This window comes from Pseudomonas sp. AC172 (assembly GCF_979258595.1).
The window spans coordinates 3,084,812-3,195,222 of record NZ_OZ409868.1; the positions used below are offsets into that span (position 1 = coordinate 3,084,812).

Here is a 110,411-nt window from a genome sequence, read left to right on the forward strand (position 1 = left end):
ATGATCGACGACACAATCACGCCCGGATAATCATTCAGTCGTTTCTTGAAGGCGGGGGTTGTCAGATCAGGTGTGGGCGGATTGCTTTTATGCGCCAGTGGCCCGGTGCCCTTTATATCGGCGCCGTGGCACACAGCGCAGCGCTGCGAATAGAGATTTTTGCCGTTGCTGTTATCCGCGAACGACACGGATGGTTGAGCGATCAACAAAGCCCCGAGTACAGCGACGAATGCTGTTTTCATTGTTTGCCTCCCTGGCGTCTTTACGGTCGCGCATGATGCGCGAAATTTAACGCCTGGCGCAAAACAATGTGGGAGCGAGCTTGCTCGCGAATGCGGTCCACCAGTCATTTACTGCATTGACTGAACGGACGCGTTCGCGAGCAAGCTCGCTCCCACCGGGTTCGGTGGTGGATGGCAGATCTGGCACATCCACTACCGTTGGTTTTAGCCTTTTTCGTCGATCCCGGCTTGCAGGGTCTGGGTGTCCAGATGCCCGCTCAGGGTGACCGGGCCGACTTTCAGGTTGCCGTTTTCCAGGGAAACCTTCGGTGCGTCTTCCTCGGCTTTATGTGGCAGATCAAGGCCCGCTTTGACGCCATAGTCACGGTTGCTCAGATCAGCACTGCTGACTTCCGAACCACCCAGATCGACCTTCCCGTCCGCTGCCGAAATCCGCGCGCCGGTCAGTTGTGTCGCGCCGCCAACGGTAAGGTTTACACCTTGGCTGGCACTGATCCCGGACGCCTGCGCAACGCTGTCCTTGTGCGCATATTCACCCTGCGCTTTCAGCGTCGGCTTGTAGTCGGTGCCGGCGAGTTTCTCCTTGTCGCTCGGTGGATTTTTCTTCGCGGTCAGGCCCAGATCGACATCGACCTTGGCATGGTTGCTCGCGTCCTGACGGCTTTCGACGCTCAGATCACCCGCGACCTTGCCGCTGACATCTTTAGCATCGATCCGCGCACCCGCCAGCCGCGCATCACCGGCACTGTTCAACACCACATGGTCAGCCTTGATCTGGCTGTTCTGCTGGGTGCTGCCTTGCAAGTAATCCACACCCACTTTGGCCCCGACGTTGAACCCGTGATCGCTGCTGGCCTTCTCATCCTCGGCGTTCGGGGTTTTGCTGCTCAGGTTGCCGCCGGCGTTTAATGCGACATTCCAGTTATTGCGGTTGTCGGTGGACTGCGCCGACTCCTGCACGTAACCGCCCTTCTGCGCGTCGATGCTGACGTTCGGTGCGCTGACCTGAGTACCTTGCAGGTGAATCGAATCACCGCTCAAGACGATGCCGTTCTGGCTGTTGAACTGGCCACCGCTGAGGGTTTTCGAATCCTCGTTGATCCGACCGATATTGAAGTTGCCGCTCAGATTGCCGCCCTGATCGCGGCTCTTCTCGCTGCTGGTTTTGCTGCCGCCGCCCTTCAAGCCGCCGCCGAGGTTGCTGCCGGTGGCGGTGTGGGTGTCAGTGGCCGCTTGCAGGTCGAGGTTGCCATCGGCGTGCAAATCGATGGCGCCAGCGCTGTCGATCTTGCTGCCTTGCTGGACTTGCTTGCCGCCGCTGCTGAGTTGCACCGGACCGTTGCCGCTGATGCTCGCCACATGGGCCTGCGTGTCAGTGGTTTGCTTGCCGGTGTGATCGAGCTGGAACCCGGCGCCGACATCGACGTTAGTGCCATCAGTGCCCGGCAAGGTGCCGACCGTCAGCGAGCCATTGCCGCGCAGGCTGCTGTCGTTGCTGTTCTGGCGGTCGTTGGCCTGATTCAGCGCCAGATCACCGCCCGAGTTGATGCTCACACCGCCCTGCCCGCCGTCGAAACGGCTGCCTTCGAACTGCGCATCGCCGCCGACCTTGATGTTCACACCCTGGCTGCCGGCATACCCGCCGACCACGGCGGTGGTGTTGTCCTTGCTCGACGCACTGCTGCCACCCGCACCGCTGCCGGCGACGTTCACGTCTTCACCGGTCTTGGTGTAGACGCGCACGTCGACCTTGGCATCCAGCGCATTGGCACTGCTGTTGTGCGTGTTGCTGACGGCATCGGCAAGCAGTTGGTCAGCGCTGATGTTCACTTGGCCGGCGCTGGCGTTGTATTGCGTGCCTTGGTCGTGCAGCGTGCCGCTGGTTTTCACATCGACAGTGCCGCCGTCAAAACGGCTGACCACAGCGTTGCTGCTCTGCTCGGTTTTGCTGGCGCTGCCATGACCGACCGCAACATCGATACCGACATTCGGCTGACCGAGATTGGCCAATGCATCCTTGTCCGGCACCTTGCCGTTGAGCACGTCCTTGACCGCGCCCGCGATCGGCCGGGCGATGTCCTTGTACTCGAAGTTGGCGCCGATGTCCGCCGACCAGTTGCTGTCGTTGTGCGTGCTGCTGTCAGTGTTGCTGGCCGCACGATTGTCGATTTCGTTGGCGGCGACGTTCAGACCGTTGCCAGCCTTGAGTTGCGCGCCTTCGGTAGCGAGTTTGTCGGCATTGACCGTCAGGCCGCCACTGCTCTGCACACTGGTGGTTTGCGCAGTGGTTTTGCTGGTCGAATCCTGCGCCGTGCTGTGGGCGAAATCGATCCCGCTGCCGGCACGGTCGAGGCCGCCGGTGTAGTAGAAACCACCGCCGGTGCTGGAGGTGTCGGTGGAGGTTTTGTGGCTGTCTGCTTCTGCGAGCAACGAGACGTTTTTGCCGCTCAACGTGGTGTCGCCAGCGGTGGATTTCACTTGCGCGCCTTTGAGCGTGACGTCACCGCCAGCCTTCACCTGCACACTGCCGCCGCTGAGGCTGGAGCCTTGCCGGGTGACATCGTTGCGGGTCACGGTGTGCTGCTTGTCTTCGTAGTGAATCCCGGCGCGATACTGCTCCGGCGTTTGCTCTTTGGCGTACGCATCGAAGCCACGGGTTTGCGTGGTGTCAGTACTGTCGTGAGTGTTCTGCGCGGAGGACACGTTGACGTCACCCGCCGCGTCGGCGGTCAGCGCGCCATCAGCCTTGACGGTCGAGCCCGCCACTTCAATATCCCTGGCGCTCTTGAGCTTGAGGTTGCTGTCAGACACCAGCTCACTGCGCACGGTGCTGCTGTCTTTGCTGTTCTGCCGCGACTCGTCCTTGGTGATGCCGAAGAACTTGCTGTCCTTGTCATGGTTGTTGCTGTGCGAGGTGTCCTGCACGCCGTCGATGATCAGCGAACCCTTGTCGCTGATCACGCTGGCGTCGGTGCCGCCGCGCACCTGGCTGCCGCTGATGCGCACATCGTCAGCCTTGACGATCAGTTTGCCGCTGGCGTTGATTTTGCTGCCCTGATGCTGGGTCTTGCCCTTGTCGGCATCGCCGGTCTTGCCGAAGAAACCACCACCGACCAAGTCACCGGAATAGCGATTGTCGCTGCTGCGATTGGTCCGTGTGGCGGTGGTGATTTCCACCTGTTTGCCGGCCAGTTGCACGTCGCCGGCGCTGCTCAATTCAGCGCCTTCGGAGCGCAACAGCGCGGCGGTTTGCAGGGCAATGTTGCCGGCCTTCAATTGGCTGGTGATGCTGCGCTGTTCTTCGCTGCTGCTGTTCCAGTCAGCTTTCCACAGGTGCTTGCGGTGGTTGCCTTGATCGCTCTGCGTGTGGCTTTCGGTGGCGGCGGTCAGGCGCAAATCGCCGCCGCTGTGCACGTCGAGATTTTTCGCGGCTTCGATTTTGGCGGCTTTCAGTTCAGTGTCTTTGCCGGACGACAACTTGGCGTCGCGGCTGGCGATAATCTGGCTGCCATGCTGGCGCGATTCACTGTCGGTCTGGGTGCGATCGTAGGTTTCCCAGGTGATGCCGATGGTGCTGTTGTTCCAGTTTTCACGCTTTTCCTGAAGCTTGCGGCTTTCGACCGTGGACAGGGTCAGATTGCGTTTCGCGTCGACGGTGACGTCGCGACCGCTAACGTCAGTGGCGGCCAGATTCAGATCCTTGCCGCTGTGCAAAGCGACATCGCCCTGACTGCTGCGGATACCGGCGCGAGTCACGTCGAGGCTGTTGGCCAGCGCTTCGCCGCTGACACTCAAGTCACCGGCCGAGCGAATCTGCACGCCGTCACGCCCGGCCATCTGCACCGCGCCAACCCGCACGCCAGCACCTTCGGCGGTGCTGACAATATTGATGCGCCCGGCCTGCATCGCGCCGAACAGGCTGGCATCGATGCGCTGGTCGGAAGTATTGCCCGCCGGATCCACGGTTTTCACATGACCGCTGGCGTAATCAACCTGATTGCGCCCGACCGTGAGGTTCAATTGATCGCGCGCGGTGATCGCGCCCTGGCTGTCGATACGCGGCGCGATCAGGTTGATCGAACCCTCGCCGTTGCGCAGCCCGCCGCTGTGAATCTGCAACTGACCACTGGCGTCGCGGGTATTCAGGCTTTGCAATTTGCCGTCATTCAATTCCGGGCGACCGACCACCAGATTAGCGTTCGGCGTGTTGATGAAGCTGCCGCCATTCACCGAGATGCCGTTGGGGTTGGCCAACACGTAATCGGCAGGTCGGCCGAAGATTTCCTGTGCACCGTTGATGGCCGACGGATTGCGGCTGATCACTTCGTTGAGGATCACGCTCGCGGCCTGGCCTTGCAGTTGCGGGTTGGCCGCCAGTTGCCCGGCCAGTTGCGATTGCCCGGCCTGCAAGGCGTTGTTCAGCACCAGGCCCTGACGGTCGACGTTGTAGTCGAGGAACTGGTTGTGCGACAGGCCCGAACCGTTGGGCGCGACGATGTTGACGATGGGCACACCGCCCTGAGTCTGCAATTGCGCGGTGCCGCCGGGACCCGGTGCGACCACGACGCCGCCGGCGATTGCGCTCGGCAGGTGCACGGCGAAGAACAGGCTGGCAATCGCCCAGCGCAATTTGCCCCGAGGCGAAAGATGAAATGCAAAGGTGTGTGCTGGCATAAAAACGTCTCCATGTGAGTACGGCATCACGTTGCGCGTTTAGTCTTGGCCGTGGCTGACGCGCTCAGATCCGACGGCTGTTTGTTCACTGCGTTGTTCAGATTTGCAGGCCCACGCGCATCAACCAGGTTTCAGGCTCGTGCTGCAGACCGTTCGGCGTGTTAAGCGCGCGCTGGTAATCGACGTCCACTTGCAGATTCTTCCAGCCCAGATTCAGGCCGACACTGGCGCCACTCAGGCGTTGGCCCTGCGCGCCGTGATCGGCCTTGATCCAGCCGTGGTCGAGGCCCACGCGCGGGGTGATCTGCAGCGGCCACTCACTGCGCAGCGGCAGGCGCAGGGTGTTGCGCCAGATCGCGCCGCTGGCGCCGGAGGCACTGCTGACCCGGTAGCCACGCACCGCCGAATCGTCGGTGCCGAGAAGCTGTTCGATCGCCGGCAACGGATCCGGGCTGTACTGCACATTGAGCTGGCTCTGCCACTGCCAGACCTGCGCGCCGAACTGACCGTTACGCCATTGGCTGAGGCCGGCGCGGTACTTGCGGAACTGCGCCTTGGGCAGGTTGTTGATCTGCTGCTGCGAGTCATCGTCGGCGCCCAACCAGCGCAGACCCTGGGCGTAATTGACGTCGAGGTTCCACACCGCGCGGTCGAGCCAGAACAGATTGAGTCCGGCCTCGGCCACGGTCAGGGTCGGGCTCTGAATGCCGAGGCGAACGTCTTGCAGATAGCTGTCGACATCCTTGTGCGCCAGTTGCAGGTTGGCGCTGAGCTGACGGCTCTGGTCGCGCCACAGCACACGGTCGGCGCGCAGGCTGACTTGATCGGTGATACCGGTGCTGTGGAAGGTCACGCTCGGCAGTTTGAACGGCGCGCGGTATTCGGCGTGGCTGGCGAACACGCTGTAGGTCCAGTAGCCGTAAGGAATCGCGTAGTACAGGCTGGTATTGCGGCTGTAGCGGTCGCCCTGATTGAGCGTGTCGCTGGCGCTGAGGCTCAACAAGTCGTTGAGTTGCAACGGGCTGTCGAGACTGAGGCTGACGGTGTCGCGATCACGTCCGGTGCTGGCGCTGCCGAGGTTGTCGATCCCCGCGTTCAAGGCCCAGCGCGAATGCACAGCGGTGCGCGAACGCAGGATGATCCGCGAGGCGCCGGGCTGGCTGCCGGGGGCGATATCGGCGGTGAGATCGATCGAGCGCAGTCGATTGAGTTGATCGAGGCCCTGCTCCAGATCGCGCAGGTTCAACGGTTCGCCGAGCATTCCCGGGAACGCGCCACCCAACGAAACCGGCAGACTTTGATCGGCCAGTTCGATGGACTCGATGTAGCCTTCGTCAACGCGGATATCCAGCGACTGCCCCGCTGCCGGTGCGCTAACCAGATACGGGCGGCTGGCGATGTAGCCCTTGTCGACGTAGCTCGCGGTGATAGTCGCCAGCAGATGATTGATCTGGCCGACGCCCATGCACGGCGCCAGCAGCGGTTTGATCCGCGCGTTGAGTTTGTCGCTGTCGATCAGCGTGACGCCGCCGATGCGCGCGCCGCTCAACGGCCAGCAACGTTCATCGGGAGCAACCGCTTGCGGGATGGTCGGGGTGATCGGCGTCGAGCCGAACGCGCCGCGCTCCAACTGTCGCTTCCTTTGTTCAAGTTGCAGTTGTTGCAGATCGCGCTGCTGCTGTTGCTGCTGGCGCAACACTTCCTGACCCGGCGCGGCAGGTTCGGCCGCTTCAATCGAGGAGGCACAGACACACAACACAAAGGCCGACAGCAGCGGGCAAAGCGGGGAGCGACGGCGAAAAACAGCGCGAAACGGATACGGCACGCAACATCCTTGCGATCATGAAATGGCGTAATGCCATGTCATCAATGATCGTGATAGTCGGAGCCCTCCTACACAAATGCAAGACGCTTCCTACAGCGCTTACATTTCTTAAACAATTGCTTTGCCTGGTTTTATTGTCAGCAGCAAGGCCACGGCGCTGCACGCTATCAGGGTTTCCCCGAGGGCTTGAAACCAGCCGGCGAGCATCAGACCCGCGCCGATCAGCAAGTAATACATCAAACCCAACAACGCCCCGGCGGTGCCCAGTCGATCAGCGTAATCGACCAGCGCCGAACCGAGTACGTTCGGAATCGCCAGGCCAAACGCCAACACCACCAGCAACATCGGCAGGACGAACGCAACACTGCCTTGCAGCGACCACACGCCCGCACCACCGAGCAACGCGATGCCAGCCGCGAGGCGAATCAACTGCAATGCCTTGAACCCGGCCGCCAATAAACGCCGGTTGAGCCATGCTCCAAAACCTGAACCCAGCGCGAGGATCACGCCGCTGTAACCGAACACACTGGCGCTCACCCCCAGCCGCTGAAACATGAACGGAGCGAGGCTGTAATAGCTGAACAACGCCACGTTGAACGAGGCAATCCACAGCGCCGAGCGCCAGATTCCAGGGTCACGCAACATGCGCCCGAGGGTTTCGAGCAAACCAACATGGCGCGTTGGCTGGGACCGGGTTTCCGCCAGGGTGTACCAACTCCACAGCCACAACAGCGTTGCCAGCAACAGCAACACGCCAAGCACACCGCGATAACCGAAGGCCTGAACCAGACTGGCCCCCGTGAACAAACCAATCGCCGGACTGGCCGCCAGCGCGATGCCCACCAACGAAAACACCTGCGCCAGTTCTGCGCCTTTGAAGCGGTCACGCAACACGGTTTGCGTGACCACCGAGCCCACCGCCGCACCGAACGCCGCCAACATCTGTGCCAGTAACAAGCCGTTGAAACTGCTGACCCGCAGGCCTAAAAGCGTGGCAATTGCATAGATTGCCAGTCCCGCGAGCATTGCCGGGCGCCGACCGATGCGATCACACAAACGCCCCCATACCACCACCCCGACGGCAAACGCGAGGAAATACACGGATAACGTCTGCGCCGCTGCTTGCGGGCCAACGTTGAACACACGCCCGATATCACCGAGCGCCGGGCTGTACAGGGTTTGCGCGATCTGCGGAAACATCAGCAGCGCGATCGCCAGCAGCAAGAAATTTCTGTTGTGCATCCTTCATCACTCCTCTCATAAACCGCCGAGGAGTTTAAGAATCGAGGAGTGGCGTATTATCCGAACCCTGCCAACTAATCGCTGAAATCGGACATTCCATGGCTTGGCTCGATGCCCACGCAACCTTTGACGCTGATCGCTTTCAGGCCCCGGTGATTGGCATCGCCTCGACCCTGGGTGATCACGATTCCGGGTTGCACCGCCATCAACGCGGGCAACTGCTGTACACGCGCCAGGGCTGCACGCGCATTACCTTGGCGCAGCAATTGTGTCTGCTGCCGCCGTCGCGGGCGGCGTGGATTCCGCCGGGTGTCAGCCATCGGGCGGTGATGCAGCAAAGCGTCGACTACCGCTCGATCTATCTGATCCCCGAACTGTGCGCTGCACTGCCGCAGCAGGTCTGCGTGATTGAAGTCAGCCCGTTGTTGCGTGCGGTGCTGGAACCGATGGCGCTGGCCGATTTCGCCAGCGATTGGCAGCAGGGCAAATTCGCCCATCTGCTCGGCCTGTGCCTGAGCGAAATCGCGGAAGCGGCGCAGCAACCCATGCTGTTGCCGTTACCTCAGGACAAGCGCCTCGCGCCCCTGCTGAAAACTCCCGAGCGACTGCCGCCGGAACTGCAAGTGCTGGAACACCAGATCGGCGCCAGCAGCCGCACCATCGGGCGAATCTTTCAGCGCGAAACCGGCATGAGTTATCAGCAATGGCGCCAGCAGTGGCGCTTGATGCGCGCGATGGAATTGCTCGCCACCGGGCGCAGTTTGAGCTACTGCGCTTTCGAAACGGGTTTTGCCAGCGACAGCGCCTTCATCGCCTTCTTCAAATCCATGACCGGCAGTACACCGGGCCACTGGCTCAAGTGAGCAACTGACGATCGGCGTCAGAAATCATTTGCGACTAAATATTACCTGCGTCATATTACAGCCGTAATAACGACCCGCTTACGCAGGTAATCCGCCATGACCAGCATGCCCACCCTCGAACCTGTTGTGGTGAAGACCAAGCCGCCCCTGCTTAAACGCTTGCTGCTTCCCGGCGCCGGATTGCTCGCGCTGATCTTCGTCGGGGTCTACGCCGTGCATTGGTGGGGCGCCGGGCGTTTTCTCGAAGAAACCGACGATGCCTATATTGGTGGCGATGTCACGGTGATCGGGCCGAAAGTCGCCGGTTACATCGATGAAGTGCTGGTCAGCGACAACCAGCCTGTGAAGGCCGGCGATGTGTTGATTCGCCTCGACGCCCGCGACTATCGCGCCAACCTCGCCAAGGCCGAAGGCGCCGTGGCCGCCGAAGAAGCCCTGCTGGCCAACCTCGACGCCACCGAACAACTGCAACAAGCAGTGATCGGCCAGGCCCGCGCCGGCATCGACGCCGCTGGCGCAGAAACCGCGCGCTCGCGGGATGACAACACGCGCTACAAACGTTTGGTCACCACCAACGCCGTGTCGGTAGAAAGCGCACAACGCGCCGACGCCACCTTCAAAACCGCGCAAGCCCTCAGCGCCCGCGCGCAGGCCGAATTGCTCGCCGCGCAACGCCAACTGGCGGTGATCGACACCCAGAAACAACAGGCCCGCGCCGCCCTTCAGCAAGCCCGGGCCGAACGCGATCTGGCACAACTGAACCTCGGCTACACCGAACTGCGCGCGCCGGTCGATGGGGTGATCGGCAATCGCCGCGCACGAGTCGGCGCCTATGCCCAGGCCGGTTCACAGCAGTTGTCAGTGGTGCCGGCCAGCGGCCTGTGGGTGGATGCCAATTTCAAGGAAGACCAATTGGCGCGGATGAAACCCGGACAACGCGTGAGCATTCGTGCCGATGTGCTCTCCGGTCAGGAATTCCACGGTCGCCTCGACAGCCTCGCCCCCGCCACTGGCTCGCAATTCAGCGTGCTGCCGCCGGAAAACGCCACCGGCAACTTCACCAAAATCGTCCAGCGCGTACCAGTACGGATCCTCCTTGACCCGGCTGACGGCGTACTCGGGCACTTGCGCCCGGGCCTGTCCGTGACGGCAGAAGTCGACACCCGTGCACAACCGGAAACCAGCGCCGTGGCCGTCGCACCATGAGCTCCGCCCTCGCCGCCCCGGCGCAACCGTTCAACGCGGCGGACATGGCGACCGCGACCAAGGTATTCGCCTTCGCGACCATGTGCATCGGCATGTTCATCGCGCTGCTCGACATCCAGATTGTCTCGGCTTCGCTGCGCGATATCGGCGGCGGGCTGTCTGCCGGCACCGATGAAACCGCGTGGGTGCAGACCAGTTACCTGATCGCCGAAATCATCGTGATTCCGCTGTCCGGTTGGCTGTCACGGGTGTTCTCCACGCGCTGGTTGTTCTGCGCGTCGGCGGTCGGCTTCACCCTCGCCAGCCTGCTCTGCGGTGTGGCCTGGAACATCCAGAGCATGATTGCCTTTCGCGCGCTGCAAGGTTTTCTCGGCGGTTCGATGATCCCTCTGGTGTTCACCACGGCGTTCTTTTTCTTTACCGGTAAACAGCGGGTGATCGCTGCGGCAACCATCGGTGCGGTCGCGTCTTTGGCACCGACAATGGGTCCGGTGATCGGTGGCTGGATCACTGATATTTCCTCGTGGCACTGGTTGTTCTACATCAACCTGGTGCCGGGGATTTTCGTTGCCGCGGCCGTACCGATGCTGGTGAAGATCGACCAGCCGGAACTGTCGCTGCTCAAAGGCGCGGACTATCTGAGCATGGTCTTTCTCGCGCTGTTTCTCGGCTGCCTGGAATACACCCTCGAAGAAGGCCCGCGCTGGAACTGGTTCAGCGACCAGACCATTCTGACTACCGCGTGGATCAGTGGCTTGGCAGGATTGGCATTCATTGGCCGCACCTTGCACGTGGCCAATCCGATCGTCGATCTGCGCGCCTTGAAGGATCGCAATTTCGCCCTCGGCTGCTTCTTTTCGTTCGTTACCGGCATCGGCCTGTTCGCGACGATTTACCTGACGCCGCTGTTCCTCGGCCGGGTGCGCGGCTACAGCGCGCTGGACATTGGTCTGGCGGTTTTCTCCACCGGTGTGTTCCAGATCATGGCGATTCCGCTGTATGCCTTTCTGGCCAATCGCGTTGATCTGCGCTGGATCATGATGGTAGGTCTGGGCTTGTTTGCGGTGTCGATGTGGGAGTTCAGCCCGATCACCCACGACTGGGGCGCGGGGCAATTGATGCTGCCGCAAGCGTTGCGCGGGATCGCCCAGCAATTGGCGGTGCCGCCAGCGGTGACGCTGACCTTGGGAGGGTTGGCGCCGGCACGCTTGAAGCATGCGTCGGGGTTGTTCAATCTGATGCGTAATCTGGGCGGTGCGATTGGTATTGCGGCGTGCGCAACCATTCTCAATGACCGCACCAACCTGCACTTCACGCGGCTGGCCGAGCATCTGAACAGCAGCAATGAAGCGATGAACCAGTGGCTGTCGCAGGTCGGTGGCAACCTGGCGAATCTGGGCCAAAGCGGCGACGTCGGCGTCACCGCCAGCCTGCGCCAGTTGTGGCTGCTGACCTACCGCGAGGCGCAGACGCAAACCTACGGCGACACCTTTTTGATGATCGGCGTGTGTTTCCTCATCGCCACAGCGATGGTGCCCTTGATGCGCAAGGTGCAACCACCGGCCGCGCCGAGTGCGGATGGGCATTGATCCCGACTTCGAAATCGCCACGGTCCTCTGTAGGAGTGAGCCTGCTCGCGATAGCGGTGTATCAGCGAAGCAAATGTCGACTGACACAGCGCCATCGCGAGCAGGCTCACTCCTACAGGGATTTGTGTGTACTCAGGCCTGCGGGGTTTTGCGGAAGCCCACCGCCAGACGATTCCAGCTGTTGATGGTGCTGATCGCCACGGTCAGGTCGACCATTTCTTTCGGCGTGAACTGGGCAGCGACCACTTCGTAATCTTCGTCCGGGGCATGGGTGAGGCTCAGTTGGGTCAGCGATTCAGTCCACAACAGCGCAGCGCGTTCGCGGTCGCTGAAGAACGGTGCTTCACGCCAGGCGGTCACCGCGAACAAGCGACGCGGGGTTTCGCCGCCCTTGATTGCATCAGTAGTGTGCATGTCGATGCAGAACGCGCAGCCGTTGATTTGCGAAGCGCGCAGCTTGACCAGTTCGATCAGGCTTTTCTCCAGCGGCAGTTTGGAAACGGCGGTTTCCAGGGCGATCATCGCTTTCAGTGCGTCTGGGGAGGCGGTGTAGAAATCGGTACGAGGTTTCATGGTGGCTCCGGGCAGCAAGTGAATGTGTGGCTACGTTAGTCCTCGTACCGGGTTCGGCAAATAGCCAATATTCGAGAAGATCAGGAGGCCACTCGGTGTTCCCGCTGACCGCTCGTCAGCCAATCGGCACCAAGGGTTCGGCGCGTCAGACCAATATCAGGTACATGCCCTTTCTGGAGATGGATCATGATCACGCGCAAACTCACCTCGTTACTGCTCGCGGGCCTGCTGGCCACGGCATCGGCCGCCAGCTTCGCTGCCAATGATGGCGCTGACGCCACCGGCACCAAATCCGGTGGCCCGACCAGCACAACCACACCGCCAGACAACACCCCGGGCGCGCCTTCAGGCGGTAGCGGTTCTTCGGGCACAGGTTCCGGAACAGGCACCAATGGTGGCGCCAGCGGTTCGGGCTCGGGGGCTGGTGGCGGCACCGGTTCGGCCGGCGGCGGGACTGGCGGTGCGGGCGGTGGCACTGGCGGCTGAACGAACAAGAGCCATCCGCGGTGAAACACATCCTCGGTTTCTAGGGGGGTTCACCTAATCCTGGCTCAATGAAATTCCCTGTGGGAGCTGGCTTGCCAGCGATAGCGTCAGCACAGTCGACATCTTCCTTGACTGACCGACCGCCATCGCTGGCAAGCCAGCTCCCACAGGTTTTTGTGTTGGTTTGCAGATCAGCGATCAGAGCGCATCAACTCGGCCAGACCACTGTCCAGTGACAACACCGCCGCACGATTGCGACCGGCATTTTTCGCCTGATACAACGCCGCATCGGCGCGCTGGATAAACACTTCCAGGCTGTCATTGCCGCTCGGGATAAACGAATAGCAGCCCAGACTCACCGTCAGATACCCGGTCGGCGAGCCGCTGTGGGTGATGTGCTTGTCGATCACGCTGCGCCGAATCTGCCCGGCAATCGCCAGTGCGCCGTTGATGTCGGTGTCCGGCAACAGCACCGCAAACTCCTCGCCACCATAACGCACCGCCAGATCAGACTTGCGCTGACAGCAGGCCCGCAGCACCTGAGCGACTTGGGTCAGGCAATGATCCCCCGCCACATGCCCATAGGCATCGTTGTAGCGCTTGAAGAAATCGATATCGAGCATGATCAGACTGACCGGACTGACCTGTCGCGCGCCCCGGGCAAATTCGATCTCCAGGGAACGCTCGAACAAACGTCGATTGGCCAACCCGGTCAGGCTGTCGTGAGTGGCGATCTGTTCCAGCGTACGCTGGGCCTTGCGCAGGTTTTTCTCGATCCGCTCACCATCGCGCACCTGATGAATGAACACCCAGCCAAACAGGCCCACGCCGAGAATCACCAACGCGACAATCACACTCGACTGGAACGCACGCTCGTACCAGCCCTTGAGAATCGTGTCGCGCGAGGTCGCCGCCGACACCACCAACGGATACGCCGACAAGCGTCGATAACCGTACAAACGCACGACGCCGTCGACCACTGAGTTGATCATCGCCGTGCCGGCTGCGGCTTCGGGCAGCAACGTGCGATAAATCCGCCCTTGCGCCAGCGAGGTGCCGATCAGGTTTTCATCAAACGGCCGACGTGCGAGCAACGTGCCGTCGCTCAACCCGAGAAACATGATGCCTTTATCATCGAGGCTGAAGCTTTCGAAGAAGCGGTCGAAGTACGACATCTTGATCCCGGCCAGCAACACACCCTGAAAATTGCCGGCATGATCATTGATGCGTTTGGAAATCGGGATAATCCACTCACCGTTCTCGCGACTGCGAATCGCCGGGCCGATGTGCGCCAGCGTCGAGGCGTTCTGCTGGTGAAATTTGAAGTATTCGCGGTCCGCCACGCCCTGGCCACGGGGCAGATCGGCGAACGAAGTAATCACCCACTGGCCCTGCGTGTCGAAGAGAAACATGCCATGCAACTGATCGAGTTGCTGCACGCGCCGAGCGAAGGTTTTCTGCAGCCGTGGTCTTTGCGCTGCGCCGTAACCGTCGTCCTGAATCCAGTCGACCAGACTGGTCATCACCAGATCGGCGGCCAGAAAGGTGTCCTCGGCCTGCTGCGCCATGGCCCGGGTCAGGTTGCTCGAGGCCATTTCCGCCACCGCCAGATCCTGGCGCCGCGACTGCTCCAGTTGCAGATACAGCAAACCGGACAGGCACAACCCCACCGCAACGATAAACAGTACCGCCGCTTTGCGCAGCGGCAGGCGTTTAAGGGTGCCTCCGGGGGCCTGATGCGGATCGTGAATGGGGATAGGCAAAAGCAAGTCCTGGGCAGGTACGGCAAGGGCGCCAGCGGGTAAACCCTTATGTTTGTGAGCGTAGCCCACCGGAATCTACGGGGCAAACGCCCCGGTCCCGCCCAGGTATATCGGCGCGCAACGAGTTTGGATGATCGCTGTTCGCCGATTTATTTTCGATTGCTTCTTTAGGGTTAGTCAGTTGTGAAGGGCCAGGCGCCGCATCGCACTGTGCAGGTGTGCCCGCGCACTGGCCGGATCGCCTTCGCGCATCTGCTCGTACGCCCGTTGCGCAATCGCACGGGGCACCGGTTTCAATTCCCGTTGCGTGGCCAACGCCAGCAGTTGCACCTGAGCGGCGCGCTCCAGGTAATAGAGATCGTCCCAGGCTTCGGCGATGGTCGGGGCGGCGACGATCACGCCGTGGTTTTTCAGGAACAGAATGTCGGCGTCGCCCATGACCCCGGCGATGCGATCGCCTTCGGACGCGTCCAGCGCCAGGCCGTTGTAGTCCTCGTCGACCGCCGTGCGCCCGTAGAACTTCAGTGCGGTTTGCCCCAGCCACAACAGCGGCGGTCCTTGCAGCAGACACAGCGCCGTGGCGTGAGGCATGTGGGTGTGGAAGGCGACTTTCACTCGCGGCAGCTGTTTATGCAGGCGCGCGTGGATATAGAACGCCGTAGCTTCCGGCTGGCCTTCACCCGCCACCACGTTGCCCTCGAAGTCGCAAACCAGCAGATTCTGCGCGGTGACTTCGGCGAAGGCATAGCCGTAGGGATTGACCAGAAACAGATCGTCATGCCCCGGCAGCATCGCTGAAAAGTGATTGCAGGTGCCCTCCTCCAAACCGTGCAACGCGGCCAGTTGAAAGCACGCTGCGAGTTCGCTGCGCGCGGTGATGATCGCTTCGGTGTCGAGATTCAGCGCTGTCGGGCGTGAGGCCCGTGCACTGGTGGTCAGGGTGTGAGCCATGAGGATTCTCCGTGATTACCAACCCAGGGATTTGAACAGCGGCAATACCTGATCAAGGCTGTTGAGGATCGCGTCGGGCTGATAGTCCGGCAGCAACTGGCGACCGGTGCCGCGATCGATCCACACACAGCGAAAGCCCATGTCCCGCGCCGCCGTGTGGTCAAGCATGGGACTGGCACAGATGTGCACGACTTCATCGCGGCTGATGCCCAATTGCTCATGAGCGTAGTCGAACAGGCGTGGCGCCGGCTTATAGGCGCCGGCCTGTTGCGCGGTGATCACGCGGTCGATGTGGCCGCCGAGTTGCGCGACGTTGCCGGCGATGATGTCGTCGTCGGTGTTGGAGACGATGCACAGTTTGAAACCCATGGTTTTCAATTCACGCAGGGTCTCGATCACCTCGGCAAACGGCGGCATCTTCGGGATCGCGGCAGCCAGACGCTGGCTGTCTTCGGGCAGGCTGGGCAGGCCCGATTCTTCCAGGGCCAATTGCAGGCCGAGGGTGCTCAGCTCGCGGAACGAACGGTGCGGCGGGGTTTGTTCGAGGCGATGTTCATGGCGGTCATAGACGTCAATCAGGTGCCCGACGTCGACCTGATGCTCGCCCTTCTCGCCGAGGATTTCGCCGACCACCGCTTTGAGGCCTTCGTCCCATTGAATCAACGTGCCGTAGCAATCGAAGGTCAGCCACTGCGGGCGTGGTGTGTGGATGAGTGTCATTGGTCGAATCCTCCGTCGTGAGGACTTCACCTTATGAGCGCGCGGTGATAGTGTGAAATTAAATAAACAGCCAATAGTCAGTTGAAAAACCACTATCGAGAAACGCCGCCATGCTGGATCTGGAACTGTTGAAAACATTTGTCTGCGTGGTCGACGAAGGCAGCTTCACCCGCGCCGCCGAGCGCGTGCACCGCACTCAGTCGACAGTCAGCCAGCAGGTGCGCAAACTCGAAGAGCTGGTCGGCCACGCCCTGCTGCTGCGCGACCGTACCGGGCTGAATGTCGCCGTCACCGAGCACGGCGAACTGCTGATCCACTACGCGCGCCGTTTACTGGCGCTGTCAGCCGAAGCCACCGAAGCACTGGCCAGCGACCTCGATCTGGAAATCCTCCGAATCGGCATGCCGGAGGACTTTGACGCGCGGCGCATGGCGCTGATCCTTGCCGGCTTCACCCGCAGCCATCCGCAAGCAAGGCTGGAAACCCTCAGCGGCATGAGCCTCGATCTGCGCCAGCGTCTGGATGCCGGCGACATCGACATCGCCCTGATCAAGCGCGAACCCGACAGCGGCCCGGCGTGGGCGACCTGGCCGGAGCGGCTGGTGTGGGTCAAAGGTGCGGAGCTTGATTCGTCCACTGGCGTGCTGCCCTTGGCGTTGTTTCCGCAGGGCTGCCTGTATCGGCAGCGGGCCATTCGTTTGCTCGATGTTGTCCAGCGCCCTTGGCGGGTGGCGTTCGGCAGCCACAGCCTGACCGGGATTCAAGCAGCGGTGGCCTCAGGGTTGGGAGTGTCGGTGCTGCCGATGTCGGCGGTGTTGCCTGAGCATCAGGTGTGTACGGATCTGCCGGAACTGGCGCCGACGGAGTTGGCGTTGGTTAGTCGTGATGGGGTGTTGAGCGGGTTGCAGCGCGGGTTGGTGGAATTTTTGCGTGGGGAGTTGGGGGCGGATGCCGGGGGATTCGCCTGAAATCCCCCTTGCTTCTGTTATCGGGGTTTGTTGATTTCCCGCAGCAGATCCGCGACGGGTATGTTCATGGTGTTGGAGTAGTAGGGTTTGTAGCCGTAGGCGGTGACGACGACTTTGCAGGGGATCTGTTGTTTGTTGGAGAGGAGTTGGTTCAGTTCTGACGCTGACAAGTCTCGCTGCGAACCCCCACCGTTTGAAAGTTCACTCATGAATGTACAGGTCAAGTAGGAGAACCCCATTTTACTGCTGGCGTCTTTTTCGGGTTGTATTACACCAAATGCAGTAAATCGCATAAATTTCTTAATAGAAAAATCTTGGTCATCCGACAAAGCGCACTCGAGCATGCCTGAAGCCATACCCACCCTTTCTCCTCGATCAAAAAGATTAAGGACATCGACATCCGACTGATACCGAATGACATACAGAAGCGAACTATCATCCCTCTCAATAGAGCGGAAGACCAAGTTCGCAGGAGGTTTTATATGGTCTTTAGCACAACCGGAACAAATACATAGAAATACGCAAAGTAAGAACTTACTCACCCGAAAACTCCTTCATGATGGATTCGAACAAGAAGTCGCTCGCCGATTTCCCGCCTGCTATGGGCGCATTGAATAGCCCGAATGCGTTGGCATGGTTCGTATCGACACTGACATTCACCGAGGGACCGCATGAAACAAGCCATTTCTCGCCAAAATCAGCCACCCCATCTGACGGGTCTCTCTGAGTGGGTGCAGCCTTGATATTTATCCAGTCATTGGTAATTGGCTCAGGTCGCTCGCGATAAATATCCGACCCCAGCCAAACCAAAGCCCCCTCTCCTACCGGATCAAGAGTGATCAGCATCTGAACCCGGTAGCCCCATTCCGACATGATTTTTGTCAAATGAGCGCCATTCCATCCACCGAGGCTATGTCCGACGATATAAACAGGACAACTCTTGTAAGCAATAAGGCTCAAGACATGACGCTGAATATCCTGTTTTCCTCTGACCTCGTTGTAGCCTAACCAATCTGACTTGTACCTACCCTGTTTTTGCAACTTTCGGGTGCGGTCATCAAATGTCACCCATGCCTCTCGGATATTTTATACGGTCCGGAAAAGTAATATCTCTCTTTGTCGCCAGCCCCACCAATAAATAAAACAATCGCCTTGGTACTCTCCACCGGCACAGGCTTGTCACTGACATCCTTCTTGTCCGTCAGCGCATGTTCCTTGTGAAGCTTGTAATTGTTGCCCTTTGCGCACGTTACCGTTTCAGCAGCCATACCTCACTCCTCCAAAAACAACTTGATGGTTTCAGGCAGGTGCGAGCTGACTTGGTGAGTAAATCCGTTCGCGTCAGACACCCCATGTTCCAGACGTCCGTCAGCGCGCTGAATAACGTAAGGATGATCAGGCATCGGCTCACCGGTTACGTCATTGACCAGTTTCAACCTGTCAGTGAAATGCACCGGCATCGGTAACAAGCCACTGAAGGGAGCCGATGTCACCGTGTCACCGTGTCACCGATGATGACCGTGCCTGAACCGCCGATGACGACGTTGCCGTGCCCACCGGTGCTGTCCAGTGTCGCGGCGTTCAAACCGTTGATGAACACCGTCGACGCAACAGCACCGGTAATCGGGCTGCCGCAGGCGGATTTGTCAGTCATTCGCGCAGCCGCCAGACCGTCGAAATTGACATTCGGCGAGCCACTGGCTAGGGGATTGGTGCCATGTCCCGGCAATGGACAGGCGGTTGGATCGGTGACGCGGGCGGCGGGTTTTCCGCTCATGAACAGCTCCTTGCAATGTAACGTGGTCATCCTTTCGGGGGTGCAAGCATGCGGGAGTTCGCCGGGTACTTCAAACCTCCAGACCAAAAAAGGCGCCCGATCGGGCGCCTTTTTGATACGTGGAAACCGCTCAGGTTAGCGCGACGGCGGCACCCGGATATCCCCCGCCCGGCACTGGGTTTTCACACCCTTGCCACAGGCGCCGAACTGCAAATCCTTGCCCATGCACACGCGCACTTCCGACAGCTCCGGGCCGCTGCAAATGACGGCGATGCCATCGGCTGGAATGCCCGGGTTGGCTTTGCGGAACAGGTCGGCGATTTCCTGAGCTTCGAAGTAGTAGGAGCTGCTGAACGGTTGCAGTTCGTCCGGGATTTTCACCGCCGCGACCGCTTTGTCCGCTTCATCCAGATAGCCCATCGCGCCGAGGCCGCTGCAGGTGCCGTGCTTGGACCATTCGTGGTCGAGCAGTTTCTTGGTCGGGAAGAGCGTCAGGCCTTTGCTGGTTTGCGCCGCGTTCAGCGTGGTCAGCGGCGGGCAGGATTCCGGCCAGCCGCCCTTGGCGTATTGCGGCCACAAACCGTGAAGCACGAAGCCGTAGCCCTTGCCCGTGCACTGCGAGTCATCTTTGTGGGTCAGACAAAAGGTCGGCGACCAGGACAGCGCCAGCAGGTAATAATCGAACACCCCCGCCACCGATTCCGCCTGCGCATTGCTCGACTGCGATTGGCGCGCCGAACTCAAACCAATGCTACCGGCCGTCAGCGCAATCATTGCCAAAATTGTAAACAGCTTTTTCATCTACCCGCTCCTTGGGACGCCTGCGTCCGTGGTTTTCGATCCTGACCAGACTTGGCCAGCGCTGATTTCGACACGCTTGTGTTGCAAGCGCATGACGCAAGGCAACACCGTACCCCGTTGAAAGGTCTACGATTAACAGGCAGACATCAAACCAAGGGATCCGAAATGAGTAAAGCAGACGAACTCGCCGCCAAACTCAAGCAAACCCGGCACACCCATGCGGATGCCGCGCTGGAGATCGATTGCTGGCCGGCGCAGGTGTACGACTTGTACCACCGCATCGAAGCGTGGCTGCAACCGGTGACTGAAGTCGGCCTGAAGATTCGGCGCAATCCGACCCACGTTTGCGAAAGCTCGCCCGATGGCGAAACCCACGATTACGCCATCGACCAACTGGTGATCGAAGCCAATCATCAAACCCTGACATTCGATCCCATTGCGCGGTTTACCGAGGATGGCGCCGGGCGGGTGCAGATCATCCCGTCAGCCACGGATACCTATCTGCTGCGTACCGTGGATGAGCACGGTGAAAGCCATTGGTGGGTGCAGTCGCTTGAAACAGGTCAGCAGCTGGACGCCATCGCACTGACCGAAAACAATCTTTTGCTGGCGGTGCAGGAAGGGCTCGGCCTCTAGCCCCGATTACTGCCGCCGCGCCGAGCAAAACTCGACGATCACCTGCGATAGCGCATCGATCATCTGCGGCTCAGCGTGAGGCGCGACAAACAAGCGGAACTGCGCGTCCGGTAACGCCGGCAAGCCCTGTTCCGCTTCCAGCGCGACCAAGCCTTGCCCCAGTTGACTGACCGGCATCGGCGCCACGGCAAACCCGGCCAACGCCGCTGCGCGCAACCCGGCGGTGCTTGAACAAAGCATCGCTGTGCGCTGGGAAATGCCGGATTGAGCCAATCGCGTCAACGCCGCCTCGCGATACGGGCAAGGCTGGGGGAACAGCGCCAGCGGCAATGGCTTCGGCAACTGCGTGACAGGTTGCGCGGCCCACGCCCACACAAGCGGCTCCTGCCAGAGTAAACGCCCCGACTCGCCGGTTTCACACAGCGAACCGATGACCATCTCCAGATCGCCCTGCCGCATCTGGCCCAGCAACGTCCCCGGAATATTTACCTGCACATCGATCTCCATACCCGGATGCTGCGCCGCGCAATCCTGCAACGCGCGCAGCAAACGCGCCTCGACAAAATCTTCGGACACGCCAATCCGCATCCGCCCCTGAAACGGCGTGCGCGTGAGCTGCGCCCAGGCATCGCGGTTCAACGCCAGAATCGTCCGCGCATAGGCGATCAAACGCTCGCCGTCGGCGGTGAGTTGCTGAGAACGGGTGGTGCGCTTGAGCAGCGGCTTGCCGACCTGTTCTTCGAGCCGGCGCAGATGACCGCTGACCGCCGATTGCGTCAAATGCAGTTTTTGCGCAGCACGGCTGAAGCCGTCCTCATCGACAACGGTGACAAAGGTCTTCAACAAAAGGGCGTCGAACATAGTTAGATACGTGATCAATGGACAATTTATTCACGATTTATAGTTTGAAGCGCGCTATGTTGCAATGCCTCGCACTCACTACCCGACTGCGAGGCTTCACGTGACCACCCTTCTTCACATCGAATGTTCACCGCGCAAACAGCGCTCTGCCTCACTGCAAGTGGCGCGCAGCTTTATTGATCGCTATCTGCAGCATCATCCGCAGACCCACTTCGAAACCCTGGATCTGTGGGGCATGTCGCTGCCGGAGTTCGGCGAGGACGCAATGAACGCCAAGTACGCAGGCCTCAATGGCACGCCGCTGACGCCCGCCCAGCAATCGGCGTGGAATGAACTCAAGCACCTCGCCGCGTACCTGCATCGCGCCGACGTGATTGTGCTGTCGGTGCCGCTGTGGAATTTCAGCATTCCGTACAAGCTCAAGCACTTCATCGACCTGGTGTCGCAGAAAGACATCCTCTTCAGTTTCGATCCCCTGCACGGTCTGCAAGGTTTGCTGAAAAACAAAACCGCCGTGGGCGCCTATGCCTGCGGGATGGATTTCTCTGCGCAATCGGCCACACCCGCCGAGCGTTTCGATTTTCAGAAACCCTACGTGGCCGCGTGGCTCGAGTTTATCGGCATCAGCGATGTGCATGAGTTACGCGTCGAGAAGACCATTCTCGGCGAAGACATCGATCGTCAGGCGCGCCTTGCGGCCTCACAACAGGCGCGGGATCTGGCGGATCATCTCGCCGCAAATGAACCTGTCAAAACTGTAATCCCCGCCTCAGCCAACTGAAAGCTGGCGCTGGTTAGCCTCCCCGTCATGAGTCACACGGGGATTTCCAGCGCATGCCTTCCCACCCATCACGACGCACCTTCGTCAATGGCCTCGCCGCCGGCAGTCTGCTCGGCGGCCTGGGCCTGTGGCGCACGCCGGTCTGGGCGCTGAATGCGCCCGCTCAATTAAATGAACTGAGCGGCAGCGACTTCGAGTTGTTCATCGGCGAAACCCCGGTCAACTTCACCGGCAGCCCGCGCACCGCCATGACCATCAATGGCAGTCTGCCCGGCCCGTTGCTGCGCTGGCGCGAAGGCGACACCGTGACGCTGCGGGTGCGCAACCGGCTCAGCGTCAGCACCTCGATTCACTGGCACGGCATTCTGCTGCCGGCGAACATGGACGGCGTGCCGGGCCTGAGTTTTCACGGCATCGAACCGGGCGGCGTGTACGTCTATCAATTCAAGGTGCGGCAGAACGGCACCTACTGGTATCACAGCCATTCCGGCTTGCAGGAACAGGCCGGCGTCTACGGCCCGCTGGTGATCGACGCCAAGGAAGCGGAGCCGTTCCAGTACGACCGCGAGTTCGTGGTGATGCTCAGCGACTGGACCGACGAAGACCCGGCCAGCCTGATGAAGACCCTGAAAAAGCAATCCGACTACTTCAACTTCCACAAACGCACTGTCGGCGACTTCATCAGTGACGTCAGCGAAAAAGGCTGGGGCGCCACCGTCGCCGATCGCACGATGTGGGCAGAAATGAACATGAACCCCACCGACATCGCCGACGTCAGTGGCGCCACCTACACCTTCCTGATGAACGGCCATGCACCGGATAACCACTGGACCGGCCTGTTTCGCCCCGGCGAAAAACTGCGCCTGCGTCTGATCAACGGCTCGGCGATGACTTACTTCGACGTGCGCATTCCCGGGCTGAAAATGACGGTGGTCGCGGCGGATGGCTTGCACGTCAAACCGGTCAGCGTCGATGAACTGCGCATCGCCGTGGCCGAGACTTACGACGTCATCATCGAGCCGGACGCCGAGGCGTACACCCTGTTTGCCCAGGCCATGGATCGCACCGGTTATGCCCGTGGCACCCTCGCCACTCGCGCCGGACTCTCTGCGCCCGTGCCGGCTCCGGACCCGCGTCCGCTGGTGAGCATGGACGACATGGGCATGGGTGGCATGGATCACGGTTTGATGGACATGAGCGCCATGGATCACTCGACGATGGGCCCGATGCAATCCCATCCCGACAGCGAAAAAGACAATCCGCTGGTGGACATGCAAGCCATGACCACCGCGCCTAAACTCAACGACCCCGGCCTCGGTCTGCGCAACAACGGCCGCCGCGTGCTGAGCTACGCCGACCTGCGCAGCACTTTCGAAGACCCGGATGGCCGCGACCCGAGCCGCACGGTCGAATTGCACCTGACCGGCCATATGGAAAAATTCGCCTGGTCGTTCAACGGCATCAAATTCTCCGACGCCGAACCGTTGCGCCTGAAGTACGGCGAGCGCATCCGTCTGGTGCTGGTCAACGACACGATGATGACCCACCCGATTCACCTGCACGGCATGTGGAGCGATCTGGAAGACGAAAACGGCGACTTCCAGGTGCGCAAACACACCATCGACATGCCGCCTGGCACCCGCCGCAGTTACCGCGTGACGGCCGACGCACTGGGCCGCTGGGCTTATCACTGCCATCTGCTTTACCACATGGAAACGGGCATGTTCCGCGAAGTGCGGGTGGAAGCATGAAGGGGCCGCTGATGATTCGATTCACTGCGTTTGCCTTGCTGCTGATCGGCAGCTCGGCGATGGCCGCCGGCGACATGCCGGGCATGGATCACAGCCAGATGCCCGGCATGGATCACCCGGCCATGCAAAGCATGGACGACGGCATGATGCAGCCCGCCGCCCCGACCGAAAGCCGCACGCCGATCCCGCCGCTGACCGACACCGACCGCGCCGCCGTGTTCACCAGCCCCGGTGGCCATCAGGTCCACGACAGCAAAATCAACACTTACTTTCTTGCCGACAAACTCGAATGGCAGAACGCCGATGACGGCAGCACGTTGGCCTGGGATCTGTCCGGCTGGATCGGGGGCGATATTGATCGGCTGTGGCTGCGCTCCGAAGGCGAACGCAGCAATGGCAAGACCGAAGACGCCGAGATTCAAGCGCTCTGGGGCCATGCGATATCGCCGTGGTGGGATGTGGTCAGCGGCGTGCGTCAGGACTTCAAACCCGGCGCGCCGCAGACCTGGGCCGCGTTCGGTTTGCAGGGCATGGCGCTGTACAACTTCGAAGCCGAGGCCACTGCGTTTATCGGTGAAGGCGGCCAGAGCGCCGTCCGGTTGGAGGGTGACTACGACATCCTGCTGACCAATCGCCTGATCCTGCAGCCCACCGCCGAACTCAATGTCTACGGCAAAAACGATCCACAACGCGGTATCGGTTCCGGGCTTGCCAATACCGAAGCCGGCCTGCGTTTGCGCTATGAAATCAGCCGTGAATTTGCGCCCTACATCGGCGTGACGTGGAACCGCACCTACGGCAACAGCGCCGATTACGCCCGTGAAGAAGGCGAGGATCGCAGCGAAGCACGCCTCGTGCTTGGCGTGCGGATGTGGTTTTGAATCCCCTTGGAAAACAACCCGGAGCTCTTGCATGCGCACCTTGAAAATCACCCTCGTACTCGCCAGCGCCTTGCTCCTGAGCAACCTCGCCCAGGCCCACCCGAAACTGCTCTCGTCGACCCCGGCCGAAGGGGCTGACGGCGCCGCGCCAGACAGGATCGAACTGCATTTTTCCGAGAACCTGCTGACGCAATTCTCCGGCGCCAAACTGGTCATGACCGAAATGCCCGGCATGGCCCATTCGCCGATGCCGATGAAAGCCAAGGTCAGCGCCGGCAGCGACCCGAAAAGCATGCTGATCACCCCGCTCTCTCCGTTGCCCGCCGGCACTTACCAGGTCGAATGGCGCGCGGTGTCCAGCGACACGCACCCGATCACCGGCAACGTCACGTTCAAAGTGAAGTGAGCGATGGGCGAACTGATCAACATCATTCTGCGGTTTGCGTTGTATGTGGATTTGCTGCTGGTGTTCGGGCTGGCGTTGTTTGTGCTGTACAGCGCTGAGACGCTGCTGCGGTTTCGGCCGATGCTGCGCGGGATGGCATTGATCGGGGCGTTGTTGTCAGTGGCAGGATTGGTGCTGATGACCAGCGCCATGAGCGGCGAAACGGCGCTCGCGGCGCTGTGGCCGCATGTGCAAATGATGGTGTTGGAAACGGATGTCGGGATGGCGTGGGCAGTGCGGATGACTGCATTGATCGTCGTGGCGATTCGGCCGGGTTGGTGGCTTGCATCGTTTGCCGGCGCAATCGCCCTCGCCTCTCTGGCCTGGAGCGGGCACGGGGCGATGGACGAGGGAGCGCTGCGGTTCTGGCATTTTCTCAGCGACATTCTGCACCTGCTCGCAGCGGGTGCGTGGCTGGGTGCGATGCTGGCGCTGGTGTTGATGGCGCGGGGGCTGGTTGATGAAGCGCGCATTCGTTCGCTGGCGTTTGCGGTCCGGCGCTTTGAATGGGTCGGCGCAGCGATTGTGCTGACGCTGTCGATCACCGGCGTGGTGAATTACTTGTTTATCGTCGGCCCGAGGCTGGATGAAGTGTTACTCGGCACGTACGGGATGCTGCTGGCGATCAAGGTTTTACTGTTTGCCGCAATGTTGGTGTTGGCGGCGTTGAATCGCTTTCATCTTGGTCCGGCATTGCAGCAGGCACTGCGCGATGGACAACATGTCGTCGCGGCGAATGCGCTAAGACGCAGCGTTGCAGTTGAACTGGCAATCGCATTGCTGATCGTGGCACTGGTGGCGTGGCTCGGCACGTTGAGTCCGGACGCGGGATGACACCCGGGAAAGCCTTTCACTACACTGGGCCACCTTCCTTTTCAGAAGCCCATTTGCAATGACAACTCTAAAAAGCACGATGATCTTCTGCGGCCTGCTGACCCTGGCCGCCGGCGCTCACGCAGAGCAAAACCCTTCACACCTCGACAGCATCCAGCAACAGGGCGAACTGCGCGTCTGCACCACGGGCGACTACAAGCCCTACACCTTCAAACGCCCCGACGGCGACTTCGAAGGCATCGACATCGCCATGGCCCGCTCACTGGGCGACAGCCTCGGCGTCAAAGTGCAATGGGTGCAAACCACCTGGAAAACCCTGATGCCGGACATGCAGGCCGGGAAATGCGACATCGGCATGGGCGGTATCTCGGTGACGCTGGAGCGGCAGAAAAAAGCCTATTTCAGCAACACCCTCGACACCGACGGCAAGATCCCGCTGGTACGCTGCGCCGATGTCAGCAAGTACCAGACCGTCGAACAGATCAACCAGCCCAACGTGCGCCTGGTCGAACCCGCCGGCGGCACCAATGAAGCCTTCGTCCACGCCTTCCTGCCCAAGGCGCAACTGGCCCTGCACGACAACGTGACGATCTTCCAGCAACTGCTCGACAACCAGGCCGACGTGATGATCACCGACGCCTCGGAAGCGCTGTATCAGCAGAAACTCAAACCGGGCTTGTGTGCGGTAAATCCGCATCAGTACATGCAGTACGGCGAGAAGGCTTACCTGCTACCGCGCGATGACATCAGCTGGAAACTGTACGTTGATCAGTGGCTGCACTTGAGCAAAGTCACCGGTAAATATCAGCAAACCCTGAGCGAATGGATTGCCGTACCTGCCGCGCAGTAATCCTCAATCGTCATGCAACATTCCGGAGCTGTACTGATTGAGACTGCTGCCGATACTGTTGCCGCCAAACTTCAACGTATTGGCATTACGCCCCTCCGGCGACTGACAGTCGCTGGAGAAACAACTTGTAGTGGTCAAGCCACCCGCGCCCGAACAGGCACTCAACACCGACACAGCAGCAATCAACAGCACTTTGACGACATTGGCGCTCATGGCACGATTCCCCTCGGGATGAAAAACGACGACCTTGTGCCAACATCCTAGGCCTGCGCCGCACACGGCAAGATGAAACTTTGCTGATCGACAGCGCCAGTTCAGAATCGCTTATCCGCCGACAAGGACATCCCCATGCAATTCCTGCCCCTCACCGACGCCAGCCCCGCTGTCCAGGCCCACGTCCGCACCCTGCGCAATCAACCGGACGTGCGCAAGTTCATGTACACCTCGCATGAGATCAGTGAGCAGGAACATGCCATATGGCTGAACTCTTTGCAGGGTAATCCGCGCCAGCAAGTGTTTGTGGTGATCAAGGATGAGCAAGCGGTGGGGGTTGTTTCGTTGAATGCGATCAACGTGCTGCACAAGAGCGCGGATTGGGCGTTTTATCTGGACGTGGGGTTGCAGGGCAAGGGATTGGGCAGTGTCGTTGAATTCTGGATGCTTGATTACGCGTTTGGCGTGGCAGGGCTGGAGAAGCTGAACTGCGAAGTGCTGGCGATGAACGCGGCAGTGGTGAAGATGCATCAGAAGTTCGGCTTTGAGATTGAAGGCGTCCGGCGGCAGAACATCTTCAGGGATGGTGCGCGGATCGACGTTGTTCTACTAGGTATTACCAAAGACGAATGGCAACACAAGCGCCCTGCCTTGGCGCCTGTGATCGAGCGACTCAACGCCGTTTAAGGCCTGGAGCATTGCGTTTGAAACGTGAACTGAACCCTGCCGACCTATACAAAATCCGCGCAGCCCTCTCCGATATTTTCGTCGACACCGGCGTCGATTATCCCTACATCGCCCGCGAAGTCGAAGGCTACGACCCGGAACAGGTTAAAGATATTCTGTATGCCGAAGTTGCCGTCGTCTGCGCCTGGAACCTGGAATGTGTACTCCCGCCGGTCTGGACAGGTTTCGAACCCGATGCGTTGAACAGGGACATCGAGCAAATGCTGCTCGCAAACACGAACAGCTGGATTCGGCGGCAACTGCATAAGCTGCACACCGCGTGGTTGCGATTCAGCTATCGGGAAGTCTGGGCAGAGATTACCGCTCACTGCAAAGGCTGGAGTTGATACAGCCCTGCGTGGCAATAGCGCATCAACGACTTACAACGCGTTTAAACTGAAAAGATGATTGCCCCTCTGCCCGTTCAGTCCTTCCCCGGTTTGGGAATCGCAATACGGCTACCCGTCTTGACCTCGCGCAACGCCAGGCTGGACTGAATAGACGCAATCCCCACCTGACGCCTGAGCACCTGCTCGATAAAGTCGCTGTAACTATCAAGATCTTCCGCCAACACCTGCAACACGTAATCGGCATCGCCGGTGATCTTGTGGCAGGCCACCACCTGCGGCAATTGCGCAATCACTGCCTCGAAGGCATCAGGCGCGTGGTCGGCGTGGGTGGAAAAACGAATGTGCACGAACGCCATGATATCCAGCCCGAGCATTCGCCGATCAAGGTTGGCCTGATAGCCCTTGATCACCCCCGCCTCCTCCATGCGCTTGCGCCGCCGCCAGCACGGCGTAAGGCTCAGCGACAGTCGCTCACTGAGTTCAGCGTTGGAAATGCTGGCGTCTTCCTGCAGCAACTCAAGAATTGCCAGGTCGGTCTCGTCGAGACTGATGCGTTTGGATATTTTTTTCTGCATGACGCTATTCCTGAGTAAAAACGCCCGATTAATCCACCAAACCACGAACACAAAGCAAAGAAAGCGCAGCCCAGCCGGAACAGAATATTTGCACTGGCTAACAATAACGGATGCGCAGAATGTTTACAGTTTTCAGTGATTCCCACCGTTTGCACCACGGCACCGAATTGAAAGACGGCGTGCTCAAACCGTCGTTCGAACAACCGAGTCGGGCCGACACCGTGCACAACCGGGTCAAACAGGTCGGCCTCGGGCAGATCGTCGAACCGCGCGCATTTGATCGCTCGTGCTACGTCAACGCACACAGCGAGCGCTACGTCAGTTTTCTCGAAAGTGCCTGGAGCGAATGGTGCGCAACCGGTCGCACCCACGACGCCTTGCCGTTGGTGTGGCCGGTGCGCGATCTGGCCAACGAAGAGGTGCCGACGTTCATCGATGGCAAGCTCGGTTTCTATGCCATGGATGCCGGTTCGCCCATTACGGCAACGACCTGGCAAGCGGTGAAAACCAGCGCCGACATCGCCCTCACCGGCCTAGCGTTGATTGATGAAGGTCACGACAGCGCCTTCGCCCTGTGCCGCCCGCCCGGCCATCACGCCGCGCGCGAATACATGGGCGGTTATTGCTACCTCAACAACGCCGCCATCGCCGCGCAACAAGCCATCACCCAGGGCGCCAAACGCGTCGCGGTGCTGGACGTCGACTTCCACCACGGCAACGGCACGCAGAACATTTTTTACCAGCGCAGTGACGTGATGTTCGTGTCATTGCACGGCGAACCGGCGGTGTCCTATCCGTACTTCTCAGGCTACAGCCACGAAGTCGGCGCGGGTGTCGGCGAGGGTTACAACCTCAACTATCCACTGCCGAAAAACACCACGTGGGAGAGCTATCGCAACGCCCTGCTCCACGCCTGCAAAAAACTCCAGCAGTTCGCGCCTGAAGTGCTGGTGATTTCCCTCGGTGTCGACACGTTCAAGGACGACCCCATCAGCCACTTCCTGCTCGAAAGCGAGGACTTCATCGGCATCGGCGAACTGATCGCTAGCGTCGGCTGCCCGACCCTATTCGTCATGGAGGGCGGCTACATGGTCGATGAAATCGGCATCAATGCCGTCAACGTGCTGCACGGTTTCGAGAGCAAACGCAGTTGAGCCAGCTCGCGCTCTACAACCTTTCAATGACTGGATCGGAGAATAAGACCATGACGCTTTTTATTGATGTCGATGATGCTGCACGCCTGTTCACCCAAGTCGGCATTCGCCGCGCCATCCGCGAAATGGCCAGCTACATCGCAGCGGACTACGCACGCTGGGCGCAGTTTGATAAATCGCCGCGCACGGCCAATCACTCGGCAGACGGCGTGATCGAGTTGATGCCCACCGACGACGGCCAGCAGTACTCGTTCAAATACGTCAACGGCCACCCGAACAACGGCCAGCAGAATTTGCTCACGGTCATGGCCTTCGGTCTGCTGGCCGATGTGAAGAGTGGCTATCCGACCCTGCTCAGCGAACTGACCTTGACCACCGCCGTACGCACCGCCGCAACCTCCGCGCTGGTCGCGCAATCGCTGGCGCGCCCGGGTGCGACTTCGATGGCCCTGATCGGCAACGGTGCGCAAAGTGAATTCCAGGCGCTGGCCTTTCATGAAATGTTGGGCATCAACGAAATCCGTATCTTCGATATCGATCGCGACGCTTCACTCAAGTTGAAGCACAACCTCGCGGAGTTCCCGGACATCGAAGTGATTCTGGCCAGCTCGGTGAAGGACGCGGTCAAGGGCGCGGACATCGTCACCACGGTCACCGCCGACAAAGCCTACGCAACCATTCTGACCCCCGACATGATCGAGCCCGGCATGCACATCAATGCGGTCGGCGGTGACTGCCCGGGTAAAACCGAACTGCACGCCGACATCCTGCGCAACGCCCGGGTCATCGTCGAGTTCGAGCCGCAAACGCGCATTGAAGGCGACATTCAGCAACTGGAAGCCGATTCCCCGGTGATCGAGTTTTTCCGGATTGTGCAGGGCGAAGTCGCCGGACGCGAAAACGATGCGCAGGTGACGGTCTTCGATTCGGTGGGTTTTGCCCTGGAAGACTTTTCCTCACTGCGCTACCTGAAAGACCTGGCTCAGGCACAGCAAATCGGCCAGCGCATCCACCTGGTGCCGACGCCGGCCAACATCAAAAACCTCTTCCAGTTGCTCGATCCGCAACCGGCCAAAACCTCGCGTCTGCGCACCGTCAGTTGATCGGTCATGACCGCCCCCAAGCCACAGGGGGCGATTCACCTTGTGATTAGCCGTTGCACCTCTAACAAGAACGCTCGACACCTGCTTTCTGCCAAAACTCAAAAACATAAAATCAAGAGGTTTTGCAATGAAATCGACCCCTTCCGGGCTGCCTGAACAGCCCGCGCTGCAGCGCACGCTCAGCAATCGTCACATCCAGTTAATGGCCATGGGCGGTGCCATCGGAACCGGCCTGTTCATGGGCTCCGGGAAGATCATCGCCCTCTCCGGGACGTCGATCATCCTCATCTACATGATCATCGGTCTGTTCGTGTTTTTCGTCATGCGCGCCATGGGCGAAATGCTCCTGTCCAACCTCAACTTCAAAACCTTCGCCGACTTCGCCGGTGCCTACCTCGGCCCGCGCGCGGCGTTCTTCCTCGGCTGGTCGTACTGGCTTAGCTGGAGCGTGGCGGTGATCGGCGATGCCGTCGTGGTCGGCGGATTTTTCCAGTACTGGTTCCCCGACGTACCGGCATGGATACCCGCCGTCGGCATGCTCGCAACCCTGTTCGCGCTCAACGTGCTGACCGTCAGACTGTTCGGTGAAGTGGAATTCTGGTTCGCGATCATCAAGATCATTGCCGTCGTGACCCTGATCGGCGTCAGCACCGTGCTGATCGCCAGCTCCTTCGTCTCGCCCAGCGGCGTCACCGCGTCCCTGAGTCACCTGGTGGACAAACAGGCAGCGTTCCCTAACGGCTTGTTCGGCTTCTTCGCCGGATTTCAAATGGCGATCTTCTCCTTCGCCGGCACCGAGCTGATCGGCACCGCCGCCGCCGAAACCCGCTCGCCGGAGAAGACCCTGCCCAAAGCGATCAACTCGATTCCGCTGCGGATCATCCTGTTCTACGTGCTGGCACTGACCTGCATTATCGCCGTGACCTCGTGGCAACAGGTCTCCCCCGTCAAGAGCCCCTTCGTCGAACTGTTCCTCGTCGCCGGGTTCCCCGCAGCGGCCGGCATCGTCAACTTCGTGGTCCTGACCTCAGCGGCCTCCTCGGCCAACAGCGGCGTGTTTTCATCGAGCCGCATGCTGTTCGGGCTGGCCAATCAAGACAACGCCCCCGGCCTATTCCGCCGACTGTCGAGCAACAGCGTGCCGCTGCTGAGCCTGGCGTTCACCACGCTGTTGATGCTGGTCGGCGTGCTGGTGCTGTTCATCGTGCCGGAAGTCATGACCGCGTTCACCATCGTCTCCACCGTGTCGGCGATTCTGGTGATCTTCACCTGGTCGACCATCCTCGCGTCTTACATCGCCTACCGGAAAAAACGCCCGGATCTGCATGCGAAGTCGGCTTACAAGATGCCCGGCGGAGTGCCGATGGCTTGGTTTTCGTTGGCATTTTTGGGGTTTGTGCTGGGGTTGCTGGCGTTGCGGCCTGACACGCGGATTGCGTTGATGGTCATGCCGGGGTGGTTTGTCTGGTTGGGGATTGCTTATCAGTTGACGCGGTTGAGGAAGCCGAAATCTGCGGTTGAGTCGGCGGGGCAGTTTGGCTAGAGCTGCGAGAGAAAGCCTACACCTGGAAGTGACGGCTTTTTTTCAGTGCATGTTTTAACCAGCATGATCAGAGGGCGTAATCAGCTCCAACTACCGATCTCGCCTGTCCTCGGCCAACAGATAAGTCCCTCGGCCACTGGCGACGATCATTTGAGACTGAAAACCCATCCACCCCGAGCCGCCGCCATGCCATCCGGTTTGGATAATCCGCTGACCACGCTCTCGCGCTGACCGTCATCCTGACGGTTGGCTTTAACTGCGCGAGTATGGACATACCAAAGATTGTTTTATTGGGGTGTGGGTCGCTCAGGCTTGATACGCTCGCTCCCATTGAGACAGGAAGTCAAACATGGACAAACCAACCTCCTCCAACACTGCCCCCGCCAAGCGAAGCTGGGCATCAGCGACTGAAAAAGAGCGCTCCGATGTCTATTGGTCGTTATCCGACGCGTTTGTCGACAATGAGGTCAACTACGAATTCATTGCGCGCCAAACTGAGGACTATGATCGGCAAGAGATCAAGCGAATCCTCTATGAAGAAGTGGCACCGGTGTGCCATACGAATCTCGAGACCGTGATCCCGATGATTTGGTCGGCGTTCAACCTGGAGCAATTGAAGGCTGACATCGCAGAAACATTGAAAGCTCGAGAACGCAGCCGTTTCAGACGTCAGCTAGACAAACTGCTGATTCGCTGGCTTGAGTTTCGATACAAATACATATGGAAAGAGATTTCCAGGCATTACCGAAAATGAGCGCTGCCGTGCTCGATAGCCCAGGTTACCACCGAGATCCCTTTCGATCACAGCGCGCTAACAGCCCCACCGTGGCGGCGGTTAAGCCGCTCGCCACAGTGGGATAGGATTTAAGCTTTAACCTCAACGTTATCCAACGCCTGATTCACCGCCAACTCCCCCAACATCACCACCTGCGCAATGCCCAGCGCGGTTTTGCGATGCGAGGGGTCTAGTGCTGCGGCGAAGTTGTTGAGCATTTCGGAAGCGGAACTCAGCGTTTCACTGGCATTGGCCAGCAGGGATTCCGAGTCGTACTTTGGATTGGCGAGGTACATGCGCTCGGGCTCGTTGACGCTGGCCATGATGTGCCCGGCGGGAAGGAGGTAGTGATCGAGCGCGCGCTCGGCGGCTTCGTGGAGTTTTTTGGAGTTGAGGGATTCGTAGGGGGATGCGGGATCGGTTTCTGGTGGGTTGGGCGTTACTTTGAACATAGATGGAACCTCTAGCGCGATTACTAAAAGAAGCCATCACCCATGCTACCAAACGATGGGTGGCGGCCATACGCGGGTTGGTAGACCGGTCGCACTAGAACCCGGCGCCCACGAATGGGCCCCACGCATGACCACCATGAAATCCGCGTCCTGGAAAAGCGACTGAATTAGGTGATGCAATGCATCTAGACACGAAACGGGCTACCAAACCCGATCACTGGTTTTCAGTGATGTGGGGACGATAGAACGTGCGGGCTAGAGGCACAAGCCGGGGGATTCTGTCTTAGGTGTAGGGGGAGGCGCAAGGGAGTGTAGGCTTAGGACTGCAGGAACAGGCTTCTTTTAAACAAACACGTTTTTTCCGTTTAAAAAGGCTCTACGAGCACGCTGATCGACTTAAATGCTGTCACCAGCGCACAGAGCACAGCTTTCTTTTCCCGAGCGCTTTCCGTCGCTCCGATGATGGATTGGGCATAGCTCTCCCCCAACGTACCAGCCAGATGGGCTAATCCGCTGTAACTTCTTCGCTTTGTAGCAATTTCTAAGCATGCAACAATTACCGCCGACAAAGGGCACTACCGGTACTATGCTTTTCTTTTTCGAAAGGAGTCGGTGTAATGTCAGACAAATATTCGTTAGGGGATGTGCTGGAAAGGATCTACCAGAATCAGCTCGGGCTGGAAGCAGCTCTGATGGAGCTGACGCTTCATGCAGAACAACAAGGTTTGGCCGAGATTGGCGAAAACGTTCGTGGCGCCTTGTGGGTCATCGGAGAGAACGCTGGTTACATCAAGCAGGGCTTGGCCAAGCTGAGGGGAAAGAGCGAGGGATAGATTCGATCGGCTTTGCCGTTTCGGAATCAGCGTTGTTTGGCCGCTCTCCGACACCGACGGCAAGATCTGTTTTACATGGCTGATAGAGGTGCTACTCATGCCTACGCCGCTTGAAAAAATTCAGGCCCACGCATCTCATTTACTGGACGCATTTATTGAAATGCGTCAGAGGTATTCGATCCTCGACCCCATGCTCTTCGATGAAGCTGTCGTGACAACCCTTGGCTCCGGAAAGCGAGCTATGGGGTTTAGCATTCTTAAGCACTCATTATTCCTCTCATGTGCGCAGGACATAGCGAAACTGACGTTCGATGATGATCCGCGAACACCAAGCCTTAACAATAGTATTCAAGCGCTGGCTGACGACACGCTTCGACAAACACTACGTGAACAGTTTGCTAGCTGGAAATTAACTAACGGCAAGGATGTGACCGACACTGAAATACTTGAGGCCCTCAGACGCATGGAGCTGCGTGAAGAGGCTCAGCTCGGACCCCAATTCGATGAGTTGTATTGCGAGGCCACCAAACTATGGTCAGCGCTATCCACCAGTGCAACAATTAAGTCATTCAGAACTATCCGTGACAGGGTATCTGCACATACAGAAGTGCGCTATGTAGCAGATAAATACCAGTTTGTTGACATCAGCACATTAGACATTAAATGGGGCGACATCAAAGCAACCGTAGAGCAGATGCAACGCCTTGTGGAGATCATCGGGATGCTTATCCGCAATGCCGGGTTCGCATGGGAATCGCTCGATGAGCAGCTGAAGAACGCGAGCGCGGCTTTCTGGAGCGTTGACGTAGTAGGCGGCTAGCAGAACCACACAAATTTTGAACTCCAGATCTAATATATTTACAGACCGCTTCAGGCCCAAAAACCTCGGGCATTCAGGCCTGGCATTTTGGTTCTCTGAAGCCTACAGCGGCCTCAATTTACCCTAAACATGCCCTAAAACGCTTTTAACGATCATCCCGAAGCCTCACCCACCCAGGTCTGCTTTCAGTCATAAGCGTACTGATTGAAACTAGCCTCAGCTTGCGTCCTTTTGAGAGTTCGAAATCTCTAGGAAAACCGGGGCGATTCAGGTTTAGTATCTAGCCACTTCGATACTGCGCAGCGTGTTACCACTCCGCTGCTTTGCCCAGAGTCAACATCAATGTCGACCATGCCAATTTCTGTTTTCGGAAACCCTTCTCAGATTTGGATCGTTCCACCAGAAGACTTAATGCGGCAAGCAACTGCATCGCTTCGTGGATATGTCTATCAGCTCCACGCCTCAGCTGCCGCATGGCTGGAGCTGGGGGTAGGCGATGACCTCTACCTGGAGATCGCTGAGGACTTCACCGAGCTTCTCCGTGAGCCGGGTAGGGTTGATGACGTTCTTAAGGCTACACAGGTGAAGGACACGCGCGAGTCCGGGACTGTGACGCTGAACTCCCCGGATGTCCTAGCTGCAATTGAGTCTCTGCACAGGTTGCGGACTTACAATCCTGGCCGCGAAGTAAGGTTAGTGTTTCTGACCACGTCTTATGTCGGGCAGGAGAGAAAGAATGCGTTGCCCTCCGGCGTGGCTGGCCTGACGGCGTGGGAAGCGGCTGCATCTGGAGGGAGTGTTGAAGAGCTTCGCATAGCTCTTCTTCAGCGGACGCTTTCTAAGGAGCTTCGAACTTTTGTAACAAATAGCCTTCCCGAGCAGTTAAGAACTGAGCTTTTCAGTCCAATAGTGTTTGCATGCGGTGCCCCGGATTGGCGCTCTCTTGAGGAAAGTAATCGGCGCACTTTAGTGAATCGTCGAGACCAGCTTCTGTCGACTGCGGATATGGCACATCGCGCATACGATATTGTCTTCCGCGATACTGTTGCTTGTGTGCTGGGCCCGAATCCACGTCGCTTGGACGGGAAACAGCTTCAGGCTTGTCTAGAGCGCGCGACGTCAATCGCAGTTCCATCAAGTGTCGCCGTAGACATATTAGGTAGGCGCTCCGAGCGGCCAAGCAATGCTCTATCCATTGAAGAGTTACGCGACTTGGCGGAGTTGTTAATTGAGAATGGCGCCCCGCCATCTATCGACCTGCTCTTCCCTGGAGCCAAGCCCTCAGCTAGGGATGCCCTTATGGACGCATTCTCCGTGGAGCCGCGTCTCACCGAAGTCAAGTTAGACGGGGTTCCCGCGAGCGCCTCTTTGTCAGATCTCATTGGGCTCCCGGAAAAAAGACACCTCATTATCGGTCAACCAGGTTCAGGCAAGACGCATGCTCTCTGGCACACAGCAAACAAATTGCTCGCAGCCGGCACGACCATTCCTATCTATCTTCCTGCAGGGCAAGCGACAGGCTGGCACGATTTAGAAGAGATGATCACGGAGGCGGCCCCGGGAGTCAAAGTAACCACATTATTCCAAGATCCACGAATATGTATTTTCGTCGACAGCTGGTCCGAATTCGCCGGGGCTTCGAAGGTAGGAGAAAAGCGACGTGCACTGCGTGCTTTAAGGAGCGCTCGCTTAGTAGCGACGGCCAAGTTCGCTGATATGGATGATGGCCCCCTTAAACAGTGGAACCTCGATCTCCTGCCGCCGGATCAGGTAGAGCGCGTAGTCACAGCCGCGACCCCAGCCGAAGCGCCTCCACCTAGTACGGTGATTGACCTTTTAAGATCACCCCTACTTTTGGTCATCCAAGTTCTTTCAGACGCGCGCTCTGCGACGATCGGCGACCTCCTACGTCAATTCCATGAGCACCTTATGCAAGGGCTACCGGAGCGCTTCACCGAAGCACTCGCCGGTGCCGTGTCCGAACTTTCTCTGGAGGGAACAAGATCATTTGGTCGTCTCATGGATGAGCTCCAAACTCGATCTGCTAAGTTGGGAATTACTGACCCGGCCAGGCTACTAAGGAACCTTGGCACCATTTTAGAGCGCGGCGGTCAGGCAGTTCCCTGCCACGACCTTTACTGGAGTTGGCTAACTGGACGCGGCCTACTGGTCGATGTTGTCGCCGAGCGAGCGGTAGACTCTCTGCGGACGCGCGAGAGCTATGCCTTGGCTATTCAGTCGGGTGCAAGCGCAGCTGAGAGCGATGTAACCGCAACCTTTAAGCAAGACTTTTTGCTTGCTGCCGCACTCGACACAAGCCGGGGTGCGAATCGCCCTACTCCGGCACTAACAGAATCACTTTTATGCGCTCTGGCAGATCCTCTCTTAGCCGTGCGCAATCGTGCCGCTATTGCTGCACTGGCAGGCGGGCGCCCAGAGCTCTTTCGCCCCGCACTGGAAGTTCTCGCTGATCTAGGACGATCCAACATTTATCCATCGGAGTGGAAGCAAGTCCTTAGGCCAAAAATCTTTTATGATCAACGAGCTACGCTCTCTGATTGGATAGGGGCACCGAATAGCAGCATGGTTCTCGATGCAATTGCTGAAAGTGGTGGACCGGAGTGGAGTCTGTGGCTCGAGAACATTGCGGCCAACGATCAGATCAGTTGGGCAGAGGCGGCCGCAACTGCGCTTGGTTGCTGTGGCGATGTACCACGTTGGGTTCGTCCGCATCTCGACACTGTCATCGCTTCGCATGCGTGGCTACTTCGGCCTGCAGCCTCTAGACGTGGCAATAAAGCCCTGGCTCGGTTCATTGCTGCAGAATACGGACGATTGATCGAATCCGTCGTAGAGTTAAATTCCAGTGGGTGGATTGAAATTAATAGAGTGCTGGTCGGATGCGGTGATGACGCCGTGTTCGGTCTTCTACTCTCAGACTTCCCGTCTATGACGCAACGTGCGCAGGAACTTCTCGGATTTGCTATCGTGGAATTTGGCGCACCATGGGTCGCTCGTTTTCAGCGAGTGGCTTTGGCAACTGGCGCCACTCATCATCACAAACTTGCCAAGAAATTCTCACCCGAAATTGATGACGAAACGGCGCGCGCTTGGATTACTGCGGGTCATGACGAGGCTGGCTGGCGGGTTCTAATCGCGCGCCATGGTGAAGGAGTATTACCTGAGTTAATTAAACAATTGCCCCTGTCCTTCGCGGACATCGACGAGATCCCCGCACTAAGCCATATGCACTGGCTTCCGAGCGCTCCGGTCACGCTCATCGACGAGATCTGGCGCCGCCTAGGAAGTCCAATGCGGCCGAAAGCGGCACATGATTTCCTAAATGCTATTGCGCGAGTTTACCCGGAGGGTATACCTAGCATAGTAAGATTTATTGTTGAGCAACCCAACGCACTTCCAGCCTATCACCTTCATCAAGCCCTTTTGCTGTATAGGGACTGGCAAAAAAAATCTGGTCTAGTGCTGGGCGTTAAGACAACTGAAGGCATTGAGCATCCTTTTCCCAATTGGATTGCGCTTCATTCCATGATGAGCCAATGGGAGGACCATTTCACACCGGAATTGTTGGCTCTCACGCCAGAAGTCGCCATCGAATATGTTGTGCATCACCTCGACGACAAGCGTTCGGCAGCGGTGCTGATAGCGTTAAAGAGGATCGCTGCCTACAACGCTCCGCTGCTGGATCGAATGCTTGCTGTGCCTGCTCTCGCCGCGCTCATCCCAGAAGTATTCGCTGAAAGCTTCGAGATGTTTCCTATCGATGCTCTCCGACGATGCATTGCATCGAGAGATATCGATCAAGAACGTTTACTGTATCGACTAGCCGCTACGGCAAATCCCCTGCATCGTGCTGTACACCAGGACCTTCTGAAACGCGTCCTCGATCATTCACCTGAATGGCACCAATTGCACCATGCCGGGAATATGCTCAGAGCCTACTCGCGTGAAGAGGTATTCCAAATTATTGATGTATTACCTCATCGCCGTGAGAATTGCTGGTTTTGGCTGATTCGTTCAGTAGAGGAAGCTCGGGGCGAGCGCTTGATCAACGAGGACGGCTCAATGCGGCGTTAACCCCCTCAAAAGTTACCGAGCTGGATGCTGCCCTGATTTTTTGTCAGTTTTCGCTCATGGCCGATTGCGGACGTCTTACTACCTACAGTTGATCGTCCACAATTGATCCAAGCGAGTCGTGTAGCTCTGGCTCATCATTTCACGCCGCATGGCCCACTCTGGATTGGTAGGAACGCTCGCCGCTCGCAGCGTCCCCCTTCCCCACCGTTCGTTGATCTGATCCAGTACGGCCATGACCTTGGTAGATTCGGTCGGTTGAGAGGCCGCAAACAGATCGTCCGTGTATTCACCTTGCTGACACAGGTTCATCAGCAATACCTCCGCCTTGCTGTACTTGAAACCAGGGCGATATATCCGGTCCAGCGCATCGACCGCGGCCTTGGTCATTAGCCGGACGTCATCCGTGGGGTAAGGCATTTCGATCACTACACCATTGGCGTACTTCGCCTCCTCCGGATTGAACATGCCGGTGCGAATGCTCACGCGCACTTTCTTACACAGCGAGTTTTGCGCCCTGAGCTTTTCTGAAGCGCGCATCATGTACGTGGCCACCGCTTCCTTTATCGGTGCCAGTTCCGTCAGGCGGGTGCCGAACATTCGACTGCAGCAGATCTCCTGTTTCGGCGGATCGGGCTCCTCTAGCTCCAGACAGGGAGTGCCGGCCAGTTCGCGCGCTGTCTTTTCGATCACCACACTGAAATTTTTGCGCAGTGTCCAAGGGTCGGCTTTGGCCAGGTCCATCGCACTTTTTATGCCCATGGTATCCAAGTGCGCTTTCATGCGACGCCCTACACCCCACACCTCTGAAACGTCGGTGTTACGCAGCACCCAGTCACGCTTAGTTGAGTCGCAAATATTGACGACCCCACCTGTCTGCGCCTGCAGGCGTTTCGCCGTATGGTTGGCAAGCTTGGCCAGGGTCTTAGTCTGAGCGATACCAACGCCGACTGGAATGCCAGCGCACCTCAGCACCTGACTCCGAATCTGTCGGCCGAGACCGTCCAAATCGGTGATGCCGGTGAGGTCGACGAAGGCTTCGTCGATGCTGTAGACCTCGACTGAGGGCACCATTGACTCGATCAGCGTCATTACGCGCTCACTCATGTCACCGTACAGCGCGTAGTTCGATGAGAACGGTATGATGCCGTGCTGCTTGAGCTTGTACTTGATCTGGAAATACGGCTCGCCCATTTTCACGTACGGTTTGGCGTCGTAGCTCCGAGCGATAACGCAGCCGTCGTTGTTCGACAGAACCACGATGGGCACCTTGGCTAGGTCAGGGCGGAACACTCGTTCACAGCTGGCGTAAAAGCTGTTGCAATCGATCAGGCCGAACACCGGCACCTGCTTAGACATGACTGCGCACGCTACCGATAATCACGCCCCAGATCGCTAGCTCATCGCCCTCCAGCACGTAACGCGGCGGGTACTTGGGGTTTTCAGACAGCAGTACTACCTCTTTCCCACGGATGCACAGCCGCTTGCAAAGCGGATCGTTGTTGAGCAGCGCAACAACAATATGCCCGTGCGCCGGCTCCAGTGAACGATCCACCACCGCTAAATCGCCGTCAAAGATCCCTGCCCCCTGCATGCTCTCTCCGGCAATTTTCACCAGGTAAACATGTGGGGCACGAATGTTGAGCACTTCGTCGAGCGAGATGTGGGTTTCGATGTGATCCGCTGCCGGCGAAGGAAAACCTGCCGGCACTCGAAAAAGACAAAGAGGTAATTTCCGACCGGCCACGGCTATAGGGCTTAGGATTGAAAAGCTCATGACGCACGACTTCCGACACTGTATGAATGTACAGTTAACTTTCAGATCGGCATTTGGTCAATTTCTGTAGGAAATATCGGATAGACGGGAGGGTGGGAAGTAAAGAAATGATACCCGGCATCTGTCAGAACAACCCACCCAACGCTGCCGGTTCCCAGTTCATGATCACCAGCTCGCCACTCACTTCAGCTTTCCCCTGCCGCTGATTGGCTGTGGTGTAGCGGATGTCTAAGGTCTCGAAGTGAAAATCTTCAAACACGCGGCGGATGTCCGGGTGGTCGTTGATGCTGACCATCACTTTGCCTTTGCAGCAGCGCATGAAGTCGGCCATCCGCTCATAGTTCTCGAACGGAAAGTCGACGCCATAGCCGGCGGTCTGCCAGTAAGGTGGATCCATGTAGTGGAAGGTGTGGGCACGGTCGTAGCGTTCGGCGCATTCAAGCCAGGGAAGGTTTTCGACGTAGGTGCCGGACAGGCGCTGCCACGCGGCCGAGAGGTTTTCCTCGATGCGTAGCAGGTTGATGGCCGGTGCGGTGGTCGCCGTGCCGAATGTCTGACCGGAGACCTTGCCGGCGAAGGCATGGTGCTGCAGGTAGAAAAATCGGGCGGCGCGCTGGATATCGGTGAGTGTTTCGGGGCGGGTCATTTTCTGCCATTCGAACACCTGGCGCGAGCTGAGCGCCCATTTGAATTGGCGCACAAATTCTTCGAGGTGGTTCTGTACGACGCGGTAAAGCGTGACCAGGTCGCCATTGATGTCGTTGAGGACTTCAACGGGCGATGGCTGAGGCTTCATGAAGTACAGCGCGGCACCGCCGGCAAAGACTTCAACGTAGCATTCGTGTGGCGGAAAAAGCGGAATGAGGCGGTCGGCCAGGCGGCGTTTGCCGCCCATCCAGGGGATGATGGGAGTAGACATGAAAGCAAGACCTTTACTGTATGGATAAACAGGTGCTAGGCTCGCCGCGCTTTGTGCACGGAGCGGAAGCCTTGGCTGGACTTGCAGGGACCATCTGCGGGGACAGCGATCGGGAAGGATGTTGACGCATCTTTACCCGATCGCTTCTTTATTAAAAGTATCTCAATTAACTATCATTAATGAAAATGACAAAACACAAAGACGGCTTTGCATCTGCATTCATTATTATTGCAAAAAAGATTCGTTATGAGTTTTTCATATCAGTCATCCTCGGGGCAATACCAGTTATTATTTACACAAGAAACCCAAAGGAGCTTGACGACATAGTTAGTGGGTTACTGGCAATAGGATCATTAATAGATTATGCGGGATTCTTATTAATCCCTTACTGCATCGCAACCGCAATTCGATTCGGCATGCGTTTCATCTCAGAAAATGCACAGAAGAAACTTGTCACCATCCATAAAATGATGACAGAGGTTGGAACTAGTTTTTTGACCATTCTACGAACAGGGGGCGGAGCGATGATTGGAGTCCTTTGCCTAGGTTTATTCACTAGCATCATCACGCTGACAAAAGGTGATTACATAATGCTTACCGTAAGTGTTACATGCGTACTGATTGCGTGCACCTGCATGGCGTTCTTACATGAGTTCTTGGCTAAAGCTTCACGAACATCTCAATACGATAACCCTATAAAGCTCGACAGAGGCCTACTCCGCTGAGTAGTCAGCTCCAATAATAGTTTTCACATACGCCTGACAGGCCGCGAGGGCAATCAGCCCCCGGTCGCCGTCATCGGTGACGCCGATAATTCGTTGAGCATGCGCTGGGTCAAGTTCGGCTCTTGTGGAGCCATGAACCACGCCGACGGTGGCGGTGGTGGCTGACAACGATCCGTTGCCGGCGCCGGTGGTGGCGTCGAGTAGGACTGACAAGCGCAGATCAGCAGTGGCAAGACGGTCGCGCAGGCGACCTTGATCACGTTGGGCATCACTCAAGGCTCGGTAATGGGTTTGTTCGCTGGTAACCAAGCGCTGCTCGAGCGCAAAGCGTTTGTCCTGTTCGGCACGCTGCTGCGCAACCGTGGCCAGGGCCAACTGGTTAGAGCTTTCGGTGTGGAGTCGGGCCTGCTCTGCGAGCTGTTTGCCGTAGCGCCAATCCTGGACTTGCCAGGTAATGGACGCAGAACCACCGACCAAGACGACCGGCAGCACGCCTTTTGCCAATAGCCGATACGGCGCCGGGATCAGTTCGCCGAGACGCATAGCACCGCCCTCGCCCGCCCCCACAACTCCAACCGATCCTGCAGGCCATTGAGACCGCCGTTGATTCTGCGGGTGATCGTGTTGAATTCGTTTTGATCCGCGAGCGCGTTCAACCCATTCACCGACCAGTACCATGCAGCCGACTCGGCAGCCCACTGCGGCAACTCCAGCAACTCTGGGGCACGCAGCAATCGCTCGTCGCCGAACAGTGCCAGGCTGCAGCGCAGGTAGTTGTCGTGGCCGGTCACCTGAATCAGCCCGCGACCGCGATAACGCTGGCCATCGCCGTCCGCTGCCGGTGTATTGCCCAGTTTTGCAGCCAGGTTGCCGGTGTCGTATTTGCTCAGGTACTGGTCGCCACCCAGCTCCCGGACGTACTGCAGCTGGCCCGACTCGTGACCGACTTGCGCCAGAAAAGCGGCTTGGCGTTTCGGCGTGTTGATCTGCCGGTGAGCCATCGCTGCGTTGAGGGCGGATACAAAAACGCCCGCTTGGCGGCGGGCGTTGGGCATGATGCGTTGCAGTTGCTGTTCTGTCAGTGACATCGATGTCTCCTTGAGGTGTGGGGATGCGACGCTTTTAGTTGAGCTGAACGACCTTCAGATCCTTCTCCGCTTTTTTCTTCTTGCCTTTGGCTTTCGCCTTGCCCTTCTTGCCGCCGTTGCACTCGACCGTTGTGCTCCAGCCGGACTGGGTAAACACCTGCTCCACAGAGTCGACCAGGTACTCGCCATCGAGGCCGACCTTGAAGCCTTGAGCGTTGATCGATCGTTCCGCAAACAGATCGGTGCGCCCTGGCATTTCCAGCCGGACCCCAGCGGTGGAGCGGTTGAACGCAGTGAGACGTGCCTGGGCTGCCGCTTCGGCGGCTGACTTGTTCGGGTAGATGTGGCGGTCGGTATGCACTGGCGGTAAACCGTCCGGCGATTCGTCGTTGTCGAGGGTGACCACCGCGAGCTTGCCGGTCTTTTTGTCCTGGTGCTTGGCCGACACGGCCTTGTGCGTGTTGCGGTCTCCGAGTCGGAACTGGAAGCGACTGACATCCCGGCGCTGGATAGTCACCGTGCCCAGCGCCTTGCCCGAAGCACTCTCACCGCCCTGACGCGGCATCACCAGTAGTTTGCCGTCGGCCACCTTGGCCGTGCAGTCGTACTGTTTGGCCAGCCGGGTGATGAAATTGAAATCGGACTCACTAAGCTGATCAGCACGAGGCACTTTTGTCTGCACCGGGCAGACCGCCTGCCAGCCGTTGCGAGCGGCAACATCGGCAACGATCCGCGACAGAGGCACATTCTCCCAACTGCCGCTACGGGTAGTCTTGCCGCTGCCGCGCATGTCGCTGGCCTTACCGGTGATCAGCAATGTATCTGGAGGACCGGACAGCTCAATCTCATCGACGACGTAACGGCCGATGCGGGTCAGTTTGGTTTCTGCATAACCGAGGAAGATCTCGATGCTGGCCCCGCGTGGAGGCAGCACCACAGCGCCGTCGCGGTCGTCGATGCGCAATTCGAACTCGTCGGATTCCATGCCGGGTTTGTCTGTCGTCTTCAACTGCAGCAGGCGGTCATTGATCCGCTGGGTGATGTCGGCGCCGTCGGCCACGACACGAAAGATTGGGGTCATCATTCCATCCAAAAGAAAGCCCGCACTGGGCGGGCCGATTGAGTCATTGCGCGGCATACCGGAGGGGCATCAGCCCCACAGCATCACCTCGCTGTCATCGGGTGCCGGCAGATCCGGCAGCTCGATCACGATGCCGGCGCGATACGGTTGCGGCTCGTCGGCCAGCCCCTGATTGGCGTCCAGCACCGCCTCGACCGTTCCGCTCAAATGCCCATAGGCGTGGTAGCACAGGGTGTCCAGCAGATCCCCGTCAGACGTTCTGCAGGTCATCGCCATAGCGTACAAACTCCAAGGTAAACGATTGCTTACGCGGGATACCGCCCTGCAGCAGCGCGCTCTGTTCTTCTTCGACGTTCTTCAAGCACCAGGTGCCGAGCACGTCGCCATAGCCGGTGGTCAGGGTCAGAGGCAGGAGCTGGGCACCGAGACTGCGCAGGGTGTCCAGCTGTTTGATCCCGCCTTTGAAGCCGGGGAAAATCGCGCCCTTGAGGGTGATTTTTTCCTCGCCAATGCCCACCGCTTGCTGCGCCGGACGGCGGGTCAACCGTTCCTGCGACGCCCAGCGGTACTCCGTCGAGCGTCGCAGTTCGTCGAAGGCGGCGGTGTCCAGGTTGAAGTAATACGGGACCGCCTTGGGATCCAGCGGCTGCACGATCAGCAAGTGCGGAAACGGCTTCACCGCTTCCGGCATCGGTGTCGCGTCACCCGCCAGTGAGCCGGTCGGCAGAATGTTCCCCAGTGATGGACTGACCTTGCCGGCGATCTTGTTGATCGCAGTGGACGCCCGCGCTGCCTGTTCCTTGAGTTCGCCCATCCGCTCATCAATCTGCGACACGGCGCGGATGGCCTTGTTGTAGGTGGCCACCACCTGGCCGACCTTGGCCTGCGCGGCGTTGACGCTGCGCATGACACGCTGCAGCTTTGCCCCGACCGCCGGCCCCACGATTGGAATACCTTCCAGCTCCGAGGCCGCGCCGCTGATCTCGCTGATGGCACCGTTGACCGGCCCCATCATGCCGTCGAGGCTACGTCGTCCAGTCTCCCCCGCTGCAGCCAGATTCTTCAGACCGGACTGCAGCTGTTCCATATAGGCCATTAGCCCTCCTTACACATGCGGTTCGTCATACAGCTTGCGGTTCTGCAACTGCTGCGTGGCCTGCTGCATCTGTTGCGCGATGAAGGGCTGCAGCTCACGCGCCATTTGCGCCGGATCCTTCGCATCGCCCTGGACGGTGATGTGCAGCGGCGCCGAGATTTGAACCTGTTGCTCGATCTTAGGCGACTCGGCTTTCGCAGCCGGAACCGGTGCAGCCAGGAGAGCCGGTGGCACTGGCGTACTGGCAGGTGCGGCCAACGACCTGGCCACATCGCCCATTGCTGCAGCAGGTGCCAAAGGACCAGCCGGCTTGGGTTCGAATGACCGGGCAATGTCGCCCATCACCGGCGCCAGGTTTTTCCCGGCATCAGCCATCATCAGCGTGCCGGCATCCGGTATTTTTTTCAGCGATTCATCAGCGCCGAACAGCTTTTTACCCATGACGCCACCGAGCGCATCGCCGCCCATGTAGCCGAGATAGCCGCCAATAAGACCGCCGACGATGTTGCCGATAATGGGCACTGCCGAACCGATGGCGGCACCGGCAGCCGCGCCGGCCAGGGTACCTGCCAAACCACCGGCCGCATGTCCGTAGCCTTCCGCCTTTTCATCCTGGGTCTCGGCATTTTCATAGGTGTCGTAGGCTTTAAAACCAGCATCCACCACCGCCAGCAGCGCTGGACCTTTCATGCCGCCAACAATCTTGGCGCCACGACCACCACCTCCTCTCCCACCGCCCTTCCCACCTTTGCCTTTCTTGCCTTCGCCGCTGGCATCGAGATCACCGCCATTCAGCCCGCCACCAGCACCCGGAAGGTTGGTGACGATCACCTTTTGCGGGATATTCGGATTCCCCATCAGCGTGCCGCGCCCGAGGTTCATCAGCCCCTTGCCGATCTTGTAGGTATGAACCACACCACCCAATGCGACCAGCGCTGCCACGGCCGTCCCGATACCGACTACCACACGAGGGAATTCGTCGGAGAAGCCCGACAGTTTGCGACTGACGTTGTTGATGCCGTCGGCTACAGAATCGGTGACCGGCCGGATCGCATCGCCGATGCTGCGCATCGCATCGTCCATCGACTGGGCCATTTCAGACCATTTCTGCGCTGAGGTTTGCCGGCGCTCGGCCAGGTTCTTGTCAAGGATACCGGTCGCCCCGGCGGAATCCTTTTTCAACTGCTCATACAGATCCTTGTTCTGCATGTACGCGGTCAAGGCTGCCTTGACCTGCATATCAGCGAACAGGTCACCGGTACGCAAAGCCTCTTCCAGAGACTTCATCATGGCTTTGGCTTTCTCGGGGTCAGCCTCTTTACTGATCGCCGCTGTGGCCTTGGCCATCTCGGCGGCTCGCTTCGGATCAGTCGCTTCGATGTACTTCTGGGCCAGGGCAAAACTGGATTCCAGTGTGGATTTGCCATTCTGCAAACCGGTCTGCATCGACCCCTTATAGTCGATCCCGGCCTTCTGGTAGGCCTTGACCGTTTCACCGGAGCCAATTTTCTCCATCCAGTTTTTGAGGTTGTTCGCCGCTTCGTCCGATCCACCGGCGGTCTTCATTTGCACCTGCAACATCGCGCCCAGCTGCGTCACCGAGTCCATGCCGGTGATACCCAGTTTGCCCATGCCGGCCAGCAACTCAGGAAACCACTTGGCCATGTCGACCGCTTCAAAACTGCCCGCCTGGCCCTGGTAGGCGATGGCCTCCAGCGCCTGCTGCATCACTTTGGGGTCAGTGATCTTGGCGTTCTGACCCAAGGCGTTGATCATCTTCGCCGTTTCAGTGCCTTCCGATCCTTGCCCCACCGCAAACTTGGCTGCGGTCGGTGCATAGGACAGCGCCTTGTCCAACTCCATACCGGCGCCGACCAGGGCGTTGACCACTTCGGCCACCTGATTACGCGCCATGCCTGTATCGCGTGACGTGTCGATCACAGTCTTGGACAGTTGCGCCTCTTCCGGCGTGTTGGCAATGTTGGCCTTGATCGCAATGTCGCGAATGATCGCACCATAGTCCGCACTGACCTTGGTCGGGATGGCAGCTGCTGCGGTCAGCGCACCTGCTTGACCGAGGGTGCCTTTCAGTCCTGCCCTGCCCTCCTCGATCTGTCGATGACCGAGTGCCTTCAGTTCGGCTCCAGCCGCCACGCGTCCCATTGTGGCGTAGGCCTTGCTCAACCTGCCCACCTCGACGCCTTGTTTTTTCAGCAGTTCGAGGTTCTTTTCGTACTTGCTCAGCAGTTTGTCCGCGCCGGCGGCGCCGGTCATGTGCGCCTTGCGCCATTCATCGCGCAGACGCACGGTGTCGCCGATGGTGTTCTGCAACACGCGGGCCTTGCTGCCCACGGTGTCCAAATGTTTGATCTTGCTTTCGACGTCCTTGAACGCTTTGCCTACCGTCGGATCGACGGCGCCGCCAATGACAAAGCCGAGTGCGAGGTTCTTCGCCATGTGCGGACCTTATGCGCAAGGTTGGTTAAGCGGTGGCTCAATCGGAGAGCCACCACACCAGTTCGTTGAAGGACATGGCCAGGATCTCGGCGGCCGAGAACCCGGTCTCTTTCGCCATACGCTTGGCCAGGATCTTCAACGTAGAACCGTCGCACTTAGTCGTCCGTGACCAGACGAAAGTAGCCGGCCTGCAAGCGCATGTAATCCACCATCTTGAGCCCCACCAGATCCGCCTCGGAAGTCTGGGTCAGCGAGGAAAACAGCGACAATTCCCGCTGCTCGGCATCACCGTTGGAGGCCGCTTGCGCGGCCCGCACATCCCGCACGCAAGGTGCGCGCATCGTCAGTCGGTCGACCTGCACACCATTGAGTTCAGTCGGGTACTTGAGGCTGATACGAAAACCTTCCTCGGTCAGTTCCATCCAGTTAGGGAGCGACTGTTCGGGTGTAACTTGAACTGCTTGAGTCATTGCGTTTTTCCTTAAAGGCCCAAGGCCGAGCGTTCTTCTGCCAGTTGATCAACGCCGTCGACCACCAGCACCATGCCGACCATGTCGATCTCGTAGATCAACCGGCCACCGACTTCGAGCTTGTAGTAGGTCAACGCCATGTTGTGTTTGCTCTCGGCTTTTTCGCCGGCTTTCCAGTCGCCCATGTCGACTTCCTTGAGACCGCCGCGCATGGTCACGATGACCGGAGTGACCTTGCCCTTGAGGCCTTTGAACGTTGCTCGAAAAACCGCAGTACAAGCGGTGCGGTCGGACAAACCGAACCATTTCAATGCCTCGCGGCGCACACCGTTAGTGGTAAACCCGGCTTCAAGTTTCTCGACACCGGTCGGGATCTCGATCTCGCCGGCCATGCCGCCGCCCCGGTAGGTTTCGGTTTTCAGCACGACCTTGGGCAGGGTCAGGCTCGGCATCTCGCCGGCAAAACTCACGCCGTCGATAAACCCGGCGCAGTTGGACAGAACTTCAGGAATCATCAGGTGGCCTCCTTAGGCGGCTTCAAGCACTTCGGTCATCCACTCGTTGGTGACTTCGAAAAGGAAATTCGGGTTCTCGGCCGGCGGCACGTCGGTGAAGCGGATCCGCCAATACACCTTGCCCTGCTCGATCTGGCTGGCCGTGTTCAGCTCCTGATCGGCGTACACCTCGAAGTTGATCACCGCACCCTGATTTTTCAGGTCGCGCATGAATGCTTCCAAGCCGTCGGTGACGTCCTTGACGTAGGTCTTGGTGATCGAGCGGTCGACCGCCCATTTATGACCGGCCTGTACCGCGTCCATGATGATGAACAGCGTGCGGACGCGGGTGACGAACGCCCATTTCGGATCGCTCGACAGCGTGCGGTTGCCCCACAAGCGATAGCCGTCATCACGAATGATCGTGGTGATGTTCGCGTTGTTGAGCAGGTTGGCCCGGCAGGTTTCATCGCCGTCCAGATACTCGACGGCACGGGTGGTCCCGGTGATGCCGGTGAGTTCCTTGTTCGAAGGCGAGGCCCAGAAACCGTAGGTGGCATCCGTCCAGGCAAACAGACCGGCCGTCCACGCAGAACCAGGCGCGTCCACCGTCTTGCTTTCGCCGGTGTCCCAGAACTGCACACCAGGATCGACCATGAACAGGTTGCGACTTCCGAAGTTTTTCGCGTACGCCATGGCGGCCTCGTCGGTGGTGCATGGCCCGTCGATGATGCCAATGGCGCGAAGCTTCTGGGCCAGTCCGTCCATGGCCGTGGCCACCGCTTTGGTTGCGGAATGGCCGGGGGCGATCAGCAATCGCGGCTGGGCATTGAACAGGCTCTTGCCATCGAGCAGCGCCTGCAGGCCGGTACGCTGACCAGACTCCAAAACACCGCCGATAATGGCCGAGGTCTGCAGCGCCGGGTCGTCCATCTTCGGCACACCGATGGCGACGATCACCGCCTTGGCCTTGGCATAAATCGCCTGGCAGGCCTTAGTGATCGCTGAATCGGCGCCGAACGCTGCAATGGCTTCACGCTCGGTGGTGATCAGCTTCAGCTCGCCGGCCTTGGCCGTACCGCCACCCACCAAGCCGGGGCTGAAGGTGTCGCACAGGCCGATGATCGACGAGGACGGAAGCGAGATAGTGCGTGCGCCAGTATCGACCGCGGTGGTCGTGACGCCGTGAAAGAAACTCATAAGGCTCGTTCTCCAGAAACGAAAAAGCCCCGCATAAGCGAGGCTGTGAGAGTGTTCGTGTTACGCGTAACGGAAAAGAAAACGCCCCGTCAGTGCGGGGCGTTTATTGCTCTTGCTCAGCCAGCCAAAGAGGCGCGACAGGACGGTGATCCGACAGCGGAAATCCGCCGCCTTGCGGCCAGTCGCGCAACTGCCGGCGGTAAGCCTGAAGCTCGATGTATTGCTCAGGCATGATCGAAGTCGCCCTGCCTTCCTCGACCTCGTCGCGATGGCGTGAAACCAGAGGGTCAGTAGCCGCCAATTGCCGATCACGCCAAACACGCTCAGCGGCGGCCAGTGCCTCAGCGCTAGGCGGCGGCCGATCGACAAGGATGGGGCCGCCGAACTCGTCAGCAGCGACGACCATCCCGGCAGATTGACCAGCCAGAATTTCGCGACGGCGCTGATCGGAAACCTCAACGCCATCATCTGGCATGTTGCTGTTAATGGCGTCGTCGTAAAAGCCACGCTCAGATGCACTAAAAAAAATCATGATCAATAACCCCACGCTCGCCAAGTTACGAGCTGACTAGCCGATAGGTTAGGCCCCGTGTTTGCGTTTATTCCAATGGTACTGAGGCTGCCGGAGTTCTTTCTCGCGCCGGCTGTTGCGAACTCACCACCACCCACTACGCCCGAGTTGGATACTCCTGCCATCGCCCCGAGAACTGCGTTAGGGAAAGCGATGGGCAAAGTGATGAATACCTCAATGTTGTCATTGACCGTTACGGTTCCCCATTGCTCGATCAGACCCGACGGATACCGCTGATAGCCGTTAGCCGAAAGAAAGCCGAGCCCAGATCCGCCAACGGCCAGCCAGGACGAACCCGACGCGATAAATTCCGTCGCAACGCCATTACCCAGCAACACATTCGATGAACCCGCCGGATTGCCATTAGGCCCAACAATGGCGCCGTTAATTGACTTTACATTGCAGGTGCTCGCTGATCCCGCCTGAATGTAAATTCGACTTCCACTAGGCAACAGAGTGGCATCAGGCAGCGTGAGTGTCACAGCCGCTCCGCTCGTATAGACGTACTTGCCGACATCGGACACCGTCAAAACCGTACTAACTGTATAGGCGGCGTATCCGGCCAAACTACCCGCCGCGCGCTGCACAAATTCGGTCGTAGCAAGTTTCGAAGAATTATCAAATTGCGGTTGTGTGTTGGCTGTTGGGTTAACCAGCGCCGGGGCGTTGATTGGCGCAAAACCTAGCGTCACGTTCTGAAACGTCAGCGCCGTGGTGCCTAGAATGATTCCCCCGTCCGTGATCAACTGCCAACGAGTATCAGCCTGGGCTGCGCCTTGCTCGACCGACACCAGCAGCGCCGAAGTCACTTCAGCATTGCTGTCAGCGTCCGTCGCCCTGAACCACGCACCACTCGCCGGCACAACGTAAATGCCATTGTCTTTAGCCAAGGTCTGGTTTTTCACTAACACCCGATCGCCGGCCGCCAGGATGACACCGTCGACGGTCTGCAACCCTGTTAACGCGATATTACCCGTGGTGGCGACTCGCACCGACTGCTTGCAGTCGAGCTTATACAGCTCTTCCAGAATCTTCGCGTCGACGTATTCGCGTGTAGCCAGCACTACTGCAGGATCGATCTTGAGCTGAATATTGCCAATGCTGGTGACGATGAAGTTCATGCGCACAATTTGCGTGCGGCCTGAACCTTGCGACAGCAGTGGCTTGAAGCTTGGCGCGCAGTTGGCCACCGCCACTAGATCACCGTCCGCGTCGTAAAGGCCGATCTCACGAATCCACTTGCCACCCTCGTCTGCCGGAATTACCTGCTCGGCGATTATGATCGCCGGATTGTTCGGGTCGACCTTGAGTTGATTCAACGGCCGGCGCCGCCATTCGTTGATCAGTTTGGTTTGCAACCGATCAGGAATGGGATCAGCGCCGTTAGCATCACCTACGCCCATTTGGCTGATCAGCCAGGGAACACCGAGTGCATCGGCATTCGATTGCTTCGCCTCTCCGACCTTGGTCAGGATGGCGAAAAACTGCGAGTTCGCATCAATCATTGGTAAACGTCCAGAGTGTCTACGGAGTGTTCGCGCCCGACCACGCCAAAGCTGCCGGTGACTTCGATGTCACGCATCACTGGCGGGTAAACGTCGATTACGTCGCCCTCGTACAGAGCGACACTGATGTTCAAGTTGCCCTGGGTTTCGAGGCTGATGGTGAGGCCGGTCAGTTGCCGGCTGACCGGTTTGGCGTCATCAATCAGGCGTTCCAGTTCGAGGTACATCTCCTCGGTGATGCCGGTGTCGAGTACACCGACCTTCAGCGCGAAGGTACCCGGCACGCCTTCCGGTACGCTTTGCCACCACTCCAGCACCTCGATCAGGTAACCCAGCGGTTCGACTACTCGGCGTAATGCGCCGATAGTGCCCTTGTGCTTGTGGATGTAGAACGAGGCCTTGATCGCGGCACGCTTGACCGCTTCCGACCACGCAGGATCCCAGCGATCAACTGACCAGGCCCAGGCCAGATGTGGCAGCAGGTGCACAGGACAGGTGTCGGGGTTGTACAGCGTGCGCAACGGAATCAGCGTGGTCTCGGCAAACGTCGCCTCGATACCCCGTTCCAGGGGAGTGCTGTTGAGCGGTAAAAGGCTGCGCATTTTCAGCCTCCCAATACGACGGTGTAACCGGTGCAGAAAGCCGCCTGCGCCTTGGTGGGTTTTAGATCCTGCCAGTCCTTGAGTTCAACGCGGGCCACACCGGCGACATGCAGCTGCGCATCGACACCCGAGCGCGCTAGCTCGACGCCCAAGCGACGGCGCGGATTGATCCAGGCCTCAAGGCGCTTGATTGCCTCGGCGAGCGCGGCGTCGTTTTCCGGTCCGGTACCTTTCATGTGCAGCACCGCATCGATCCGGTACCGCAGGATCTCGGCGCCGCGTACCGTGACCCGGTCACCGACCGGGCGCACGTCGTCATCATTCACAGCCAAAGCGACCAAGGCCAGCAGCTCCGGCCCGACTGCGCCGTCCCCTTCCAGGCCCAGCACCGTCACGTCGACACAGGCCGGCGCCGGGCTTTCGGCTGTTGCGTCAGCAACCAGCGCCGAGGCGTTACGGGCATGCAGGATGTAGCTGTTGCGTGGCCCCGCTGTGGTCAACCCTTCGTAGGCCATCTGCACCCGTTCACGCAGGGCATCGTAGGACTCCAGCACCGCCTCGACCGGCGGCACCGCCAGCGGATCTGCCGCTTGAATCACCAGGCGCTTGAGATTGACGTTGGCGGCCAGTTGCTCCAGATCGGCGCCGATGGCATACGCCAGCAGTTGCGCCTTCGCCGCGTCGTTAACCCGCGCCCGGTTGCCGAGTTTGATGTAACTGCCGACTTCCAGCAGCTTGGTCACCGGATCGCTCTCCAACGCCGCTGTCCAGTTGTCGCCCATGTAACTGCGAAACACGTTCAACGCTTCGCCATACACTTCTTCGAAGTCCAGCGGCTCCAGCACATCCGGTGCGGGCAGCTCCGTCAGATCCACCAGCGTACTCATACCCACACCTCCAACGTGCCGCGCTCACCGAGATACTCGCCACTGATTCTGAAATTGATTTTCCCGCCCAACACCGAGATGGCGACGACGCGCTCAAGCTTCAGTCGCGGCTCCCACTGGCGCAACGCCCGGGCCGCTTCCGCTTGAGCGGCGCTCTTCCAGCCTTCGTTGATGGGCAGGTCGACCATACGCCGCAGCTTGCTGCCGTACTCCGGACGCTCGCGACGGCTCAGCAACGGCGTGCCGAGGATGTCCGCCACCGACTGACGTAAATGCTCGATGCCGGAGATGGGTTGCCCGGTGTGGCGATCCATTCCGATCATCGGGTTTACTCCTTGAGTTGCTCGAACTCGGCGTGAGCTTTGAGGCACTGCAGCGCTACATCGTCGGTGGCATCAACCGACACCTGGGCTTTCGCTACGGCCAGGGTGCGGCCGTCAGGCAGGATGACCGTGCGCGAGGTGTAGAGGGTGTCGCGAAAGGTCACGGTCGAGGTCATCTGCACGGTGCTGACCGGAACGGACTCAGGCGCAGGCAAATCATCTTGATGTTTGGCCATGGTTTCTCCAGGCATGAAAAAGCCCGCTCGCGGCGGGCTGAATGAGTGATGAGTTAGTGCTTGTGGTGGTTGTCACTTTGGCCGGCGGCCAGAATGTCGGCATCGCTGGTGATGCTCTGCGTCGCGTGCAACGATCCGTCGATGTTGACCGGCCCCTTGATGTTCACGGCGCCCTCCAGATCGATCGTTCCGGACTTCACGCTGATAGCGTTATCGGTGACTTCGGCCAGTGTTGAACCGACCTTGATGGTGACCGTACCGCCCGGCAGAGTGATGGTGTAACTGTTGGCCTGCCAGTCGTAGACCAGTGAGCCCCCATCATCGAAACGCCAGACCTCTACGTGGTCGCGGTTGTCCGGTGGCGGGCCACCATTACCGTAAAGACCAGGAATGAACGTGCCCTGTGCTACATCGCCGCTGGCACTGATCAAAGTGCCCTGCTCGTCGATGCTCGGTGCCCGCCAGTGCCGCGCCTTACCAGCTGCAACACTGTGCCAGCGCACCCAGCCGCTGACCCACTCCCCGTCCGAGACTCGGCACACGGGGGGGGACGCAGCGAGATCCACCGCCACCACGTAGCAATCCTTGACCAGGCCGGCGAGCATGCGGTCGTGCTGAGCCGTGACGTAACCGGAACTCATTGCACGTCCTCCGGACGGAACGGGCCGTCGCCTGGCTCAATGTTCAGCAGCAGAGTGCCCGGCGGCTGATCCGGCCAAGGCCATTCGGCCTCACCGAGGTAGATCTGCTGCGTCCATTCCACGACCCAGACGGTGTAGCCGTCCAGTTCGGGTTTGGTCCAGTCCTGCATGGCCTGCACGAACTCGGCCGGCTCGACCTCAACTCCCCAGCACTGCATGCGCAGCAACGCGGCGAGGTGGCCCGCCAGGAACACCGCTTGTTGATGATGATCCGGCTGAATCGGATCGGTGATCACTCGCGCCTCAAACTTGCAGGCCAAGCCGGTTTCACCGGTTCCCGGATCGAGACCCGGCTCCATCTCGGCCAGTTCGATCAGCACCGCTGGCAGCGGCAAGCGATCCAAATCATCCGGCCACATGGACACCGTCTGCAGGCCCGGGAAGTGCTCTTGAATGCGCCGCTCGATGGCGTGATACAGCTGTTCAAGACTGAACGACTCGTCGACTTGATCCGTCACGTCATTTCCCCTTCAAGTGCTTCTGCACTTCGAAATTGAGTTCCTGCTGCAGGACATGGACCAGGTGTTCGTCAGCCTGACGTACCCAGCTCTCGAAGTGCGGGCGGGCCTGCTCCAACGACACCTTGGCCTTGGCTATGGGGAAGCGGTTGTCGTGTTCGGCGATCCAGCCCGAACTCGCGCCGACCGCACCGCTGACATCGCTGTCGGGATAGTCGCTCGCCCTGAAGTGCTTGCTGCCGGTACGAATCCAGACGTCTGCGCTGTTGCCGTAGACCTTCTTGAAGAATGCACCTTGAAAGCGCCGGCCGGCCACCGAGACACCGGAGCGACTCTGCCGAGGCCGGCCGATGCGGCTGGCCTCCATGGCGTTGAGGCCGAACCACAATTTGCCGCTGTTGGCCCCGCCACTGACCGGGTAGGCCCGCAGGCGCTGCCGAACAGCAGCGACCGCAATGTGTTCCTGTCGGCCTACGGCGCGGGCAATTTGTGTGGCAAGCCAGCGTAGGGTTTTGTTGATGGCTCGGCGCTGGGCGTTGGCCGCTGCTTTTGGCACTACGGCGGCAAAGTCCTGAAAGGCTTTCAGGTCTGCCGCCGATGTCTGCAACGAGATCATCCCGCCGCCGGCCGAGGGTTTGAAGTGACTGCCAACGCTCATGCTTTAGGCCTCAATAGCAACGCCACCCAGCCGGAGCCATCTGGTTCAAGTTTCACCAAGTCGTACTGGCCTCCCCCGTCTTGCTTTGCAAGATCAACGACCACCAGCTGTCCCGGCTCTACACCTGCAGCATCGACGACGCGAATCTCAAATTGCGGCTCGCGCAATGCTGTGTTGATTCGCCCCATGCGCGGTTGCAACCAAGGCGCGGAAAAGAAACCGGCGATCTCTCGACCGCCGACCGTTGCCATATCGCCCAAGCCATCCAGAACCAGGGCATCCATGTCGTCGCTCAATTCGCGAAAGCCCATCACTCACCTCCGCTGTCTTCGTCCTCATTGGCAACGTCCGACTGTTGGCGCAGCAGTTCTTGTGCTCGCGGATCCTTGAGCGGGGCGATACGCCCCTCAGCGAGTAACGCTTCCTCGATTTCTTTATTCGGCGGACTGTATGGCTCGCCCTTTACGACAACGACGCGGCCATCCTGCACGCAACCATCAATCACCAGAAATTCGGCTTTCTTGGCCATGTCACACCACCTTGGCGTAGATGAAGGCGTCCGGTTCGAGCAGGCCAGCCAATGCTGCACTCTGGAGCTTCAGCCAACGAGCGCTTGGCTCTTGAGTCACCCAGCTTTTCGGGAAGCGCGCCGCTTCAACCAAGCCGCTTTCCACGGCTTCCAGATCCTGGATCGCGCCATACAACATGGCGTTGCGCGTCGAAGTCGAACCGAGAATCAGGCCGCCGGCCGGAATCATCGGCTGTTCTTCTTCGTCGTCATCCAGGTACCACTCGTCATAGCCATAAAGGTCGACGCCCGGATCATTCAGATAGCCGAGGTACGTCACACCGTCGGGCAACTCCTCGGGTTTGATCAGCCCCATATCCACACGGCGAGTATTGAGCTGTTTCATCACCGTCGCGTTCGACTGGAAGGCATCCAGTGCCTCACCGCTCATGGCGACGGTGTTGGCTGTACGTCCAGAGTCCTTGGCAATTTTGCGTTTCCAGCCACGCAGATTGGCAATAGGGTCACCGTCAGAGCTGTTCCATTGTCCGCTGCCCAGGCTGATCTTGTGATCACTGGACATCAGGAAGTCGATGGTGTCGTCCACGCCTTCGCCGATCACCCGCACCTTGCCGGTGGTGAGAGCTTGAGCACACATCCACTCCTCACGGCGTACGATCTCATCATCCAAGTCACGCAGATCCTTGCCGAGCAACTGCCCTGCCCGCTCCAATGGAGTACGTGAAGAAAACGGGTTGTCGCCGGCCGAGCGCTTGAGTACCAACTCGGCAGTGGTTTCGCGCTTGGGTTGGATGTAAGGCGGGGTGTAGTTGCTGGTGGTGTAGCCCTCACGCAAAGACACACTGCCAGGCAGACGCGGGTGGACGAAGGGCGCCATTTTTCGCTTGCCCTTGATAATGTCGATGTCGACCGTTTTGGTAGGGAACGTCACTGGGCTGCCACCGTTGAAAAACGTGTTCAACAAAAAACGGCGCGCAGTCGGCATCTGCTCGACCGCTTCGAGCATGGTGCGAGTATCAAAAATATCCATTTATAACTCCGAATTAACGAACGAAAAGGCTCAGGGCACGTAGCGCGGCTTTCGCCTGCGCCAGGTTGAAGCCCTCGCCGAGAGTGAGTTGGCTTGCAAGCACCTCGCCGGTCAGGCGGATAGGCGCGATCTGCGCGCCTTTAGTCGAATCGGTGGCCTGATCGAGGATTGCCACTGGCGCCTCGGAGCCATCAGCTGCCGCTGCTTTGGCCAGGACAAACTCACCACTGGTTTTCACCTGGCCAAGGACGGCGCCACGGTTGAGTTTCTGTCCGGAGGCAATCACGGCGGTGTCGATGATCACCGGAAAGGCGCCCGCCGACAGTTGGTCGGGGGCGTAGGTTTGGCGTTCAGGATTACTCATGAGGGTCTCCAATCAGCGGCGCGAGGCGCCTTCAACAATGGCGTTCACAACTGCTTTACGTTCACCCTGAGCTGCATCGCCCGTCGGAGTGGACGTAGACGCGCCGGTGGCGTCAGCCTTGATCGCACTCAGTGAAATACCGCGATCCTGCGCTGCCTTAAACAGCTGCAGAGCGGTGGCCTCGACCGAGGTGCCGGCATCGATGGCGGCGGCGATCTCGGTCTCGAAACCCTTGCTGGCCATGGCGTTGATTCCGGTAATGCGCTGTCGCTCGGCGGTAGCTCCCTCCTCACGGCCTTGGGCACGAACACTCTCCAGATCCGGTTGGCTGGCTTGAGCGATCTCGATGGTTTGCGGATCCGTGCCGGCGGCCAGCGCCTCACGCAACTCCGCCGTGCTGCTGACGGTGGTCATGTTGTATTTCCTCGGTTGTGTTGCGGCCGGTTTGGCCAGTTCAGTAATCAATGTTTCAAGGGAGCCAAGGCGGTGGGCCAAGCCGGAGTTAACGGCGGCGACGCCAACGCGCAAACCGCCAAAGTCGCCCATCTCGGGAACGCGCTCCGGATCCACGCCCAGGTTGCGAGCCACCTTGGCCACGAACACATCGCCCATGGCGTCGACCGTCTCGCCGACTTTGGCCCGACCTTCTTCTGTGGCCAGATCAACTCGCTTGTTGGGCGCGTTGCGACTGACGATCTGGTAGCGCTTGCGACCGTTGGCTTCTTCACCGCCGACGACAGCCTCGACGACTACACCGATGCTGCCGGCGAGTGCGGTTTCGTCGATAACGATCTCGCTGGCCGCTGAAGCAATCCAATAGGCCGCGCTGGCACCAGTGCCGCCGATGTAGGCGACAATGCGTTTACGATCTCGGGCCGAATGGATCTGGTCGGCCAGCTCGTTGATGCCAGCCGCTACACCGCCAGGGCTGTCGATGTTCAGGATGATTGCACTGACCTTGGGATCATCCAGCGCCGTTTGCAGGTCGGTGGCTAACACCTGAGTGCTCGTCGCGCCGCTGATCTCCGTGAAGAGATTGGCGTAACGAAACACCGGGCCGACCACCGGAATGATGGCCACGCCATTGCGCACACTGACGGTGCGGCTGTTATCCAGCCGCATGCCGGTACGGGTTTCCAGCGCTGCCGGATCGCCCATCCGATCTGCAATGGTCAGCAGGTTGTCCAGGGCGCCAGGCAGCATCAGCCAAGGCTGCGATGCAGCCAGCTCAAATGCGCGGGGCATGGTTATTCCTCGTTGGGGTTATTAGGCGGTGGGGTTTCCTGTTCGCGTCCTTTGGGCAGGACATGCAGGCCATCCTTGCGGCGTTGCTCGACCTCGCGGACACGCTGTCGGTACACCTGCTGCCACGGTTCACCGGTCATTGCGGCTGTTTCCAGCGTTTCATTGCTGACGCCGATTTCAATGCGCTTGCCGGCGGCGTTGGCCTCCTTCAGTTCATCAATAGCGCCACGGGCCGGACCGATCCAGATCGCTTGGCAGTACGCTTTGCGTTTGGCCGGATCGGCGTAACCCGGCAAACTGATCAGCCCCCTCGCCACCGCTTCATCAATCAGCAGCTCTCGACTGGGCTGACAGAAGTCACAGATCAGCCACCAACGACGCAGGCTGTAGAACCGCCACGCCTGCAACATGGCGGCGCGGGCAGCGCTATAGCTGCTGCTGTAATGCAGCAAAAGCTCTTCCATTGGCTGTTCGAGCGCGGCGCCGATTTCCTTAACTACGGCGGTAAAGAACGGATCGAATTGCGCGTTGGGTCGCGCTGGGTTGGCGATCACTGGCTCTTCACCTTGGCCCAAATCGACAATGGCGCCCTCGCCCAAGGCCAACTCACCATCGCCGGTGGTGTCGCCTCCAACGCCGTCACCTTCGTTGGTCAGCGCCGTCAGCGGCAGATTGCCAACCTGAAAGTCATTGGTCTTTTTGATGAACACGGTGAACATCGCCGAGATCACTGCCGCCATCAGTTCGGCACTGCTGTAGCGCTCCAGCTTCTGCAGCGGCTCCAGCACCGGAGCCAAATAGGGCGCGCCACGCTTTTGCCCTGGCCGCTCCTTGTCTGCCATGACGTGCATCACCCGGCGCCGGCCAGTGGCCTCTCCGAAGGCCGGCAACCGTTCCCACTTAAGCGCTTGGCCGGAGGTGTATTCGTTCTGGTAGCCGCTGCAGACGTGATAGGCCAACGGCGCGCCGAGCCGGTCAAACTCGACTCCGTCCACCAGGTTGACGCCATCCAGTTGCCCAGCCGGGTTGCACACCCGATCTGACTCGATCAATTGCAGCCGGGTACTGAACACACAGCCAGGACGCTCATCGTCGGGACTGGCCACCAATACATCACCGCCTACCATCGACGAGATCAACACCAGCGCCTGCAACTGGTAGTGATTGAGCGACGCCTCCGCGTCACATTCCCTCGGGTCATCGGCATACAACGACCACAAACGATCAAGCTGAGCGTTGATTGCATCGGCCTGCAGTTCGTCGAGGCCAAGCGCGTCATGGTCGATCTGTGCGCGGCAAACAAGTCCGGTGCCAACCACGTTGGTACGCAAGCGGGTGATGGCTGCACGGGCGATCAGGTGATTGCGCATGGCATCCCGCGAGCGAGCCACCAGCATTCGCCGCTCATTCTGATCGAGATCCCGACGCGGGCTACCAAGACCGGGTATCCAGCTGGCCATGCTACGCAGCACACGGGAGGCACCGCGCCACCGCGTCTCAACACCGCCACCACCGCCTTGAGCGACGATAGGCCGGGCTTCGTTTGCCGACTTGGCGAGCTTGATCGCCTCACGCATCAGCAACTCGGCCGGGTCTTTTCGAAAAAATCCCATAGTCAGATCTTCATGTAGGAGATGCGGTTACGGCCGCGTCCCTGTTGTTGGGCCTGTTCCAGCGCGACCTCTTTGGCGTATTGCTGCTCCAGCAGACGAAGGCTGTTCAGCTCGGCGCGATACAGTTCTCGGTCCGCACGACGCAAGCGCTGGCCTTTCTTCAGGACGTCAGAGATCGCCGCCCGGACTTCCGCGAGGCGCTGTTGTGCGTCTGTCATGTTTGTTTTCCTAGTAGCCCGCGCGACTGCGGGTGCCCCGCCCACGAGCGACAGCTCGGCGCGGTACCGGTGCGACCGGTTGTTCGGTGGTGAACAGGGTTGGCTGTAGCAGTTGCTGCTCCAACTGGTCCCATTCGTGATCGCGCAGCAGGTGGGTTTTCAGACTACGCGCCGCATGCAAGGCGTACACCTCGCAGTCGAGCGCTTCGTTGCGCCGGCCGGCCTTTTTCTGCCAAACCATCTTGCTGGGGTTGCGTGGATGCGGCGCCAGGACTTCGTTGGTGAGCTGCTCGTAGTAGTCAGAGCGGATCTCGCTGTACCAGTGCATTCGGCCAGGCCCTGCGCCTTTCAGCCGAAGTCGGCCGTCGATCAGGGTCTTGGCTTTGTGCGTGCCAACGATGTGGACCCTCAGCCCGTACTTGGCAGCCTTGGTGTTGTCTTGCGAGGTGTCCACTGACTGCGGAGGTTTGGTAAAAATCTCCTTGTCGCGACTGTCAACGGAAGCACCTTTGATCGCCATGACGTTGTAGCGTTGACGATCACGCACATACGCATAAACCGCATCGCTAGTGTTACCGTCAGAGCTGTCGATGCTGACCGCCGACACCGCCAGTTGGGCGCCGCTTGCGATGGGAATCGGTCTGGAAATGACGCTGTCCAGCTCTTGCCAGACAGCGTCATGCGGATCGATGGGGTTGCCGTGCAGCTCGCCCCAGTACAGACGCCATGACTCTTCACCCCGCCCCCAACCGGTGATCACCAGCGCCAAGCGGTCGCCTTGCACGTCGACGCCGACGGTGACTAAAAGCACACCTTGGGGCGCGGTGAGTTCCGCGTAGGGTTCGGCGCGCTTCTCCAGTTCGTCAGTCTTCGGAGCATCGCTCTGGTATTCGTAGCTTTCGCCTTTGGAGCTGTTGACGAAGGCGATCATCGGGCCGATGTTGCCCTGCGCCGCCGCGTGCTCAGCCTGGAGTTTCTTTTCCATCAGCACCTCAAAGCGAGATCCCCAAAACGTTGCGTAGAGTTCGTTGAGGATGTAGCCCGCGATACCGCGAAACTCTGCTGTAGCTGACCAGCGCCCATGCTTGAGGTTGGCGTTTTTCTGGTTATCGTCCCAGATCCCGCCGCAGTGCGGGCAAGAGTAGAAAGTCTTTTCCGGACGCTTCTTGCCGTACACCTCATGCTGGTACTCAGGATCCTCATCGCAGTGCAGGTTGTCGAAGCTCAGCGCGTGCTCTTGCCCGCACTCATGACAGGGCACCAAGCCAACACGCTTGTCTGACAGCTCCAACTCCGCATCGATGGCCGATAGACCTTTGATGGTTGGTGTGCCGCCGATGATGATTTTCGAACGACGAAAGGTTTTGAGTCGCTCCTTCGCCAGCTTGATGCTATCGCCCTGCCCACGCAGGTTGAGGTTGCAGTCGTCCGGTTCCTCAATGGCCACCCGTGGTACTGGCGTGGACTTCACGCTGGCCGGGCTGTTGGAACCCACCATTTTCAGGAAGCCACCAGGAAAGCGCTTGAAGTCCTGCCTTTGTTGAAGCTTGCGACTGCGCAGGTCGACTTTCTTGCGCAGCCGTGGCGTGGCCTCGATCATAGGTTCGAGCTTTTCGCCGACGTACTGTTTGGCCGCTTCGGCTTTGGGGAACAGCACCAGGATCGGCGATGGGTCAATGTCGATCCATTTACCCAGGGCGTTTCCCAGCACGCCAGACGTCCAAGCAACCTGCGCCGATTTGCGTCCGACAATCTCACTAACAGTCGGATCGTCCAGGGCCTCCAATGGCCCACCGGGCCAGATCAGGTGAGGCGTCACGTCAAAGCGATACTTGCCGGGGCGTGCCGCTTCTTCTGGTGCGAGCCAGCGGTACTTGTCCGCCCACTCGATAATGCTCATGCGGGGCGGCGGTGCCCACTTGCGGCAGGCGCCGCGCAGCGCTTTAGTCGCCGTCTTCCTCAAGGCCCTCCGAATCGTCCGGTTCGTCAGAATATCCATCTGACGGGGCATCATCCTTGTCATAGTCAGAAAGCCTCCTCAGGATGGCTTCAATGGGGTAGCGAATGAGCTGCTCATCTACCTCCACGTCGTAGCGCGCCGACAATTCAGCGGCTAACGCGTCCGGAAAGGAATTGAGCAGCTCCACTTTGGCAGCGGTGATCATGGCTTCGAAACGCTCGACCAGATCAGCCGCAATCACAACCTCGCCCAGATCCTTGGCCATCGCGAGTTCTTCGCGGTCGGCACGGATCCGGTCGAGCCTGTCGCGTGAAGATTCTTTTTTGCCGTTGAGTGCGGCCTGGTGCATCAGCCACTGAATGACGGCTTCGGTGTCGTATTGGTTTTCGTTGCCCCGACCGAGGCCGAACTCGGTCACAGGCATGCCGTCGTTCTGCCATCGGGTCAGGGTGCGTTCATCACGGCCGACGATCTCGCTTAAGTCGGCCTTGCTAACTGACCTGCCCATATCTATCCCTTTGAAAAGACGGACATCCCTGCCAAATTCTCAGCTGCAGAGATCCCGCGAGTTCCGTAACCCGTGAAGGGGGCGGCCTTCGGGGAGGACCCGGAAAAACCGGCGCCCCGCCTCTTAGGTGCGGTCGGTCGATGCTGATTCGGAAAGGCCAAGCCGCTTGGCAGCCCATCGTTCATACAACCCGATGGCAACATCCGCACCCGCCATCGCTGTCAGGCATCCCAACGCGCCCGCCGTCCACAGCGACATCCCGGCGGCAATCATCAACATCATCGCCGTCACCCCGCAGACAATGCAGGCCCCAGACCGAAGCGCGAGCCTGCGCAACAACGCCCAGCCCCGCGCCCCATCTTTATCTGCTCGCCACATCTCCCCCGACACGCCACCGACCAAGGCCAACACGACCACTAACCAGATCGGCATCTCTGCCAGTGCTTGTTGCTCGTTTGTCATCGCCAACCCCTAAACGCAAAAACCCGGCGCGATGGCCGGGTTTGGTGGTGTGGTGCCTGCCGCTCTCTGCGGTCGCACCTATCGAAGATGACTACTTTTTACAGGTCGATTCCGGTGGCAGCAACCCTGTTTTAATGCCACCCGGTGAATAAGTGGGTAATGCAGGGTGAACGCCTAGCGAATGTCGGCGAATACACCACCACGGCAATCTGTTGTTGCGGTGGTGTCCCATACGTCCCACTTTTCTGAATCGAAGTGGGACGCCTGAGAGCGCCTGAATTCGGGGCTTCGCCCCACTGTCCTACTTATCTTTCTTCTTTCTCGTGTAAAGGAAAAATTTTAAAGAACACGCGTTCGCGCGTAAGCGCGTAGTGCTCGCCCGCTATGCTCACACGGGCGGAAGGCACGACTAGGCGGGACGGTGGGACAACCCAACAACGACAAGGCCCGCACCTGTCCCACTGCATCAAAACGCAGCGAGACAAGACGGGCCAGTGGGACAACCACAACCGGAGCAATGCCTGGGGTCACGCAGCCTGCCCCATCATCACGCCTAAGATCTGCAGATGCGCGTCATGCAAGCGTTGGTAATACGTGTCGCGGCCACAACCGCAGTGGGCATACCGCAAACGCATATCCACATCGAGCGTGCAGTAATGCTCACGCACCACCGCCACCAGCTCCGGCGCGAGATGCTTGTTTACGATCAGCTCAATATCTAACGAGCTTTCCATCGGCGCACGAAAGGCGCGCCGCCCCCTGATCAGTTGCCCGTTGCTCTCCATCATCATGGCAACCATATTTCCCCCAGCCAGCCCTCCTTTCGAATGTTCTGAATGCAGCTCCTGCGCCCATAACCGAAGCAGCGAATCGATCTCCTTAATCAAAACAAGGCTCCTCGAACGCTTCACACTGTAACGCCGAAGCACCGCCCCACCCTGTCGGCTTCTTGTAAGCCCAAGGCCGCTGACCGCTCTTAGCCAACGCCGGCAACCGAACACGCCGCCAGCCCAACCGATGCATGATCGCGCCGACGCGCATCTGCTCCGGTTTGCCCCAATGTCCGAAGTCCAACTTCAACGCACTGGTGAGCACATCGCTGCCGGTGGTGGTCTCGCCAATCTGCGACTCCTCAAGCCAGGTCAGAATCGGCCCTTCCCATTCATCGACAACGAAGCGTTCGTCCTGCTCTTCGCCGAACATTGCCGCCTCATCCAGCGTCACCCACCAGAGGTCGCCCGCGTCGTAGCAGAACACCGCCTCGGCCCACAGCTGATCGCGCATCGAGCGCAACAGCTCCAGATCGACCTTGGTACACGCGACCGGCCAGTAACGTCGGTTGCCGGTGGCGTCCTTGAGGTACTCGTCTTGGTTGGTCGTACCCACGAAAACACACTGGCGTGGCACGTCCATCGTTCTGCGGCCGTAGCTCTCGCGGTAAGTGTCGGTGGACGCAGAGAAGAACTGCTTGGCCTTCGTACTCTCAGCCTTGTTGAAGCTGTCCAGCTCCCCCAGCTCAACGATCCACTTGCCCCGGATCGCCTGAAAGCCGTCCTTGTCACCCAGCGCAAACGGCGTATCCATGAACCACTCACCGCCGAGGATGCTCATCGCGGTGGACTTACCAGCGCCCTGCGCACCCTCCAGAATCATCACCGAGTCAGCCTTGCAACCAGGCTTCATCACCCGAGCCACGGCCGACAACATCCAGCGCTTGCCGACCTTCGACGAGTAGTCCGTGGCCTTAACGCCCATGACATCGGTAAGCCAACTTTCAAGCCGGGGCACCTGATCCCACTGCAGCTTGCGCAGGTACTGCCGCACTGGATGAAACGCATGGTCATGCGCAACCACACTCACCGCCTCGATCACATGCGAAGCCTTGACCCGCAAGTTGTACTGCTGCGCGAGCCACTTCATCACCCGCACATCATCGATGTCCGCCCAATCGCCCGTGCCGCCGCCATAAGGCGCCGCACGCAGCTTGACGATCTTCGAACTGAACGCGCTGTAACTGATGACCCCGGCCCAACGCTCATCGTTGGCCAGGATCAACTCGACGTTCTGCATGTGCGCAATCAACGCCCCGCTCTCGCTTCGAGCCAGCATGTCTTTCCAGCCACCAGCAGCCGGCGGCTTGACCACGGCCAGTACCTGACGGCGCACAGCCTCCAGACCTTCAGCAACATGCAGATCGTTGAAGTCGGTCCACTTGACCTCACGCTCACCGGAGAAAATCGGTGCAACCACCTGGCCACCGACAATCAGCGCCGCGTTATTGGCCTTCTCTTCACCAGGGTTCCACGCATCGCCATTCGGCTTGGTGGTCTTCCAGTCATCATCCCGGCATATGATCAACGGGCAGCCGGCGAAGCGCTCACGCATTGCTTTGCACACCACCAGCAAATTGCCGGCGTCAAATGCGATGGCCACAGTAAGCGAAGTTGCCATATGCAGGCTTGCGCCCGTGGCGTAGCCCTCACACACCAACACCGGCTCACCCGGATCCGGATGCGGACCGATCAGGTGAAAAGCGCCCTCCTTCGACATCCCATAGGGCCAATACGTCTTGTCCCGGCCGGTGTCTTCCTGCTTGGTCGGAAACACCACCTGCAGGCCGACAATCTCGTCGCGCACGTTGCACATCGGCACCAGGAACGCACCGGTGCGCGGCGCATACCGAACACCGATACCAACGATCTGCTTACGATCCAAATAGTCGCTACGGCCCTTCTCCGGCATGCGCTTGAACATACCCGCCGCACGCTTAGCCGCACGACGCGCCGCACTGGCCGCGATCTCGGCAGCCCGGCGCTTTGCTTCTTCCTGCCGAGCGCGCATGACCTCACGCTCTTCCGGCGACATCCGCCCGGCCTTGACCTTGATCTTCTGCGACTCACCCGAACGCCAATCACCGAATGCGCCGAAAATGAGCGTCTCGCCCTTCTCGGTGCGATGCTCATGGACGATGTACCAGCCGTTCTTTTCCTTGCCCTTGTCCTGCGCCGTCTTGCATCGGGTGAGCTTGCCGAACATCAATGGCTGCGCAGGCTCAAGCCCATAGTCAGCGAATTGCCCCAGAACCTCATCCAGCATGGCGAGCCCCCTTCAGTTCGTCGACAGAAAGGCATCCCACACATTGCGTGCAGCCGGGCTGCGCCAAGCGACGGGCCTCAGGGATCGGGTCATCACACGTTTCGCAGAACAGAAACGAATGCGCCGCCAAAGCAGGCTTGGCGGCGTTGCGAGCAGCGAGCGCTTGATCGATACGCTCTTGCACCAGGTCATTAGCGAAGTCAGCGATATCAGCCACGATCAACACCCCGCGTTGTCTGGTTGACATACGTGGCGCGGTTAAACATCCCCAGCAACCCCTGAATCCCACGAAACACCTGCAGCCGAATCGCGGCAAGTTCCTCATCAGTAACGACACCGTCACCAATGCTCTTGGCCCAGGTGTCCGCCAGATCCGCCACCTTGCGGAAGTATTCCGCGATACCGGTGGTCAACGTCTCGGGCATGTCGTTGGTGTACGCCTCGGCCAGCTCCTGCCAGGTCGTGTCACCGACCAACGCATGCACCGCATCCAGAATGCGGCGATCCTTGGTCAGCTCCAGAATCTCGCCGAACTCTTGGATGTTCACAGTGTGGCTTGGGTGGGTTGGGGAAAGCTTGTGCTGCAGCGTGGTCGCATTTCGGCCGGTGGTAGCGGCGATAGCAGCAGCGCCGCCGGGGTAGTCCCGTGCGGCATGGTAAAGCGCGAGATCGAGCGGCAGAACTTCCCGCTGCGCCCGGTCTAGAGAGCTCAGAACGATACGGCTCATGGCATTAATCCTTGTAAGTTGCCAGTGCCGCGCGACATGCAGTGGTGATACATTTGCCGCGTGGCTTGAAAGGGCCCAAACGCCGGCGAGATCTTCGGGATCGACACCGGCACCGTGCCGGGGCGAGCAATCCGTTGCTCACCCCTGGCGCAACAGCTGCCCAATCTGTGGTGGAAAAGGCAGCAACACCAAGGCTTCCGAGCCTTGGAAAAGCGCGATAAAGGGAGGTGGTTGCATGTGGTGTGCCCGCCTGCCTTTATCGCGACCCGACAGCGCTGTGGTGGTGCGTGTCGGGAGGAACTGGGCGGCCCTTGGGTCGCCTTTTTTCTTACTACGCCGCAGCTTTCTGGGGAGCCGATGCGTTCAACAGCCAAGCAGCCTGAAAGGTATTGCCCTGCCGTTCTGCGGCAGCAGCCAAAAGCTCAGCGTATTTGGTTTCACCGGTGTAATCCGTTCGCGGCAGGCAGCCTGCCTGCCGCCATTTGTTCAGCGCCTGATAGCTGCGATTGCATACCTTGGCGGCGGTCCCGATGCCGCCTACTGCGTCAAAGGCAAACGCAACAGCGGTCGGATAGTTTGCGGGGTGGATCATGACAACCTCCATTTATCAACTAGTGGTTGATGTTATAGATCAACTGACTATTTCGCAACCTATATGAGACTCTCAACCCATGGTTGATAAAAATACTCTCCGCGCAGCTTTCAGCGAGCGCTTACACGAAGCCCTAGACGATGCCGGCGTACGCAGCCGGGGTCGTGGCGTGGACATCCATCGTCAGTTGAAGAATTTGGGGGTTGATAAGACCACACAAGCTGTCAGCAAATGGCTGAACGGAGAAGCTATGGCCGAAGCTGATAGCATGGTTGCGCTCTGCACTTGGCTGAAGGTTCGCCGGGAGTGGCTTGAATACGGTGTACTACCTAAAGAACAGACCGGTGAAGGCAACGTTCGCCAACTGGTCATCAGCGAAGAGAGCAACGTCAGCAAAATAAATCAACGCTTTGGAAAAGTCCCGTTGATCTCTTGGGTTCAAGCCGGAGCCTGGTGCGAAGCGATATCGAACTTTGAAGCCCATGACCCAGAATCATGGTTGTCTTGCCCTGTGCCGATTAGTAACAACGGATACGCACTGAAAGTCCTCGGCGACTCAATGACGAATCCTGGGCCGGGTCGCAGCTACCCTACGGGTTGCATAATTTTTGTTGATCCAGAAGCTGAAGCTAAGACGGGTGATCGAGTTATCGCTAGAGTCCCGCGCACTAATGAAGCGACATTTAAGATTTTGGTCGAGGATGCTGGGCGGCAGTTTTTGAGGCCAATCAATCCGCAATATCCAATCATTGATATTACGGAAGAAACTCATATATGCGGAAAAGTTGTGGGTTCATTCATACCTGAATGATTTTACAAAAAACTTGCAACCTGCATTAGAAATCCACCGAACTTATGATGTCATCTAGAACATGATCCATACCATACTTTATATCGTTCACAACCCTATAAAGATCCATAAACGTTTCCAAACTTTCCTTGGTACCTAGATCTTTTGAATTATATCTAACCACCTCACTGAACTCATGCCAAAAGTCATCTGGCATGCTTGCGAGATCTTCTAGTCTTTGTCGTCCAGGGTAAAACATCACTGCATAATGGTCATCACGTCTTTTCAAAATAGACCATTTATATTTTTGATCATACTTAAAAAATATTTCGCTTTCATGTACCCCCTGAAGGACATCTGTAATTTTGTGCGCATTCTCAATCATTGCATTTACGGCAACCACAATCTTACTCATGATCCACTCCCGGCAAGCTCATCAATATTCTGAACGTTTAAGTGTCTAACTTTTTCACGAATCTCGCTGATCAATGCACGCTTTTTGGGTTCGGTAATTGGCGCAATCTTCAAGTCACGATCAATTAAACGTTCAAGCTTTACTATCTGCTTAGACATCAAGCCACTAATTTTATCATTCCCTCTGATCTGACCTAATAGATCATGAAATATATTCAATATCGTATCGGTATGGGCAGGATCATTCGCATTAAAATTATTCAACAGCTCAAGCTTTTCCTTGATCTCAGAAAGAGTTAACTGATGCGAATAATTAAAGAGCAATGAAAACACAGAGGCAATTGCTTTCCGCTTAAAAACGAAAAGATATATCGCAATTATGGAGGCAATTGAAGACGTAAAATTTGCAGCAAAACTTACAAATGAGACGATTCCATCCAATGTCATTTTTTTGATCACCTGAATCCATCTCAATTTAGAAGTCCCTCATTAGATTTTGCTTAAAGCCAATCTGAATATCAACCTCCTTCGAAATTTAGTGTTGAATCAATCCGCCTAAAATGAGTTTCACCAGAAACATCAACCATTGGTTGTTGACAAACATCTACCAATGGTTGATATTTTTCTCACTCTCCACCACAGAGCGAGGAATTACCATGCACACCACAGCCACACTGCACGTCCATCCCGCCACAGCTGATCCATCTCGCGTCTTCGAGATTCGTCGCCTAGCGCGCGAATTTGGCTGCTCTTTCGCCTCCACCAAGCCGAAGCCGCCCCCTCCCCCTACCGCGCCAACGCCATTCGATCCGAACGGCGGAGGGCACGCAGCATGATCAAGTTCAAAATCGACAACCGCACCCTGCAGCTGCTCAACGCCCAGGTCAACCTGACCGAGACCTTCAACCACGTCCTCCGGACAGCGCCCAAGCGTGAATGCTTGGCGTTCCGCCTCAAGGTCGAACGAGGCACAACCGAAAGTACCTTCGTCATCGAGCTGGGCAGCGAACGCCACACGCTGACCCTGCAGAATGACAAGAAGACGCACCTTAAGCTGGCCGACTTCATCGAAGAAATCGCCAACGGCCCATTTGACGCGAGCAACACCCGCGACCTGGCGCATCGCCCGCATGCCAGCCGCGAATATGGCCGCTTCGAGGTCTCGGACAAGCAACGGGTGCTCGAACTAGTACGCACCGGCGGCGTGCTGAGCCTCGACATGGGGTTCGACTACCCTCTACATGTAGCGCTGCACCGCACGCAATCGCGCTCGGGCGTCACCACCATCCTGAGCATCGGCAACAAAAGCCCGCACACCCGGTGCTTCACCGCGTACGGCACCGATGTCGAGATCTACGGCAAGGTCACCGAGTCCATCAACCACCTCGCTGCAGCGGCTACCCCAGCCGCGCACGCAGCATGAAGGGGGATGCTATGGAACGCTCCCTCGCCCAAGCAGCAACCCAACTCGGCCTCACCCGGCCCAAGCTGATTGCACGCATGCGGGAAAAAGGCCTGCTCAACGAGCGAAACCTGCCGGCCTACCCCAACCGTGACCGCGACTATCTGCGGATCAAGGACAGCCAGTGGTACCACGACCAGCTCGGCATGCAGTACAGCCAATCGACCCGGATCAAACAGCCAGGTATCCGTTGGCTAGCCGAGCAGTTGGGCATCGACCTACCCGCCATTCCGGCAGGCAGCCGTGACGTGGCCTAGGGAATACGCCCGCCAGATCATCGCCATGCGGACACGAGAGGAGCGCAACGCCGCGCTCCTCGAAGTGCCCGAACATCTGCGCGAGCTGACCAGAACGCATTGCCTGAACTCCTGGAACCACCCGGCCAGAAAACAACGCAAGGAGGCCCAACAAAGCCATGAGTAACACAGCACAAAACCCGCTGCGCCTGCACCCGGCACCGGAGTCAGCCACCGTCGAACTGCTTTACCGCATCTTCGGCGACGTCCTGATCCCGCTCGATAAAGTGCGTGAGCAGTACTTCCGCAACCTCAACGAGCAATCGTTCGTGGCCGAGATCAGCAGCGGCCGCATCCAGCTCCCCATCACCACGCTGGACACCAGCCGCAAGGCACCGAAGTACGCCCACATCCGGCACGTCGCCTCACTGATCGACATCCGCGCCTACAAGGCCGACGAAGACATGCAGCGACAGCAGGACGACACCAACGAGTAGCACCCAAAACCGAACGGCTGCCACCACCAGCCGAAGACTTCACCAGGAGCACACCATGACCGCAATTCAGATCTGCGCACTCATCGCCCTGATCATTCTGGCCGGGCTATTAGTATGGGCCGGCTACTTCATGGGCCATAGCGACGGCATGTCCGCTGGCATGAAGGAAAGCGACGAGATCCAGCGTGCCGAAAGCGCCAAGACGGTTCGCGAATTAAGGGCATCTCTCGACTTCATCAAGGCCGACCACACGCGCTTGTCGCAACACTGCAAACGTCTGCAGATAGCGATGGCATTCGGAGGCCCCGAGCGATTGGCACTGCTGGAAATCGCCGAGAAACTTCGCATTGCCGCCGAGACATTCAGTGCATTCCGCACAGGAAAAAAACTGGAGCGCGACACTCGCACCCTGCGCGACCGAGCTCTCGACATGGCTGAGCAACTGGCCCCCTTTGACGTGGGAGACGCCGCATGAACGAGATCTTTACCCACTCCAACACCCACCGCGACACGGCATACGCCTCACCAGCGGCGGACCAACCAACGCGCAATCGAACCTCGGAGGAAAGCGGCATGCAAATGGACCAGCACAACACCCAATCCACGACCGCTTTGCTCTGCGAAGAAGTGAGCGTCGACACGCTAAAAACAAACCGTATCTGCTGCTCAGCAGCAGGCATTATTGCTCCTTCCAGCAACACCACCGAGGCGCTTATACCCCACCAAAAGCTGCGCGAGGCAGCCATATCCAATGCAACGCTGATCGCTCAGACCCGCCCGCCCGCGCAGCCTGCTGCTGGGTATACGCATTCAGGCAACAACGAAAGCCCACCACAGGTAGCCATCAACTTGAAGCAGATCGACGAGTTCGTCAGACTCGAAAAGTCCCGCCCAGTACTCGAAAGTCTGCGGCACTGCTCGCAACGCGACGCGCACATCACTAACGCGGGCGAGTGGTCTTCTAGGCTCTGCGATAGCAACTGGGAGTCCATCAACACAAGGGAGGCAGTGTGAATACATTATTTCTGTTGATGGCCCAATATCATGGTCAAGCAGTAATACCGCTCGACAGGGTATGTGCCGACTACATGCACTTGACCGTGGAAAAATTCAAACGAAAGCGCCTGGATGGTGAGATTGACGTCCCAATAGTTAGATTAGGGGCCGACACGCAGAAAGCGGCATTGGGCATTCATATCAAAGATTTGGCCGATTACATCGACCGACAAAGGGAAAAAGCAGCAAAGGAACAAAACCGGCTCATGGGTCGAGCAGCATGAAAAAAGGGGCTTACGCCCCTTATTTGCCCCTTAATCTAGATAATAACAATGCCGTAGCTTGATGGGCTCAATGCAGATCATTTAGAGCCCTGGATTAAGCACACTTTGAGGGTTTCCGGACTTCACTTCATTTACGCCGTCACCCAACGCGTCAGCATTTGGCACCGCAGGTGATGCAGGTCTTGGAGCTGCTGGCTTGATTGCTCTAGGTGCAGCTGGTGACTTGGCTGCCGCAGGTTTTTTCGCTGCCGGCTTAGCCGCGGCCTTGGGTGCCGCAGGTTTTGCTGCTGGCTTAGCCGCGGCCTTGGCTACCGCAGGTTTTGCTGTTGGCTTTGCGGCGGCCTTGGGTGCCGCAGGTTTTGCTGCTGGCTTAGCCGCGGCCTTGGGTGCTGCAGGTTTTGCTGCTGACTTAGCCGCCACCTTGGCTGCCGCAGGTTTTGCTGCTGACTTAGCCGCTACCTTAGCTGCCGCAGGTTTCGCTGCTGGTTTCGCCGCGACCCAGACTGCCCCGGGTTTCGCCGCTGCTACTGCACTCCCTTTCACCACTCTAAGTGGACGACCTTTGACAACTTCTTTTTCTTTGCGATCAGTTAGAGATGAATTTAGCAAACTCAAATATGCTTTACCTACAACAGGAGCGCTCAAGAGCTCTTCCAATGCCGCACCCAACTCAAACTTGCTCTTCGATATTATTTCACGCTGCTCAAACTGCAGCACAAAAGTAAAACCTTTAGGGTGCTTAATCCAATTGGCAATCTTCGCCTTTTTATTAGCATCGCTCGTAGAGCGTATAAAAATCGCCCCACTAGTTTGCATTTGCGAGACAGGTGGAGTACCAGTCAAAACATCTAAAGCCGCCGAAACACCTGATACGAACGAACTCAAACGCTCTATAACAAACTCACCTTCTGTCGCATCCAAAAACTTATTTGAAAGCTCAAAAAAAACCTCGTCAATCTCTAATTGATACTTGTTAAGCTCCTTTGCGGCTTTAATGCCTCGCCTAAATGCTCCCACGAAATCAAACATATCAAACCCTCATGAGCTTCGTTGAAACCGGCAAATGATCAGAAACAACACTCCAATCATCAAAATAACGCCCAAATTCAATTAGAGAGTAAATTTTAGTTGCCCCCTCCGAAAGATGCCAGTTACCCTGACCAAAAAATGATGAAGAAAACAACATTTGATCGAACGTTTTCCAATAGGTCATTTCTTTGCCTTGCTTATAATAGCAGGTGCCATAGGGGTAATTCCATAATGGCCGATCAGTGTGTACATAGGGGATCAAGGCTCCCATTTCTCTCCAGAATGGATTATACAGCACACGCTTATTCGCCAAAACGAAACTCTTATCACGGGTTGCCTTCAGATGATGCGTCATTGAATCTTCGTACGGATCATCATTAAAATCCCCCATAAGTACAATTTGGGAATTATCTCCTCCTATTTCAAACACCGTATTTATTGAGGACCTCAGGGCGCTTCCTAATTCCGCCCTATGCGGTTTTTCTGGCACCGAACGCCGACTTTGCCAGTGCGACAAATAAACAGTAAAAATCGACTCATTACAAACGCGAAACCTAACTTTAACCCCCGCCTTATAGAATACGCGCGCCTCATCTCGCCTATTCACAAACTGATGATCCAAGTACTCAACTTTCCGCTCATTTATTATGACACAGAAATCATTAACACTATTACCATTGACACTATAAAGAGAAACAACTTTGAAGTTCTTCTTTTCAAACCCTTCAAGCAGCAAACTTATCGCGGATATTTCTACCAGGCTAACCTCACACAACCCTAGCAAATCAATCTCATCCTCAACAAGCAGATGCCGCAGCACGGTTAAAAAACCTTTCGCCTCCCTCTTGCCTTTAGCACTTCTTTTGGTCGTCGGCGGAGACATCCCTGTGTTCCACCACGCAATTTTTAACTCCATTTATCACCCTCAAGACATCAAGTTACCGGGCAAACTTTTCTTACTCAAAAGCAGAATCATTTATTTATAGCTCTCGGATAGAATTTTTTCTAGCCATAACCATTTGTTATATTTATCACCTTGCCTGCGCAGATGGGTGTAGCGTCGTAACGAGTTCCAATCTCGATGCCCCGAGACATTCGAAACTCTGGGAATATCCCAGTCCATCTCGAACAGCCGGCTCACCCCTTCATGCCGCAGATCATGGAAATGAAGATCCTCAATGCCCAATAGCGGACAGGCCCGGGTAAAGGACGCTGAAATCGACTTGCCGTTATAGGGGAAGATTTGCTTTTCCTTTTTAGGCATGGATTGAATGATCGCCCAGGCTTCATCCGGCAGATGGCACCACACATTATTGCCAATTTTCTGCCCAGGGTTTTTCATGTCTCGGACTAGGACGGCCTGTCTGGATTCATCGAGATCCTCCCAACGAATACGCGTGATTTCCTCTTGCCGACGCGTCGAGAAGATCGCGAAGGCGATCATCTTTGGCATGTCGATCTGCGCTTTACGTCGTGTCTGCATCTCGGAATAGTGCTCCATCAGCTTATCCAACTCTTCCAAAGTCGGCCGACGGTTACGCTCCTTGCTCTTGCTCACCATACCTAGTTTTCGCAACACCTTGCGTGCATCAGGCATGGCCAGCGGATCCACTTCGTAGCCCCATGCCGGCCTCGCAACGGATAGAACTGCGCCCAGGTGCGAGAGATCATTGCCAACCGTCTGCGCCTGGACGCCGCCGCCTTCCTTGCCCATCCGCCACTGTGCAAACTCCACCAGATTCTGGCTGGTCAGGGCCGAGTCGTCGAGGTCGCCCAACCAGGTATCCTTGATCGCCTTCAACGTGGCGTTCTTAGTCTTCCCCAACGGCCGGATCTTCTCGTACTCGTCCAGATACTGCTCGATCATTTTCCTGATCGTCACGCCCTTGCGGTTCGCACGCTCAATCGCACCAGGCTCGGCCAGCTCCGTCTCGCGGCGCTTGATCCACGCTTGAGCGACCTGCTTGCGATCGAAGGTTTGGCTTTCCTGATAAACTGTCTTCCCGTCCCGATTGATCCGTATCTGCGCCGTATAGGCCGTCGAGTTATCCTTGCGCTTGCGTGATGTGATCGTGCCCATTTCCAGTTGCTACATTGCCGAATTCACTTGCTACATTGTAGCAACCGACTTCGAAAAACAAGGAAAAATGGGTAAAAACTGCTGTATAAAAGATCAGTATTAATGAACTCTGAAAAACCTGAAGCGCCTGTAAATACTAGCCACGCCCGTCCTGAACCCTCTCGCCGCTTCAGTGTGGCGCCGATGATGGACTGGACCGACCGCCATTGCCGTTTCTTCCTACGCCTCCTGTCGAAGAACGCCCTGCTCTACACCGAAATGGTCACCACCGGCGCGCTGCTCAACGGCGATCACGAGCGTTTCCTCCGTCACAACGAAGCCGAGCACCCTCTCGCGCTGCAGTTGGGCGGTAGCGTTCCATTGGATCTGGCCGCCTGCGCCCGCATGGCCCAAGAGCACGGTTACGACGAGGTAAACCTGAACGTCGGCTGCCCAAGCGATCGTGTGCAAAACAACATGATCGGCGCGTGCCTGATGGGTCACCCACAACTGGTGGCGGATTGTGTGAAGGCGATGCAAGACGCTGTGTCGATTCCAGTGACGGTAAAGCACCGCATCGGGATCAACGGTCGGGACAGTTACGCGGAGCTGTGTGATTTCGTCGGCACCGTCCGCGATGCCGGGTGCACCAGTTTTACCGTGCATGCGCGGATTGCGATTCTGGAGGGGTTGTCGCCGAAGGAGAATCGTGACATTCCGCCTTTGCGCTATGACGTGGCGGCGCAGCTGAAGGCGGATTTTCCGGCGTTGGAGATTGTGCTGAATGGCGGGATCAAGACGATGGAGGCTTGCCATGAGCATTTGCAGACGTTCGACGGTGTGATGTTGGGGCGTGAGGCTTATCACAATCCGTATTTGCTGGCGGAGGTGGATCAGCAGTTGTTCGGCAGTTCGGCGCCGGTGATCAGTCGGGCTGAGGCGTTGGCGCAGTTGCGTCCTTATATAGCCGAGCATTTGCTGGCCGGTGGTGCGATGCATCACATTACGCGGCATGTGCTTGGCCTGGGCACGGGGTTCCCGGGGGCGCGCAAATTCCGTCAGCTGTTGTCGGTGGATATTCACAAGGCCAAGGATCCGTTGGCGTTGCTGGATCAGGCCGCTGAGTTGCTTGAAGGTCGTTGATTGATGGTTTGAGTGTGCGGGCGACGCATGAGCGTTGCCCCGTGTTTTGTTGTGCTGACAGGATGTCTTTCGTTTATGCCCGCGTTTACTTTTTCTGCTTTCAAGCGTTTCACCCTCCTCACTTTGTTCAGTTTCACTTCCGACGTTTATGCGCACTGCGACGGCTTTTGCATGGGCCAGACCGATACGCCGTGGGAGGTGACGCAGTTTTCCGGCTTCACTTTGGTGTCTTTAATCCTTGCACCTATTTCGTCTAGCCAGGAAACGACCGACAGTCACAAGCGTGTTTACTCTGCTGAGGAACAGGAAGACGCGCGACTCTATCTCGCCAGCGACGGCATGCTGCAGGCCGCGTATTTCACGTCGGCCTTGCAGCGCTATCGCCAGGAGTCGCCGGATTCGGCGTTAAACGATCTCGCCGTTGCGGCGTTGATCAGCGCCCAGTGATCAAGCGGCCGCTGCGGCGGTCCAGTTGACCCAGCCAAACAGCCACGTTGCCAGAATCAACAAACCAAACGCGATCCGGTACCAGGCGAACGCGGCATAACTGTGGTTGGCAATAAACTTGAGCAAGCCGCGCACGGCGATCATCGCGAAGATGAACGCGGTGACGAAGCCGAGGGCGAAGACTGGCAAGTCGTTGGGCTGGAACAGGTCGCGGTATTTGTAGCCGGAGTACACGGCAGCGCCGACCATGGTCGGCATGGCGAGGAAGAACGAGAATTCGGTGGCGGCTTTGCGCGACAGGCCGAAGAGCAGACCGCCGATGATGGTCGAGCCGGAGCGTGAGGTGCCGGGAATCATCGCCAGGCATTGTACGAATCCGACTTTCAGTGCGTGGGACCAGCGCATGTCGTCGACGTGCTCGACGCTGATCACATGGCTGCGCTGTTCGGCCCACAACATGATGATGCCGCCGACGACCAATGCCACGGCGACGGTGATCGGATTAAACAGGTATTCGTGGATCGCGTCGGCGAACAACACGCCCAAGACCACGGCGGGCAGAAAGGCGATCAGCAAGTTGAGGGTGAAACGTTGAGCATTGCGTTGAGTTGGCAGGCCTTTGACGATTTCAAAGATCTTCGGTCGAAACTCCCAGACGACGGCAAGAATGGCACCCAGTTGAATAATGATGTTGAACGCCATGGCGCGTTCACCGCCGAATTCCAGCAGGTCGGCGACGATGATCTGGTGGCCGGTACTCGAGATCGGCAAGAACTCGGTCAGGCCTTCTACCGCACCTAATATCAACACCTGGAAAAGGGTCCAGAAATCCATTAATCCTCCGTCAGAGCGCTCTTTGGGCGAGCGACCGGGTAATAACACTCAGGGGTTGAGTATCTGCAGTGAGACCATTGACATACATAAACGCAAAAGTTCATCAGCCACGAAGATTACGTCTTATTAAAAGACACACTCAAGCCATGTTAGTAATCGTCGGCTGACGAACTACGCAGAAAATATTTAGGCCTTTTTGCAGATAAAAGTTGCTCCGGCAATAAAGTGTGATCAATATCACATTATCTCGAGATGGCCAGACAGTGGCAATTGGACATATACAAAGCTATCGCATTCACCTCAAAATAGTGGCACCATTGCATATCGCCACCATCTAAGCAGTAGTTCACCCCTCCGAGAAAATCAACTAAAAGCTTGAAAAGCTTAATTATTGTTAGAAAACTCGCGAGACACGTCTAAAAATCGCGTGAATGTTACCAATTGTCAGTCACAGATGAGAACCGGTGCTTTAACATCCCGATGTCAGCACTTAATTCGAGTCAATGCATGATGCTCTCAGGGAACTTAGCGACTAGAAGTCCGCGCCCGACAAACGACGAACCTGGTGTTCTTACTCTGGGTCGTACCCGTGGCGTGGCTGAACATTTCAAAGCGCTAGTCGCCCAGCATTTACGCAGTGATATGGCGCTCGAAGCCGATGCGTACACTAGTTCATATCAGTTGAATGAACAGTCTGGTTCGTATCGAGCCATCTTCCTGGTGATCGACAGCCCCCAGGCCCTCGAAGACAATCTGGCGCTGGTCGAAAACCTGCGCAGCGACAACTTGAAGCCGATCATTTGCGCGGTCATCACCGGTCGCGGCGCCTTCAACAAGATCAAATATTATCTGGCTGGCGCGGATGTTTGTATCAAGCTCAATACCCTTTCCGACGATGGCGCCGAGTTGCTGGGCGAGTTCTTCAACAGTGAAGAATGGCAACGCGATATCGATCTGACGCTTGATCCGACCCGTATCTGCCTGATGGGCACCAGCAAGAAACTCGATATCTCGTTTGCCGAAATGAAGATCCTCGAAGCCTTCGCGCAAACCAGTAACCACATCCTGAGCCATGATGAAATCGCCAGCATCATGGGCCTCAATACCAATTTCTACGACCCTCGCGCACTGGAGAAATCAATCAGTCGCTTGCGTGGAAAAATCAAGGACATGTATGGTACAAACGCGATTCAGAGCATTCGCGGCTATGGCTATCGCCTGCTGCGGGGTCTGATATCGACTGCCTGACTCTCGGGCAGCCATCCCTTTTGCATACGTACGAAGGATCGTCTGATGCAACCATATCGTTCCAATTCTGCTTCACGCCTGTTTGAAATCAAGCAATTGAATGAGCGCGACAACACGACCCATAACAATAAAACTCCATAACATAGCAGCAGATCGAGTGGAATTTATCGAGGGCCATTCTTGGGCCCAGACCCTGCCTATCGATTACTTCCGAGGAAGTCATTGCTCGCCTGCCGATTTATCTTTTAGCCAATTTTGGTATGTATTCAGGAGAGAGACATGGAAACTAGTACAACCCTCCCAAGGAAATATTTTGTTGTCGTGACTCACAGTACAACGTCGCAACGCGAACTGGAGAGCATGCTGTCCAGTGAACGTTTCAATTCGTTTGAAGGGATTGATTCGCCCTCTTCCGCTCCAATGGTGATGGAGTTCACATATCCAGGCATCAGTCGCAAAAATGCACCGCGCAGTATTGAACATGATACTCAGCGGATATTGGCCACGCTCGAGTCCGAATGGCGCGCAGCGCAATCGGCTAATCCTTTCCAGAATGTCCCGGCCATTACCGGGGAAACCCGCAACATGCCGCCTGCCGTTGAAGGTGATATGCCCGGTAATGAAACCTGGCATCTTGACCATGACCAGGGGGCGCTGGTCAAAGAAGGTGTCGAAATCAGCCTGACAGGCCTGGAAACTGCACTGGTCAGAAAAATGCTCAGCCATGAAGAGCGTGTTGTCAGTCGTGACGAGCTGATCCTCAGCATCGGTCGAGAACCCGAACAATATCGCGGTCTGGAAATGTGCCTGAGTCGCCTGCAAGACAAATTCAAAAGCGCCAGTAATGGTGAGCGACTGTTTCGTGCCGTCAGAAACCGCGGTTACTGCCTGATCCAGGAAATCGTCGCGTAACCCGCAAGAATTTCACGAACAGAACAAACAGACAAAAGTGCGATTACAAATACAACAAGAGCACTCTGTTTGGCTTCATCTTCCTCCTTGAATTAAACATCCCCTGCCTCCACCCCTCCAACAGTAACAAATACAACATACTTTATTCACCCCTCGCTCTACGACCTTTTCTAACACCCTTCTATTTGATTATTAAAAAGTTGGCACTGTGCCACCTTGTTAGAACTCGTCAGACACCATTCCAGCCAATAACTTAGTCTATTGACTGACGACAGTTCGGCAATATCGATGTTGTTACCTCAGGACACTCGTTAAAACAAAAACAATAAGTCTGCATAACAACTCGGCTTTCAACTGTTGAAACCTGAATGGACGTCTTTTGGGGATACCGTATGGATCTTTCTTTAAGTATCAATCGAAGCACAGGCCTCAAGGGACTGACCTTTTGGGGCCAATGGGCGCTGGCACAAGGCTTTGTCGTGACGCTGTTGTTCATACTCGCCGAGCAGCACACCGGGACGGTCGCGTTCTACTACCGGATGTGCGCAACCCTGGCGGTACTGGCGTCGGTGCCGGCTTATACGTTTAGCGGTGTGTATCGCAAGCGTGACAACTACCTGACTGGTCTCGGCCGGTTGTTCATGGGTTGGTCGATGACCATGGCGGCGCTGGCGTGCATCGCTTTTGTCTGCCAGGCCGATGAGCTGTTTTCGCGGCAGGTAATTCTGAGCTGGGCGGTGTATGGCTTCCTCGGTCAGGCGTTTCTTTACGCTCCGCTGCATGCGTTTTCCAAGTACTACCAGCGTTCGCGTAAAAGCGAACACAAGACGCTGATCGTCGGCACCGGCGAACTGGCGCTGGGTCTGGCGAAGAAGCTCAGCCAACTGGAAAATCTGCCGTTGGTAGGTTTGGTCAGCAATGGGGATGTGTCTGCGCTGGGTTCGGATGCACCGCGCGTTGTTGGCGATCAGGAACAGTTGTTGGAGTTGATCGAGGCGCATGACATCCGTCGCTTGTACATCACCCTGCCGTTGTGTGAAGCCGCGAAAATCGAGGCGATTTATGGTGACTTGCTAGGGGCCAACGTTGATGTGGTGTGGGTGCCGGACTTGAACAGTCTGACCCTGCTCAATCACTCGGTGAAGGTCGTGGACGGTCTGCCGGCGATCTACTTGAACGAGAGCCCGCTGACCAGCCGCCCTACCGCTGCTCTGAGCAAGAGTCTGGTCGAGAAAACCGTGGCGTTCCTGGCGATCATCGCGCTGAGTCCGATCCTGCTGATCATTGCGTTGGCGGTGAAGATCAACTCGCCCGGCCCGGTGTTCTTTAAGCAGGATCGCCATGGCTGGAACGGCAAGGTCATCAAGGTCTGGAAGTTCCGCTCGATGCGTGTTCACGATGACCGCGATGTGAAGCAGGCCAGCCGTAATGACTCGCGCATTACCCCGGTCGGGCGCTTTATCCGCCGCACCTCGCTGGATGAGTTGCCGCAACTGTTCAATGTCTTGCAGGGGCACATGGCACTGGTCGGGCCACGCCCGCACGCCGTCGCGCACAACAACTACTACTCGGGGAAAATCCTCGCGTACATGGCGCGTCACCGGATTAAGCCGGGGATCACCGGGCTGGCCCAGATCAGCGGCTGCCGCGGTGAGACGGACACCATCGACAAGATGCAGAAACGTGTGGAGATTGACCTGCAGTACATCAACAGCTGGTCGTTGTGGCTGGATCTGAAGATCCTGGTGAAGACGCCGTTTACGTTGCTGTCGAAGGATATTTACTGAGGTTTGAAGCTGCATACCGCAAGGGGACGAAAGTCCCCTTTTTTGTGCCTGGGATTTGGGAGCGAGAGTGAATTGTGGAGGGATGCAAAGAACTTGTGGGAGCGAGCCTGCTCGCGAAAGCGGTGGGTCAGGCAGCGATGATGCTGACCGGGCTGACGCCTTCGCGAGCAGGCTCGCTCCCACAGGGATTTGTGGTTGGCTCAAGCCTTGTGGCTAGACACGTAACCTGTGGGAGCTGGCTTGCCAGCGATGGCGGTGGGTCAACCAATAACAATATTGAATGTGCCGACCTCATCGCTGGCAAGCCAGCTCCCACAGGGATTCGGGATTGGCTCGGGATTTGTGGCGTGACAAATAACCAATGTAGGCCTTCGCCTGTTCGCGATGACGGTGTGTCAGGCAAAAGGGATTGTCGACTGGTTTGACGCTATCGCGAGCAGGCGAAGGCCTACAAGGGATTTGTAGTTGGCTCAGGCCTTATGGCGTGGCAAATATCCAATGTAGGAGTGAGCCTGCTCGCGATGGCAGTGGGTCAGCCAATATCAATCTTGAATGTGCCGACCTCATCGCTGGCAAGCCAGCTCCCAAAGGTTTCAGAGGTGTTTCGGAGATCTGCGCTTACTCCGTGATCTTCTCGAAATTCCGATAAAACATATCCCCTTCCCGGCTATCGGTCATCGAGTGCAGTTGGTAGCTGCGACTGAGTCGCGCACCACCGTCACGGGTCAGCGGGGCCCAGACCAGGTTGGCGCGGCGCATGGTCGACATGCTCATCATTTCGTCGAACGGGATCGACAGGTAGATGCCTTTGTCGAAACTGCCTTCGCCATATTCGGCACTGCCCGCCGTGGTAATCGTCGCCCACGCGCCAAAGCGCACGCCATTGAAAAACTCGCGAGAGATGTCCAGCGTGCCGCCCCAGTCTCCGGCCAGATAACGCCCGACGCTCACCGCCGCCAACGTATCGAACGGCAGATCGGTATAACCGGTGATATGCCCGGTCACCACCGAGTAATCACGCAGGGCAAACCCTTGATCAAAATCACGCTGCCGCACCCAGTTCAGATCCGCGCCCACCGACCAGCGCTCACCGGTCGGGCGGAACAACACTTCGCCGCCAACACCGGCAAACATCGATTCCAGATACCCGCCATACACCATGCCATACCAGTCTTTGTCCAACTGCTCGGCATGGCTGACCTGGAACAACGGCATGGTGGTGTTAGACGTGGTCAGGTACTGACGCAAATCCGTGCGCACACGCGGCAGACCGCTCGGTGCGTCGTAGGTGAATTTGTCGAAGTTGTTGGCCAGGTTGGCACTGAGCAAACCGCTCCACCAGGTGTTGCGGTTGAAGCGGTATTCGGCGTCGGCATCAGCACTCAATTGATAGAGCAAGCCATCCGGGCCGCCAACGTTCTGTTTGAAGCCCAGCCCGACGCCATAGCTGAAATGCTGCGGCGCTTCGGTGTAGAGGGTTTTCTCGTTGTGCGGCATTGCCGGGTTGATCTCGGTAGTGCGGTGTAGCGACTGCAGCGGCTCTTCATTGTTGATCACTTCGCGGAAGGTCTGGCGCGGCACGCTGGTTTCTTCCAGCGGCAGGTCATAGCGCTTGTTGACCACGGTAAACCAGTCGATGTCGTCGTTGACGCTGTTGTCGAGAATCCGGCTCGCCCGCCCGACAGCCTTGGACGAATGGAAGTAGCGCTGCTGCTCGCCATACACGATCAGCTCGGAATCACGCTGTGCGATGCGCTCGACCTTGTAGCCGGCGTTCTGCTGCAAACGCTGCGAGACGTTCGCCCAGTTGACCTGATCCATCGCCGTAGTCGGCGCCTTCGCCGGCAGCGGTTCCGGGGTCGGGTCGTAGGTCTTGGCCGGGGCTTTGCGGCTGACGAAATTGGTGTGGAAAGTCACGCCAAACATCGCCGTATTACCGCGCTCCCACGCCGCGCTGACATCGACCGAATCAGTCACCTTGAACACCGCGCCGAGGTTGATCGGCGAGTCCTGCTTGATCTCGTTGTCCTTCGGCTCGTGCTTGTAGTCGTTGCCTTCGAATTCGAGTTTCAGGCTGAGGCGATCCCACGGCGTCTGATAGCTCACGCCGCCGAAAAACGACGGCCGCCCACGAAAGTACGAGCCTGAGTTGACGTCACCGGTGCCTTCAAGAGCTGGCCGGGTATCGAAACGATCGCTGACGTAGCCCAACGGGTTGTCGATATCGCCGCGATTACCGAGGTAACCCCAGGCAATACCGGCGCTGAAATCGAAGTTGTCGTAGCGCTTGTTGGCGACGAAAAATTCACTGGAGAACAAACCGGTACCGCCAACGTCTCGGAAGCCCAGCGCCACATCGGGCAGCCAGTGGCTTTCCTGCCACAGCCGGACTTTGACGTCGACCGCCTTATCCTTATAGCTTTGACTGCCGCTGAGGGCCTCCGAGCCGTATGGCCGGTTGGTGATCGCGGTGTAGCGAAACGAGCCTTCGAGCCAGTCCAGCGGCTGCAACGACACGCTGTAGCGGCTGTACGGATCGGTGCGGTTGGCGTTGACGCTCAACTCGCCGGCCGGGGCCATACGCGCGGTCGGCGTCTGCAACAGACCGGTGCCACCGAAGTCATTCTGGGTAATGCGCGGTTCGGCATGGGCCAGACCGCAGGGCAATAACAACACAGCTGCAAAACGTAAATTCAACGAACCACCTCGGCCAGCTGCGTGGCAATGAATTCGGCCAACTGCTGATTCAGTTCAGGTAGAGGCGGATCAAGATCATCATTTTTCACCGGCACCAGAATCTTGCTGCCAGCCACCGGAAACTGCCCGGACTCACGATTCCAGTGCGCGATGCCGACACGTCGCGACACGCCGTTGGGCTGGATCAGCCACAGGTAATCGGCTTCGGCATCGCTCAGGATCGAACAGCCTTGCAAGTACTCACGCGCCTCCTGCAACGGCTGATACGGCAAGTGGCACGGCTCGGCGACGGCACCGAGCACTTGTACTTCGTCGACGCGTTTCGGATAAACCAGACGATCGCCGTCATTGAGGCGAATGTTGCGCGCGAATCCGACTTCCAGCGCTACCGGATCAAGATCGGCAATCTGCCGCCCAGTCACCGGCATCTGCCGCACTTCTTCGGCAATGCGCTGCGCCAGTGCCGCACGACTCGGCCGGTCGAACAGCATCGACATGCGTTGCAGCACATCCAGATCAAACAGCACGCCGACCTTGAGTCGCGTCTGCGCCTCAATCAGCGACTGCCGCAGCAACCCGCCCGCCAGCCAATAGCCTTCGGCATTCGGCACGGCTTCGCTGATCACATCGAGCAAGCGCCCGCCGGGTGGCAACTTGACCGGCCCGGGATTGGCAACATCACCCGACACCGTGACGGCCGCCTGACTCACACTCGCGACCAGCATCAGGCCCGCCGATAACATTTTCAGGCGCATCACGGCAGGTGCCTGCGATCAGGGGTGAGCTGCACAAACTTGACGCGCAACTGCGACGTCAGTTGCTGCTCGCTCTGCAAGATGAACCCGTCACGCGGGTCGACCCAGTAACGATTGGTCGCGCTCAGGCCGATGGCCGGGGCGTCAATCTGCTCATCGACACGCAGCACGGTGTATTCCTTGTCGAGAATCTGCAGGGTCTGTTCGGAGCGGCGGGAGAAGCGGCTGTTAACGATCACCCCGACTTCCTGACCCTTGTAGAGGTCGATCCAGCGCCGCGTAGTGAAACCGTCCGCGACGTGATGCAGGCCTTGCTTGAACGGCGCGTCATCGGCCAGCCGCGTGCCATCGAGATCGCCCTCCAGGCCCAGGCCAATGGTGCGCACGGCGAGGCCATTGCGCAGCAGCAGCACTTGCTTACCGGAGGCGACCCAGAACTGCAGATCATCGCGCTCGCGCACCAGCGCCAGCACGCCGGAGCCGGAGGGCGTGGTCAGTTTCAGTTGCGGGTAGTTGACCCCGGCCACTTCGGCCGTCGACACGTCGACTTCATCCGGACCGACGACTGCCGCTTTAAGGTTGTTCAACGAAGCGCTCATCAACGGGTTACAGCCGCACAGCAACGAGGCCGCCATCAGGCACAGGCCAACTTTCAAAATGTTCAAAGTCGGCGACCTTATTTGCTGTTGTTACTGTATTCGCTCCAGTTCTTCGCAGCGGAAGCGCCAGTGCCGACAATCGATGCCGACGGCACCAATTGGCTGATCAGACGATTCCAGCGAGTCACGTTGGCAGGCCCGACATACACCACGTCCTGCGGGCGGACTTCAAAGTGCGAGGCGAGCGCCATGGCAGTCGGCGATTCGGCTTCCAGCTGGTAGATCTTGGCCGGTTCGACATCGAGGTTTTCCACCCCGCGAATGACATAGACCGCGTTGCCATTGGAGGTGGTCTGGGCCAGGCCGCCAACCGAACCGAGCACGTCGGTAAGGTTCATCGTCGCGGTCTTGAAACTCAACGCACGGGGCTGGTTGACCTCGCCCATCACGTAGATGCGCTTGTTGTCGTTGTACGGCAGATACAGCTGATCGCCGCCCTTGAGGTAGACGTTCTGCAACTCGGAATCCTGTTGATTCAGCGAGTCGAGATTGAGCGGATAAGTGCGCCCCTTACGCGTCAGCAACAGCCCGGACAAATCGGCGTTGTTGGTGTCGATGCCGGCCGAGCCAAGGGCTTCGACCACGCTCAGTGGATTGGTGGAAATCGCTTGCGGGCCGGCCTTGGTGACCGCGCCGGTGACCACAACTTTCTGGCTGGCGAAACGCAACACCGCGACATCGACTTGTGGCTCGGCGATAAACGCCGACAGCCGCTGTTCGATATCCGAGCGCAGTTGCTGGATGGTCCGGCCGGTGGCCTGGACTTCCTTGATGAACGGGTAGTACAGCGTGCCATCGGAGCGCACCAGTCGGCCGTTGGCATCGATCTGTTGTTGCGCGCCGGACGGGGCCGTCAGCTCAGGGTGATCCCACACAGTGATGTACAGAACATCGTTGTTGCCGATGCGGTATTCGGCCGGGGTCGCCAACAGCTCAGGCGGCAGCGACTCACGCTTTTGCGTGGCGCGGTTCATGGCAATCAGCTTGGGCGTGATCGGGATCAGCTCGACCCGGCTGCTTTCGCTGGCACCCTGGCGGGTGATGTCACTGGTGCTGAGGTATTGACCGGGGGAAAACATGCAACCTTGCAAAGCGAGACTTGCCAACATTAAAAGATAAACACTACGAGTCATAATGGCACTACGCTATTCAAGGGCGAATCCAAAAACAAAGTCACCCGACTTGCGTCGGGCGACCCTGTACTGCACTAACAGAACTTCCTGTTAGTTATGCGTGCCGGTTGTACCGGTGGTACCCGTCGTACCGGTGGTACCGCCGTTGGCACTGCCACCGCTGTTAGACGCCGCTACAGCACTGGCAACCATTGCAGTACTGGCAGCGGGCGCTTGAGAAGCCGCCACGTTGCCACCTACATTGGTTACCGCTGTCAGCGGTGCTTCAGCGGCGGCAGCCCAGTTGCTCAACATCGTCAACAGGGCAACTGCCATCACTTTTTTCATATCAACTCCTTTCTAACATTCGACCTGTTAAAAAACCGGCCTGAGTTAGCGGTGGTGAGTTCAAGTCCGCAAAAAGCGCGAACAAGATCCGTCGTTCTTACACAGTCTTACCCAACTGATAAAAGTCGAACGGCAGGTTTATATCTACGGACTTGCAAAAGGCATTGCCAGTGTAATTTCCCGACGTTATCTAACAAGCTGACTGAAAATAACATTGGACTAAATGGCCATCATCGCGAGTAGCCTTGAGGATGATTCGATTGCCAGCGCCAAGTATCAGTGACCATGTCCTGCAAGTTGCGCGTGGCTTTCCAGCCTAATTCTTTGGCCGCCTTGGAAGCATCGGCCCAACTCTCGGCGATATCCCCGGAACGGCGCGGCATCATCCGATACGGCACCGGCTGCCCGCAGGCCTGTTCGAAGGCGTGGAGCACTTGCAGCACGCTGTAGCCATCGCCGGTGCCGAGGTTCCAGGTATGAATGCCGGTGCGTTCGGACATCGACTGCAGCGCCTTCAAGTGGCCGTCGGCGAGATCGACGACGTGGATGTAATCGCGCACCCCGGTACCGTCAACAGTCGGGTAATCGTTGCCGAAGATCGACAACTCCTGAAGGCTGCCAACCGCGACCTGGCTGATGTAAGGCACCAGATTATTCGGGATGCCGTTGGGGTCTTCGCCCATATGGCCACTATGGTGAGCGCCGATCGGGTTGAAGTAGCGCAGCAAGGCGATGCTCCAGCGCGGCTCGGCCTGGCTGAGGTCTCGCAGGACGTTCTCGACAATCAGCTTGGACTGGCCGTAGGGATTGGTTGGATTGCCAGTGGGGAAATCCTCGCGGATCGGCATCTGCTCAGGCTCGCCGTACACCGTGGCCGACGAGCTGAACACCAGCCGGAACACCCCCGCCGCCGCCATTGCCTGGCACAGATTGATGCTGCCGCTGACGTTGGTCTCGTAGTACTCGAGGGGCTTGCGCACGCTCTCGCCGACCGCTTTCAGGCCGGCAAAATGCAGCACCGCTTCGATGTTGTGCTCGCGGAAAATCCGGTCAAGCAGTACCCGGTCGCAGACATCGCCCCGAATCATCCAGGCACTCTTGCCGCAAATGCCTTCAACGGCGTGCAACGCGGCTTCACTGCTGTTGCAAAGATTATCCAGTACGACAACTTCATAACCTGCTTCAAGCAGCGCAAGTGTGGTGTGCGAGCCGATATAGCCGGCACCACCCGTTACCAGAATCTTCATAGTGCAATCCGTCTTTGAATGAGTGACAAGTAGCGTGTCAAGCCTGATTCATTGAAGATGTGTCACAATCCACATAAACAAGGCGACAACAACCGAAAACAAAACTAGTTCAATGACTGGCAATAAATATTTTTGCAGGTCACACTGTATTGCCCGCTACTTATTAGCACTCCCTGCACACTCATCACTATCAACAGATACCGACTAAAAATAACTATCGAGCAACTAACCGACATCTCATAACATTGGCGTGTTTTACCGTCACTCGCATTTGCCATTAATAACCTGACTCAGGTATTAAAGTAAGCCTTCAATCCTATATTGAAACTTGCACGCCCTTTATTAGTGCGCGCATCCGTCGCCTGTGTTCCATGACTGTCCAGGATACTTTTATGATTCGTAAATGTTTGTTCCCCGCTGCCGGCTATGGCACGCGTTTCCTGCCGGCTACCAAAGCCATGCCGAAAGAGATGCTGCCGATCGTCAACAAGCCGTTGATCGAATACGCCGTCGAAGAAGCGCGGGACGCCGGCCTGCAACATATGGCCATCGTCACCGGTCGCGGCAAGCGTGCGCTGGAAGACCATTTCGACATCAGCTACGAACTCGAACACCAGATCCGTGGTACCGAGAAAGAGAAGTTTCTGGCCGGCACCCGCGAGCTGATCGACACCTGCACCTTCTCCTACACCCGTCAGGTGGAAATGAAGGGCCTGGGCCATGCGATTCTCAGCGGTCGTCCATTGATCGGCGACGAACCCTTCGCCGTGGTGCTGGCCGATGACCTGTGCCTGAACCTCGAAGGTGACGGCGTGCTCACCCAGATGATTGAGCTGTACAAGAAATTCCGCTGCTCGATCGTCGCCATCCAGGAAGTCCCGGCCGACCAGACGCACAAGTACGGCGTCATCGCTGGCGAACTGATTTCCGACGGCATCTACCGGGTCAACAACATGGTGGAAAAACCGGCCCCGCAAGACGCGCCGTCGAACCTGGCGATCATCGGCCGCTACATTCTCACCCCGGACATCTTCGATCTGATCGCCGACACGCAACCGGGCAAGGGCGGCGAGATCCAGATCACCGACGCGCTGATGAAACAGGCGCAGAACGGTTGCGTGCTGGCCTACAAGTTCAAAGGCATGCGCTTTGACTGCGGTGACGCCGAGGGTTATTTGCAGGCGACCAACTTCTGCTACGAAAACGTCTATCTCAAGGGCCGCTGAGACGGCTCCCCCACCATCGAGGCGACCATGAACATTGCACAACATTCCGTAGAGATTGAACGCGAGGTGGGTAACCTCGGGGTGATGAGCTGGCTGTCGCGCCATCAACCGTTGCCCAGCGCCAACGAGTCCTGGCTGGGCACGATTCTGCTGGTGGAGCGGATTGGCGTGTTTCCTGCGTCCGGAGATATTCGCCGACCGCTGCGCGATCCCTATCCCCTACTCGCTCATCTGAAAAAACTGTATGGCGAGCAGGCGCTGGAGATGGATGACCGTGATGGTCTGAAAGTGATCTTCAGCGACTGGCGTTTTCGCGTGCGGATTTGCTGCAACGACCCGGCGATCATCATTAACGTTGAGACCCGTTGTGATACGCGCTTGATGCCACAGAAGATTGCGGAGTTGCTCGAGCAAGTCGACGCCTTCGAATAACTCCCCTCACTGGATGCATTCCCACGCGGAGCGTGGGAATGATCATTACTGGACGGCGTCGCAGCGATCCTTGGCGCCCATGATCCAGCCATAAAAATAATCGGCAATCACCTTCCCGCCCGTGGCCGGCACCGGATGAATCTTGTCCGGGCCGATCATCGCCGCCGCGTAGCGCTTAACATCGGGCCCGAACGCGCATTGCAGGTTGGCGTACCCCAAATGCTGCTCACGCGCCCACGGTTCAAGCACCTGCGCGTACGCCGACATTGGATAAGCGCTGGAGCGCGTGGTGTCCTGGCGCATGATCAGGTTGATGCTCGCCTGCGGTTGAATCTGGCGCAGCATGCCCACCAGCCCCTGAACATTCTGCAAGTACTGCGCAGGCTTCACGCCGAAACCCTGATCGTTGCCACCGAGCATGATCAGATAAACGTCAGCGGGGATCTTCGACACAGCAGCTTTCCACTGCACCTGCCACTGCGGATCCTTGTGATAAAAGTCTGCGGAGGCCGCCCCCGATGCCGCCAGTTTCGAGACCCGCACGCCGTTCTGATCGTTGCTCATCCACAGCCCGAACAACGTCGGCGCGCCCTTCACCACTTCCAGTTTGAATGACCAGTCTTTCGCTGCCGAGAGGCCTGTCAGTGGCACTTCCTGAACGCCCGAACCCTCAAGCTTTAACGGTTGCCAGCCTTGCCCGGGCGTCCAGCGGTAGCGGATCTCGCTGGATTCGCCGTTGCCCAGATAAAGCAATTTCGCCTGAGTAACCGCCGTATCGATGCGCGGCGTCGGACTCGCATCCACCTGCAGCCATGCGCCGGGCCGGCCTGTTACCGTGCGACTGTCCGGACTCGCCTGCCCCAGGTCTGAAACCTTCCAGTCGCCGCCGAAGTACTTGTCACTGCTGCGGGTGTATTTGAAATGCGTGCCGCCCAGCGCCGCGCCGTGATTGAAACCGACGTAACCCGGCCCGGCAAACCCCACCTCCCCGGCCACGCGCTGCACCAGTTTGTTCAGGTAGAAATCCTGCCCGGCGCTGTAGCTGTCACCGATCACCGAGACCGACAAGACGTTGCCGGCCTTGCCTTCACGCCACTGCGAGAAACGCTCGCGCGCATCGCCCACCTGAACCACCGACGCCGCGACGGGTTGAGCGTCATCTACTGCCAACATGCAAAATTTCCTTCAGTCTGGAATGGCCCCTTCGCGAGCAAGCTCGCTCCCACAGTGGATCTCGGCAAGTCACACCATCCCTGTGGGAGCGAGCATGCTCGCGAAGCTCTTAGCTATTTTGTGGTTGCACCACCGGGACGACAGGCACCAAGGGTTTCTTCTTCGCCGCCCGCTCGCCAAGAAACAACACAGAGGTGAAATTGAACCGACTGAAAATCATCGATAACACCACCGACCCGAGCAAGCCAAAACTCAAGCCGCCGAGCACCAGCAGGCTTTCATCCTTCACCCCCAACCGCCCCAGCACAAACCGCGACGTCGCCGCGAACAGCACATGGAACAGGAAGATCGCATAGGAATAACCACCGAGCCACGTCAGCGCCTTCGACCGCACATCACTCGACAACAACGCGATGCAAGACACACAACCCACGGTCAGACCGATCAAACTGCGTCGATCAACAATCAACTCCCGATCAATCGCCGCGACATACAACAGCGTCAGCGAAATCAGTACGAACACCAGCGGCCCGATCACCTTGAAGCGCTGCTTCAACGCGTCGACGTTCTCTTGCCCAATCATCCCCGCGACAAAAAACGGCAGCAGATAAATAGCGCCGTTAATCCCGAACGCATCGAACTTGAACGGCGGCAGCAAAAACAACAGCGCGGCAAACGCAAACAGCCCATACAACCGCGTCGCTGAGCGCAGCATCCCGCGCCACTCCAGCAGCCCGACGAACATGAAAATGAGGAACACCGCCTGCAGGAACCAGAAGTGGTTGATCGGCACCCAGAACGACAACAACGCGTCCATCACGCCGACATCCTTGTTCACCCCCGGCCCCACCGCCTGCAACACCGAAAACGGCACACCGACGCAGAACAGCGGCACGATCAAGCGCCGGACCTTGCCGGAGAAGAACGCGGAAAAGTCATCGCCACGAATTTTGTAGATCGAATAAATGTACCCAGAAATGAAGGTGAACAACGGCATGCGCACGTACACCATCGAATCGGCGATCACCCGGAACGGCGAGCCGATATCGATCTTCAACCCGCCGCCCAACGGTCCGATGACGTGATAGAGCACCAGCAACAGGCACGCCAGGCCACGCAGGGTTTCAATCTCCAGGGACTTTTTCTTGCTCGACATAAAGCACCTGCCTCAATTCAGAATTCGTGATTCGACCTGCACCGGTTTGTTCGCCCGCAGCATCAAGCCCAGCCCTACGAACAACACCGGTACCACCATCGAAAAGTGCCGGGCGAAGGAGCCGAAGTCCGGTTCGAACAGACCTTGCACCAGCAGAAACGCCAGCGGGATCGCGATCAGTTCTTTGGGTTTGGTCTGGATCGGCGCACCTTTGTAATCGGTCGAGGTGATGACTTTGAACAGCAGCAATGCGGTCATGATCATCAATGCCACAAAGATCACCTGCCCCGGCCCGGACAGCAGAATCAGCTCCACCGGGAACGACAGCCGGAAGAAAATGATCATCGAGTCCAGCGCCTGCGAGACGAAGTCGCTGCCAGTCAGCCAGGACACGATCAAGGATTTGGAGCCCTCCTCGCCCGCCGTGCGCAGTTCGTTGTTACTGGCGCGAATCGACGACACCGGAAACCCGAGCGCGAGCTGGATCGACATCGCCACAGCCAGGTAGAACAGAAACAGCATCAGGAAGAACGTGGTGCGCGATACGTACTTTTTCATCACACAGACGCCAACCCACGACAACGAAAACAGAATCCAGTAAGGCCGGATCAGCACACCGTAGATCACCGCCGAAAGGAAAAAGCCGCCGCGATACTTGCGCGTCAACGAGCTGAGCAAAATGCTCAACACCGCCACCGACACGATGATTTCCTTGGTCAGATTCTCAAGGAAAAACGAGCGAACAATGCCCCACAGACACAGCGTGCCGAAGATCGCCAACGGCATGCGCCGAAACACCACCACCGGTATCGCTGTGAGGAAAAAGTTGCAGAACATGCCGTAGGCCCAGGCATTGGTCAGGTTGATCCCGGTGGGCCGCAGCAGGAACGCCGAACACTCGTAGGACGAGCGATCCGGCGAGAACGGATTCCAGAAGTTGCAGTTGTCGGCGCGGGCGTAGGACGACCACAAGGTCATCGCATCCGGGCCCGGATCACGGGGGATCAGCAGCGGCATCGCTACCGAGAGAAACAGCCCGGTGAAGAGGATCAGGAACGAGATCGACGAATCGAGTTTCTTGCCGCGAAACTCGATGCACGGCAGTTTCAGGCCCATGACAATGCAGCCTTTTTCGCAGCGGTTGCGCGGGTCAGCACGGCGATCACCAGCAGTTGCACAATGATTGCGAAGACGTTGCCCCACGCCGCACCGTAGATCGAATAGTGCTTGATCAGCACATAGCTGACCGGCACCGAAATCAACAAACAAATGGCGGCGCTGGCCAGTGACACCCGACTGTTTTTCGAGGCAATCAAACCGCCCCAGACGATGTCGCCGATCGCGCGCAGGGCGAAGGAGAAAATCAGTACGCCGAGGATCGCATTGTCCGGACGCGGCACGCTGGTGGCGACGTAATCGAGCACGACGTTGAAGAACAGATAGATCGCCACCGCCACCGCCGCCGACACCACCAGCGAGCGCATCACCCACTTGTTAACGAACAACTGCTTGACCGTGAACGCCTGTTGCTCGGCCTGAAAACGCTTGGCCAGCACCGGAATCCCGACTACCGCCACCACCGCATACGACAACGCTTGCAAGGTGTTCGCCGCTGACCACGCGTACACGTATTTACCGAGGCTGGCGTAGGGTTCCAGGTCGATGATCAGAAAGCGCTCGGCGTACTGACTCAACGCGATCAACCCGGTGCCGAGGTAGAACGGCAAACCGGCCTTCCACACGGTGCCCGTGGCCAACGTGCCGGCGACCCGGCCCTTGTGCACGTTCACCACGATCAGGTAACCGGCGATGATCACCAGCACGTTGGCAGCAACCCACAACCACAGCACGCTGGCGATTCCCGACACCCAGTCGAGCATCATTCCGCCCACTGCCAGCAGCGCCCACAGGCCGGTCTTGATGAAGAACAGTAAAGCGCCGGCGGTAGCTTTCTGCGCGGAAAACACGAACGAGTTGATCTCGAACGACAGGTGTTCGGTGAGCAATACCAGCGTCACGCAAAGGATCAGCGCGGTGCTCGCTTCAACTGTCTGGAACAGTGAATAAATCAGCACCGTCACCACCGACAGCACCAGCCCCACCGCCAGATACAGCAGCAACACCTTGTCGACCACCCGGCGCGAACTGCCGCCGACGCTGATCAAGCGGTTGATCTCGGAACTGAAACCGACGCTGTAGAACTTCGACGCAATCAGCGAAGCCGCGACCACCACGCCGTAAAAACCCAGCGCCTCATAACCGAGGTAATGGGTGATCGCCAACACCAGCAAAAACTTCGCGCCTAACGCTCCGCCGCGAAGCAGCAGCCGAAATATCATCGAACGACACCTTTGATGATCTCGTCCATGGCCACGGTTTTCGCCTCGATTTCACGGCAGGTGTCGGTCAGGCGCTTGCCGAAATCCGCCAGCGCATTCGGCGCGTAAACCGTTTCGATGATCGTGTCGACATTGATGTCGCCGCCGTTGATCACCCAGTCCTCGACGCCCATGTCCTGATAGGCGCCGAAGCCTTTGCGCTCATAGCTGATGTGGTACGCCGGCACGCCGGAAAGCAGCGATTCGATGGCGCCGTGCAGACGCACGGAAATCACCAGGTCCGGTTGGTATTTGGCAATCGTCGCCTTCAACGACAACAGTTCTTCGGTAATGCCCAGCTCGCGATAGAACGCACCGTCATCATTGCCGCGCACAGCGCTCTGTACGGCGCAAACCACTTTGCTTTTGTTCTTCAGGCGCTGCAGCAGCACTTTGAGATTGGCGACGTAAGCGACTTTCTTTTCCTTGCTCCACTCCGGCGGCTTGCGCAGCACTACGCAGACCGTGGCTGGCGACGACGCGCAGCGGGTGAATTTTGCTTGCTGAAGGATTTTGCTCGCCAGCGACTGCACCGCCAGATCAGGCGCACGGTAGACGTTGGCGCAGGCATCGAAAATCGCCGAAGAACGATTGTCGCGCACAAACACCGCGTCGGCATTGGCGTAGTGTTCGACGATCTTGCTGCTCTCGCCGTGGAACGGGCCGATGCTTTGCGGCAGGTACACCGACGGCACTTTGCTGAGGATCGCAGTTTCCAGTTGCTTGGCGTGGCCGAGTTTCAGCTTGATGTGTTCGAAGGCACTTTTCGAACGCATGTAGCCGCCGCCGACGCCGACGATCAGGTCGGTTTTCTTCAACAGATCCGCCAGCCCGGCGTAGGACTGATTGAGAAACACCGCTTGCTTGACCCGGCCCAAACCCTTGGCCGCCATTACCGGCGCGTCGAAACGCGGGTGCGGCAAGTAGCTGAAAGAATCCGGATCGGAAGCCACGACGCTGATCGCGGTGTCTTCGCCAAAGTTGCGCTGCACAAGGGCAATGGCCAGATCGACGAGCAAGCCATCGCCGGAGTTGGACGCACTGTAGCCATGCAAAATCGTTACGTTCATATGCTTGAGTTCTACTTAATAAGTGGGAGCGCGATACAGGTCGTAGGTCTGGCGAATCATCAACGCGGCGCTGAAGCGCTCGCGGACAATGCTCCGTCCTTCGTTGCCGAGGTCGAGCAAGCGCGGCTTCTGGATGATGGTCAGCACATCGGCCAGTGCCTGGTGATCGCCGGACGGGAAGACATAACCGGAGACTTCATTGGTGACCAGTTCGGGCAGCGACGTGCAGTTGCTGGCGATCACCGGCAAGCCCATGGCCATGCCTTCCAGCGGCACCATGGCGAAACCTTCCCAGCGACTCGGCACAATCAGCGCATCGGCTTTCTGGTACAGCGCCTGCACTTCGCTCGGCGTGACCCATGGCAGGTATTCAACGGAGTCCATCGGTGGGCACTCCACCGAGTCCTCGTTCACCGCGCTGCCGACGACCGTCAGCTTCAAGTCTTTGCGCTGCACGTTGGCGAAGGCCTTGAGCAGTACGTCGAAGCCTTTCTGATAATCGAGGCGACCGACGAAGAGCAGATGAATCGGCTCGGGACTCACCGCTTTCGGCGCGTCATCCTTGCGGTGAATGCCGTTGTAGATCAGCTTCATGCGCTTGCGCTCGATGCCGAAGCGGGCGGCTTTGTCGAGTTCGTACTGGCTGACGCAAATGATCACGTCGGTGACTTTCTGCAGCACCCGCTCGATCCACGCATAGACTTTCTGCTTGGTCGGCGAGCTTTCCATCAGGAACGAAAACGCGTGCGGACAGTAGACGATTTTCGGCTTGCGCCACGGTCGCAACAGCACACACACGCATCGGCCGATGACCCCGGAAAAGGTGCTGTGCAAATGCACCACGTCGGGTTTTTCCTTGAGCAACACCTGGCTCAGGCGCCATGCGAAGCGCAGCAACGACGGCACATTGCGCCCGGTGCGGGGGAAGGTGCGGATCTGCTGCGCGCCGATGCCGTGCAACTCTTTGGCCTGATCCTCCGGGACCAGATACACCAGCTCGTAGTTCGCCGCATCACCTTCCGGCGAAGCCGAAATCGTACGGATTACCGTCGCGACGCCACCTTTGATCGTCTCTGCCACGTGCAGTATTTTCTTCACAAATCACCCACTTCAAACAGGAAAAAACAGTCGCTGACAGTCAGGATTTGTCGGACGCGTATTCGTAGTTGTAATAGCCGTAACCGCCGTTGCCGTAGTAGCTGGCGGCACGCTTCTCAACGCCGTTGAACACCGCGCCTTTGAGCTCGATGCCGTTCTGCGCGAAGCGGCGAATGGTCAGTTCGATCTCCTTGGCCGGGTTCACCCCGAAGCGCGTGACGATCAGGCTGATCCCGGCTTCACGGCCGACAATCGCCGCATCGGTCACCGCCAGCAGCGGCGGCGTATCGATGATCACCAGGTCGTAACGCTCGCTCAGCTCGGCGAGCAATTCGCGGAAGTTGGCGTGCATCAACAGCTCGGAGGGATTGGGCGGCACCTGCCCGCGACTGATGAAGTGCAGGTTGTCGACTTCGACTTTGTTGATCGCCTGATCGATGCTGCAGCGCTTGACCAGCAGGTCGGACAAACCGTTAGTGATCGGTGTGTTGAGGGTTTTGTGCAGATGACCTTTGCGCATGTCGGCGTCAATCAGCACTACGCGCTGGCCGCTTAGCGCCATGACCGCTGCGAGGTTGGACGAGACGAAGGTCTTGCCGACTTGCGGGCTCGGACCGGAAATCATGATGCGGTTGTTGGTCGAATCGAGCCCGGCGAAGTGCAGGCAGGTGCGCAGGCTGCGGATCGACTCAATCGACAGATCGGTCGGATTGCGCAGGGCCAGCAGGTAAGCCGGCTTGTCGACGCCATCGCGGGCGCGGCCTTTCTTGCTGTCTTCTTCCTCCTGCAAAGCGCTGTACGGGATCGACGCGTACACCGGCAGGCCGAGTTGCTCAATGGCTTCCGGGCCTTCGAGACCACGGCTCAGGGATTTGCGCAGCAGCACCAGCGCCACACCAACGAAGGCACCGAAGAATGTGGCAATCAGCACAATCAGGGCTTTTTTCGGTTTGACCGGGCTAGTCAGGTCGACATCCGCCGCATCGACCAGACGCACGTTACCCACGGCACCCGCGCGGACGATGTCCAGCTCCTGGGATTTGTTCAGCAACTGCGTGTAGATCTGCGAAGCGACTTCGACATCGCGGGTCAGGTTGAGCAATTCCTGCTGTGTCGCGGGCAGATCGCCGACCTTGCCTTCCAGCGACTTCTGTTGCTGGGTCAACTCACCGATCTGGCTCATCAACGCGCGATAGGCCGGGTGCTGCTTGGTGAACTTGCGATCCATCTCCGCCTGCTGCATTTTCAGCTCGGAGATCCGCGTTTCCAGGGCCACGGACTGGCCGAGCACCGACTGGGTTTCCAGCGAGATGTTCACGGTCTTGCCGTGGGTCTGATAGGCGTTCAGCGCATCGCTGGCCTTGGCCAGATCACGCTTGACCTGCGGCAACTGGCTTTGCAGAAAGGCCAGGCTCTGCGCCGCTTCCGCCGAGGTACGGCGCACGTTCTGATCCACGTACAGCGCGGCGATCTTGTTGAGGATCTTCACCGCTTCAGCGGCGTCGCTGCTGGCCAGCGCCAGTTTGATAATCCCCGACTCCTTGCCCTGCTCAGAGATATCCAGCGCGTCCTGATAACCCTGAATGGTCACGATCCGTGGGTTGCGCACCACTTCGAAACGCGTACCGGGATTCGCCAACAACTGGGTGATTTGCCCTTCTACGCCATCCTGAACGAAGGCTTCACCAGAAACGCCTTCTACCAGCAGGTTGTCGTTGTCATCGAGTAACTGGAAGTGCTTTTGTTCGCCAGCAATCAGGGTGAGTTTCTTGCCCAGCAGTTCTTTCGGCAGATTGAGCCGGGCGAACTCCAGACGCTCACCACCCCAGGCGTAACTGTTCAGGCCGAAACGCGGCGCGGCGACGCTGGTCTCGGTTTCACCGCGATAACGCCGGGCGAGAAAGCCGCCAATCATCGGGAAGGTATTGGGGGTGACATCGATGTCCAGGCGCAGGTCGTCGACGGTTTTGCCGATCACCGCGCGGGATTTGATGATGCCGATTTCGGTCACAGACGGCGATTGCCCACCGAGCATGCTGTTGAGGTCGGAAAATCCGAGCATGTCGTTCTTTTTCGGCTCGACCTGCACCAGCGCATTCGCCAGGTAAACAGGCGTGGCCAAAACCGCGTACGCGACACCGGTAACCATGAAGGCGCCGGTGAGCGCGCCGATCAACCATTTCTGGTCGATCAAACTGCCGAAGATGCCGAGAAGATCAATACTGTCTTGATCATTGTCGCGGGTGCCGATGACGGACGGTAACTGCATAATTCTGTTCTTACCATTCATTGATCTGAAGAATATTCATCAACGCGCGAGGCGTTGTGCCCATGAGCTAACAGCATCTTCAATCAATGCATGGGCATGAATAAAAGCGGCCTTGCCTTGACGATACGGATCTTGTATCTCGCGCTCGCTCTGCCATTTTCCGAGCAGAAATACTTTGCCCCTCGCGTGAGGGGCAATCTTCAATACTTGATTTACATGTTGTTTTTCCATCACCAGAATCAGGTCTGATTCATTGACGATGTCCGCAGTCAGTTGCCGTGCCGTGAAGCCCTCGGCGCTATGCCCATGGTCTTCCAACACTTGGCGGGCGGACGCTTCGACACCCTCGCCGACCCGTGCCGACAGGCCTGCGGAGGAGACGGTGATCGCTGAGGGGGCCAGCGCGTTACGCAGCATCAGTTCTGCCGTCGGACTACGGCATATATTGCCCACGCAAACGACAAGGATCTTTCTGAACAAGGTTTTACTTTCCTGTGTAATGTCAAACGGCCAACATCCCGAGAGCAATTGAATGAACCCTCAAGATCTTTCTTCACTCGGAAATAGATTCGCCCTGTTAGTACCGAAGCATTAAGTACCACAGCGTTTAAAAGCTCCCCAACCACTATTAACGGACTAAAAATAACTGTGATTTTCGACTGATTGTTTTCCGACAAAAAATAACATTCGCGCACTTAGTGCCATCACCTCACTCGAAAATTGAGCAACGAGATCATTTATTCGCAGTTGTCACTTCTCTTCGGGAGAGCAGACATGAAAACAACACATCTCAAAAAACTCGGCGCGTTGGCATTGATGGTGGCCGGGGCTACGACTCAGGTTCACGCCAGCGAACTGTTTCCCAACCTTCCGGCCAAGAACATCGGCGTGCAGGTGAAGATCCAGAACTTCACGGCCGCCGACGCCGCGCAGATCAAATCGGCCGGCTTCGGTTTTGTCCGCTTCGGTGTGTGGAGCGACAGCCTGACGGCCAAGACGTATCAGAAACAGATCAGCGATGCCTTTGCGGCGGCGCAATCTGCGGGGCTGCCGGTGTTGCTGACGGTCCGCGCGATCAAGGCGTTGCCGGCCACATCGAGCGCCGAGTTGACCACCGCCGGTGAAGGCTTCGCCAAAGCTGTGACCGGGCTGCAACAGTCGTACAGCGCGCAACTGGTGGCGATCGAGTTATGGAATGAACCGGACCTGGAAACTTACTGGCCGACGCGCAATTTCGACACCACGTTTGTGCCGTTCATGGGCGGCGTGTGCAAGGCGCTGCAAGAACAGCCGCTATCGACGCCAGTGGTCGGTTACGGTTTCGCCCGCCCACCTAGCGCAGGTTCTGCTTCAACGGTGGCACTGAGTCGCATCGTCAGCGAATACCCCAAATGCCTGAGCGCTGTGTCTTATCACCCCTACGGCATGACGGCTACGCAGATCAGCAACGCGCAGAACTTCATTCAGCAGAACTTTCATGTGCCCGGGATCATCAGTGAGTGGGGTATCTCGGCGCTTGCCTCCAACGGCGGGCCTGAAGGCCAAGCGAGCAAGATCAACGCGTTTATTGGCGATGTTAAAAAACTCAAGATCCCGCTGACGTCCATCTACGAATGGAAAAACAGTGATTCCGGCAGTAACGATCGCGAGAAGAACTTCGGCCTGCTGACCTCCGACGGTCAGCCGAAACCGGCGCGAATGTCGGTCGAAGCCTTGTTGAACGCCGAGTAGCCCCTGCGCGACCGACCTGCACGCAGGTCGGTTGCTTTGAACCTGTTGGCCGTTTTGGCATCGTATTCATCGATAACCCGCCCCACCTTTCAAACAATCGTTTTCAGGTTGTTGCCGCAGGGGCCATCGATACACGTACCCGCCCTTGAGTGGCTGTCAGCGCTCGGGTAATGTCATCAGACCCATAGGACAGAGCACGCCCATGACTTCCAAGCTGGAACAACTCAAACAGTTCACCACCGTAGTTGCCGACACCGGCGACTTCGAAGCGATCGCCCGGGTCAAACCGGTCGACGCCACCACCAACCCTTCCCTGCTGCTCAAAGCGGCGGCCATTCCGGCCTACGCCGAGTTGCTGAACGCCTGCGTCAGCGACTGCAAGGGCGATGTTGGCCTCGCCAGCGACCGTTTCGGCGTCGCGGTGGGTCAGGAAATTCTCAAAGTCATCCCGGGCCGTATCTCCACCGAAGTGGACGCACGCCTGTCGTTCGACAAGGACGCCGTACTGAAACGCGCGCATCGCTTGATCGAGCTGTATGACAAGGCCGGCGTTGGCCGTGATCGCGTACTGATCAAGATCGCCTCGACCTGGGAAGGCATCCGCGCCGCCGAAGTGCTGGAGAAGGAAGGCATCCAGACCAACCTGACCCTGCTGTTCTCCTTCGCCCAGGCCGCCGCTTGCGCTGACGCTGGGGTGTTCCTGATTTCGCCGTTCGTGGGCCGCATCTACGACTGGTACAAGAAGGCCAACGGCAACGACTACACCGGCGCTGATGATCCGGGCGTACAGTCGGTCACCCGTATCTACAACTACTACAAGTCCAACGACTACAAGACCGTGGTCATGGGCGCGAGCTTCCGCAACCTCAACCAGATCGAGCAACTGGCCGGCTGTGACCGTCTGACCATCAGCCCGGACCTGATCGACAAGCTGGCGGCCGATACCGGCAAGCTGGAGCGTAAACTGGCCCCGGGCAACGCCGGTGAAGCCCGTCTGAGCCTCAACGAAGCGCAATTCCGCTGGTTGTCCAACGAGGACGCAATGGCCACCGAGAAACTGGCTGAGGGCATTCGTCAGTTTTCTCGCGACCAGGAGAAGCTTGAGGCGCTGTTGCAGGCCAAGCTGTGATTTGAGTGGGTGAAATGCAAAAAGGGCGAATCCTGGTGGATTCGCCCTTTTTTATGGCTGCTGGAAATTTTTTGGTGATCTTGCGGCCGCTTTCGCGAGCAGGCTCGCTCCCACAAGGGGGATCTGTGATCGACGCAGCATCAATGTGGGAGCGAGCTTGCTCGCGAAGAGGCCGGCCCAGACAACATCACTTCATCAGATCAGTGTCTTTCCAGGGCATTGACCAGGTCATGAAACGCTTCACGATTGGAGTCGTTCAGGCCCATGAGGATCTTGTGCGCTTCGAGCACCTTGATCCGCACCACTTCTTCCGACTGGTCCTGATCCGGCAGGTCGTCCAGGCACTCCGGGCATGGCACCGGGTGGTTGACGATGTTGAACACCTGCTCGAAACCCATCGACTGCAGCAGACGGGTAATGTCTTCGTGGGTGGTGACGACGGTCGGCAGCAGGCCGACCTTCTGCCGCGACAGAATCGACAGTTTGGCCAACAGGCCCAACGTCGTGCTGTCGATGCTGCGGGTTTCGGTCAAATCGATCACGATCGCGTTGAAATTCAGCGCGGTGAAGATTTTCTCAATAGTCGCATCCAACGCCGAACACAGGGTCAGGCGAACTTCACCGACGAACTTCAGGACGAAGGTGCCGTCCTGCTCGGCGAACTGGATTCTACCGGTACTCATTAAAGATTCCTGCTCAACACCAACAGGGCGATATCATCCGGCATCTCCCCTAGCGTGGCCAATCCAAACACTTGCCGCAGACCATCCAGGCTGCCGCCCGCCGACTTCACCCGTTGAGGCAAAGCGGCTTCTTTTTCTTTGAGCGTAGGTTCTGGCAAAAGATCCAGAATGCCATCCGACATCAGCGTCAGGCTGAACGTCGGCGGCAGCTCAAGCACATGGTCTTCGTAGGTGGCTTCATTGAAGAGCCCCACCGGCAGACCACGCCCTTCGAGATAACGAACACTGTCAGGCGTGTACAACACAGGCAACGGCAGATGGCCGCCGATGCTATAGGTCAACAAACCGGTCTCCTCGTCGATGACTCCACCGACCATTGTGACGTGTTTACCCAGCTTACAACTGATCAGCCCCCGGTTGATATGACCAAGGACTTCCGAAGGCTTGAATTCCGGCAAGGTGCCGTTGCGCTTGGATTCGAACAGCAAGCGCGTGGTCATGAACTTCAGCAGCACGGTGACAAAGGCTGAAGAGGCGCCATGACCGGATACATCCGCCAGATAAAACGCGACCCGGCGCTCGTCGACACGGAAATAGTCGACAAAATCACCCGACAGGTACAACGACGGGATGATCTGGTGGGCAAACTTGAACTCGTCGATGCTCCACGGGCTTTCCGGCAGCATGTTCATCTGCACCTGGCGACCGGCGTTCTGGTCTTCCTGGAGCAGGTTCAGGCTGGCCTCGAGCTCGCGGTTGGCCTTCTCCAGCTTCTCGCGATAGCGCTGGTTTTCCAGCAGCAGGCGCGCACGATCCAGGGCCCGGCGCACAGAGTGCTCGAGCACAGCCAGATCTTCGAGAGGCTTGATCAGGTAATCCGCCGCGCCCAGGCGCAGGGCTTCGACCGCATCGTTCATCACGCCGGCACCCGACACCACGATCACCGGTGTTTGCGGTGACCGCTCGGTGACCTGACGGATCAGTTCGAGACCGCCCATCTGCGGCATGCGCAGATCGCAGATGACCAGGTCGGGCGTGTCTTGCTCGAATACCTGAAGACCCTGTTGGCCGTTGCTGGCCTGCAGGACGCTGAAACCACTGTCTTCCAAGTAGGCCGCGAGGCTCGCGCGCACTACTTCGTCATCATCGATTATCAGCAGCGTGGCACTGGTTTTTGGCATGTGGGCAAACGGCGCCAGAATTAGGTTGGCGTAGTTGGCGGGGCATCGGGCCCTGCGCAGACTACTGGATTCGCTTTCTAGCCTCTCTGCTGCACCGCTTTCGAGCATTGGCTGCAAACGCGGTTACACCAGAGGTGCCCTTCTAAGGCGCAGACGGTACTCCCATCCGCAGAGCGTTTCAAGCATGCGCCGATGGTCGCTTGACGACTTTACTTGTCAAATCACCGAGAGTTATAAGAACAGCTCAAACCGTAACCCAATGGAAGGACGAACCTATGAGTCAAACCAGTCGGGACTACAGCGAAAAGCGCGATTTCATCCGTATGCGGGTCGATGCCGATGTCGTGTTGATTCATGAGGGAGATGAGGTTTCAGGCGTTTGCATCGACCTCTCCAGTAGTGGCATGCAGGTCGAAGCACCGCGCCAGTTCGCGGTCGGTGATCGTTTGAGCGTGCGCATCGATTCCGAACATGCCGCACTCAGCGGCCTTGAAGCCGAGACCGAAGTGGTGTGGATCAGGGCACAGGATGGCGGCGGCCAGAAGCTCGGCCTGACCATCCTGAAGATGAAATAGCTGCACACAAAAAAGGCGACCCTGAGGTCGCCTTTCTTTTTACCGGTCGCGATTAAAAATCGTCTTCGACCTGGCCATCCTTCACTTTGAACTCACGGTTCTGCAAGTAAGCGTTGCGGATGAAGGTGTACTTGTCGCCGCTGATCAGCTTCTCGCTCGACAGCAGGCTGGCCCGGGTGTCAACGATGTTCAGACCGAAGATCGAGTTACGCACCGGCACATCGTTGATGTAGCGGTACATGCCGGTGTAGCTGTCGACATACTTGGACGGTGCGTCACGCAGAGTGCTCGGGCCCATCAGCGGCAGCATCACGTACGGACCGCTGCCCACGCCCCAGTAACCGAGGGTCTGGCCGAAGTCTTCATCGCTGCGGTTCAGGCCCATTTTGGTGCCGACGTCGAAGAAACCGAGCAGGCCGAACGTGGTGTTGAAGATCAGACGTGCAGTGTCGACGCCAGCGGCAGCCGGTTTGGCCTGCACGATGTTGTTCGCCAGGTTGGTGACGTCACCGACGTTGCGGAACATGTTGTGAATGCCGTCTTCAAGGAACTGCGGCGTAACAAACTCATAACCCTGAGCCAATGGCTTCAGCGCGTAGGTGTCGACGAAGTCGTTGAACTGGAAAATTGGACGGTTGACGCTTTCCCAAGGGTCTTCTTCCGTTGCCGCCTGAGTGGCAAACGGAGCCAGCAATAGACTGGCACATACACATAGCTGAGCGAGCGGATTGCTCCAGCGCATAGAAAAACTCCTTGGAATGGTACTGTCGCGGACATCTGAGCCCGGGTATTCAGGCCGCTAGTATAAGCGTAAAAGCCCGTTTGGACAGTCTGCGCAATGCAGCAGTCTGTAGGACGCTTCTCGCGTCGCCGTTCACACAGCTGTCATCCAACTGTCACCGGCACGGCCTAGCCTGATCGTTATTTCAGGGACGTTGCCATGACACACGCCGAAACCTTGCCCGTCGCCGCGCCGAGCCTGACGGCCGTACTGTTTGGACTCAGCGGCTGTCTGGTGGATTTCGGTGCCCGCGCCAGTCGACAGACGATCGCCCTGCCCGAGTATGCCGAAGCCACACCGGGCGCACTCGACAGCCTGCACAGTTTGCAGCGCCAGCAGATTCCCTGCGCTTGGCTGGATGAACTGCCCTCGACCCTCGCACAAGCGTTGTCGACCTCGCTGCCAGCGTGGATCAAACCCGCGCAACATTCGGCAACAATCAATCCATGGCCTGCGCCGAACGCTTGCTGGCAGGCCCTGATGGACCTGAACGTCAGCAGTCTGGACGGTTGCGTATTGGTCAGCGGTGAGCCGCGCTTGCTGCAATCGGGCCTTAACGCTGGGCTATGGACCATCGGCCTCGCCTCCTGCGGCTCGCTCTGCGGCCTGGCACCGGGGGAATGGCAAGCACTGAGCCAGAAAGAACGCGAACAACTGCGGGGCAAGGCGACGATGCAGTTATTCGGTCTCGGCGTGCATTCGGTCATCGATCACCTGAGCGAACTCGATACCTGTCTCGCCGACATCAGCCTGCGCCGCCTCAAAGGCGAAAAGCCCTGATCGGGATCATGCAGGTTTGCCGGGAGTGGATTAATCTAAAGGTCAGCCATAGACCTTTGGCGCGCGGCTGCGGTCAATGCCAGTGCCTACTGATAAAAGGAAACCACCATGCCCGCCCAAGAACTGCAAAAACAGCTCGATACCCTGCGCGAGCAGCTGGAGCAGAATCCGCCGCTGTCGGAAGTCGAACGTGAGGACCTGCGCGTGCTGATGGCGCAGATTGAATCCGAAATTCAACTGGAAAATGCCACGCAAGACGCCAGCATTGCCGATGGCGTGAACCTGGCCGTTGAACGCTTCGAAGTCGAACACCCGGCGATTGCCGGCACCCTGCGCAACATCGTCAATGCGCTGGGCAGCATGGGGATCTGATTCCCTCCGAAACGCAAAAAGCCCTGCCATCACTGGCAGGGCTTTTTCATTTCTACAATTTCAACACGGTCCCCTGTGGGAGCGAGCCTGCTCGCGAAGGCGTCGTGTCAGTCGACATCATCGTTGAATGACACACCGCATTCGCGAGCAGGCTCGCTCCCACATTGGATATCGCACATTCCGGATCTTTATTGACGCACCAGGCGATGGTTCGGCAGTTGTACGCTTTCGGTGCTGCGATACGGGTTGATATCCAGACCACCGCGACGCACATAACGTGCAAACACCGTCAGCTTCTCTGGTTTCAGCAGACGCTGCAGATCAAGAAAAATCCGCTCCACACACTGCTCATGGAAGTCCGAGTGCTGGCGGAAGCTGACGATATATTCCAGCAAACTGGCGTGATCCAGCGCCGAGCCACGATACTCCACCACCACTGTGCCCCAGTCCGGCTGACTGGTCACCGGGCAGTTGGATTTGAGCAGATGGCTATACACCGTCTCCTCGACAATCCGCGAATCATCGCAACGCAGCAGTTCCGGGCGCGGATGCTCATAGTTGCTGACACTGATATCCAGATCATCGATGCACACGCCGGGCAGCGCCACGACGCCTTCCGCTTCAACATCCTTCAGGCTGCGAACCCTTACACCCACCGGTTTGCCGGCAGCGGCAGACAGGTCCTTGACAAGGGTTGCTTCCAAAGAAGTGACGTCGGCAAACGCCGTCTGGTTCAACGAGTTCAGATAAAGCTTGAACGACTTCGACTCGATGATATTCGGCGAGTCCGCCGGAATGCTGAATTCGCCGATCGCCACCACCGGCTTACCCGACGGCAACAGCCACGACAGCTCGAAGCAATTCCAGAAATCCACACCTTTATACGGCAGGGTTTCGGCGGTCAGGCCCAGCTCGGCCCATTTCGCGGTGCGCGGAATCGGGAACAGCAGGGACGGTGTGTACGTGGCGATGTATTCGCTGGATTTGCCCAGCGGCGAGTGTTCGGCTGCGGGATGCATGGCGGAAACCTGACTGAATAATCAGCGGATTCTAACAGCCTTTGCCCGCGCCTTTGAGTGCTTACTGACTGACAGTCAGTTTGCCGACCATGCCCGCCTGATAATGCCCGGGAATATTGCAGGCGAATTCCAGGCTGGTGGCCCTGCTGAACGTCCAGGTCAGCTCGGCAGTCTTGCCCGGCTCGACCAACACGCTATTGGGATCGTCGTGCTTCATGCCGTGACCCATCGCCGCGTGATCCATACCGGCCATATCGTGGGACATTTCCTTCATACCGGTAGGCGTGAGCATGCCGCTTTGTTGCATCTGCAACATTTCCTGCTGGTGTCTGGCATGCATCGCTGCGTCGCCGAGGTTGAATTCGTGCAACAACTGGCCTTTATTCACCAGCACAAAGCGAACGGTCTCACCGGCCTTGACCTGAATCGCCTTGGGATCGAACGACATGTCGTTCAACACTACTTCAATGCTGCGCGTGGCTTTGGCGGCAGGCGCTGGCTGGCCGAAGTCGTAGGTGTGGGCTGGCGCGGCCCACACTGGCGAACCCAGCGCCAACAGAAAGGCAGCCAACGTCAGGGATTGGCGTAAAAACATGGTCGTTCTCCAACAAGATAAGGTTCGGCCTGTGGGAAACTTTAGCCGGCCTGCGCTGGCATCTACCTGACAGGCAGATTACAACTTTGTCAGGTTGGCGTTTGTCGCATGCCCTCAAGGTATAACGCTTTCATCTCTACACCCCGAACTCACTGAGTCGCCCATGAAACTGTTGATCGTCGAAGACCAAGCGAAAACCGGCCAATACCTGCGCCAGGGCCTGACCGAGGCCGGGTTCAATACGGAACTGGTGGCCGACGGCAACAGCGGTCAGCAACTGGCGCTGAGCGGTGATTACGCGCTGCTGATCCTCGACGTGATGCTACCGGGCCGCAACGGTTGGCAGATTTTGCACGCAGTGCGTAGCGCCGGGCTGGATACGCCGGTACTTTTTCTCACGGCCAAAGACGCCGTGGAGGACAGGGTTCACGGCCTCGAACTGGGCGCCGATGATTATCTGATCAAACCCTTCGCCTTTTCCGAATTGCTAGCGCGGGTGCGCAGTCTGTTGCGTCGTGGCAGCGCCACACCGCAGGAAACCAGCCTGCAACTGGCCGACCTGCGTCTGGACCTGATTCGCCGCCGGGTCGAGCGCAGTGGCCAGCGCATCGACCTGACCGCCAAGGAGTTCGCGCTGCTGGAAATGCTCCTGCGTCGCCAAGGCGAAGTACTGCCGAAATCGCTGATCGCCTCACAGGTCTGGGACATGAATTTCGACAGCGACACCAATGTCATCGAAGTGGCGATCCGCCGTTTGCGTCTGAAAATCGATGACGAATTCCCCAACAAACTGATCCACACCGTTCGCGGCATGGGTTACGTGCTTGAAGAGCGCAGCGTCTGATGCGCCGTTTGTCCC

119 protein-coding genes and 3 pseudogenes (2 of these 122 running past the window's edge) are annotated in these 110,411 nt (G+C 58.1%); 44 read left to right on the forward strand and 78 right to left on the reverse strand.

What is annotated here, in order from left to right; translation table 11 throughout:
- The 4 genes from ACZ0A4_RS13740 to ACZ0A4_RS13755 form a co-directional block, all read right to left on the reverse strand.
- On the reverse strand, positions 1-242 hold the 5' portion of the coding sequence (locus ACZ0A4_RS13740; RefSeq protein ID WP_463575163.1) for a c-type cytochrome. It extends 136 nt beyond the left edge of the window; 242 of the gene's 378 nt are visible here — the first part of the coding sequence; it begins with the start codon at positions 240-242; the stop codon falls past the left edge of the window.
- A 204-nt stretch (positions 243-446) separates the two neighbouring features.
- A complete protein-coding gene (locus tag ACZ0A4_RS13745; protein WP_463575164.1) occupies positions 447-4,916 on the reverse strand; it encodes a hemagglutinin repeat-containing protein in 4,470 nt (1,489 codons plus the stop codon).
- Positions 4,917-5,013: 97 nt separating this feature from the next.
- Positions 5,014-6,741, reverse strand: coding sequence for a ShlB/FhaC/HecB family hemolysin secretion/activation protein (locus ACZ0A4_RS13750; protein ID WP_463575166.1), 1,728 nt, complete (start codon positions 6,739-6,741; stop codon positions 5,014-5,016).
- Between the two features lie 108 nt (positions 6,742-6,849).
- Positions 6,850-7,983, reverse strand: coding sequence for an MFS transporter (locus ACZ0A4_RS13755; protein WP_463575167.1), 1,134 nt, complete (start codon positions 7,981-7,983; stop codon positions 6,850-6,852).
- A gap of 98 nt (positions 7,984-8,081) precedes the next feature.
- On the opposite strand from ACZ0A4_RS13755, the gene ACZ0A4_RS13760 reads away from it, so the two are divergent.
- The 3 genes from ACZ0A4_RS13760 to ACZ0A4_RS13770 all read left to right on the forward strand — a co-directional run bounded on the left by ACZ0A4_RS13760 (position 8,082) and on the right by ACZ0A4_RS13770 (position 11,641).
- The gene (locus ACZ0A4_RS13760; RefSeq protein WP_463575168.1) at positions 8,082-8,846 is read left to right on the forward strand and encodes an AraC family transcriptional regulator; all 765 of its coding nucleotides are present in this window, start codon (positions 8,082-8,084) and stop codon (positions 8,844-8,846) included.
- A gap of 96 nt (positions 8,847-8,942) precedes the next feature.
- Complete coding sequence (locus tag ACZ0A4_RS13765; protein WP_463575169.1) at positions 8,943-10,052, forward strand: HlyD family secretion protein; 1,110 nt, start codon at positions 8,943-8,945, stop codon at positions 10,050-10,052.
- Complete coding sequence (locus ACZ0A4_RS13770; RefSeq protein ID WP_463575170.1) at positions 10,049-11,641, forward strand: DHA2 family efflux MFS transporter permease subunit; 1,593 nt, start codon at positions 10,049-10,051, stop codon at positions 11,639-11,641. The genes ACZ0A4_RS13765 and ACZ0A4_RS13770 overlap by 4 nt, the downstream gene beginning before the upstream one ends.
- Positions 11,642-11,773: 132 nt before the next feature.
- On the opposite strand, the gene ACZ0A4_RS13775 is transcribed toward ACZ0A4_RS13770, so the two are convergent.
- Positions 11,774-12,214, reverse strand: a complete 441-nt coding sequence (locus ACZ0A4_RS13775) for a carboxymuconolactone decarboxylase family protein (RefSeq protein WP_463575171.1) — start codon at positions 12,212-12,214, stop codon at positions 11,774-11,776.
- Between the two features lie 186 nt (positions 12,215-12,400).
- Here ACZ0A4_RS13775 and ACZ0A4_RS13780 point away from each other — a divergent pair, with 186 nt between their 5' ends.
- Positions 12,401-12,700 carry a hypothetical protein gene (locus ACZ0A4_RS13780; RefSeq protein ID WP_463575172.1) on the forward strand — a complete coding sequence of 100 codons (300 nt, stop codon included), beginning with the start codon at positions 12,401-12,403 and terminating at the stop codon, positions 12,698-12,700.
- A gap of 191 nt (positions 12,701-12,891) precedes the next feature.
- On the opposite strand, the gene ACZ0A4_RS13785 is transcribed toward ACZ0A4_RS13780, so the two are convergent.
- The 3 genes from ACZ0A4_RS13785 to ACZ0A4_RS13795 form a co-directional block, all read right to left on the reverse strand.
- Positions 12,892-14,463 carry a sensor domain-containing diguanylate cyclase gene (locus ACZ0A4_RS13785; RefSeq protein ID WP_463575173.1) on the reverse strand — a complete coding sequence of 524 codons (1,572 nt, stop codon included), beginning with the start codon at positions 14,461-14,463 and terminating at the stop codon, positions 12,892-12,894.
- A gap of 177 nt (positions 14,464-14,640) precedes the next feature.
- Entirely contained in the window at positions 14,641-15,414 is a 774-nt protein-coding gene (locus ACZ0A4_RS13790; RefSeq protein ID WP_463575174.1) for an aldolase, read from the reverse strand.
- A gap of 15 nt (positions 15,415-15,429) precedes the next feature.
- Complete coding sequence (locus ACZ0A4_RS13795) at positions 15,430-16,134, reverse strand: haloacid dehalogenase type II (protein WP_397482411.1); 705 nt, start codon at positions 16,132-16,134, stop codon at positions 15,430-15,432.
- Positions 16,135-16,244: 110 nt separating this feature from the next.
- Between ACZ0A4_RS13795 and ACZ0A4_RS13800 the strand changes: the two genes are divergently transcribed.
- Positions 16,245-17,102, forward strand: a complete 858-nt coding sequence (locus tag ACZ0A4_RS13800; protein WP_463575175.1) for a LysR family transcriptional regulator — start codon at positions 16,245-16,247, stop codon at positions 17,100-17,102.
- Positions 17,103-17,119: 17 nt separating this feature from the next.
- Here the strand turns inward: ACZ0A4_RS13800 and ACZ0A4_RS13805 are convergent, their stop codons facing one another.
- The 5 genes and pseudogenes from ACZ0A4_RS13805 to ACZ0A4_RS13825 form a co-directional block, all read right to left on the reverse strand.
- Positions 17,120-17,644: a hypothetical protein gene (locus ACZ0A4_RS13805; RefSeq protein ID WP_463575176.1), complete on the reverse strand. Its 525-nt coding sequence runs from the start codon at positions 17,642-17,644 to the stop codon at positions 17,120-17,122.
- On the reverse strand, positions 17,637-18,170 hold the full coding sequence (locus tag ACZ0A4_RS13810; protein WP_463575178.1) for an alpha/beta hydrolase: 534 nt from the start codon (positions 18,168-18,170) through the stop codon (positions 17,637-17,639). Before ACZ0A4_RS13810 ends, ACZ0A4_RS13805 begins: the two co-directional genes overlap by 8 nt.
- The gene (locus tag ACZ0A4_RS13815) at positions 18,167-18,370 is read right to left on the reverse strand and encodes a hypothetical protein (protein WP_463575179.1); all 204 of its coding nucleotides are present in this window, start codon (positions 18,368-18,370) and stop codon (positions 18,167-18,169) included. Before ACZ0A4_RS13815 ends, ACZ0A4_RS13810 begins: the two co-directional genes overlap by 4 nt.
- A 3-nt stretch (positions 18,371-18,373) precedes the next feature.
- Positions 18,374-18,879 (reverse strand): annotated as a pseudogene (locus tag ACZ0A4_RS13820) (PAAR domain-containing protein).
- A 135-nt stretch (positions 18,880-19,014) separates the two neighbouring features.
- Positions 19,015-19,680 (reverse strand): ribonuclease T2, encoded by a 666-nt coding sequence (locus ACZ0A4_RS13825; protein WP_463575180.1) that lies wholly within the window; start codon positions 19,678-19,680, stop codon positions 19,015-19,017.
- A gap of 165 nt (positions 19,681-19,845) precedes the next feature.
- Here ACZ0A4_RS13825 and ACZ0A4_RS13830 point away from each other — a divergent pair, with 165 nt between their 5' ends.
- Positions 19,846-20,316, forward strand: coding sequence for a hypothetical protein (locus tag ACZ0A4_RS13830; protein WP_463575182.1), 471 nt, complete (start codon positions 19,846-19,848; stop codon positions 20,314-20,316).
- A gap of 6 nt (positions 20,317-20,322) precedes the next feature.
- Here ACZ0A4_RS13830 and ACZ0A4_RS13835 read toward each other — a convergent pair whose 3' ends face one another.
- Positions 20,323-21,177 (reverse strand): LysR family transcriptional regulator, encoded by an 855-nt coding sequence (locus ACZ0A4_RS13835; protein ID WP_463575184.1) that lies wholly within the window; start codon positions 21,175-21,177, stop codon positions 20,323-20,325.
- 100 nt (positions 21,178-21,277) lie between these two features.
- Here ACZ0A4_RS13835 and ACZ0A4_RS13840 point away from each other — a divergent pair, with 100 nt between their 5' ends.
- The 6 genes from ACZ0A4_RS13840 to ACZ0A4_RS13865 are packed head-to-tail and all read left to right on the forward strand — an operon-like array spanning position 21,278 to position 26,719.
- Entirely contained in the window at positions 21,278-21,958 is a 681-nt protein-coding gene (locus ACZ0A4_RS13840; protein ID WP_463575186.1) for an FMN-dependent NADH-azoreductase, read from the forward strand.
- 53 nt (positions 21,959-22,011) lie between these two features.
- Positions 22,012-23,709, forward strand: a complete 1,698-nt coding sequence (locus ACZ0A4_RS13845; protein WP_463575188.1) for a copper resistance system multicopper oxidase — start codon at positions 22,012-22,014, stop codon at positions 23,707-23,709.
- 11 nt (positions 23,710-23,720) lie between these two features.
- Complete coding sequence (locus ACZ0A4_RS13850; protein WP_463575190.1) at positions 23,721-24,590, forward strand: copper resistance protein B; 870 nt, start codon at positions 23,721-23,723, stop codon at positions 24,588-24,590.
- 31 nt (positions 24,591-24,621) lie between these two features.
- Positions 24,622-24,996, forward strand: a complete 375-nt coding sequence (gene copC, locus ACZ0A4_RS13855) for a copper homeostasis periplasmic binding protein CopC (protein ID WP_463575191.1) — start codon at positions 24,622-24,624, stop codon at positions 24,994-24,996.
- A 3-nt stretch (positions 24,997-24,999) separates the two neighbouring features.
- Positions 25,000-25,869 (forward strand): copper homeostasis membrane protein CopD, encoded by an 870-nt coding sequence (gene copD, locus ACZ0A4_RS13860; RefSeq protein ID WP_463575193.1) that lies wholly within the window; start codon positions 25,000-25,002, stop codon positions 25,867-25,869.
- Between the two features lie 58 nt (positions 25,870-25,927).
- On the forward strand, positions 25,928-26,719 hold the full coding sequence (locus ACZ0A4_RS13865) for a transporter substrate-binding domain-containing protein (protein WP_463575196.1): 792 nt from the start codon (positions 25,928-25,930) through the stop codon (positions 26,717-26,719).
- Positions 26,720-26,722: 3 nt separating this feature from the next.
- Here ACZ0A4_RS13865 and ACZ0A4_RS13870 read toward each other — a convergent pair whose 3' ends face one another.
- Entirely contained in the window at positions 26,723-26,932 is a 210-nt protein-coding gene (locus tag ACZ0A4_RS13870; protein ID WP_463575197.1) for a hypothetical protein, read from the reverse strand.
- Positions 26,933-27,067: 135 nt separating this feature from the next.
- Here ACZ0A4_RS13870 and pseH point away from each other — a divergent pair, with 135 nt between their 5' ends.
- Both pseH and ACZ0A4_RS13880 read left to right on the forward strand, forming a co-directional pair.
- A complete protein-coding gene (gene pseH, locus ACZ0A4_RS13875) occupies positions 27,068-27,619 on the forward strand; it encodes a UDP-4-amino-4,6-dideoxy-N-acetyl-beta-L-altrosamine N-acetyltransferase (protein WP_463575199.1) in 552 nt (183 codons plus the stop codon).
- Between the two features lie 17 nt (positions 27,620-27,636).
- The gene (locus tag ACZ0A4_RS13880) at positions 27,637-28,005 is read left to right on the forward strand and encodes a DUF7079 family protein (RefSeq protein ID WP_463575201.1); all 369 of its coding nucleotides are present in this window, start codon (positions 27,637-27,639) and stop codon (positions 28,003-28,005) included.
- A 77-nt stretch (positions 28,006-28,082) separates the two neighbouring features.
- Here ACZ0A4_RS13880 and ACZ0A4_RS13885 read toward each other — a convergent pair whose 3' ends face one another.
- Positions 28,083-28,583, reverse strand: a complete 501-nt coding sequence (locus ACZ0A4_RS13885) for an Lrp/AsnC family transcriptional regulator (protein ID WP_093433799.1) — start codon at positions 28,581-28,583, stop codon at positions 28,083-28,085.
- A gap of 119 nt (positions 28,584-28,702) precedes the next feature.
- Between ACZ0A4_RS13885 and ACZ0A4_RS13890 the strand changes: the two genes are divergently transcribed.
- The 4 genes from ACZ0A4_RS13890 (at position 28,703) to ACZ0A4_RS13905 (ending at position 33,137) form a co-directional block, all read left to right on the forward strand.
- The gene (locus ACZ0A4_RS13890; RefSeq protein ID WP_463575204.1) at positions 28,703-29,737 is read left to right on the forward strand and encodes a histone deacetylase family protein; all 1,035 of its coding nucleotides are present in this window, start codon (positions 28,703-28,705) and stop codon (positions 29,735-29,737) included.
- A 50-nt stretch (positions 29,738-29,787) separates the two neighbouring features.
- Positions 29,788-30,840, forward strand: coding sequence for an ornithine cyclodeaminase (locus ACZ0A4_RS13895; protein WP_463575206.1), 1,053 nt, complete (start codon positions 29,788-29,790; stop codon positions 30,838-30,840).
- 127 nt (positions 30,841-30,967) lie between these two features.
- Entirely contained in the window at positions 30,968-32,383 is a 1,416-nt protein-coding gene (locus tag ACZ0A4_RS13900; protein ID WP_186624051.1) for an amino acid permease, read from the forward strand.
- 349 nt (positions 32,384-32,732) lie between these two features.
- Complete coding sequence (locus ACZ0A4_RS13905) at positions 32,733-33,137, forward strand: DUF7079 family protein (RefSeq protein WP_186624050.1); 405 nt, start codon at positions 32,733-32,735, stop codon at positions 33,135-33,137.
- Positions 33,138-33,247: 110 nt separating this feature from the next.
- On the opposite strand, the gene ACZ0A4_RS13910 is transcribed toward ACZ0A4_RS13905, so the two are convergent.
- A complete protein-coding gene (locus ACZ0A4_RS13910) occupies positions 33,248-33,610 on the reverse strand; it encodes a DUF6124 family protein (protein WP_095050540.1) in 363 nt (120 codons plus the stop codon).
- Positions 33,611-34,227: 617 nt separating this feature from the next.
- Here ACZ0A4_RS13910 and ACZ0A4_RS13915 point away from each other — a divergent pair.
- The 3 genes from ACZ0A4_RS13915 to ACZ0A4_RS13925 all read left to right on the forward strand — a co-directional run bounded on the left by ACZ0A4_RS13915 (position 34,228) and on the right by ACZ0A4_RS13925 (position 39,358).
- Entirely contained in the window at positions 34,228-34,443 is a 216-nt protein-coding gene (locus ACZ0A4_RS13915; RefSeq protein ID WP_463575209.1) for a hypothetical protein, read from the forward strand.
- A gap of 97 nt (positions 34,444-34,540) precedes the next feature.
- Positions 34,541-35,263: an AbiU2 domain-containing protein gene (locus ACZ0A4_RS13920; RefSeq protein ID WP_463575211.1), complete on the forward strand. Its 723-nt coding sequence runs from the start codon at positions 34,541-34,543 to the stop codon at positions 35,261-35,263.
- Positions 35,264-35,605: 342 nt separating this feature from the next.
- On the forward strand, positions 35,606-39,358 hold the full coding sequence (locus tag ACZ0A4_RS13925) for an NACHT domain-containing protein (RefSeq protein ID WP_463575214.1): 3,753 nt from the start codon (positions 35,606-35,608) through the stop codon (positions 39,356-39,358).
- A gap of 78 nt (positions 39,359-39,436) precedes the next feature.
- Here the strand turns inward: ACZ0A4_RS13925 and umuC are convergent, their stop codons facing one another.
- The 3 genes from umuC to ACZ0A4_RS13940 form a co-directional block, all read right to left on the reverse strand.
- The gene (gene umuC, locus ACZ0A4_RS13930; RefSeq protein WP_463575216.1) at positions 39,437-40,714 is read right to left on the reverse strand and encodes a translesion error-prone DNA polymerase V subunit UmuC; all 1,278 of its coding nucleotides are present in this window, start codon (positions 40,712-40,714) and stop codon (positions 39,437-39,439) included.
- On the reverse strand, positions 40,707-41,132 hold the full coding sequence (locus ACZ0A4_RS13935; RefSeq protein WP_463575217.1) for a LexA family protein: 426 nt from the start codon (positions 41,130-41,132) through the stop codon (positions 40,707-40,709). The genes umuC and ACZ0A4_RS13935 overlap by 8 nt, the downstream gene beginning before the upstream one ends.
- Before the next feature lie 124 nt (positions 41,133-41,256).
- Positions 41,257-42,051, reverse strand: coding sequence for a DNA adenine methylase (locus ACZ0A4_RS13940; protein WP_463575218.1), 795 nt, complete (start codon positions 42,049-42,051; stop codon positions 41,257-41,259).
- A 179-nt stretch (positions 42,052-42,230) separates the two neighbouring features.
- Between ACZ0A4_RS13940 and ACZ0A4_RS13945 the strand changes: the two genes are divergently transcribed.
- Entirely contained in the window at positions 42,231-42,776 is a 546-nt protein-coding gene (locus tag ACZ0A4_RS13945; protein ID WP_463575221.1) for a hypothetical protein, read from the forward strand.
- Here the strand turns inward: ACZ0A4_RS13945 and ACZ0A4_RS13950 are convergent.
- The 33 genes from ACZ0A4_RS13950 to ACZ0A4_RS14110 all read right to left on the reverse strand — a co-directional run bounded on the left by ACZ0A4_RS13950 (position 42,765) and on the right by ACZ0A4_RS14110 (position 68,948).
- The gene (locus ACZ0A4_RS13950; protein WP_463575222.1) at positions 42,765-43,319 is read right to left on the reverse strand and encodes a lysis protein; all 555 of its coding nucleotides are present in this window, start codon (positions 43,317-43,319) and stop codon (positions 42,765-42,767) included. The genes ACZ0A4_RS13945 and ACZ0A4_RS13950 overlap by 12 nt on opposite strands.
- Entirely contained in the window at positions 43,301-43,864 is a 564-nt protein-coding gene (locus ACZ0A4_RS13955) for a glycoside hydrolase family 19 protein (protein WP_463575223.1), read from the reverse strand. Before ACZ0A4_RS13955 ends, ACZ0A4_RS13950 begins: the two co-directional genes overlap by 19 nt.
- 34 nt (positions 43,865-43,898) lie before the next feature.
- On the reverse strand, positions 43,899-44,945 hold the full coding sequence (locus tag ACZ0A4_RS13960) for a phage late control D family protein (protein ID WP_463575225.1): 1,047 nt from the start codon (positions 44,943-44,945) through the stop codon (positions 43,899-43,901).
- Between the two features lie 69 nt (positions 44,946-45,014).
- Positions 45,015-45,221, reverse strand: coding sequence for a tail protein X (locus ACZ0A4_RS13965; protein ID WP_139055585.1), 207 nt, complete (start codon positions 45,219-45,221; stop codon positions 45,015-45,017).
- Positions 45,196-46,041, reverse strand: a complete 846-nt coding sequence (locus tag ACZ0A4_RS13970; RefSeq protein WP_463575226.1) for a phage tail protein — start codon at positions 46,039-46,041, stop codon at positions 45,196-45,198. The genes ACZ0A4_RS13965 and ACZ0A4_RS13970 overlap by 26 nt, the downstream gene beginning before the upstream one ends.
- 9 nt (positions 46,042-46,050) lie before the next feature.
- The gene (locus ACZ0A4_RS13975; RefSeq protein WP_463575227.1) at positions 46,051-48,498 is read right to left on the reverse strand and encodes a phage tail tape measure protein; all 2,448 of its coding nucleotides are present in this window, start codon (positions 48,496-48,498) and stop codon (positions 46,051-46,053) included.
- A gap of 155 nt (positions 48,499-48,653) precedes the next feature.
- A complete protein-coding gene (locus tag ACZ0A4_RS13980; RefSeq protein WP_463575228.1) occupies positions 48,654-48,968 on the reverse strand; it encodes a phage tail assembly protein in 315 nt (104 codons plus the stop codon).
- 11 nt (positions 48,969-48,979) lie between these two features.
- Complete coding sequence (locus tag ACZ0A4_RS13985) at positions 48,980-49,483, reverse strand: phage major tail tube protein (protein ID WP_103368783.1); 504 nt, start codon at positions 49,481-49,483, stop codon at positions 48,980-48,982.
- A gap of 12 nt (positions 49,484-49,495) precedes the next feature.
- Complete coding sequence (locus tag ACZ0A4_RS13990) at positions 49,496-50,662, reverse strand: phage tail sheath subtilisin-like domain-containing protein (RefSeq protein ID WP_463575229.1); 1,167 nt, start codon at positions 50,660-50,662, stop codon at positions 49,496-49,498.
- Positions 50,663-50,765: 103 nt separating this feature from the next.
- Entirely contained in the window at positions 50,766-51,194 is a 429-nt protein-coding gene (locus ACZ0A4_RS13995) for a phage tail assembly chaperone (RefSeq protein ID WP_463577552.1), read from the reverse strand.
- 2 nt (positions 51,195-51,196) lie between these two features.
- Positions 51,197-52,738, reverse strand: coding sequence for a phage tail protein (locus ACZ0A4_RS14000; protein WP_463575230.1), 1,542 nt, complete (start codon positions 52,736-52,738; stop codon positions 51,197-51,199).
- The gene (locus ACZ0A4_RS14005) at positions 52,735-53,340 is read right to left on the reverse strand and encodes a phage tail protein I (RefSeq protein ID WP_463575231.1); all 606 of its coding nucleotides are present in this window, start codon (positions 53,338-53,340) and stop codon (positions 52,735-52,737) included. The genes ACZ0A4_RS14000 and ACZ0A4_RS14005 overlap by 4 nt, the downstream gene beginning before the upstream one ends.
- 2 nt (positions 53,341-53,342) lie before the next feature.
- Positions 53,343-54,227, reverse strand: a complete 885-nt coding sequence (locus tag ACZ0A4_RS14010) for a baseplate assembly protein (RefSeq protein ID WP_463575232.1) — start codon at positions 54,225-54,227, stop codon at positions 53,343-53,345.
- A complete protein-coding gene (locus ACZ0A4_RS14015) occupies positions 54,224-54,550 on the reverse strand; it encodes a GPW/gp25 family protein (protein WP_103368789.1) in 327 nt (108 codons plus the stop codon). Before ACZ0A4_RS14015 ends, ACZ0A4_RS14010 begins: the two co-directional genes overlap by 4 nt.
- A gap of 5 nt (positions 54,551-54,555) precedes the next feature.
- Positions 54,556-54,786, reverse strand: coding sequence for a hypothetical protein (locus ACZ0A4_RS14020; protein ID WP_463575233.1), 231 nt, complete (start codon positions 54,784-54,786; stop codon positions 54,556-54,558).
- A gap of 53 nt (positions 54,787-54,839) precedes the next feature.
- Positions 54,840-55,427 (reverse strand): phage baseplate assembly protein V, encoded by a 588-nt coding sequence (locus ACZ0A4_RS14025; RefSeq protein ID WP_463575234.1) that lies wholly within the window; start codon positions 55,425-55,427, stop codon positions 54,840-54,842.
- Complete coding sequence (locus ACZ0A4_RS14030; RefSeq protein WP_463575235.1) at positions 55,424-55,945, reverse strand: hypothetical protein; 522 nt, start codon at positions 55,943-55,945, stop codon at positions 55,424-55,426. Before ACZ0A4_RS14030 ends, ACZ0A4_RS14025 begins: the two co-directional genes overlap by 4 nt.
- A gap of 1 nt (position 55,946) precedes the next feature.
- Positions 55,947-56,603 (reverse strand): hypothetical protein, encoded by a 657-nt coding sequence (locus ACZ0A4_RS14035; RefSeq protein ID WP_463575236.1) that lies wholly within the window; start codon positions 56,601-56,603, stop codon positions 55,947-55,949.
- Positions 56,600-56,914, reverse strand: a complete 315-nt coding sequence (locus tag ACZ0A4_RS14040; protein WP_443536093.1) for a head-tail joining protein — start codon at positions 56,912-56,914, stop codon at positions 56,600-56,602. The genes ACZ0A4_RS14035 and ACZ0A4_RS14040 overlap by 4 nt, the downstream gene beginning before the upstream one ends.
- Complete coding sequence (locus tag ACZ0A4_RS14045) at positions 56,914-57,132, reverse strand: hypothetical protein (protein WP_346609337.1); 219 nt, start codon at positions 57,130-57,132, stop codon at positions 56,914-56,916. Before ACZ0A4_RS14045 ends, ACZ0A4_RS14040 begins: the two co-directional genes overlap by 1 nt.
- 1 nt (position 57,133) lies before the next feature.
- Positions 57,134-58,162, reverse strand: coding sequence for a major capsid protein (locus ACZ0A4_RS14050; protein ID WP_047598916.1), 1,029 nt, complete (start codon positions 58,160-58,162; stop codon positions 57,134-57,136).
- A gap of 13 nt (positions 58,163-58,175) precedes the next feature.
- Positions 58,176-58,526, reverse strand: a complete 351-nt coding sequence (locus ACZ0A4_RS14055; RefSeq protein ID WP_463575239.1) for a head decoration protein — start codon at positions 58,524-58,526, stop codon at positions 58,176-58,178.
- Between the two features lie 12 nt (positions 58,527-58,538).
- Positions 58,539-59,771 carry a S49 family peptidase gene (locus tag ACZ0A4_RS14060; protein ID WP_463575240.1) on the reverse strand — a complete coding sequence of 411 codons (1,233 nt, stop codon included), beginning with the start codon at positions 59,769-59,771 and terminating at the stop codon, positions 58,539-58,541.
- 2 nt (positions 59,772-59,773) lie between these two features.
- Positions 59,774-61,384: a phage portal protein gene (locus ACZ0A4_RS14065; protein WP_463575241.1), complete on the reverse strand. Its 1,611-nt coding sequence runs from the start codon at positions 61,382-61,384 to the stop codon at positions 59,774-59,776.
- 2 nt (positions 61,385-61,386) lie between these two features.
- Complete coding sequence (locus ACZ0A4_RS14070; protein WP_083366729.1) at positions 61,387-61,602, reverse strand: hypothetical protein; 216 nt, start codon at positions 61,600-61,602, stop codon at positions 61,387-61,389.
- Between the two features lie 10 nt (positions 61,603-61,612).
- A complete protein-coding gene (locus tag ACZ0A4_RS14075; RefSeq protein WP_463575243.1) occupies positions 61,613-63,502 on the reverse strand; it encodes a phage terminase large subunit family protein in 1,890 nt (629 codons plus the stop codon).
- A 43-nt stretch (positions 63,503-63,545) separates the two neighbouring features.
- A complete protein-coding gene (locus tag ACZ0A4_RS14080; RefSeq protein WP_463575244.1) occupies positions 63,546-64,070 on the reverse strand; it encodes a terminase small subunit in 525 nt (174 codons plus the stop codon).
- A 123-nt stretch (positions 64,071-64,193) separates the two neighbouring features.
- Entirely contained in the window at positions 64,194-64,532 is a 339-nt protein-coding gene (locus ACZ0A4_RS14085) for a phage holin family protein (RefSeq protein WP_463575245.1), read from the reverse strand.
- 527 nt (positions 64,533-65,059) lie between these two features.
- Entirely contained in the window at positions 65,060-65,419 is a 360-nt protein-coding gene (locus tag ACZ0A4_RS14090; protein ID WP_463575246.1) for a PA0613 family protein, read from the reverse strand.
- A complete protein-coding gene (locus ACZ0A4_RS14095) occupies positions 65,412-67,628 on the reverse strand; it encodes a VapE domain-containing protein (protein WP_463575247.1) in 2,217 nt (738 codons plus the stop codon). The genes ACZ0A4_RS14090 and ACZ0A4_RS14095 overlap by 8 nt, the downstream gene beginning before the upstream one ends.
- Positions 67,618-67,845 (reverse strand): TraR/DksA family transcriptional regulator, encoded by a 228-nt coding sequence (locus tag ACZ0A4_RS14100; RefSeq protein ID WP_150592478.1) that lies wholly within the window; start codon positions 67,843-67,845, stop codon positions 67,618-67,620. Before ACZ0A4_RS14100 ends, ACZ0A4_RS14095 begins: the two co-directional genes overlap by 11 nt.
- Positions 67,838-68,356, reverse strand: coding sequence for a phage regulatory CII family protein (locus tag ACZ0A4_RS14105; RefSeq protein WP_169431165.1), 519 nt, complete (start codon positions 68,354-68,356; stop codon positions 67,838-67,840). Before ACZ0A4_RS14105 ends, ACZ0A4_RS14100 begins: the two co-directional genes overlap by 8 nt.
- A 331-nt stretch (positions 68,357-68,687) precedes the next feature.
- On the reverse strand, positions 68,688-68,948 hold the full coding sequence (locus ACZ0A4_RS14110; protein WP_463575248.1) for a hypothetical protein: 261 nt from the start codon (positions 68,946-68,948) through the stop codon (positions 68,688-68,690).
- Between the two features lie 79 nt (positions 68,949-69,027).
- Here ACZ0A4_RS14110 and ACZ0A4_RS14115 point away from each other — a divergent pair, with 79 nt between their 5' ends.
- Positions 69,028-69,759: a LexA family protein gene (locus ACZ0A4_RS14115; protein WP_463575249.1), complete on the forward strand. Its 732-nt coding sequence runs from the start codon at positions 69,028-69,030 to the stop codon at positions 69,757-69,759.
- Positions 69,760-69,784: 25 nt separating this feature from the next.
- Here the strand turns inward: ACZ0A4_RS14115 and ACZ0A4_RS14120 are convergent, their stop codons facing one another.
- Complete coding sequence (locus ACZ0A4_RS14120; protein ID WP_463575250.1) at positions 69,785-70,153, reverse strand: hypothetical protein; 369 nt, start codon at positions 70,151-70,153, stop codon at positions 69,785-69,787.
- Entirely contained in the window at positions 70,150-70,626 is a 477-nt protein-coding gene (locus tag ACZ0A4_RS14125) for a hypothetical protein (protein WP_463575251.1), read from the reverse strand. Before ACZ0A4_RS14125 ends, ACZ0A4_RS14120 begins: the two co-directional genes overlap by 4 nt.
- A gap of 358 nt (positions 70,627-70,984) precedes the next feature.
- On the opposite strand from ACZ0A4_RS14125, the gene ACZ0A4_RS14130 reads away from it, so the two are divergent.
- The 6 genes from ACZ0A4_RS14130 (at position 70,985) to ACZ0A4_RS14155 (ending at position 73,627) form a co-directional block, all read left to right on the forward strand.
- Positions 70,985-71,575, forward strand: a complete 591-nt coding sequence (locus ACZ0A4_RS14130; protein WP_463575252.1) for a hypothetical protein — start codon at positions 70,985-70,987, stop codon at positions 71,573-71,575.
- A gap of 11 nt (positions 71,576-71,586) precedes the next feature.
- The gene (locus ACZ0A4_RS14135; protein WP_463575253.1) at positions 71,587-71,871 is read left to right on the forward strand and encodes a phage antirepressor KilAC domain-containing protein; all 285 of its coding nucleotides are present in this window, start codon (positions 71,587-71,589) and stop codon (positions 71,869-71,871) included.
- A 158-nt stretch (positions 71,872-72,029) separates the two neighbouring features.
- Positions 72,030-72,347 carry a pyocin activator PrtN family protein gene (locus ACZ0A4_RS14140; RefSeq protein ID WP_083366740.1) on the forward strand — a complete coding sequence of 106 codons (318 nt, stop codon included), beginning with the start codon at positions 72,030-72,032 and terminating at the stop codon, positions 72,345-72,347.
- Positions 72,348-72,402: 55 nt separating this feature from the next.
- On the forward strand, positions 72,403-72,822 hold the full coding sequence (locus tag ACZ0A4_RS14145; protein ID WP_463575255.1) for a hypothetical protein: 420 nt from the start codon (positions 72,403-72,405) through the stop codon (positions 72,820-72,822).
- Entirely contained in the window at positions 72,819-73,361 is a 543-nt protein-coding gene (locus tag ACZ0A4_RS14150; RefSeq protein ID WP_463575256.1) for a hypothetical protein, read from the forward strand. The genes ACZ0A4_RS14145 and ACZ0A4_RS14150 overlap by 4 nt, the downstream gene beginning before the upstream one ends.
- Entirely contained in the window at positions 73,358-73,627 is a 270-nt protein-coding gene (locus tag ACZ0A4_RS14155; RefSeq protein ID WP_463575257.1) for a pyocin activator PrtN family protein, read from the forward strand. The genes ACZ0A4_RS14150 and ACZ0A4_RS14155 overlap by 4 nt, the downstream gene beginning before the upstream one ends.
- A 147-nt stretch (positions 73,628-73,774) precedes the next feature.
- On the opposite strand, the pseudogene ACZ0A4_RS14160 reads toward ACZ0A4_RS14155, so the two are convergent.
- The 3 genes and pseudogenes from ACZ0A4_RS14160 to ACZ0A4_RS14170 all read right to left on the reverse strand — a co-directional run.
- Positions 73,775-74,170 (reverse strand): annotated as a pseudogene (locus ACZ0A4_RS14160) (hypothetical protein); the annotation flags it as partial.
- Between the two features lie 487 nt (positions 74,171-74,657).
- Positions 74,658-75,572 carry an endonuclease/exonuclease/phosphatase family protein gene (locus ACZ0A4_RS14165; protein ID WP_463575258.1) on the reverse strand — a complete coding sequence of 305 codons (915 nt, stop codon included), beginning with the start codon at positions 75,570-75,572 and terminating at the stop codon, positions 74,658-74,660.
- Between the two features lie 60 nt (positions 75,573-75,632).
- Positions 75,633-76,736 (reverse strand): site-specific integrase, encoded by a 1,104-nt coding sequence (locus tag ACZ0A4_RS14170; RefSeq protein ID WP_463575259.1) that lies wholly within the window; start codon positions 76,734-76,736, stop codon positions 75,633-75,635.
- Positions 76,737-76,838: 102 nt separating this feature from the next.
- Here ACZ0A4_RS14170 and dusA point away from each other — a divergent pair, with 102 nt between their 5' ends.
- Positions 76,839-77,858: a tRNA dihydrouridine(20/20a) synthase DusA gene (gene dusA, locus ACZ0A4_RS14175; protein WP_463575260.1), complete on the forward strand. Its 1,020-nt coding sequence runs from the start codon at positions 76,839-76,841 to the stop codon at positions 77,856-77,858.
- A 75-nt stretch (positions 77,859-77,933) separates the two neighbouring features.
- Entirely contained in the window at positions 77,934-78,305 is a 372-nt protein-coding gene (locus tag ACZ0A4_RS14180) for a DUF2388 domain-containing protein (protein ID WP_463575261.1), read from the forward strand.
- Here the strand turns inward: ACZ0A4_RS14180 and ACZ0A4_RS14185 are convergent, their stop codons facing one another.
- A complete protein-coding gene (locus tag ACZ0A4_RS14185; protein ID WP_110720582.1) occupies positions 78,306-79,139 on the reverse strand; it encodes an undecaprenyl-diphosphate phosphatase in 834 nt (277 codons plus the stop codon).
- 507 nt (positions 79,140-79,646) lie between these two features.
- Here ACZ0A4_RS14185 and ACZ0A4_RS14190 point away from each other — a divergent pair.
- From ACZ0A4_RS14190 to ACZ0A4_RS14200, 3 genes are all read left to right on the forward strand, one after another.
- On the forward strand, positions 79,647-80,387 hold the full coding sequence (locus tag ACZ0A4_RS14190) for a winged helix-turn-helix domain-containing protein (RefSeq protein ID WP_463575262.1): 741 nt from the start codon (positions 79,647-79,649) through the stop codon (positions 80,385-80,387).
- Between the two features lie 279 nt (positions 80,388-80,666).
- Complete coding sequence (locus ACZ0A4_RS14195) at positions 80,667-81,299, forward strand: winged helix-turn-helix domain-containing protein (RefSeq protein ID WP_463575263.1); 633 nt, start codon at positions 80,667-80,669, stop codon at positions 81,297-81,299.
- Between the two features lie 392 nt (positions 81,300-81,691).
- Positions 81,692-83,086, forward strand: coding sequence for an undecaprenyl-phosphate glucose phosphotransferase (locus ACZ0A4_RS14200; protein WP_095121080.1), 1,395 nt, complete (start codon positions 81,692-81,694; stop codon positions 83,084-83,086).
- Positions 83,087-83,704: 618 nt separating this feature from the next.
- On the opposite strand, the gene ACZ0A4_RS14205 is transcribed toward ACZ0A4_RS14200, so the two are convergent.
- The 6 genes from ACZ0A4_RS14205 to galE all read right to left on the reverse strand — a co-directional run bounded on the left by ACZ0A4_RS14205 (position 83,705) and on the right by galE (position 89,904).
- Positions 83,705-85,783 carry a YjbH domain-containing protein gene (locus ACZ0A4_RS14205; RefSeq protein ID WP_463575264.1) on the reverse strand — a complete coding sequence of 693 codons (2,079 nt, stop codon included), beginning with the start codon at positions 85,781-85,783 and terminating at the stop codon, positions 83,705-83,707.
- Complete coding sequence (locus ACZ0A4_RS14210; protein WP_463577554.1) at positions 85,780-86,538, reverse strand: capsule biosynthesis GfcC family protein; 759 nt, start codon at positions 86,536-86,538, stop codon at positions 85,780-85,782. Before ACZ0A4_RS14210 ends, ACZ0A4_RS14205 begins: the two co-directional genes overlap by 4 nt.
- A complete protein-coding gene (locus tag ACZ0A4_RS14215; protein WP_463575265.1) occupies positions 86,538-87,203 on the reverse strand; it encodes a YjbF family lipoprotein in 666 nt (221 codons plus the stop codon). Before ACZ0A4_RS14215 ends, ACZ0A4_RS14210 begins: the two co-directional genes overlap by 1 nt.
- Before the next feature lie 11 nt (positions 87,204-87,214).
- Entirely contained in the window at positions 87,215-88,330 is a 1,116-nt protein-coding gene (locus tag ACZ0A4_RS14220) for a polysaccharide biosynthesis/export family protein (RefSeq protein ID WP_174244467.1), read from the reverse strand.
- Positions 88,331-88,420: 90 nt separating this feature from the next.
- Positions 88,421-88,657 (reverse strand): hypothetical protein, encoded by a 237-nt coding sequence (locus ACZ0A4_RS14225; RefSeq protein WP_007910552.1) that lies wholly within the window; start codon positions 88,655-88,657, stop codon positions 88,421-88,423.
- A gap of 230 nt (positions 88,658-88,887) precedes the next feature.
- Complete coding sequence (galE, locus tag ACZ0A4_RS14230) at positions 88,888-89,904, reverse strand: UDP-glucose 4-epimerase GalE (RefSeq protein ID WP_463575266.1); 1,017 nt, start codon at positions 89,902-89,904, stop codon at positions 88,888-88,890.
- A 392-nt stretch (positions 89,905-90,296) separates the two neighbouring features.
- On the opposite strand from galE, the gene galU reads away from it, so the two are divergent.
- Both galU and ACZ0A4_RS14240 read left to right on the forward strand, forming a co-directional pair.
- Entirely contained in the window at positions 90,297-91,130 is an 834-nt protein-coding gene (gene galU, locus ACZ0A4_RS14235; RefSeq protein WP_463575267.1) for a UTP--glucose-1-phosphate uridylyltransferase GalU, read from the forward strand.
- A gap of 27 nt (positions 91,131-91,157) precedes the next feature.
- Positions 91,158-91,562 carry a mannose-1-phosphate guanylyltransferase gene (locus ACZ0A4_RS14240; protein WP_463575269.1) on the forward strand — a complete coding sequence of 135 codons (405 nt, stop codon included), beginning with the start codon at positions 91,158-91,160 and terminating at the stop codon, positions 91,560-91,562.
- 45 nt (positions 91,563-91,607) lie between these two features.
- On the opposite strand, the gene ACZ0A4_RS14245 is transcribed toward ACZ0A4_RS14240, so the two are convergent.
- The 8 genes from ACZ0A4_RS14245 to ACZ0A4_RS14280 all read right to left on the reverse strand — a co-directional run bounded on the left by ACZ0A4_RS14245 (position 91,608) and on the right by ACZ0A4_RS14280 (position 101,186).
- Entirely contained in the window at positions 91,608-92,735 is a 1,128-nt protein-coding gene (locus ACZ0A4_RS14245) for an SGNH/GDSL hydrolase family protein (protein WP_463575270.1), read from the reverse strand.
- Between the two features lie 109 nt (positions 92,736-92,844).
- Positions 92,845-93,891 (reverse strand): acyltransferase family protein, encoded by a 1,047-nt coding sequence (locus ACZ0A4_RS14250; protein ID WP_463575271.1) that lies wholly within the window; start codon positions 93,889-93,891, stop codon positions 92,845-92,847.
- Positions 93,892-93,903: 12 nt separating this feature from the next.
- The gene (locus ACZ0A4_RS14255) at positions 93,904-95,007 is read right to left on the reverse strand and encodes a hypothetical protein (protein WP_463575273.1); all 1,104 of its coding nucleotides are present in this window, start codon (positions 95,005-95,007) and stop codon (positions 93,904-93,906) included.
- On the reverse strand, positions 94,998-96,230 hold the full coding sequence (locus ACZ0A4_RS14260; RefSeq protein WP_463575274.1) for an MATE family efflux transporter: 1,233 nt from the start codon (positions 96,228-96,230) through the stop codon (positions 94,998-95,000). The genes ACZ0A4_RS14255 and ACZ0A4_RS14260 overlap by 10 nt, the downstream gene beginning before the upstream one ends.
- Entirely contained in the window at positions 96,227-97,339 is a 1,113-nt protein-coding gene (locus ACZ0A4_RS14265) for a polysaccharide pyruvyl transferase family protein (RefSeq protein ID WP_463575275.1), read from the reverse strand. Before ACZ0A4_RS14265 ends, ACZ0A4_RS14260 begins: the two co-directional genes overlap by 4 nt.
- 15 nt (positions 97,340-97,354) lie before the next feature.
- Positions 97,355-98,437: a glycosyltransferase gene (locus tag ACZ0A4_RS14270; protein WP_463575276.1), complete on the reverse strand. Its 1,083-nt coding sequence runs from the start codon at positions 98,435-98,437 to the stop codon at positions 97,355-97,357.
- A 40-nt stretch (positions 98,438-98,477) separates the two neighbouring features.
- A complete protein-coding gene (locus ACZ0A4_RS14275) occupies positions 98,478-100,706 on the reverse strand; it encodes a polysaccharide biosynthesis tyrosine autokinase (RefSeq protein ID WP_463575277.1) in 2,229 nt (742 codons plus the stop codon).
- A 39-nt stretch (positions 100,707-100,745) separates the two neighbouring features.
- Positions 100,746-101,186, reverse strand: coding sequence for a low molecular weight protein-tyrosine-phosphatase (locus tag ACZ0A4_RS14280; protein ID WP_463575278.1), 441 nt, complete (start codon positions 101,184-101,186; stop codon positions 100,746-100,748).
- A gap of 294 nt (positions 101,187-101,480) precedes the next feature.
- Here ACZ0A4_RS14280 and ACZ0A4_RS14285 point away from each other — a divergent pair, with 294 nt between their 5' ends.
- Both ACZ0A4_RS14285 and tal read left to right on the forward strand, forming a co-directional pair.
- On the forward strand, positions 101,481-102,437 hold the full coding sequence (locus ACZ0A4_RS14285) for a glycoside hydrolase family protein (protein WP_463575279.1): 957 nt from the start codon (positions 101,481-101,483) through the stop codon (positions 102,435-102,437).
- A gap of 202 nt (positions 102,438-102,639) precedes the next feature.
- Complete coding sequence (gene tal / locus ACZ0A4_RS14290; protein WP_463575280.1) at positions 102,640-103,566, forward strand: transaldolase; 927 nt, start codon at positions 102,640-102,642, stop codon at positions 103,564-103,566.
- Between the two features lie 200 nt (positions 103,567-103,766).
- Here tal and rssC read toward each other — a convergent pair whose 3' ends face one another.
- A complete protein-coding gene (rssC, locus tag ACZ0A4_RS14295; protein ID WP_003226553.1) occupies positions 103,767-104,249 on the reverse strand; it encodes an anti-sigma factor antagonist RssC in 483 nt (160 codons plus the stop codon).
- Entirely contained in the window at positions 104,249-105,430 is a 1,182-nt protein-coding gene (rssB, locus tag ACZ0A4_RS14300; protein WP_016986724.1) for a two-component system response regulator RssB, read from the reverse strand. Before rssB ends, rssC begins: the two co-directional genes overlap by 1 nt.
- A 275-nt stretch (positions 105,431-105,705) precedes the next feature.
- On the opposite strand from rssB, the gene ACZ0A4_RS14305 reads away from it, so the two are divergent.
- Complete coding sequence (locus ACZ0A4_RS14305) at positions 105,706-106,005, forward strand: PilZ domain-containing protein (protein ID WP_463575281.1); 300 nt, start codon at positions 105,706-105,708, stop codon at positions 106,003-106,005.
- Positions 106,006-106,057: 52 nt separating this feature from the next.
- Here the strand turns inward: ACZ0A4_RS14305 and ACZ0A4_RS14310 are convergent, their stop codons facing one another.
- A complete protein-coding gene (locus ACZ0A4_RS14310) occupies positions 106,058-106,747 on the reverse strand; it encodes an MlaA family lipoprotein (RefSeq protein ID WP_463575282.1) in 690 nt (229 codons plus the stop codon).
- 198 nt (positions 106,748-106,945) lie between these two features.
- Between ACZ0A4_RS14310 and ACZ0A4_RS14315 the strand changes: the two genes are divergently transcribed.
- From ACZ0A4_RS14315 to ACZ0A4_RS14325, 3 genes and pseudogenes are all read left to right on the forward strand, one after another.
- Entirely contained in the window at positions 106,946-107,566 is a 621-nt protein-coding gene (locus ACZ0A4_RS14315) for an HAD family phosphatase (protein ID WP_463575283.1), read from the forward strand.
- Positions 107,567-107,674: 108 nt separating this feature from the next.
- Complete coding sequence (locus tag ACZ0A4_RS14320; RefSeq protein ID WP_077573823.1) at positions 107,675-107,938, forward strand: DUF4404 family protein; 264 nt, start codon at positions 107,675-107,677, stop codon at positions 107,936-107,938.
- 48 nt (positions 107,939-107,986) lie between these two features.
- Positions 107,987-108,100: pseudogene (locus ACZ0A4_RS14325) on the forward strand (metal ABC transporter ATP-binding protein); the annotation flags it as partial.
- Between the two features lie 26 nt (positions 108,101-108,126).
- Here the strand turns inward: ACZ0A4_RS14325 and queF are convergent.
- Both queF and copI read right to left on the reverse strand, forming a co-directional pair.
- Positions 108,127-108,957 (reverse strand): NADPH-dependent 7-cyano-7-deazaguanine reductase QueF, encoded by an 831-nt coding sequence (gene queF, locus ACZ0A4_RS14330; RefSeq protein WP_463575285.1) that lies wholly within the window; start codon positions 108,955-108,957, stop codon positions 108,127-108,129.
- Positions 108,958-109,018: 61 nt separating this feature from the next.
- A complete protein-coding gene (gene copI / locus ACZ0A4_RS14335; RefSeq protein WP_463575286.1) occupies positions 109,019-109,552 on the reverse strand; it encodes a copper-resistant cuproprotein CopI in 534 nt (177 codons plus the stop codon).
- Between the two features lie 163 nt (positions 109,553-109,715).
- Between copI and ACZ0A4_RS14340 the strand changes: the two genes are divergently transcribed.
- Positions 109,716-110,396, forward strand: a complete 681-nt coding sequence (locus ACZ0A4_RS14340) for a heavy metal response regulator transcription factor (RefSeq protein ID WP_463575287.1) — start codon at positions 109,716-109,718, stop codon at positions 110,394-110,396.
- Positions 110,396-110,411, forward strand: the 5' portion of a protein-coding gene (locus tag ACZ0A4_RS14345) for a heavy metal sensor histidine kinase (protein ID WP_463575289.1). Its footprint extends 1,334 nt past the window's final position; 16 of the gene's 1,350 nt are visible here — the first part of the coding sequence; its start codon is at positions 110,396-110,398; its stop codon lies off the right edge, out of view. The genes ACZ0A4_RS14340 and ACZ0A4_RS14345 overlap by 1 nt, the downstream gene beginning before the upstream one ends.

What these genes read in the sequence shown, in the direction of transcription:
- ACZ0A4_RS13745 (WP_463575164.1), bottom strand. Translation starts at nt 4,916, where the DNA reads ATGCCAGCACACACCTTTGCATTTCATCTTTCGCCTCGGGGCAAATTG.
- ACZ0A4_RS13755 (WP_463575167.1), bottom strand. Translation starts at nt 7,983, where the DNA reads ATGCACAACAGAAATTTCTTGCTGCTGGCGATCGCGCTGCTGATGTTT.
- ACZ0A4_RS13760 (WP_463575168.1), top strand. Translation starts at nt 8,082, where the DNA reads ATGGCTTGGCTCGATGCCCACGCAACCTTTGACGCTGATCGCTTTCAG.
- ACZ0A4_RS13765 (WP_463575169.1), top strand. Translation starts at nt 8,943, where the DNA reads ATGACCAGCATGCCCACCCTCGAACCTGTTGTGGTGAAGACCAAGCCG.
- ACZ0A4_RS13770 (WP_463575170.1), top strand. Translation starts at nt 10,049, where the DNA reads ATGAGCTCCGCCCTCGCCGCCCCGGCGCAACCGTTCAACGCGGCGGAC.
- ACZ0A4_RS13775 (WP_463575171.1), bottom strand. Translation starts at nt 12,214, where the DNA reads ATGAAACCTCGTACCGATTTCTACACCGCCTCCCCAGACGCACTGAAA.
- ACZ0A4_RS13780 (WP_463575172.1), top strand. Translation starts at nt 12,401, where the DNA reads ATGATCACGCGCAAACTCACCTCGTTACTGCTCGCGGGCCTGCTGGCC.
- ACZ0A4_RS13790 (WP_463575174.1), bottom strand. Translation starts at nt 15,414, where the DNA reads ATGGCTCACACCCTGACCACCAGTGCACGGGCCTCACGCCCGACAGCG.
- ACZ0A4_RS13795 (WP_397482411.1), bottom strand. Translation starts at nt 16,134, where the DNA reads ATGACACTCATCCACACACCACGCCCGCAGTGGCTGACCTTCGATTGC.
- ACZ0A4_RS13800 (WP_463575175.1), top strand. Translation starts at nt 16,245, where the DNA reads ATGCTGGATCTGGAACTGTTGAAAACATTTGTCTGCGTGGTCGACGAA.
- ACZ0A4_RS13815 (WP_463575179.1), bottom strand. Translation starts at nt 18,370, where the DNA reads ATGGCTGCTGAAACGGTAACGTGCGCAAAGGGCAACAATTACAAGCTT.
- ACZ0A4_RS13825 (WP_463575180.1), bottom strand. Translation starts at nt 19,680, where the DNA reads ATGAAAAAGCTGTTTACAATTTTGGCAATGATTGCGCTGACGGCCGGT.
- ACZ0A4_RS13830 (WP_463575182.1), top strand. Translation starts at nt 19,846, where the DNA reads ATGAGTAAAGCAGACGAACTCGCCGCCAAACTCAAGCAAACCCGGCAC.
- ACZ0A4_RS13835 (WP_463575184.1), bottom strand. Translation starts at nt 21,177, where the DNA reads ATGTTCGACGCCCTTTTGTTGAAGACCTTTGTCACCGTTGTCGATGAG.
- ACZ0A4_RS13845 (WP_463575188.1), top strand. Translation starts at nt 22,012, where the DNA reads ATGCCTTCCCACCCATCACGACGCACCTTCGTCAATGGCCTCGCCGCC.
- ACZ0A4_RS13850 (WP_463575190.1), top strand. Translation starts at nt 23,721, where the DNA reads ATGATTCGATTCACTGCGTTTGCCTTGCTGCTGATCGGCAGCTCGGCG.
- copC (WP_463575191.1), top strand. Translation starts at nt 24,622, where the DNA reads ATGCGCACCTTGAAAATCACCCTCGTACTCGCCAGCGCCTTGCTCCTG.
- copD (WP_463575193.1), top strand. Translation starts at nt 25,000, where the DNA reads ATGGGCGAACTGATCAACATCATTCTGCGGTTTGCGTTGTATGTGGAT.
- ACZ0A4_RS13865 (WP_463575196.1), top strand. Translation starts at nt 25,928, where the DNA reads ATGACAACTCTAAAAAGCACGATGATCTTCTGCGGCCTGCTGACCCTG.
- ACZ0A4_RS13870 (WP_463575197.1), bottom strand. Translation starts at nt 26,932, where the DNA reads ATGAGCGCCAATGTCGTCAAAGTGCTGTTGATTGCTGCTGTGTCGGTG.
- pseH (WP_463575199.1), top strand. Translation starts at nt 27,068, where the DNA reads ATGCAATTCCTGCCCCTCACCGACGCCAGCCCCGCTGTCCAGGCCCAC.
- ACZ0A4_RS13885 (WP_093433799.1), bottom strand. Translation starts at nt 28,583, where the DNA reads ATGCAGAAAAAAATATCCAAACGCATCAGTCTCGACGAGACCGACCTG.
- ACZ0A4_RS13890 (WP_463575204.1), top strand. Translation starts at nt 28,703, where the DNA reads ATGTTTACAGTTTTCAGTGATTCCCACCGTTTGCACCACGGCACCGAA.
- ACZ0A4_RS13895 (WP_463575206.1), top strand. Translation starts at nt 29,788, where the DNA reads ATGACGCTTTTTATTGATGTCGATGATGCTGCACGCCTGTTCACCCAA.
- ACZ0A4_RS13900 (WP_186624051.1), top strand. Translation starts at nt 30,968, where the DNA reads ATGAAATCGACCCCTTCCGGGCTGCCTGAACAGCCCGCGCTGCAGCGC.
- ACZ0A4_RS13905 (WP_186624050.1), top strand. Translation starts at nt 32,733, where the DNA reads ATGGACAAACCAACCTCCTCCAACACTGCCCCCGCCAAGCGAAGCTGG.
- ACZ0A4_RS13910 (WP_095050540.1), bottom strand. Translation starts at nt 33,610, where the DNA reads ATGTTCAAAGTAACGCCCAACCCACCAGAAACCGATCCCGCATCCCCC.
- ACZ0A4_RS13915 (WP_463575209.1), top strand. Translation starts at nt 34,228, where the DNA reads ATGTCAGACAAATATTCGTTAGGGGATGTGCTGGAAAGGATCTACCAG.
- ACZ0A4_RS13920 (WP_463575211.1), top strand. Translation starts at nt 34,541, where the DNA reads ATGCCTACGCCGCTTGAAAAAATTCAGGCCCACGCATCTCATTTACTG.
- ACZ0A4_RS13925 (WP_463575214.1), top strand. Translation starts at nt 35,606, where the DNA reads ATGTCGACCATGCCAATTTCTGTTTTCGGAAACCCTTCTCAGATTTGG.
- umuC (WP_463575216.1), bottom strand. Translation starts at nt 40,714, where the DNA reads ATGTCTAAGCAGGTGCCGGTGTTCGGCCTGATCGATTGCAACAGCTTT.
- ACZ0A4_RS13935 (WP_463575217.1), bottom strand. Translation starts at nt 41,132, where the DNA reads ATGAGCTTTTCAATCCTAAGCCCTATAGCCGTGGCCGGTCGGAAATTA.
- ACZ0A4_RS13940 (WP_463575218.1), bottom strand. Translation starts at nt 42,051, where the DNA reads ATGTCTACTCCCATCATCCCCTGGATGGGCGGCAAACGCCGCCTGGCC.
- ACZ0A4_RS13945 (WP_463575221.1), top strand. Translation starts at nt 42,231, where the DNA reads ATGAAAATGACAAAACACAAAGACGGCTTTGCATCTGCATTCATTATT.
- ACZ0A4_RS13950 (WP_463575222.1), bottom strand. Translation starts at nt 43,319, where the DNA reads ATGCGTCTCGGCGAACTGATCCCGGCGCCGTATCGGCTATTGGCAAAA.
- ACZ0A4_RS13955 (WP_463575223.1), bottom strand. Translation starts at nt 43,864, where the DNA reads ATGTCACTGACAGAACAGCAACTGCAACGCATCATGCCCAACGCCCGC.
- ACZ0A4_RS13960 (WP_463575225.1), bottom strand. Translation starts at nt 44,945, where the DNA reads ATGACCCCAATCTTTCGTGTCGTGGCCGACGGCGCCGACATCACCCAG.
- ACZ0A4_RS13965 (WP_139055585.1), bottom strand. Translation starts at nt 45,221, where the DNA reads ATGGCGATGACCTGCAGAACGTCTGACGGGGATCTGCTGGACACCCTG.
- ACZ0A4_RS13970 (WP_463575226.1), bottom strand. Translation starts at nt 46,041, where the DNA reads ATGGCCTATATGGAACAGCTGCAGTCCGGTCTGAAGAATCTGGCTGCA.
- ACZ0A4_RS13975 (WP_463575227.1), bottom strand. Translation starts at nt 48,498, where the DNA reads ATGGCGAAGAACCTCGCACTCGGCTTTGTCATTGGCGGCGCCGTCGAT.
- ACZ0A4_RS13980 (WP_463575228.1), bottom strand. Translation starts at nt 48,968, where the DNA reads ATGACTCAAGCAGTTCAAGTTACACCCGAACAGTCGCTCCCTAACTGG.
- ACZ0A4_RS13985 (WP_103368783.1), bottom strand. Translation starts at nt 49,483, where the DNA reads ATGATTCCTGAAGTTCTGTCCAACTGCGCCGGGTTTATCGACGGCGTG.
- ACZ0A4_RS13990 (WP_463575229.1), bottom strand. Translation starts at nt 50,662, where the DNA reads ATGAGTTTCTTTCACGGCGTCACGACCACCGCGGTCGATACTGGCGCA.
- ACZ0A4_RS13995 (WP_463577552.1), bottom strand. Translation starts at nt 51,194, where the DNA reads ATGATTTTTTTTAGTGCATCTGAGCGTGGCTTTTACGACGACGCCATT.
- ACZ0A4_RS14000 (WP_463575230.1), bottom strand. Translation starts at nt 52,738, where the DNA reads ATGATTGATGCGAACTCGCAGTTTTTCGCCATCCTGACCAAGGTCGGA.
- ACZ0A4_RS14005 (WP_463575231.1), bottom strand. Translation starts at nt 53,340, where the DNA reads ATGCGCAGCCTTTTACCGCTCAACAGCACTCCCCTGGAACGGGGTATC.
- ACZ0A4_RS14010 (WP_463575232.1), bottom strand. Translation starts at nt 54,227, where the DNA reads ATGAGTACGCTGGTGGATCTGACGGAGCTGCCCGCACCGGATGTGCTG.
- ACZ0A4_RS14015 (WP_103368789.1), bottom strand. Translation starts at nt 54,550, where the DNA reads ATGATCGGAATGGATCGCCACACCGGGCAACCCATCTCCGGCATCGAG.
- ACZ0A4_RS14020 (WP_463575233.1), bottom strand. Translation starts at nt 54,786, where the DNA reads ATGGCCAAACATCAAGATGATTTGCCTGCGCCTGAGTCCGTTCCGGTC.
- ACZ0A4_RS14025 (WP_463575234.1), bottom strand. Translation starts at nt 55,427, where the DNA reads ATGAGTTCCGGTTACGTCACGGCTCAGCACGACCGCATGCTCGCCGGC.
- ACZ0A4_RS14035 (WP_463575236.1), bottom strand. Translation starts at nt 56,603, where the DNA reads ATGAGCGTTGGCAGTCACTTCAAACCCTCGGCCGGCGGCGGGATGATC.
- ACZ0A4_RS14040 (WP_443536093.1), bottom strand. Translation starts at nt 56,914, where the DNA reads ATGGGCTTTCGCGAATTGAGCGACGACATGGATGCCCTGGTTCTGGAT.
- ACZ0A4_RS14045 (WP_346609337.1), bottom strand. Translation starts at nt 57,132, where the DNA reads ATGGCCAAGAAAGCCGAATTTCTGGTGATTGATGGTTGCGTGCAGGAT.
- ACZ0A4_RS14050 (WP_047598916.1), bottom strand. Translation starts at nt 58,162, where the DNA reads ATGGATATTTTTGATACTCGCACCATGCTCGAAGCGGTCGAGCAGATG.
- ACZ0A4_RS14055 (WP_463575239.1), bottom strand. Translation starts at nt 58,526, where the DNA reads ATGAGTAATCCTGAACGCCAAACCTACGCCCCCGACCAACTGTCGGCG.
- ACZ0A4_RS14060 (WP_463575240.1), bottom strand. Translation starts at nt 59,771, where the DNA reads ATGCCCCGCGCATTTGAGCTGGCTGCATCGCAGCCTTGGCTGATGCTG.
- ACZ0A4_RS14065 (WP_463575241.1), bottom strand. Translation starts at nt 61,384, where the DNA reads ATGGGATTTTTTCGAAAAGACCCGGCCGAGTTGCTGATGCGTGAGGCG.
- ACZ0A4_RS14070 (WP_083366729.1), bottom strand. Translation starts at nt 61,602, where the DNA reads ATGACAGACGCACAACAGCGCCTCGCGGAAGTCCGGGCGGCGATCTCT.
- ACZ0A4_RS14075 (WP_463575243.1), bottom strand. Translation starts at nt 63,502, where the DNA reads ATGAGCATTATCGAGTGGGCGGACAAGTACCGCTGGCTCGCACCAGAA.
- ACZ0A4_RS14080 (WP_463575244.1), bottom strand. Translation starts at nt 64,070, where the DNA reads ATGGGCAGGTCAGTTAGCAAGGCCGACTTAAGCGAGATCGTCGGCCGT.
- ACZ0A4_RS14085 (WP_463575245.1), bottom strand. Translation starts at nt 64,532, where the DNA reads ATGACAAACGAGCAACAAGCACTGGCAGAGATGCCGATCTGGTTAGTG.
- ACZ0A4_RS14095 (WP_463575247.1), bottom strand. Translation starts at nt 67,628, where the DNA reads ATGCTGGATGAGGTTCTGGGGCAATTCGCTGACTATGGGCTTGAGCCT.
- ACZ0A4_RS14105 (WP_169431165.1), bottom strand. Translation starts at nt 68,356, where the DNA reads ATGAGCCGTATCGTTCTGAGCTCTCTAGACCGGGCGCAGCGGGAAGTT.
- ACZ0A4_RS14110 (WP_463575248.1), bottom strand. Translation starts at nt 68,948, where the DNA reads ATGATCCACCCCGCAAACTATCCGACCGCTGTTGCGTTTGCCTTTGAC.
- ACZ0A4_RS14115 (WP_463575249.1), top strand. Translation starts at nt 69,028, where the DNA reads ATGGTTGATAAAAATACTCTCCGCGCAGCTTTCAGCGAGCGCTTACAC.
- ACZ0A4_RS14120 (WP_463575250.1), bottom strand. Translation starts at nt 70,153, where the DNA reads ATGAGTAAGATTGTGGTTGCCGTAAATGCAATGATTGAGAATGCGCAC.
- ACZ0A4_RS14130 (WP_463575252.1), top strand. Translation starts at nt 70,985, where the DNA reads ATGATCAAGTTCAAAATCGACAACCGCACCCTGCAGCTGCTCAACGCC.
- ACZ0A4_RS14135 (WP_463575253.1), top strand. Translation starts at nt 71,587, where the DNA reads ATGGAACGCTCCCTCGCCCAAGCAGCAACCCAACTCGGCCTCACCCGG.
- ACZ0A4_RS14140 (WP_083366740.1), top strand. Translation starts at nt 72,030, where the DNA reads ATGAGTAACACAGCACAAAACCCGCTGCGCCTGCACCCGGCACCGGAG.
- ACZ0A4_RS14145 (WP_463575255.1), top strand. Translation starts at nt 72,403, where the DNA reads ATGACCGCAATTCAGATCTGCGCACTCATCGCCCTGATCATTCTGGCC.
- ACZ0A4_RS14150 (WP_463575256.1), top strand. Translation starts at nt 72,819, where the DNA reads ATGAACGAGATCTTTACCCACTCCAACACCCACCGCGACACGGCATAC.
- ACZ0A4_RS14165 (WP_463575258.1), bottom strand. Translation starts at nt 75,572, where the DNA reads ATGGAGTTAAAAATTGCGTGGTGGAACACAGGGATGTCTCCGCCGACG.
- ACZ0A4_RS14170 (WP_463575259.1), bottom strand. Translation starts at nt 76,736, where the DNA reads ATGGGCACGATCACATCACGCAAGCGCAAGGATAACTCGACGGCCTAT.
- dusA (WP_463575260.1), top strand. Translation starts at nt 76,839, where the DNA reads ATGAACTCTGAAAAACCTGAAGCGCCTGTAAATACTAGCCACGCCCGT.
- ACZ0A4_RS14180 (WP_463575261.1), top strand. Translation starts at nt 77,934, where the DNA reads ATGCCCGCGTTTACTTTTTCTGCTTTCAAGCGTTTCACCCTCCTCACT.
- ACZ0A4_RS14185 (WP_110720582.1), bottom strand. Translation starts at nt 79,139, where the DNA reads ATGGATTTCTGGACCCTTTTCCAGGTGTTGATATTAGGTGCGGTAGAA.
- ACZ0A4_RS14190 (WP_463575262.1), top strand. Translation starts at nt 79,647, where the DNA reads ATGATGCTCTCAGGGAACTTAGCGACTAGAAGTCCGCGCCCGACAAAC.
- ACZ0A4_RS14195 (WP_463575263.1), top strand. Translation starts at nt 80,667, where the DNA reads ATGGAAACTAGTACAACCCTCCCAAGGAAATATTTTGTTGTCGTGACT.
- ACZ0A4_RS14200 (WP_095121080.1), top strand. Translation starts at nt 81,692, where the DNA reads ATGGATCTTTCTTTAAGTATCAATCGAAGCACAGGCCTCAAGGGACTG.
- ACZ0A4_RS14210 (WP_463577554.1), bottom strand. Translation starts at nt 86,538, where the DNA reads ATGCGCCTGAAAATGTTATCGGCGGGCCTGATGCTGGTCGCGAGTGTG.
- ACZ0A4_RS14220 (WP_174244467.1), bottom strand. Translation starts at nt 88,330, where the DNA reads ATGACTCGTAGTGTTTATCTTTTAATGTTGGCAAGTCTCGCTTTGCAA.
- ACZ0A4_RS14225 (WP_007910552.1), bottom strand. Translation starts at nt 88,657, where the DNA reads ATGAAAAAAGTGATGGCAGTTGCCCTGTTGACGATGTTGAGCAACTGG.
- galE (WP_463575266.1), bottom strand. Translation starts at nt 89,904, where the DNA reads ATGAAGATTCTGGTAACGGGTGGTGCCGGCTATATCGGCTCGCACACC.
- galU (WP_463575267.1), top strand. Translation starts at nt 90,297, where the DNA reads ATGATTCGTAAATGTTTGTTCCCCGCTGCCGGCTATGGCACGCGTTTC.
- ACZ0A4_RS14240 (WP_463575269.1), top strand. Translation starts at nt 91,158, where the DNA reads ATGAACATTGCACAACATTCCGTAGAGATTGAACGCGAGGTGGGTAAC.
- ACZ0A4_RS14245 (WP_463575270.1), bottom strand. Translation starts at nt 92,735, where the DNA reads ATGTTGGCAGTAGATGACGCTCAACCCGTCGCGGCGTCGGTGGTTCAG.
- ACZ0A4_RS14250 (WP_463575271.1), bottom strand. Translation starts at nt 93,891, where the DNA reads ATGTCGAGCAAGAAAAAGTCCCTGGAGATTGAAACCCTGCGTGGCCTG.
- ACZ0A4_RS14255 (WP_463575273.1), bottom strand. Translation starts at nt 95,007, where the DNA reads ATGGGCCTGAAACTGCCGTGCATCGAGTTTCGCGGCAAGAAACTCGAT.
- ACZ0A4_RS14260 (WP_463575274.1), bottom strand. Translation starts at nt 96,230, where the DNA reads ATGATATTTCGGCTGCTGCTTCGCGGCGGAGCGTTAGGCGCGAAGTTT.
- ACZ0A4_RS14265 (WP_463575275.1), bottom strand. Translation starts at nt 97,339, where the DNA reads ATGAACGTAACGATTTTGCATGGCTACAGTGCGTCCAACTCCGGCGAT.
- ACZ0A4_RS14275 (WP_463575277.1), bottom strand. Translation starts at nt 100,706, where the DNA reads ATGCAGTTACCGTCCGTCATCGGCACCCGCGACAATGATCAAGACAGT.
- ACZ0A4_RS14285 (WP_463575279.1), top strand. Translation starts at nt 101,481, where the DNA reads ATGAAAACAACACATCTCAAAAAACTCGGCGCGTTGGCATTGATGGTG.
- tal (WP_463575280.1), top strand. Translation starts at nt 102,640, where the DNA reads ATGACTTCCAAGCTGGAACAACTCAAACAGTTCACCACCGTAGTTGCC.
- rssC (WP_003226553.1), bottom strand. Translation starts at nt 104,249, where the DNA reads ATGAGTACCGGTAGAATCCAGTTCGCCGAGCAGGACGGCACCTTCGTC.
- rssB (WP_016986724.1), bottom strand. Translation starts at nt 105,430, where the DNA reads ATGCCAAAAACCAGTGCCACGCTGCTGATAATCGATGATGACGAAGTA.
- ACZ0A4_RS14305 (WP_463575281.1), top strand. Translation starts at nt 105,706, where the DNA reads ATGAGTCAAACCAGTCGGGACTACAGCGAAAAGCGCGATTTCATCCGT.
- ACZ0A4_RS14310 (WP_463575282.1), bottom strand. Translation starts at nt 106,747, where the DNA reads ATGCGCTGGAGCAATCCGCTCGCTCAGCTATGTGTATGTGCCAGTCTA.
- ACZ0A4_RS14315 (WP_463575283.1), top strand. Translation starts at nt 106,946, where the DNA reads ATGACACACGCCGAAACCTTGCCCGTCGCCGCGCCGAGCCTGACGGCC.
- ACZ0A4_RS14320 (WP_077573823.1), top strand. Translation starts at nt 107,675, where the DNA reads ATGCCCGCCCAAGAACTGCAAAAACAGCTCGATACCCTGCGCGAGCAG.
- queF (WP_463575285.1), bottom strand. Translation starts at nt 108,957, where the DNA reads ATGCATCCCGCAGCCGAACACTCGCCGCTGGGCAAATCCAGCGAATAC.
- copI (WP_463575286.1), bottom strand. Translation starts at nt 109,552, where the DNA reads ATGTTTTTACGCCAATCCCTGACGTTGGCTGCCTTTCTGTTGGCGCTG.
- ACZ0A4_RS14340 (WP_463575287.1), top strand. Translation starts at nt 109,716, where the DNA reads ATGAAACTGTTGATCGTCGAAGACCAAGCGAAAACCGGCCAATACCTG.